Consider the following 114,267-nt stretch of genomic DNA (forward strand, 5'->3'; position numbering starts at 1 on the left):
TGTCGTCCGGCTATGCGCACATCAGGGACGGTGGATTCGCAGTCCGCAGCGGCACCTGGGTGAACTCCGGTCAGGTCATCGCCTACGCCGGCAACACCGGAGCATCCGTCGGCTGCCACCTGCACTTCGAGGTCTACATCAACGGCGCGTACACCAACCCCATCACCTTCCTCGCGGATCGCGGCGTCTCGGTCTGAGTTCCGCGTCCACGACGAAGAAGACCCCCGGCCGCTGTGCGGATCCGGGGGTCTTCTTCATTGCAGCGAGGTGTCAGTGACCCTGCTCGCCGAAGCGGACGATCGCCTCGTCGAGGATGCGCTGCGCCTCTGCGGCGTCGCCCCACGCGTCGACCTTGACCCACTTGTTGGGCTCGAGGTCCTTATAGTGCTCGAAGAAGTGCTCGATCTCCTTCTTGGTGAACTCGGCGACATCGCCGATGTCCTGGATGTGGGCCCAGCGGGGGTCCTTCGACAGCACGGCGACGAGCTTGTCGTCTCCGCCGGCCTCGTCGCTCATCTTGAGCACGGCGACGGGGCGCACCTCGACGACGACGCCGGGGTAGATCGCGTGGTCGAGAAGCACGAGCACGTCGAGCGGGTCGCCGTCCTCTCCGAGGGTGTTGTCGAAGTAGCCGTAGTCGGCGGGGTACCCGAAGGTCGTGTAGAGCACGCGGTCGAGGTGCACTCGTCCGGTCTCGTGGTCGACCTCGTACTTCACGCGGCTGCCGCGCGGGATCTCGATGACGGCGTCGTGTGCGCCCATGCGTGTGCTCCTCAGAAATGACGGTTGGATGCCGCGCACTAGCCTACCCGCGGCCGGTGGATGGCCCGGGCGCCTGCCGCGACGCCCGGCTCAGCAGCGTCGTGACGACCCCTGTCAGCAGCAGCACGAGGAGCCCGGCGTAGCCGAGTGACGGCACGAACACCGCGATCGCGAGGGCGATCAGGAACAGGATGATCGCGGCGAGGTCGCCGATCACGCCCGCTCGCAGAACGTCGACCGGCGTCGTCGTGAAGTCGGGATGACGCAGCAGATAGAGCCACCCCGCCAGGGTCGTGATCTGCGTGAGGATCAGCGTGCCGATGTAGACCACCGGCTGCAGAGAGTCGGTCTCCATCTGTCCGATCATCGCGGTCGGCACGGGCAGCCAGACGATCGTCGCCATCCAGGCGATGTTGATCCAGAGCAGCGGGCCCGTGACCCACTCGACGTCACGGTACTGCCGATGGTGGCCCATCCAGAACGTCGCGATGAGGACGAAGCTCAGCCCGAAGCTCAGCAGCTGACCCGAATGCTCGACGAAGAACTCGGCGGTGCTGAGCGTGCCGGAGGCGGCCTCGGACACGGATTCCATGAGCGGAAGGATCAGCAGGGTCATCGCGATCGCGACGACGGCATCGACGAACGCCTTGAACCGCTCTGTCCTGAACCGCACTGCCCTGAACCGCACTGGGTGAACCGTCACGGCGCCAGGTTAGGACGCAGAGCCCGCAGAGCGCGAGACCCGCGCGGCGATCCATCCTCGTGATCTACCGTTGGTCTGTGCCGTCGTTATCACCCGCCATCGCCGAGATCCGCCTCGCCGTGCGCACCGCGCTCGCCGATCTGCCCGCGGGATCGACCGTCGTCGTCGCTCTTTCCGGGGGAGCGGACTCGCTCGCGCTCGCCGCGGCGACCGCGTTCGAAGCCCCCAAGCTCGGACTCCGAGCGGGGAGTCTCACGGTCGACCACGGTCTTCAGGACGGATCGGATGCTGTCGCCGCACGCGCCGCGCGAACGGCGGCGGCGCTGGGGCTCGACGCTCTCATCGTCCGGGTCGAGGTGGGCGAGGAGGGCGGTCCGGAGGCCGCGGCCCGCGACGCGCGGTATCGGGCGCTGAAGGACGCTGCCGCGGATGCCGGTGCGTCAGCCGTGCTGCTCGGCCACACGCTCGATGACCAGGCCGAGACGGTGCTGCTCGGTCTCGCCCGCGGATCCGGGGCGGCGAGCCTGCAGGGGATGGCGCCGGTGCGCGAAGACGACGACGGGCTGCGCTGGGTGCGGCCGTTGCTCGCGGTGCGGCGCGAGACCACACGAGCGTGCTGCACGGCATCCGACCTCGAGGTCTGGGACGACCCGCACAACGCAGAGCAGCGATTCGCGCGGGTGCGTGTGCGCGACCGCGTGCTGCCGGTGCTCGAAGCGGAACTCGGCCCCGGCATCGCCGAGGCTCTGGCGCGCACGGCCGAACAGCTGCGGGAAGACGCCGAGGCGTTCGACGAGATGATCCACGAGACGATCGAGGACATCGTCGAGCATGCCGAGGCAGGGATCTCGGTCAGCGTCGCCGCTCTCGCCGCCAATCCGGCGGCTCTGCGCAATCGGATCATCCGACTGGTGGTCGACAGCGAGTTCGGGGTGAGCCTGACGCGCCTGCAGACTCTCGAGGTCGCCCGGCTCGCCACGGACTGGGCGGGTCAGGGACCCATCGACCTGCCGTCGTGCTCGGCGGCCCGGGTGGGCGGACGCGTCGTCTTCACCGCGCACTGAGTCGCAGCATTCCGCGACCCGCAGCGACGAGAGAACCCCTGCGGTCCCGTCCTCGGGGGCCGCAGGGGTTCTGGTCATGCAGGGCCGTCTGCTACTTCTTGCCGCCGAGCAGGCCGCCGAGCAGGTCGCCGATGCCGCCGCCACCCGAGGACTTTCCGCCGCCGAGGATGCCGCCGAGCAGGTCTCCGATGCCTCCGCCACCCGACGAGCTGCCGCCGCCGAGGATCCCGCCGATCACATCGCCGATGCCGCCGCCACCCGACTGCGTCTCTGCAGCGTCGGGCTTCGCGGACTTGTCCTTCGTGGCGTTGGCGATCAGGCCCATCACGATCGGGGCGAGGATCGGGAGGAGCTTGCCGAAGTCGATGCCGGCGGTCTCCTTCGACTCCGTCAGCTTCTCGGTGACCTGCTTCTCGTCGTCGCCGAGGATGTGCGCGACGATCTTGCCACCATCGGCCTGATCGATGTCGTCGACCTTCGCCGCCCCGGCCTTGCCCTGGTGGCGCTTCAGAGCGTTCTCGATCGCCGCAGAGCCCTCCGCGGTGGACGCGTTCTTGGCGAGGCCGCCGAGCAGCACGGCGCCGCCCTGTTCGACTGCCTCCTTGGCGACGTCGGGGGAGACTCCGAGCTTCGCGGCGATGTCGTCGATCGGGACCTGCGTGAGGATGTCGTCGAGTGCCATGGGTGAATCCTTCCGTCTGCGGGCCCACGCCCGTTCAAGCGCCACAGTAGTGCGGATGCCGGACCTGTACCCGGAATTCTGGTGGACGATCTGCGGATCCTGTGCGGGACCATGCCGGTGCGTCACCTAAAATCAATCCATGCGCGCCGCGGAGATCCAGGACGACCTTGCTCAGATCCTCGTCACAGAGGAGGAGATCATCGCCAAGCTCGATGAGCTCGCAACTCGGGTCGCGGCCGACTACGAGGGCAAGGAGATCATCCTCGTCGGCGTGCTCAAGGGCGCGGTCATGGTCATGGCCGACTTCGCACGTGCTCTCCCCTTCCACGCCCCGATGGACTGGATGGCGGTCTCGAGCTACGGCGCGAGCACCAAGTCGAGCGGCGTTGTGCAGATCCGCAAGGACCTCGACACCGACCTGAACGGCAAGCATGTGCTGATCGTCGAGGACATCATCGACTCGGGCCTCACCCTCAGCTGGCTGCTCGAGAACTTCGAGTCGCGCGGTGCGGAGTCGATCGAAGTGCTCGCACTGCTGCGCAAGCCGGAGGCCGCGAAGGTCGTCATCGACTGCAAGTACGTCGGCTTCGACATCCCCACCGACTTCGTCGTCGGCTACGGCCTCGACTACGACGAGCGTTACCGCAACCTGCGCGATGTCGCGGTGCTCGCTCCCCACGTCTACAGCTGATCGGACGCTCGGGGCGCATCGCTACGCCGTGGGTGAACGCACAGCGGCCACCTAGGGCGCGCGCGATACGCTGATCCGACCATGGATGTCAAGAAGCTCACTCGGAATCCGCTGATCTACGTCGCTCTGATCGGTCTGCTGCTGTTCGGCGGCTTCCTGCTGATCTCGAACCTCGGCGCGCCGAAGCAGATCACGACCCAGGAGGGTCTGGAGCTGCTCTCCGGCAAGACGGTCACCGAGGTCGTGAACACCGACGGAGACCAGCGCGTCGACATGACCCTGTCGAAGGCGTTCGAGGGCTCGGAGAACGTTCAGTTCTACTACGTCGATGCCCGCGCCGAAGAGGTCGTCTCGGCGATCAACGCCGCCGAACCGAAGGACGGCTTCAACGACGCCGTGCCGCGCGCGACCTGGTTCGACGGCATCCTCTCCCTTCTTCTTCCCCTCGTGCTGCTCGGCCTGCTGTTCTGGTGGCTGCTCTCGTCGATGCAGGGCGGCGGCAGCAAGGTCATGCAGTTCGGCAAGTCCAAGGCGAAGCTCGTCAACAAGGAGACCCCGACGGTCACCTTCGCCGACGTCGCCGGTGCAGACGAGGCGATCGAGGAGCTCCACGAGATCAAGGAGTTCCTCCAGGACCCGGCCAAGTTCCAGGCCATCGGCGCCCGCATCCCGAAGGGCGTGCTGCTGTACGGCCCTCCAGGAACCGGAAAGACGCTGCTCGCCCGCGCCGTCGCCGGAGAGGCCGGAGCCCCGTTCTACTCGATCTCGGGTTCTGACTTCGTCGAGATGTTCGTCGGTGTCGGCGCCTCCCGCGTCCGTGACCTGTTCAACCAGGCGAAGGAGAACGCGCCGGCGATCATCTTCATCGATGAGATCGACGCCGTCGGTCGCCACCGCGGCGCCGGCATGGGCGGCGGGAACGACGAGCGCGAGCAGACGCTCAACCAGATGCTCGTCGAGATGGACGGCTTCGACCCGAACGCGAACGTCATCGTGATCGCGGCGACCAACCGCCCCGACATCCTCGACCCGGCTCTCCTGCGCCCCGGCCGCTTCGACCGCCAGATCGGCGTCGACGCCCCCGACCTGCGCGGTCGTCAGAAGATCCTCGAGGTGCACAGCAAGGGCAAGCCGCTGTCGAAGAGCGTCGACCTCGAGGTCGTCGCCCGCAAGACCCCCGGCTTCACCGGAGCGGATCTCGCGAACGTGCTCAACGAGGCCGCCCTGCTGACCGCTCGCTCGAACGCGCAGCTGGTCGACAATCGCGCCCTCGATGAGGCCATCGACCGCGTGATCGCCGGCCCCCAGCGTCGCACCCGCGTGATGAAGGACAAGGAGAAGCTCATCACCGCGTACCACGAGGGCGGTCACGCTCTCGCTGCCGCGGCGATGAACTACACCGACCCCGTCACGAAGATCACGATCCTGCCCCGAGGCAAGGCTCTCGGCTACACGATGGTGCTGCCGCTCGACGACAAGTACTCCGTCACCCGCAACGAGCTGCAGGACCAGCTGACCTACGCCATGGGCGGTCGCGTCGCTGAGGAGATCGTGTTCCACGACCCGACCACCGGCGCCTCGAACGACATCGAGAAGGCGACGTCGATCGCTCGCAAGATGGTGCTCGAGTACGGCATGACCACCCAGGTCGGACCGGTCAAGCTCGGCAGCGAGGGCGGCGAGCCCTTCGCCGGTCGCGACATGGGCAGAGGACGCGAGTACTCCGAGAGGGTTGCCGAGCGGGTGGACGCAGAGGTGCGCGCGCTCATCGAGCAGGCTCACAACGAGGCCTACGAGGTCATCAGCGCCAACCGGGACATCCTCGATCGCCTCGCTCTGTCGCTGCTCGAGGAGGAGACCCTCGATCACAACCAGATCGCGGAGATCTTCACCGAGGTGAAGAAGCTCCCCGAGCGTCCGCTGTGGCTCTCGAGCGAGGACCGCCCCGTCTCGGAGCGGCCTCCGATCGAGGTCCCGAAGAAGGACGTCTCACTGGTGGCTTCGGTCGAAGCGCCCACATCGGCTCCCCGCACGCAGCCCGGATCGGCGGGAGCCGGCCAGGCTCGACCCGCGACGGCCTGACCCGTGTCTGTCGACCGCGCGCGTGTCGAACGGCTCACCAGGGAACTGCTCGAGGCGATCGGTGAAGACCCTGATCGTCCGGGACTGAAGCAGACACCGACCCGCTTGGGTGATCTCTATGCGGAGTTCTTCGCGGGCGTGGGCGAGGACCCGGCGGCTCCTCTCGCGCACACGATCAGCGTCGCTCGAGGTCCCGCTCCCGACACCCTCCCGTCGGGTGCCGTGCTGCTGAGGGACATCCGCTTCCGGTCGGTGTGCGAGCACCACCTGCTGCCGTTCGCCGGGCGTGCGCACATCGCGTATCTGCCGGGGGAGCAGGTCGTCGGACTCGGAGCGCTCGTGCGCGTGGTCGAGATCCTCGCCGGTCGCCCTCAGGTGCAGGAGCGCCTGGGCGAGCAGATCGCCGACACGATCGCCGAGCATCTCGACACCCGTGGCGTGCTCGTGGTGCTCGACGCGAGCCACGGCTGCGTGACCATGCGCGGTGGACGACAGCCGGAGGCCTCGACGCTCACGATCGCCGCCCGGGGCGAATACACCGAGCCGATCGCTCGAGCCGAGCTCATCGCGCTGATCGGGTCGTCGGGTTTGGGAATGGCGCACGGATGACAGGCATCTGGGGCATCGTCAACGTCACGCCCGACTCGTTCAGTGACGGCGGCCGCTATCTCGACGTCGATCGGGCAGTCGAGCACGGCCTGCGGCTGCGGGCCGACGGAGCCACCGTGCTCGATGTCGGCGGCGAGTCGACCAGGCCCGGCGCCGAGCGGGTGGGAGCCGAGGTCGAGCAGGAGCGCGTGCTCCCGGTCATCGAGCGCCTCGTCGCCACCGGAGCGCCCGTGAGCATCGACACCATCAACGCCTCCACCGCCGCGGCAGCCGTGCGTGCGGGGGCACGGGTCGTCAACGATGTCTCCGGCGGACTGGCCGACCCCGAGATGCTCGCGGCGGTCGCAGAATCCGGCGCCGACTACGCGATCGGTCACTGGCGCGGCTTCCCATCCGACATGTATGCGCACGCCGAATACCGCCGTGCCGCCCGCGAGGTCGCGGGGGAGCTGCACGAGCGCATGGGCGAGGCCGCGGCATCCGGCATCGCGCCGTCGCGACTGATCGTCGATCCAGGCATCGGGTTCTCGAAGAAGGGCGACCAGAACTGGGGCGTGCTGCGCGGTCTCGACGAGATCGTCGCCCTCGGACCCCGCGTGCTCGTCGGCACCTCTCGCAAGAGGTTCCTCGCGGAGAGCATCGCCGCAGACCCGGCGACGGTCTCCGAGGCGCGACGGGACCTCGCCACGGCCGTCACGAGCGCGCTCGCCGCTCGCGCCGGAGTCTGGGCCGTCAGGGTGCACGATGTCGGCGCCACCCGCGATGCTCTGGCCATCGTGCATGCCTGGGAGGGGTAGACCATGGATGTCCTCGACGAGATCGTCCTGACAGGACTCACCGTGTTCGGTCGGCACGGCGTCTACGACCACGAGCGCGAGAACGGCCAGGAGTTCACTATCGACCTCCGCCTCAGGATGCCGCTGAACGACGCGGCGGCATCGGACGATGTGGCCGACACCGTGCACTACGGAGAGCTCGCAGAGAAGGTCGCCGAGGTCGTCGCGGGCGAGCCGGTGAACCTCATCGAGACGCTCGCGGAGCGCATCGCCGACGTCGCGCTCACCGACCCCCGGGTGCGCTCGGTCACCGTCACCGTGCACAAACCGCACGCCCCGATCCCGCTCACGTTCTCCGATGTCGCCGTCACGGTGCACCGGTCGCGGCAGCGATCCGCCGAGGAGGCATCGCGATGAGTCGCAACCTGGCCAACCCGCCGAGCCTGCCTGGCCCCCGACCCGGGCGGGCGGAGGCCGTGGCCGTCGTCGCCTTCGGCGCGAACCTCGGCGATCGCGAAGACACGATCCGCGCCGCAGCCGACCGCATCTCGCGGCTGCCGCTGGTCAGAGACGTGCGCCTGTCGTCTCTGTTCGAGACGGTGGCGCTGCGGCTCGATGGGCCTGATCCGGAGGCCCCCGGATACGTGAACGCGGTCGCGCTGGTCACCACGCGCCTCGCCCCGTCGATCCTGCTCGGCATGTTGCACGCGATCGAGGACGAGCACGGACGTGAGCGCCATGAGCGCTGGGGCGATCGAACCCTCGACCTTGACCTGATCGCATACGGCGACGAGTCGGCCGACGGCGATGGTCTGCAGCTGCCACACCCTCGTGCCTTCGAGCGGCTGTTCGTGCTCGAACCGTGGCTCGAGCTCGACAGTGACGCCGTGCTGCCGGGCAGAGGCCGCGTCGCCGATCTCGTCGCCGGGCTGCGTCGCCGGGAGCGCTCATGAAGCGCACCTCCCTCGGACTCCTCGCGGTCCTCGCCGTGCTCGCCGCGGCCGGAGGCTTCGTCCTCGACCACATGCTGACGGCGATGGGCCGCACGACCTTCACACCGTCGCTGCTCCTGCCCGTCTTGCTGCTGCTCATCGCCGGGGCCTCGCTGGGGGTCGCCTGGCCGGTGCGTGCGAGCGTTCGCAACGGCATCCGCATCGATCCGTTCCGCGCGACCCGTGCGGTGACGCTCGCCCGCGCGTCGAGCCTGGTCGGGGCGATCATGGCCGGGTTCGGCGCGGGGCTGCTGGCGTTCCTTCTCTCCAGGCCGATCGATCCCCCGGTAGGGTCGACTGTGGCGATGGTGGCACTGATCGGAAGCGCGATCGTGCTCGCGGTCGTCGCGCTCATCGCCGAACAGTTCTGCACCCTGCCGAAGGATCCTGATGACTCAGAACCCAGAGATCGAGCCGGGGACCCCGGCACCGCTTAGTTCGACGGAGGTCACCGATCTCGCTGCCCTCGACCAGGGCACCTACTCGCAGCTGCGCACCGTGCGCAACGAGGCGAGGCTGGAGCTCGACGGAACCTGGCATCAGATCTCGCCGCGCTACGTGGTCTCGCAGGTCCTTCAGAATCTGATCTTCGTCGGGTTCGTGCTGGCTGCCGCTCTCGTGCTGGCGCTGGTGCTCGACCAGACCTGGGTGTGGATCCCGGCAGGCGTCATCGTGCTCATCACCCTGATCACGCTGGTGATCCTCCCTCGGCAGGCCAAGGCGATCGGGTACATGCTCCGCGACGACGACATCGTCTTCCGCAAGGGCATCCTCTGGCAGCGCATGATCGCGGTGCCGTACGGCCGCATGCAGCTCGTCGACATCACGCAGGGGCCCCTCGACCGGGCCTTCGGCGTCTCGCAGCTCAAGATGGTCACCGCCGCCGCGACGACAGGCGTGCAGATCCCCGGGCTCGCACAGGCTGCCGCCGAGGCGCTGCGCGACACCCTGATCGCCGTCGCCGAGACCCGCCGGACGGGCCTGTGAGCGATCAGTCCTTCCCATCGCCCCCGGCGCCGGCCGAATCCCCGGCGCGGGACGCGACACTCGCCGACGGCGAGTGGCACCGGATGCACCCGCTCACCCCGCTCTTCAAGGGCGGGCTTGCGCTCATCATCATCGCGGGTATCGCGATCGCCAACCTGCGTGATCGGCTCATCGCCTGGTTCGTCGAGTTCTTCACTCCCGATGAGGTGCTTTACGACGACTACTCGGGCGGCGATCCCGTCGACTGGGTCTTCGAGAACAACCTGCTCATCGTGGTGCTGCTCAGCGTGCTGGCGCTCGTCGCCGTGCTCGTGCTCGTCTTCTGGTTCGTGTGGCGGTTCCAGCAGTTCCGGATCACCGGCGATCATGTCGAGGTGCGCAAGGGCATCGTCTTCCGCTCGCACCGGCGCGCTCCGCTCGATCGGGTTCAGGGCGTCAACCTCACTCGCCCGTTCCCCGCGCGCATCATCGGACTGGCGAAGCTCGAGGTCGTCGGCGCGGGCAACGATTCCAACGTCGAGCTCGAGTACCTCGCGACGCCGCGCGCAGAGGCGGTGCGCACCGACATCCTGCGTCTCGCGTCGGGTGCGCGTGCGGCGAGACTGACAGCCGCGGATGCCGCAGCCGGAGTGAGGGCCTCGGATGCCGCGGGTTCCGCCGCCAGTGTGCCCGGTTCGGCGCGAGCACACCTCGTCGGGTCGGTGAACGCCGGGGTCAACGATCTGATCAGCGGCGTCGACCTCGCCGATGTCGAGCCCGAGAGCGTGGTCAAGATTCCGACCGGTCGCCTCGTCGGATCGCAGCTGATCTCGAGCGTGATCTGGTTCGTCTTCTTCGGGATCATCTTCGGCGTGGCGGTCGGCGGCGTCGCGATCGGCTCCCTGATCGACGGCGATCCGATCGGCGGGTTCCTCGGTCTCGGCATCACGCTGGGCATCGGAATCCCGATGATCATCGCGATCGCCGGTATCACCTGGGCACAGATCTCGAAGTCGCTGCGATATTCGATCGCCCCGACACCCGACGGCGTGCGCATCACCTACGGTCTGCTGACGACCGTGACCGAGACGCTGCCCCCGGGGCGCATCTTCGCCGTGGAGGTCACGCAGTCGCTGCTGTGGCGTCCGTTCGGCTGGTGGACCATCAGGATCAATCGCATGAGCGGCAAGAGCGCCGCGCAGCAGTCATCGGGTTCTGCACAGCAGTTCAACGTCGTGCTGCCTGTCGGCAAGCGCGCCGATGTCGAACGGGTGCTCGCCCTCATCCTCCCGGATGCTCCGGTCGCCGACATCCCGCTCGTCTGGGAGCACGGCATCCTCGGTCCGGTCGAGGGCGATCCCTATCGGACGATGCCGCGGCGCGCATGGTGGCGCCGACCTGTGTCGTGGAAGCGGCACGGCTTCGCGCTGACCGAGTTCGGACTGCTGCTCAGGCGCGGAGTCGTCTGGCGCAAGCTGGCCATCTTCCCGCTCGCACGACTGCAGGGCGTGTCGCTCTCTCAGGGACCCATCGACCGTGCGCAGCGTGTCTCAGGTGCGCAGGTGCACTCCGTGCAGGGCCTCATCACGGGGTATCTGTCGGGTCTCGAGCGCGACGACGCCCTGTATCTCCTCGATGGCGTGAGCTCGGCAGCGGTCGCCGCCGCAGCGCGCGATCACACCCACCGCTGGGGCGAGTACGTGACGGATGCCGAGGGCGCGCAGGTTCCCGGGTACCCGGGCACTGGGGCGGACACCGCGGCTCCTGTTCTCGCGGCTCCCGTTCCTCCGCCTCCCAGGCCGCCCGCTGCTCCGGTCGGTTCCCCGACTGGGCCTCCGGCACCTCCTGGGCCTCCGGCACCTCCTGCGGCTCCGCAGGCACCTCTTGCTCGGCCGGCCGTGGCGCCGGCACCGCCCGCGCCGCCGGTCTCGCCGCCTCCTGCGCCGCCCGTCTCTCCGGCACCCCCTGCGCCGCCGGCTCCGAACGGTGAGTGATCCGCTGCGCCGTGACGGGCGCCTCGGAGTCGGCATCATCGGGGCCGGGCGCGTGGGGCCCGTCATCGGTGCGGCTCTCGCCGGAGCGGGACACGCGATCACGGGGATCACGAGCGGTTCGGACGACGACCGGGCCTCAGCGGTGCTGCCGGACGTGCCGATCCTGGACGCGCTGGAGGTCGTGCGTCGCAGCGAGCTCGTCGTGGTGGCCGTGCCACACGATCAGCTGCCCGCCCTGATCACGGGCATCGCCGAGGTCGGCGGGTGGCAGATCGGTCAGCTCGTGCTGCACACCGACCCCGGTCACGGCATCGAGGTGCTGCGACCAGCGGCCGCGAGCGGAGCCATCCCGCTCGCTGTGCATCCGGCGATCGCCTTCACAGGCACCTCGGTCGATCTGCGTCAGCTGCAGGCGAGCTATGCGGCGGTCACCGCTCCTGCGGCGGTGCTGCCGATCGCGCAGGCCCTGGCCGTCGAGATGGGGTGCGAGCCGGTGGTGATATCGGAGGCGGATCGCGGGGCCTATGCCGACGCGATCCAGACGGTCACCGAGTTCTCGCGCTCGATCATCGCGCAGTCCACCTCCCGCCTCGGCGAACTCGGCATCGAGAATCCGGGCGGCTATCTCTCTGCCCTCGTGCAGTCGACCGTCGAGCGGGCGCTCCGAGACGCATCCGGGCCGCAGCCGCTCCTCTGAGGTCAGCGGCCGCCCGAGAAGCCGCCGCCCCCGCCGCCGCCCGAGAAGCCGCCGCCGAATGATCCGCCTGCGCTCGACGAGCTGCTGGCGCTCGGCGCCGAGTACGTGGCGGAAGCCTGCGAAGAGGCGGCGAACGCGATGAGCTGGCCGTGGACGAACGGTGTGCTGGGGTCGCCGATCCACGTCGCCCCGCGCTGCTCGAAGGCATACACGTGTTCGAGCAGGGCTCCCCATTCGTTCTCCATGCCGAACAGCATCGCGTAGGGGAGCAGGCGCTCGTAGACGACGATCACGTTCGCGCTGCCGTCCTGACGCCGCTCGGCGCCGGAGTACGACTGGAGCATCTGCAGCCGATCGGCTTCGGCGACGCGGATGAACTCCCGCACACCCATGAGGTACTCGTACTGCCGAGCCCCTTCGGCCGAGAGCACCGTGTGCTTCGAGAAGCTGTAGAGGGACGACAGGAAGACGAGGAGCGCGCCGAAGGCGATCGCCACGAACGCGGGAATCGCCGTGACCCTTCCCGCGATGATTCCCGACATGCCCAGGGCGAAGCCGACCAGCACGATGGCGATCGCACACCACTGCAGGATCATCGCCGCCCTGCTGCGGGCCTTCGTGGTGAGGCCGCGCGAGACCGCTGCCTCGATGCCGTGCTGCGCCAGGGTCTTCATGCGAGCGGCGAACTCCTCGCTCGCGTGGGGGAGCTCGGCGACACCGTCGGCGTCCGCGCCGGCGAACAGCGCGTCCAGCGCCTCGACATCGAGCTGGTCGGGGATCCGGCCACCCGGAAGGCGCCGCAGCCGCGGCTGTTCGGCGTCCGTCCCCTCTTCGATGCGGAGCGTGCCGCGCACAGCGAGGTGGATGATCTCGGCGGGGATGGGGTCCTTGGCTCCGGGCACGATCGCGGCGGCGAGCAGCGGCGGCAGCGAGTCCGGCACGTCGTATTGCGCGACGATGATGCCGCTGGCCGCGCGCCGCTTCCTCTTGAAGGCCGCGACGGCGACCCAGCTGGCGACCGAGAGCCCGAGCCCGCCGAGCGCGACGATCGCGGGCACGGTGTCGGTCACGGGATTGGGCTGCCGAGCCGAGGGCTGCGCCGCCGTGCCCGACTCGAAGCCGACAGCGATCGTGATGCTCTCGCCGGGCGACAGCTCGTTCGCCTCGACACTGAGCTGCGAGCCGTCGGAGGAGGCGACCAGATCGCATTCGTCTGTCGATCCCTCGAAGCCGGCATAGCAGCGTGCATCGCCGGTCATCCGATCCGTCATCGCCTCGTCGAACGCGACCTCAGCATGGAAGGCCTCGATGCGCTGAGTGCTGTCGAGCGGCAGCAGGTCCCAGTAGAACTCGTCGACGCCGGAGTCGGCGGCGAGGATCACGTCGCGCATCTCGTATTCGATGACGTAGGTCGTGAGTCCGCGCACGTAGTCGTCGTCGCCGGTGAGGACCAGCAGCAGTCCATCCTCGTTCTCGGTCTCGTACGGCACATCGGCGCCGGTCTCGTCGGTCACGGACAGCACACGCGGGTCGAGCCACGCATTCTCGTAACTGGTCGGCAGCCCGCGGACGATTCCCTTGTTCTGGTCGATGTCGGGGAAGCGCGCCGTGAGGGTCTCGGTGACGTGCATGCGGGCGCGCCCGTCGTCGTCGAGTCGCACCTCGTAGCGCGCGTCCCACGACGCGTACGCGAAGTCGTCGACATCGGCGCGGACCGCCGTCGCACCGGCCACAGGGGCCGCGGCCGGCGCTGTTGCGGCAGCGGGAGCCGCTGACATGAGCAGCGCAGCGGCGGCGAGACCGGTCGTGACGAGAACGTGGGCGAGTCTGGAGGCTGCCATGCTTCGAGGCTACCCAGACTCGACCGCGGGGTGAGGGACGCGACCTCGGTAAACTGGACACGACTTTTCAAGGAGCCCCGAATGACTGACGCGTCTGCCGCGCCCGACACGACCACCGCCGCCACCGAAGAAGACGTGCACGAGCAGAAGGCCGTGCGCCTGGCCAAGCGCGAGCGTCTGGTCGCGAACCGAGCGGACGCCGGCGGGGGAGCCTTCCCGGTCAGTGTGCCCGTGACCCACCAGATCCCCGCCCTGCGCGCCGAGTACGGCGAGCTCGAAGCCGGTGCCGAGACGGGTGCCGTCGTCGGCGTCGCCGGCCGTGTGGTCTTCAGCCGCAACACCGGCAAGCTGTGCTTCGCGACGTTGCAGGCCGGCGACGGCTCGCGGATCCAGGCGATGATCTCGCTCGCGAACGTCGGGGAGGAGTCGCTCGCCGACTGGAAGGAGTACGTCGACCTCGGCGATCACGTGTTCGTGCACGGCGAGGTGATCTCCAGCCGTCGAGGCGAGTTGTCGATCATGGCCGATGCATGGGCGATCGCCTCGAAGGCGATCCTGCCGCTGCCCAATGCCTACTCCGAGCTCAGCGAGGAAGGGCGTGTGCGCAGCCGCTACCTCGATCTGATCGTCCGCGAGCAGGCACGCACGACCGTGCGCGCCCGCGCCGCGGTCAACGCGAGCCTTCGGGCGACGTTCGGCAGCCACGACTATCTCGAGGTCGAGACGCCCATGCTGCAGGTTCAGCATGGTGGGGCATCCGCTCGTCCGTTCGTCACGCACTCGAACGCCTTCGACACCGAGCTCTATCTGCGCATCGCGCCGGAGCTGTATCTCAAGCGCGCGGTCGTCGGCGGCATCGAGCGGGTGTACGAGATCAACCGCAACTTCCGCAACGAGGGCGCCGACTCGACGCACAGCCCGGAGTTCGCGATGCTCGAGGCCTATCAGGCCTACGGCGACTACAACCAGATGGCCGCCCTGACGCAGGAGCTCGTGCAGCAGGCGACGATCGCCGTCGCAGGTTCGACCACGGTGACCTGGGCCGACGGCACCGAGTACGACCTCGGCGGCGAATGGGATCGCATCTCGATGTACGAGTCGCTGTCGGCGGCCTCCGGTCGCACGATCACTCCGCGCGACTCGGTCGAGGATCTGATCGCGTTCGCCCAGGCGAACGGTGTGGACCTGCCTGCTCAGGCGACGCACGGCAAGCTCGTCGAAGAGCTGTGGGAGCACTTCGTGAAGGGCGACCTCGTGCGGCCGACCTTCGTGATGGACTTCCCCGTCGACACCTCGCCCCTCGTGCGCGAGCACCGCTCGATCGAGGGCGTGGTGGAGAAGTGGGATCTGTACATCCGCGGGTTCGAGCTGGCGACCGGATACTCCGAGCTCGTCGACCCCGTCATCCAGCGCGAGCGCTTCGTCGAACAGGCGAAGCTCGCCGCTCGGGGCGATGTCGAGGCGATGCCCGTCGACGAGGAGTTCCTGCGGGCACTCGAGCACGGCATGCCGCCGTCCGGGGGAATGGGCATGGGGATCGATCGCCTGCTGATGGCGATCACGGGGCTCGGCATTCGCGAGACCATCCTGTTCCCGCTGGTCAAGTAGCGGGCGTCGCGCCGCGTCTGAAAGCCCACTCCGGCAGCATCGCCGCGTTGATCATCGTCTCGAGCAGCGCGGCGAGGCCGTATTCGGGGTCGATCGCCCGCACGAGATCGAGGTACTGCCCGGCGTGACTCGATCGGCCGAGCGCCCACGAGAGCCATGCCGCAGCGGTGAGCGGTGCGGGCCTGGTGTCTCGCGGCGCGAGCGCTGCGGCTGTGCGGACGAGTGAGAGGGCGACCCCGAGCCGCTCCGGATCGGGAGTAGGCCCTCGACCGAGGAAGACCTCGCCGAGGTCGTCCGGCGCCGTGGAACCGGAGTCGGCGAAGGTGAGCTGCGCCTCGAGTGTGCGTTCGCCGCCGCGGACATCGGTCGCCCACTGCGTCAGTGCCACGTCTCGGAACAGCGGCCGCTCGAGGCACCAGAGGAGTGCGGCGGTGGCGAAGGGCGGCAGATCATCGGGTGACGCGAGCACGGCTTCGAAGAATGCCGGGATGTCTTCGAGGAGCACGAGCGCAGCGATCGCCTGAGGGTTCTCGGCGCCCGTCGGCCCGCCCTCTCCGCCCCGCGCGAGGAGGTCGGTGACGTCACGCAGCGCTCGCCCCACCCTCTCTCTGTCGGCGAACCCCGCCGTCGGCAGAACAGCGCCGGCACGCTGGTCGCCTGAGACGTCGCCGACGCCGGGCACCTCAGGGGCCGTGCGATCGAGAGCGCGGAGCTGCGGGTCGCCGACGAGATAGCTCGACCAGCCGCCGGGGGTCACGCAGAGCGCGTCCACGATTCGCAGTCCCGCGTCCTCCGCGCGCCCGAGGAGTTCGTCGACCTCCACGGCGAAAGGGAGGACGAGCCCATCGCGCGTCTGCTGCGCAGCCTCGTCCGTGTAGACGACGAGGGCGACCGCATCCGTCCGCTCGACTCGTGAGACCAGACCGACCGCGGCATCCGCGTAGTCCTCGAGCTCGACGTCGTCGCGGGGGAGGTCGAGTCTCATCGCACCGTAGGTGCGTGTGCCTCGGAACGGCAGCAGGACGAGGCTCTCGGTCGGGGTGAAGCCTGCGAGGGAGGGAACGATGCTGAGGAACTCAGCGGAGCCGGAAGCACGGAGCAGTGTTGTCATCCGGCGAGTCTCATCGCACGCCTGCCGTCGCGGTCCGATTCCACAGCGCCGAGCGACGATCCGCTTCAGGCCCCGAGTGTGGAGGAGCAGTGGGTCGCGTACCATGGAGCTATGGAGAACTTCTGGCTCGCAGCCGCATGGTCGATCATCCCGACCATCGGGGTGAGCGTCGTGTTCTTCTTCGTGCTCCGCGGAATCCTGCGGTTCGATCGCACCGAACGCAAGGTGCACGCACGGATCGAGGCCGAGGAGCGGGCCGCGCGCGGTCTGCCGCCGCGCTCCTGAGCGGCGTCGGCACCATCGGCTACTGTGTAGCCAGCGCACCGTCCGCGGTGCCCACTGACGCGCCCGGCGTCGCAGTGCCGACCGGCCGAGAGGACGAGGGATGACGCCCGAGATCTGGGCTTGGTGGACCGCGGCGTTCCTGATCGCCCTCGACCTGACGATCCGCATCACGGCGATCATCGTGATCCCGCGCAACCGGCGACCCACCGCGGCGATGGCGTGGCTGCTCGCGGTCTTCTTCATCCCGTTCATCGGCGTCTTCCTCTTCCTGCTCATCGGGAACCCGCGCCTGCCGCGCGCCCGCCGCCGCAAGCAGGATCAGATCAACGAGTACATCGCCGAGACGAGCGAGCACCTGCACTTCGGCACCCTGCGACCGGATGCGCCGAGCTGGTTCCCCCCGCTCGTCGAGATGAACCACAGGCTCGGAGCGCTGCCGATCTCGGGAGACAACGGCGCGCATCTGATCGCGGACTATCAGGATTCGCTGGACGCGATGGCCGACGAGATCCGCAAGGCCGAGGACTACGTCCACATCGAGTTCTACATCCTTCAGGCCGACGCCTCGACGGACAACTTCTTCCGCGCGATGGAAGAGGTCGCAGAGCGCGGTGTGCACGTCCGCGTGCTCCTCGACCACTGGGCGAACAGATGGAAGCCGAAGTATCGGCAGACCGTCAGGCGGCTCGATCGCATGGGCGCGAACTGGCATCTGATGCTTCCGGTGCAGCCGCTGAAGGGGCGCATGCAGCGGCCCGACCTGCGCAACCACCGCAAGCTCCTCGTCGTCGACGGCAAAGTAGCCTTCCTCGGCTCGCAGAACGTCACGGACTCGACCTACAACCTGCCCAAGAACATCAAGCGCGGTCTGCACTGGGTCGACCTCATGGTCCGCATCGACGGCCCCGTCGTGCTGAGTGTGAACGCCATCTTCCTCAGCGACTGGTACAGCGAGACCGACGAGGTCCTGCAGGAGATCGACATCTCGCACGCCGAGACCGGGTCGGGAGATCTCGACTGCCAGGTCGTGCCGTCGGGGCCCGGGTTCGAGGTCGAGAACAACCTGCGTCTCTTCCTCGGGCTGCTCTACGCGGCCAAAGAGAAGATCATGATCGTCAGTCCGTACTTCGTGCCGGATGAAGCGCTGCTGCTCGCCGTCACCGCCGCTGTCGACCGTGGAGTCGCGGTCGAGCTGTTCGTCTCCGAAGAGGGGGACCAGGCGATGGTCTATCACGCGCAGCGCAGCTACTACGAGGCGCTGCTCAAGGCCGGGGTGCGGATCTGGATGTACCGCAAGCCCTACATCCTGCACACGAAGAGCCTCACCATCGACGACCAGGTCGCCGTGATCGGCTCGAGCAACATGGACATGCGTTCGTTCGGTCTGAACCTCGAGGTGTCGATGCTGGTGCGGGGCGAGGAGTTCGTCTCCGAGATGCGCGCCGTCGAAGACGTCTACCGCTCCCTCAGCAGGGAATTGACCCTCGAAGAGTGGATGCAGCAGCCTCTGCGCTCGACCGTCCTCGACAACCTCGCGCGCCTCACCTCGGCGCTGCAGTAGGGCGGCAAGACGGGGTGCCCTCGGCAGACCGCGGCCGGTACCCTGTGTGCATGGAATCCCCATCGCGTGTCATCGCCGCACTCTCGTCCCTGGCCGCCGTGCTGCTGATCGCAGGGTGCACGATCGGTCCCGGGGCCACCGGATCGCAGGCGACCTCGAACCCCTCCAGCGGGCCCGGTCAGAGCTCAGACGACTCGGATGACGTCGAAGGCACGCTGCTCGACGACGGCCGCATGTTCGCGGTCGTCACCTGGGGATCCTCCACCTGTGTTCCGCAGGTCGACACGGTGACGGCCGAAGGGCAGACCGTCTCGGTGACACTCGTCGAGCCGGAGTCCGAGGGAGACGGCGAGAAGGCATGCACGGCCGACCTGGCGTCCCGCGCGAGCGTCGGTGCGCTGCCGGAAGGTGTCGACCCGACGAAGGAGATCACCCTGCAGGTGACCTACGGCGACGTCGTCGACGACGTCGATCTCGACGGTGACCCCTCGTTCACCGGCACTCCCGGCTCATCGACCGAGTACGCACCGACCGCCGGCTGGTTCGACGACGGCTCGCTGGTCCTGCTCACCTGGGGCTCGTCGAGCTGCGCCCCCGTGGTCGAGAATCTCGAGGGCTCGGGCGCCTCGGGCACGGCGACTTTCGCGACCGACGACGACCAGGTGTGCACCATGGACATGGCGCCGCGTGCGACGATCCTGGAGTTCGGCGAAGATGCTGTCGATGACGATGCCTTCACTCTCACGCTCGTCGGCGGCGGCCTCGACGGCACGGTCGAGGTGCGGGGCTGACCCAGCGATCGGACGGCCCGACCCGCGGCGATCAGAACGACGCGACCGGATGGTCGGCGGGAAGGGCCAGCAGGAGTGCCCCGGGGTCGACGCGGCAGGTGATGCGCACCGCGGTCCCGAACTCATCGCCGTCGAGTTCGATCGGGGTGGGGGAGGTCACGGCCGCTTCGGCGGCGGCTCCGCGGAAGTAGTGCACCGAGGCATCCCGGCCCCGACGTTCGAGCACCCGGCGACCGGCGCGTGAGCGCCGCAGCACCGAGTTGTCCCACCAGATCTTGCGCCAGACCCCGAGCCAGCCCCACATGCCGGTGGGCTGGATCACGGCGACGTCGAGGACGCCGTCTGTGATCGACGCGTCGGGGATCAGAGAGATGCCCGCCGGCAGAGTGCCGCAGTTGGCGAACAGGATGCTGTGCACCTTGGTCGAGTGCAGGCGGCCGTCGTCGATCTGGAACACGGAGCGGAACGGCTCGGCGGTCACGAGCGACCTCGCGGCTCCGTCGACGTATGCGATCCATCCCACCGACTTCTTCAGGTCTGCGCGGGTGTTGGCGATCATGTCGGCATCCAGCCCGACGCCCGCGAGAACGACGTAGGCGTGCTCCTCGTGCTCGCCGTTCTCCCGCGTCAGGCGCGCCCAGCCGATGTCGATCGCGTGGCGGAACCCGCCCAGCGCCGCGCGGATCATCTCGTCCGGGTCGGCCAGCGGGAGTCCCAGGTTGCGCGCCAGCAGGTTCCCGGTGCCGCTCGGCAGGATCGCGAGTGGCACCCCGGTGTTCGCGATGGCTTCGGAGACCGCGCGCACCGTGCCGTCTCCGCCGGCCACGAGCACGACATCCACAGCGCGGGCGAGGGCTTGGGCCGTCGCACCCTGGCCGGGGTCTTCGATTGTGGTCGGATAGAAGGCGGGGTGCTCCCACCCGGCCTCGCTCGAGAGGGCTCGGACTCTGGCCCGCAGATGCTTCTCGTCGACCTTGATCGGGTTGTAGATGAGCGCTGCCTGGCGTCGGCCGGTGGCGCTCGTGGTCATGGCGCTACTCTAACCCGGGCGTCGACCCACCCGTTCGCGGCGGACGCGCCCGGGCCGCACCATAGACTTGGTGGATGATCGACCTCGCACTCCTCCGCGAAAATCCGGAGATCGTCCGCCGTTCTCAGGCCGCCCGTGGCAACGACCAGGGCACCGTCGACATCGCGCTCGAGGCCGACCGATCGCGCCGCGCGGCGCTCGCCGCGTTCGAGGAGCTGAGGGCCGAGCAGAACGCGTTCGGCAAGCAGGTCGCGAAGGCGCCGAAAGACGAGAAGGCGGCGCTCGTCGCGCAGGCCAAGGATCTCGCCGAGCGCGTCAAGCAGGCGCAGCAGGCGGCGAACGAGGCTGCCGAGGCCCTGGCCGCTGCTCTCGCACGCATCGAGAACGTCGTCATCGACGGCGTCCCCGCCGGGGGCGAGGCCGATTTCGTCGAGCTGCGCCGAGTCGGTGAGGTGCCCGCGTTCGACTTCGAGCCCCGTGATCACCTCGAGCTCGGTGAGATCCTCGGCGCGATCGACATGGAGCGCGGTGCGAAGGTGTCTGGCGCTCGCTTCTACTTCCTGCGCGGCATCGGGGCTCGTCTCGAGATCGCGCTCATGAACCTCGCGCTCGACAAGGCGCTGCAGAACGACTTCGTGCCGCTGATCACGCCCACCCTGGTGCGGCCGGAGATCATGCAGGGCACCGGATTCCTCGGCGAGCACGCAGACGAGGTCTACCACCTCGACAAGGACGACGACCTGTACCTCGTGGGCACCAGCGAGGTCGCGCTCGCCGGATACCACAAGGACGAGATCCTCGATCTGGGCAAGGGCGCGCTGCGGTACGCCGGCTGGTCGACCTGCTATCGCCGCGAGGCGGGCTCGCACGGCAAGGACACCCGCGGCATCATCCGGGTGCACCAGTTCAACAAGCTCGAGATGTTCGTCTACACGAACCCGGAGGATGCAGAAGCTGAGCATCTGCGTCTCGTCGCGCTGCAGGAGGAGATGCTGACCGCGCTCGGCCTCGCCTATCGCGTGATCGACGTCGCAGCAGGCGACCTCGGCTCCAGCGCAGCCCGCAAGTACGACATCGAGGCGTGGGTGCCGACGCAGGGTGCTTTCCGCGAGCTCACCTCCACCTCGAACTGCACGACGTATCAGGCGCGCCGCCTCGACATCCGACACCGGCCCGAGGCTCACGAGGGCCAGACCGCGAAGACGCAGCCCGTGGCGACCCTCAACGGCACGCTCGCGACGACCCGCTGGATCGTCGCACTGCTCGAGACGCACCAGCAGGCCGACGGTTCTGTGCGCGTGCCGGAGGTGCTCCGGCCCTACCTCGGCGGACTCGAGGTTCTGGAGCCGACCGCGTGACGGCCCCCTGGCTCGTCGGGCTCGACGTCGACGGCACGATCATCCTGCAGGACGAGACGATGAGCCCAGGCGTGCCCGAGGCCGTCGCGCGGCTGCGGGATGCCGGTCACGAGGTGACGATCGCCACCGGACGCAGCTGGATGGCCACGCGTCGCTGGGTCGAGCAGCTCGAGCTCACCCCGCAGTTCGTGGTGTGCTCGAACGGAGCGGTGACCATGCGTCGGGTGGGCGACGAGTGGGAGCGGTGGCACATCGAGACGTTCGATCCGTCTCCCGTGCTCGCTCTCCTGCGCGACCGCCTGCCGGAGGCCCGGTACATGGTCGAGCTCGGCTCGGGGCTCAGGCTGTACACCGAGCACCTGGACGACTGGACGCTCGACGGCGGACGACAGGTCGGCTTCGAAGAGCTGGTCGCCGAGCCGGTCTCCCGTGTCGTCGTCGTGTCGCCGGGGCACGACGAGGAGGACTTCCACCGCCTCGTCGCGGACGCAGGACTCAACGAGGTCTCGTACGCGATCGGCTGGACGGCGTGGCTCGACATCGCGCCGCAGGGCGTCGACAAGGGCACGGCGCTCGAGCGCGTGCGCACCGAGCTCGGCTTCGAGCGCGGGCAGGTCTTCGTGGCCGGCGACGGACGCAACGACATCGGCATGTTCGGGTGGGCGCTGGGGCTCGGCGGCCGTGCCGTCGCCATGGGGCAGGCGCCCGCAGAGGTCAAGGATGCCGCGGGCGAGGTGACCGGCGACGTCGAGGATGGCGGGCTCGCAATGGCACTGAACACGCTTCCAGCGGCCGCCCAGGTCAGCGCGAGAGAATAGAACTCGGCTAGACTCACGGCTTGTCGGCAGATTCGTCTGTCGGGAGGGTTGTCCGAGTGGCCGATGGAGCTGGTCTTGAAAACCAGTGGGCAGAGATGTCTCGTGGGTTCGAATCCCACACCCTCCGCATTCCAGGGAACGGTGTCCCCCCGCACCGCACGCTGAAACCGAAAGGCACCGAGTGAGTCCTCACACCCGACGCCGTCGTACCATCGCGCGACACGGACAGCTCCACTCGCCGGGCCCCGTCAGCCAGCTTCTGACGTTCATCGCGATCGGTCTCGCCGTCGTCCTGGTGAGCGGCTTCGGCGTCGTCTCGTACATCGTCTACGACCTCTCGAGCACGGTCTCGGCCAACGCGGTCGAGCTGGACAGCACCGAGGAGCTGCCGCCGGACATCAGCGAGTACGAGGGCGGATTCAACATGCTGCTCACCGGTGTCGACACGTGCGAAGAGGCCTATGCGCAGTACTTCGGCGAACGCTGCACCGGCGCCGACTCCGAAGGCACGCTCAATGACGTGAATCTCCTCCTGCACGTGTCGGAGGAGCCCCGCCGCATCACCGTCGTCAGCCTGCCCCGAGACATGATGGTGCCGATCCCCGAGTGCGAAGACGCCGAGGGCGACGTGCACTCCGCGATGAGCAAGCAGCAGATCAACACCGCCTACACCGACGGCGGACTCAACTGCGTCGCGAAGACCGTCTCCGACCTCACCGGTCAGGAGATCCAGTTCGCGGCATCGGTCACGTTCGGCGGTGTGATCGAGATCACGAATGCGATCGGCGGCGTCGAGGTGTGCCTCGCCTCTCCGATCAAGGATCGCTACACGGGCCTCGATCTGGCAGCCGGAAACCACGTGATCGAGGGCATCACCGCTCTGCAGTTCCTCCGCACCCGCCACGGCGTCGGAGACGGCAGCGACCTCGGACGAATCGGCAACCAGCAGCAGTACATGTCGAGCCTGGCGCGCACGCTGATCAGCGGCGAGACGCTCGGCAACGTCCCCATGATGTTGAAGCTCGCGACCACCGGCCTCGACAACGTCGAGGCGAGTACCTCGCTCGCCGACCCGATGAAGATCGTGCAGATCGCGCTCGCGGTGAAGTCCGTGCCGTTCGAGGACATCGTCTTCCTGCAGTACCCGACGTTCGCGGACCCGGCCGACCCCAACCGCGTCGTGCCGGACAAGGAGTCCGCCGAGGCCATGTGGAACGCGATCAACGAGAACGCCCAGCTGCAGGTCACGCATCAGAACACCGAGAACGACGGAGTCGTCGTGACGGATCCGGCCACGCAGACGCCCGCCGACGCGGGTGCCGAGGCGGCGACGCCTGATCCTGCGGCGACACCTGAGAACGTCGTGGCGCTGCCTGACACGATCAAGGGCAACTCGGCCGCGCAGCAGACCTGCTCGAACGGAAACGTCCGCTGACGTCCACGCCGACCGCACGGACCATTCTCCGCGTTCAGCGCGTAGGCGTCTCCGGCTGATCGGTCGGCGGGTAGAGCACGTCCATGAGGGCTCCGATGATGCCCGGCATGTCGACGGAGCGGTCGATCATCCACTGCAGCTGCAGCCCGTCGGCGACCGCCTGGATCACCCGTGCCATGGTGTCCGGGTCGAGTGTCGCCCGGTGGGCGGCGTCGTGGACGAAGCTGTCGGTGATGCTCTCGCGGAGCCGTTCGCTGCGCTCGAGGAAGTACTGATGGGCCGGATGTGCGGGGTCGACGGCGTCGACCGAGAGGCGTGAGAACAGTTCGACGACGCCGGGGACCTCGGTGTTGTGGCGGATGACATCGATGAACGCGGACTTGCTGTCGGCCGGATTCAGCGTCTGCGGCATCATGCCGTCATGCTCGTCGCGCTTGCGCAGCACTTCGGTGAAGAGCTCCTCCTTGCTGCCGAAGTAGTGCAGGAGCGCAGCGGGGGTGACGCCGACCAGCTCGGCGATCTGCTTGAGAGAGGCATTCTGGTAGCCCTTGCGGCCGATCACATCGAGAGCGCTCTCGAGGATCTCCTCGCGTCTGGCGACGCCCTTCGCGTATGAACCTCGTCGTGCCATCCCTCGAGAGTAATCCTGAACAACGTTTGAAATCCAATACTTACTGGCATATAGTTTTCGCAGGACACCGCCGTCGCCGCGAAAGGAACATCATGACCGATACATCGGCATCCGATCTCACCCTCGAAGAGAAGGCATCGCTCACCAGCGGTGCGGACTTCTGGACGACGAAGGCCATCGACCGCATCGGTCTGCCGTCGATCATGATGACCGACGGCCCGCACGGCCTGCGTAAGCAGGCAGGCGGCACCGATCACCTCGGTCTCTCGAGCAGTGTGCCGGCGACCTGCTTCCCGCCCGCCGTCGGCATCGGCTCGTCGTTCGACCCCGAGATCATCGAGCGCGTCGGCGCGGCCATCGGTGTCGAGGCGGCCATCGAGGACGTCGCCATCGTGCTCGGCCCCGGCATCAACATCAAGCGGTCGCCCCTGTGCGGTCGCAACTTCGAGTACTTCTCGGAAGACCCGATCGTCTCGGGGATCCTCGGTGCAGCCTCGGTGCGTGGCGTGCAATCGCAGGGCGTCGGCACCTCGCTCAAGCACTTCGCCGCCAACAACCAGGAGTTCGATCGCATGCGCGCGAGCTCCGACGTCGACCCGCGGCCGTTGCACGAGATCTACCTGCGCGGATTCGAGCGCGTGGTCAAGGATGCCGCGCCGTGGACCGTCATGTGCTCGTACAACCGCATCAACGGGGTCTACGCCTCGGAGGACCCGTGGCTGCTCACACAGGTGCTGCGCGATGACTGGGGCTTCGACGGCGTGGTCGTCTCGGACTGGGGTGCTGTGAACGACCGCGTGGCTGGCGTCGCCGCCGGTCTCGACCTCGAGATGCCGTCGTCGGGCGGGCGGACGGGTGCTCAGCTCGTGGCTGCGGTGCGTGCCGGCGAGCTCGACGAGAGCGTGCTCGACACCGCAGCCGACCGTGCGATCGATCTCGTGCGCAAGGCGCAGCGGCGCCCGGCCGTCGCAGGCCCCCTCGACGTCGACGCGCACCATGCGCTCGCGAGGGAAGCGGCCGGACGCTCGATCGTGCTGCTGAAGAACGACGGCGACGTGCTGCCGCTCGCCGCCGACCAGAGGATCGCCGTCATCGGAGCCTTCGCGACCGAGCCGCGCTTCCAGGGAGCCGGATCCTCGCTCATCAACCCCACCCGCGTCGACACTGCGTGGGACGAGCTGCGTGCCGTAGGTGGAGAGAACGTCACGTACGCCGCCGGCTTCGCGGTCGAGGGCGGCGACATCGCGGCATCCGGCCGTTCGGCCGACGACCTGCGCGCCGAGGCCGTCGCCGCCGCGTCCGCAGCCGACGTCGCCGTCGTGTTCCTCGGTCTCCCCGCTGCCGAGGAATCCGAGGGCTTCGACCGCGAGCACATCGATCTGCCCGCTGCGCAGCTGGAGGTGCTCGACGCCGTGATCGCGGCGAACCCCACCACGGTGGTCGTGCTCTCGAACGGCGGCGTCGTCGCTCTGCCGTTCGCCGACCGGGTGCCGGCGATCGTCGAGACCTGGCTGCTCGGACAGGCCGGCGGCGGCGCTGTCGCCGACGTGCTCTACGGAGCGGTGAATCCGTCGGGAAAGCTCACCGAGACCGTTCCGGTGCGGCTGGAGGACAACCCCTCGTTCGGCAGCTTCCCCGGTGAGTTCGGTCACGTCCGCTACGGCGAGGGCGTGTTGGTCGGCTACCGCTGGTACGACGCGAAGGGCCTCGACGTCACCTTCCCCTTCGGGTACGGCCTCTCGTACACGACGTTCTCGTATGGCGAGGCGTCGGTCGCGGCGAGCGAGAGCGGCGACATCGTCGTGCGGGTCGATGTGACCAACACCGGAGCCCGCGACGGCCGCGAGATCGTGCAGGTGTATGCGGCCCCGGTCGCCTCCGTCGTGCAGCGCGCGCCCCGCGAGCTCAAGGCCTTCGCATCGGTGGCGCTCGCTGCGGGTGAGACCCGTACTGTCGAGCTCGTCGTGCGCCGAGAGGACCTCGCCTATTGGGACGTGCGCGTCGACCGCTGGATCGTCGAGAGCGGCGAGTACAGGGTCGAGGTCGCCGCGTCGAGCCGCGACATCCGTTCTTCCGCGACCGTGCAGGTCGAGGGCGATGCCGTCTCGCTTCCCCTCACGATGAACTCGTCGATCGGCGATGTCCTCGCGCACCCCGTAGCTGGCCCGATCGTCATGGGCGCCCTCGGCGGATTCCTGGGAGAGCTGACCGGTGCGGACTCGTCGGCCGCCTCGATGATGCCGAACGACGAGGCGATGCAGAAGATGATGGCGTCGTTCCCGATCGGCCGACTGATCGGATTCCCCGGTGTCGACGTCACGCACGAGCAGGTCGAGCAGCTGCTCGAGGGCGCGAACGCGGGAGTGCTGACGCCGGCCTGATCTCAGACCGTCCGAACGACGAAGCGCCCTCTCCGTCCTGCGACGGGGAGGGCGCTGTCGTGCGCGGGGCTGTGCGTCAGGTCGTCAGGTCGCGTCCAGCCTCGTCTCCGAGAACGGGGGAGAAGCGGATGCCGAGGCCGTGATGCTCGTTCTCCGTGAGGAAGCCGTCGGCGACGGTCACGGGCGAGGGATCGGCCAGAGCGCCGAGCGCACCGAATCCGGCATCCTCCACATCCTCGACCAGTGGTTCGAACGCGGTGTCGGGCAGCGTCAGGGCGAGCTGGCCCGAGAGCTCTGGCAGCAGGTGAGGATGCAGGGCGACGCCATGCGAGGCGGCGAGCCCGGCGATGCGGAGCAACGGGGTGATTCCGCCGACGCGCACGATGTTGGGCTGCACGATCTGCGCGGCGCCTGCCCGGAGGAAGTCTGCGAAGCGGTGCACCGTGTGCAGGTTCTCGCCGACCGCTATGGGCACGTCGATGCGACGGGCGAGCTCGGTGTGGCCGATGAGGTCGTCGGCCCGCAGCGGCTCCTCGATCCAGGCGAGATCGAAGCGCGACAGTGCGTCGATCGACGTCGTCGCGCGGTCGAGATCCCAGCGCTGGTTCGCGTCGATCATCAGCGCGCGATCGGGTCCGAGCAGCGCGCGCACGGCGGCGACGCGCTCGATGTCCTCCGAGAGATCGGGCTTTCCGACCTTGATCTTCACGGCATCGAACCCCGCATCGATCCAGCGCTGCACCTGGGCGAGCAGCTCTTCGAGCGGGTAGTGCAGGTTCACGCCCGATCCGTAGGCGCGCACGCGCTCACGGCGGCGGCCGATCAGGCGCGACACCGAGGTGTCGGCAGCGCGCGCCTCGGCATCCCACAGCGCGAGGTCGAGCCCTGCCAGCGCGATCGTCGTGATGCCACCGCCGCCCGCTTCGTGCAGGTGCTCCCACAGGCTCTGCCAGGCCTCGCAGGGAACAGCGGGTCGACCCACGGAGGCGGGAGCGATGTCGTGCTGCAGCAGCGACTGCACTGCGGGTGCGCCGATCTGCGGGCTCCACGAGAAACCCCATCCTTCGCCGCCGTCTGAGCGCACGACGTGGGTCGCGATGATTCCGAGCGACGTCACGTCGGCAGCCCACGGACGCGTCAGCGGCACCCGCTGGAGACGCGACGTCAGACTCCGGATGGTGGTCACAGCAGTGCGCGTCCTGCGGCGAGCTCTGTGCGCCAGGTGCGCGCGGCGCGCCAGCCGAGCAGGCGAGTCGCTTTGGCGGAGGAGAACGCGGGCGCAGTGCGGGTGAGCTCGGCCGCCGCCCGCGCGGTGCCGGGGTGGAACTGCGGCAGCAGCTCGCTCAGCGGGCGGCGGGCGAGCGCGTCGTCGGCGCCGACGAAGAACCGCTCGCCGTTCGGGATGTCGTCGAGGGCGTCGAGCAGGGCGTCTGCGAAGGCTGCGACGTCGCGGGCATCGATGTAGTTGAAGAGCGCCGGTGCCGACAGGGCGGGGTCATCGAGGCGTTCGAGCACGGTGTGCCCCTGCTGGGTCGGAGCGCCGGCCCATTCCTCGGGGGCGATCACGTAGCAGGGGCGGAAGGATGCGAACCGCACGTCGTCGCCCGCCTGGCGCCGCAGCATGTCGATGGTCTGCTCGATGAGCAGCTTCGACAGGGCGTAGGCGTTCCACGGTTCGGTGGGCGACGTCTCGTCGAGGGGGAGGCGCTCGGGAGTCCAGCCGCGGGGTGCGCCGTAGCCGATCACCGTCGGGCTCGACGCTGCGACCACGCGGCGGATGCCTGCACGCACGGCTCCGCCGAGCACCGACTGCGCGAGGGCGGCGTTCGTGCGCAGGATCACGTCTTCCGGTGCGCTGAAGGGCACCGCGATCGCCGCGAGGTGGATCACCACGTCAGCTCGTGCGCTCGCGAGCGCCGACGCGGTGGCATCCGCATCGGTCAGATCGAGGGAGAACTGAGTGATCCCGGCGCGGTCGAGGTGTGCGATCGGCTCTCTGTCGACGGAGATGAGCTCGTGTCCGGCATCCGCGAGTCCTGTCACGAGCGTGCGCCCGAGTCGCCCGGACCCGCCGGTGACGACGATCCTCATCGGCGTGCGAGCAGGGCGATCCCGAGCTCGTCGACCCTCACGGGGAGTCCGGTCTCGAGCGAGCGGTTGCCCGCGATGCCGACGGCGATGGAGCGGATGCCGTCTGTCCAGTCCGCCGGCCGCGCGAGCGGGTCATCGCCTGGACCGTCGAAGACATCGGACAGGAGCAGGGCGTCGCCGCCGCCGTGTCCGCCGTCGCCGCCGTCGATAGGCACCTCGTAGGCCGCTTCCCAGTGCCGCTGCACGAGAATGCGCTCGCCTTCAGGGCGCAGTGCGCTGGCGCCGTCGCCGCCCGAGAGGCTCGGGTCGATGTGGGGATGCAGGCCCTCGCCGGCCAGCACGGCTCCGCGTTCGACGACCTCGAGCTCGACGCGGCCGAGCGTGCCGTTGACGGCGACGCGATAGCCCTCCCACGGCGAGTGCGCGTTCAGCGAGTACGACATGGTCGCGCCCGAGACGTAGTCGACGACGAGCGCGAGGTTGTCCTCGATCGTGATGCCCGCGCTGAACACATCGAGATCGCGCACGTAGCCGTCGTGCTGCTCGGCGTCGAGGTAGAGCGCGGTCAGGCGTTCGTCGGTGCGGAGGTCGAGTTCGAAGAGGTCGCCCCCGTCGTGGGTTCCTCGCGCCGGCCGCTCGCCGAGGCCGCGGCCGGCCGCATTCTCGGCGCCGTAGAAGCGCAGACCGCCCGATGCGTAGACACGGGTCGGCTGCGAGCGGATCCACCAGTTGACGAGGTCGAAGTGATGGCTCGACTTGTGCACGAGAAGACCGCCCGAGTTCTTCTTGTCCCGGTGCCAGCGGCGGAAGTAGTCTGCGCCGTGGTTGGTGTCGAGCATCCACTGGAAGTCGACGGAGGTGACCTGCCCGATCGTGCCGTCCTGGATGATCCGGCGCAGCGCGCTGTTGCGGGGGGAGTACCGGTAGTTGAACGTCAGCACCACCTGGCGGCCGGTGCGTTCGACGGCCTCTTCGATGCGGGCCGCGCTCGCCGCGTCGATCGTCAGCGGCTTCTCGACCACGACATCGGCACCGGCCTCGAGCGAGCGGACGATCAACTCGGCGTGCAGATCGTCGCGCGAGCAGATGATGACCCGGTCGACGCGTTCGTCGCGGATCACCTGTTCGAGCTCGTCGGGGGTCGCGAGCCGGGGAGCGGAGGCGCCTGCCTCGACGGCGCGTTCTGAATGGAAGGCGGCGCGCACGGGGTTGGGCTCGACGATCGCAACCAGTTCGGCGCGGTCCCGGTGCGCTCCGGTGATCGCATCGACATACATCTGCGCGCGGACTCCGGCACCGGCCAGGGCATAACGGGTCTTCGTCATCGTGATCCTTCTGTGATCTCGAACTCAGGAAACGTTTTCTCGACGATAGCACAGGGCGGAAGCCGAGCACTCGGACGGAGGCGGCTCAGTCCTCGCGCGGGGCGGAGGTGCTTCCGCGCACGACCAGGGTCGGCGTCAGCGTGAGCGCCGGAGTGGGTTCGCCGCCGGTGAGTTGGGCGTGCATGGCGGCCCAGGCTGCTGCGCCGAGATCCACAGCCGGCACCGCCGCGGTCGTGAGCGGCGGCGACGTGTAGGCGGCGGACGGGATGTCGTCGAAGCCGGTGATCGACAGCTGGCCCGGTACCTCGACTCGGCGCACGGTCAGCGCCGAGAGGAGGCCCATCGCGACGAGGTCGTTGTAGGCGATCACGGCGGTCGCACCGCTCGCGAGCACCTGATCGGCGACGGCCGTGCCGCTGTCGAAGTCGACCCCCGCGGTGATCTCCTCGACCTCGAGCCGGTCGAGCCGGTCGAACCCGGAGACCGCTGCGGCGATCGCATCCTGTCGCGCCTTGTGCGTCACGCTGCGCGTCGCTCCGGCGAGATAGACCAGCCGGCGGTGGCCGAGAGACGTCAGATGGTCGACGATCTCGCGCATGCCGGAGCCGTAGTCGGCGCCGACGACGGGAGCGCTGATCTGCGGTCCGCGGTTGATCACGACGGCGGGGGAGAGCGCGGGCAGCAGCGTCGCGAGCTCCTCTTCGGGCATTCGAGGAGCGCACAGGATCACGCCGTCTGTGCGCAGCCGTGTCGCCCTGGCGAGCGCGTGCTCCTCGTCGAGATCTTCGCGGGAATCGGCGACGAGCACGTGATAGCCGTCTGCGGTGGCCGCGCGGCTGAGCCCGCGGAGGATCGCCTGGAAGGTCGGGTTCTCGAGATCCGGGATGACGACCGCGACCGTCTGGGTGCGGCCGAGCACCAGACTCCGAGCCACCGGGTTCGCGGTGTAGCCGAGTTCGGCGGCGGCGGCCCGCACTCGCTCCGCGAGAGCGGGGTCGACAGTGGGGTTTCCGTTCATCGCTCGCGACACGGTCGACAGCGAGACGCCGGCGAGCTTCGCGACGTCGGTGATGCCGGGGCGAGAGGATTCGCGTGCCATCAGCATCCCTCCATTCCGCGATCGGTCACGGCTGTCGTCATACTACGAGAAAACGTTCTACGAGGAGGGTCGCGTGGCCGGAGCATCCGAAGATCGCATCGAGAAGCAGCAACGTCTCGCGCGAGTGCGGCGCGACGTCGATGGTGCGACGCTCGTGCTCACCTCGCACGAGGCGGTGTCGTGGTACCTCGAGGGAGCGCGCACGCATGTGTCGCTCGCGGGTCCGCCGGTGCTCGCGGTGCGCGCGGAGACGCACGGAGATGTGCTGTTCGTCGCCGCGAACGAGGCGGATCGACTGATCGCCGAAGAGCTGCTGCCGGAGGATGCCGAGCGCGTGGTGCGGGTGCCGTGGTGGATCCCGCCGTCGATCGCGGCGGCCGAGCGGTCGGGCGTTCCGGAGTCGCAGGTGGCGGCAGAGCTCCGCGCAGCGCGAGCGCGGATGCTGCCCGCCGAGACCGAGAGGTACCGAGTCCTCGGGCGCGAGACGGCCCAGACCTTGACCGATGTGCTGGGCCGCGTCGGGTCGGATCAAACCGAGCGCGCGGTCGCGGCGATGGTCGCCGCGGAGTTCGTCGCCCGGGGGATCGATCCGCTCGTCGTGCTCGTCGCCGGCGCTGATCGCGGTGCGTTCCGGCATCCGCTTCCGACCGCGGGCGTGCTCGGAGATCGGGCCATGGTCGTGGTGTGCGGTCGCCGCGACGGGCTGATCGCCAACGCCACCCGCTGGGTCGGATCGCCGGTCGACGAGGAACCGCTGCTCGGCGTGGAGCGTGCTTTCCTCGACGCGTCGGCGCCGGGCGCTCGCCTCGACGGGGCGTTCGCCGCGGGCACGGCGGCGTACGCCCGCTTCGGCTTCGACGCCGACGAGTGGCAGCGGCACCACCAGGGTGGGCCGAGCGGCTATGCCGGGCGCGACCCCCGCGCTGCGGCATCCACGGTCGATCGTCTCGTCGAGAACCAGGCGTTCGCGTGGAATCCGACAGTACCGGGGCTCAAGATCGAGGACACCATGCTGCGTACAGCGGAGGGCTGGGAAGTGCTGACGGTCGACGACCGCTGGCCGTCCGTCGAATATGAGGGACTGCGGCGTCCGGTCGCGAGGGCGTACGGGCCTCGGTGAGGGCGACTCCTGCGGGACCATGGCTGCTGATCATCCGCGTGTCAGGCGGCAGCCAACCGGGAATCGGTCAGCCATCCGTCCCGCAACGCTGCGCCGCGGACGGACCGTCAGCCGCTGGTCGAGCTGCGCACGATCAGCTCGGGCGGGAACACGGTCTGCCGGGGGATGCTCTCAGGGTCGGCCGCCTCTTCGAGCACGATCCGCAGCGCGGTGCGCCCGATCATGCGGCTGGGCTGGCGGATCGATGACAGCGGGACTGCGGCGGCCGCGGCGAACGGGTTGTCGTCGAAGCCGATCAGAGCGATCTCCTGCGGCACGAGCAGGCGTCCGCCGGCCACGAGCGACTGCAGCAGGCCGAGGGCGAGCAGGTCGTTCGCGGCGAAGAGCGCATCAGGCCAGTCGCGGCGCGGGCGGGTGAGCAGGCGCGCGCCCGCAGCGACACCCTCTTCGACGGTCATCGCCGCGGTCGGCACGACCTCGAGCTCGACGTGCACGGCCGCGTTCTCGGCCGCGGCACGAGCGCCGGCGAGACGGTCGGTGACCTGGCGCATGTCGAAGGGGCCGCCGACGAAGGCGATGCGCCGCCGACCTCCCTCGATCAGATGCTCGACCGCGAGTCGTCCGCCCGCGACGCTGTCGACCGAGACCGACGAGAACCCGCTGTCGGCGCTGAACCGGTCGACGAGCACCGTCGCGATGCCGCTCGCGCGGAACCTGCGCAGCTGCGTCATGACGTCGCCGTAGGGGGCGATGAGCAGACCGCGCACCTGCTGCTCGCGGAACAGATCGAGGTAGACCTTCTCCCGCGAGGGGTCGTCGTCGGTGTTGCCGTAGAGGATCGCGATGCCGTGACTGGATGCCTCGTCCTCCGCCCCGCGCACGACGTCGTTGTAGAAGGGGTTCTGGCCGTCGAGCACCACGAATCCCACGGTCGTGCTGACACCGGCTCGCAGCTTGCGTGCCGCGTCATTGCGCACATAGCCGAGTTCTTCGATCGCCTGCGTGACGCGTTCGACCGAGTCGCTGGAGACCTCGTCCGGCCGATTCAACACGTTCGAGACCGTGCCGACGGAGACGCCCGCACGGACGGCGACATCGCGGATGCTGATCGGCATTCGGCTGTCCTCTCGTCGTCGGGCGGATCACGCTTCGGCATCGGGGGTTGACCTGAGACCGGCATCACATACACTAGCCTGAAACGAGCTTGAATCGATTCAGGTAAAGTTCATTCCGATCATCATCCCCCTCAACGGAGAGGAAAGCCAGTGGTAGACGCAGCCTCCGCCCGCAGCGCTCCCCCCACCGCGCTCGAGCTGCATCGGGTCGTGAAATCCTTCGGCCCCGTCGTCGCGCTCCGCTCCGGCAGCCTGACGCTCCGCCCCGGTTCCATCCACGCCCTCATCGGCGAGAACGGAGCGGGCAAGTCCACGCTCGTGAAGATCATGGCCGGTCTCTACCGTCGTGACTCGGGGGACTTCCGCCTGCACGGCGAAGACGTCGACTTCACCAGCACGGCCCAGTCGAAGACCGCAGGCATCGCGGTCATCTATCAGGAGCCGACGCTGTTCCCCGATCTCTCGGTGACCGAGAACATCTTCATGGGGCGTCAGCCCACCGGACTCCTCGGACGCATCGACCGCAAAGCCATGCGCACCGAGGTCGACCAGATCTTCCGTCGCCTGGGAGTGACGCTCGACCCCGACCGCATCACCGAGGGTCTCTCGATCGCCGACCAGCAGATCATCGAGATCGCCAAGGCCATCTCGCTCGACGCGAGCGTGCTGATCATGGACGAGCCGACCGCGGCGCTCAGCGGCGTCGAGGTCGACCGTCTGTTCGCCGTCGCCCGGAGCCTCCGCGACGAGGGCCGTGCGATCCTCTTCATCTCGCACCGCTTCGACGAGGTGTTCGACCTGTGCGACACGGTGACCGTGATGCGCGACGGCGCCTACATCGACACGACCCCGATCGCCGAGACCACGGTCGACGACCTGGTCAGGCAGATGGTCGGTCGCGACGTCACCGAGCTCTTCCCCAAGCAGGAGGCCGCGATCGGCGAACCGCTGCTCGAGGTCACCGGCCTCACCCGCCCCGGCGTCTTCCACGACATCTCCTTCACCGTTCGCGCGGGCGAGATCGTCGCCCTGGCCGGCCTCGTCGGGGCAGGGCGCTCCGAAGTCGCCCGAGCGATCTTCGGCGTCGATCCGTACAGCGACGGAGAGGTGCGGATGCTCGGCGCAGGCGTCGCACGCCGCAACCCCACCGCGGCGATGCGCAGCGGCCTCGCGCTCGTGCCCGAGGACCGCCGCAAGCAGGGGCTCGTCATCGATGCGGGTGTCGGCGGCAACATCACTCTCGCGATCCGTCGGCGCCTGTCGAAGTGGGGTCTGATCACCAGCGGCATCGAGAACCGTGCGGCGAAGGAGTGGGCATCGCGCCTCGAGGTCAAGACGCACGCGCTCGACACCGTCGCAGCCACCCTCTCGGGCGGAAACCAGCAGAAGGTCGTGCTGGCCAAGTGGCTTGCAACCGACCCGCGGGTGCTGATCATCGACGAGCCGACACGAGGCATCGATGTCGGCACGAAGTCCGAGGTGCACCGCCTGCTCTCGCAGCTCGCGGGCGAGGGCCTCGGGATCCTGATGATCTCGTCGGAGCTCCCCGAAGTCCTCGGCATGGCAGACCGCGTGCTCGTGATGCGCGAAGGGCGCATCACCGCCGAGATCTCCCGCGACGACGCCACCAGCGAGAACGTCATGTTCGCCGCCACCCACTCATCGGAGCTGCAGTCATGAGCCTCACCACCGCGCCGGCGGCCGCCGCTCCGGCGATCGCCAAGAAGCCGGGCGGCATCGGCCGTGCACGGGAGTTCGGCATCCTCGCCGCCCTCGTGCTCGTCGTGATCGCCGCCACGGTGAAGAACCCCAACTTCCTGTTCAGCGCCGACGGCTGGCGCGACCTGCTGCTGACGCCGTCGATCCTCATGCTCGTCGCGGTCGGCCAGGCCATCGTGATCATCACCCGCAATGTCGACCTCTCGGTCGGCTCGGTCATGGGCCTGACGGCATATCTCACCGGACGCCTCTTCGTCGACGTGCCCGGCATCCCGATCGTCGTCGTCGTGATCGCAGCCGTGCTGCTCGGAGCCTTCCTCGGTCTCGTGAACGGCGCCCTGGTCGCATTCGCCAAGGTGCCGGCGATGGTGATCACACTCGGCACGCTCTATGCCTACCGCGGCATCAACGTGCTGTGGACCGGCAGCGACCGCATCAACGCCTCCGACATGCCGAAGGACTTCCTCGCGCTCGGCACCCAGCAGATCCTCTTCATCCCGGTGCTGTCGATCGTCGCGGTGATCGTGCTCGCACTGGCCGCCTGGTATCTGCGCAACACCAGGGGCGGCCGCGAGTACTACGCGATCGGATCCGACCCCTCGGCCGCCGAGCTCTACGGCCTCAAGGTCACCCGCCGGGTGCTCTCCGCGTTCGTGCTCTCCGGCGCGCTGGCCGGGCTGGCCGGCGTCTTCTACGCCGCGCGCTACGGATCGATCAGCTCACAGGCCGGCAGCGGCTGGGAGTTGGATGCGGTCGGCGCGGCCGTGATCGGCGGCATCGCGATCACCGGCGGTGTCGGCACGGTCTGGGGTGCGGCCATCGGCGCCATGCTCCTGATGACCATCAACCGCGCACTGCCGATTCTCGGCATCCCCGACTTCTGGCAGCGCGCCGTGGTCGGTGTGCTCATCATCGGGGCCATCGTGCTCGACCGGGTGCTCGCGGTCAGACAGAGACGCCAGCTCATCGAGGCGAGGGACGAATCATGACCACGACAACGACGACGACGTCGACGCGCGTCATCCGCGACTACGACCGGCCCCTGTGGCGTCGCATCTTCGTCAACCGCGAGTTCGCGATCATCGCGCTGCTCGTGCTGGTGGCGATCGTCGCGGCCGTCACGATCCGCGGCTTCGCGCAGCCGATCACGGCGAACTACCTCCTGCTCGATGTCGCGCCCATTCTGCTGATCGCGCTGCCGATGACGCTCGTGATGATCACCGGCGAGATCGACCTGTCGGTCGGCTCCATGGTCGGACTCGCCAGCGTCGTGACCGGTGTGCTCACCGAGTCGGGGGCGCCGTTCGAGGTCGCGGCCCTGGCGGCGCTGCTGGTCGGAGTCGTGGGAGGGGCCTTCAACGGCTTCCTCGTCACGGTCGTCGGCCTGCCCTCGCTCGCCGTCACGATCGGCACGCTCGCGCTCTTCCGTGGCCTCGCGGTCGGCCTGCTCGGCACCACCGCGGTCACCGACTTCCCGGAGACGTGGACGGCGCTGGCGAAGGCGAAGATCGCCGGCACGACGATCCCGTACATCGTCATCCCGTTCCTGATCCTGCTGGTGCTGTTCGCGGTGCTGCTGCACTTCACCCCCTTCGGTCGGGGCATCTTCGCGATCGGACTCTCGAAGGACGCGGCGCGTTTCTCGGGCGTCGATGTCGAACGCACGAAGTTCATCCTGTTCGTGCTCTCGGGTGTCGTCGCCGCGTTCGCCGGCATCTTCTACACGCTGCGGTTCGGCAGCGCCCGCGGAGACAACGCCACCGGCCTCGAACTGCAGGTGATCGCGGCCGTCGTGCTCGGCGGAGTCTCGGTCTTCGGCGGGCGGGGTCACCTGCACGGCGTCGTCGCCGCGGTGCTCCTGATCGGGGTGCTCGGCAGCAGCCTGCGCCTCGCCGGCGTCACCTCCGACGTCATCAACATCATCACCGGCGGTCTGCTGATCTTCTCGGTCGTCGCAGCCAGCGTCCTCGCCTGGGCGCAGCGCGTCAGGTCGAAGGCCGGCCCGCCCCTCCGCGTAGCGGCCTCTCCCGCACCATGAGGCAGCCTCTCATCGTCGGCACCCGCCAGCGGTGATCATCACGAAAGGAAGAACAATGACGTTTGCACGCAAGAAGATCGCGGGGTTCGCGGCGGTCGCCGTGGCCGCAGCGCTCGTGCTGAGCGGCTGCGCCGACACCAGCGGCGGCACCGGCGGCTCGGGTTCGGGCGAGGGCGAAGGCGGCGGGTCCGACAACCTGTCGATCACGTTCCTGCCCAAGAACCTCGGAAACCCCTACTTCGACACCTCGAGCGAGGGCGGCAAGACGGCCGTCGACGAGTTCGGCGGTACGTTCGCCGAGGTCGGCCCGGCCGAGGCCACGCCCGACGCGCAGGTCAGCTACATCAACACCGCGACGCAGCAGGCCGTCGGTGCGCTGGTCGTCTCGGCCAACGACCCCAAGGCGATCTGCGATGCGCTGAACGAGGCTCGCGACGCCGGCGTCAAGGTCGTCACCTTCGACTCCGACACGAACCCCGAGTGCCGTGACCTGTTCATCAACCAGGCCGACTCCGAGGGCATCGCCAAGGTGCAGGTCGATCTGATAGCCGACCAGATCGGTGGAGCGGGCGAGGTCGCGATCCTGTCGGCATCCGCCAACGCGACCAACCAGAACGCGTGGATCGAACTCATGGAGGAGTACGTCGCCAGCGAGTACCCCGACATCACCATCGTCGAGACCGTCTACGGCGACGACGACGACCAGACGTCGTTCGACAAGACTGCGGCCCTGCTGCAGAGCCACCCGAACCTGAAGGGCATCATCTCGCCCACCACGGTCGGCATCGCGGCTGCCGCGCGCTACGTCTCGACCTCGGACTACAAGGGCAAGGTCGCGATCACCGGTCTCGGCACCCCGAACCAGATGCGCGAGTACGTCGAAGACGGCACCGTCACCGCGTTCGCGCTGTGGAACCCGGCCGACCTCGGCTACCTGGCGGCCTTCGCGTCCAAGGCGCTGATCGAGGGCGAGATCACCGGCGAAGAGGGCGACACCTTCGAAGCCGGCGAGCTCGGCGAGTACACGGTCGGCGCCGACGGCGTCGTGCTGCTCGGCGACCCGTTCGAGTTCAACGCAGAGAACATCGGCGAGTTCGACTTCTGAGTCGGGTTCGTCGGGGGCGTCGGGCTTCGGCCCGGCGCCCCTTTCGTGTGCCGGGGGCAGGGCGCAGCTCTCCGCCCGTCCTGCGAGTGTCCCGCGCGACACACGTGCATGCCGAAAGCACGGATGGATGCCGAGAAAGGGTGTTCTCGGCATCCATCCGTGATCCGGGCAGCCGACTGCGCACAGTGGCGTCAGCCGCCCGAGAGGTGCGAGCGGGTCAGCGCGGGTCGAAGCGCTCGGGATCGTGGGTCGCGGCGACGAGCGCTCGCAGCTCCTGGAGAGACGAGGGGGCGGCGCCCAGAGCGCGCGCCTGCACGAGCACGTTGCCGAGAGCGGTCGCCTCGACGGGGCCCGCGAGCACCGGAAGGCCGGTGCGATCAGCCGTCGCCTGGCACAGCAGGCGGTTCAGCGAGCCACCTCCGACCAGGTGGATGCTGTCGAGTTCGCGCCCTGACAGATCGGATGCCGTCTGCACGGCATCCGCGAACGCTGTCGCGATCGACTCGACGATCGACCGTGCGAACGCTGGCCGTGACGACGGCGCTTGCGCACCGAGCAGCGCCGCGATGCGCGCAGGCATGTCGCCAGGAGCGCCGAGGGTGGGGTCGTTGGCGTCGAAGATCGGCACGTCGCCCGTGACCGCGGATGCCGCAGTCAGCAGCTCGGACAGGTCGATCGACGTTCCGTCTTCCGTCTCCCACGCGCGCACGGTCTCGCTGAGCAGCCAGAGCCCGGTGACGTTGTGCAGGAACCGGTAGCGTCCGTCGACGCCGAGCTCGTGCGTGAAGTTGGCCTCGCGCGCAGCATCCGTCAGCACCGGCTCGGTCAGCTCGACACCGACCAAGCCCCAGGTGCCGCACGAGATGTACGCGGAGTGCGGGGTCGACAGCGGAGCGGCGACGACGGCGGATGCCGTGTCGTGCGAGCCGACCGCGATCACGGGCAGCTCCTTGCCGACGCGTTCAGCGAGCTCGGGTCGCAGGGTGCCGATCGTCTCGCCCGGATCGACGAGCGTCGGCAGGATGCTCGACGGGATGCCGAGGCGCTCGGCCAGCTCGCTGTCCCACTCGCCCGATCCGACGCCGAGCAGTCCGGTGGTCGAGGCATTCGTGCGTTCGGCGACGGACGTTCCGGTGAGCAGGAGGGCGATGAGGTCGGGGATCAGCAGCGCCGTGTCGGCGTCGGCGAGACGCGCGTCGACGCGGTACTGGTAGAGCGTGTTGAACGGCAGGAACTGCAGTCCGTTGCGCTGGTATAGCTCGGCGAAAGGCGCCTCGGCGTGCACCTCCGCGACGCCGCGCACGGTGCGGTCGTCGCGATAGTGGAACGGCTCAGCGAGAAGCTCGCCGTCCTTCACGAGGCCGTAGTCGACGGCCCACGAATCGATGCCGATGCTCTCGATGCCCGGCTCGCGACGAACGGCCTCGGCGAGGCCTGCGACGACATGCTCGTAGAGAGCGCCGAAGTCCCAGTGCAGTCCGTCTTCGCGCTCGACGGGCCCGTTCGGGAACCGTGAGACGAGCTCGAGGTCGAGCCGGCCGTCGCCGATCCGCCCGATCATGACGCGACCGCTGGTCGCCCCGAGGTCGACGGCGGCGACGGCGCGGACAGTCATCGCAGGAACGCCGCGGCGACGCCGGAGTCGACCGGGATGTGCAGACCGGTCGTGCGGCTGAGCTCGGGGCCCGTCAGCACATAGACGGCATCCGCGACGTTCTCGGGAACGACCTCGCGCTTGAGGATCGTGCGGTTCGCGTAGAACTGGCCGAGGTCCTCTTCGGCGACGCCGTAGGTCGCGGCGCGGTTCGCACCCCAGCCCGAGGCGAAGATGCCAGAGCCGCGCACGACGCCGTCGGGGTTGATGCCGTTGACGCGGATGCCGAACTCGCCGAGCTCGACGGCCAGCAGTCGCACCTGGTGGGCCTGGTCGGCCTTGGTCGCCGAGTACGCGATGTTGTTCGGGCCGGCGAAGACGGAGTTCTTCGACGAGATGTAGATGATGTCTCCGCCGAGCTTCTGGTCGATCAGCACGCGGGCTGCCGCCTTCGACACGAGGAACGAACCCTTGGCCATGACGTCGTGCTGCAGGTCCCAGTCCTTCTCGGTGGTCTCGAGCAGCGGCTTCGACAGTGAGAGTCCGGCGTTGTTGACGACGAGGTCGACGCCGCCGAACGCGAGCACGGCGTCGTTCAGCGCGGCCTGGATCGCATCGGCGTCGGCGACGTTCGCCGCGACGCCGATAGCGACGTCGGTGTTGCCGAGCTCGGCCGCGGCGGCCTGGGCCTTCTCGAGGTCGAGGTCGGCGATGACGACGCAGGCGCCCTCGGCCGCGAGGCGGGTGGCGATGGCCTTGCCGATGCCGCTGGCAGCCCCGGTGACGAACGCGATGCGGCCCTGGTGCGACTTCGGCTTCGGCATGCGCTGCAGCTTCGCCTCTTCGAGCGCCCAGTACTCGATGTCGAACTTCTCGGCGTCGGAGATGGGGGAGTAGGTCGACAGCGCCTCGGCCCCGCGCATGACGTTGATCGCGTTGACGTAGAACTCGCCGGCGACGCGGGCGGTCTGCTTGTTCGCCCCGTACGAGAACATGCCGATACCGGGAACGAGCACGATGAGCGGGTCGGCACCGCGGATCGCCGGAGACTCAGCCGTCGCGTGCGCGTCGTAGTAGGCCTGATAGTCGGCGCGGTACTCGGTGTGCAGCTCGTGCAGGCGGGCGATCTGCTCGTCGAGGGATGCGGTGACGGGCAGGTCGAGGATCAGCGGCTTGACCTTGGTGCGCAGGAAGTGGTCGGGGCAGCTGGTGCCGAGAGCGGCGAGCTCGGGGGCCCGGTCGGAGGCGAGGAAGTCGAGCACGACGTCGGAGTCGGTGAAGTGGCCGACCATCGGCTTGTCGGTCGACGCGATGCCGCGGATGGTGCCGGCGAGGGCGGCGGCGCGCTCACGGCGCTCAGCTTCGGGGAGGGCCTCGAAGTCGGCACGGACACCGCCGAACGGGTCGGCCTTGCCGTTGGCCTCGATGTAGGCGGCGGCGGTGTCGATGATCCACAGCGAGTTGGCCTCGGCCTCCTCCGACGTGTCACCCCAGGCCGTGATGCCGTGTCCGCCAAGAATGGTGCCGATCGCCTGCGGGTTCTTCGCCTTGATCGCGGCGATGTCGAGTCCGAGCTGGAAGCCCGGGCGACGCCACGGCACCCACACGACCTTGTCGCCGAAGATCTTCGCGGTCAGCTCTTCGCCGTCTGCGGCGGTGGCGATCGCGATGCCCGAGTCGGGGTGCAGGTGGTCGACGTGTGCGGCATCGACGAGGCCGTGCATCGCGGTGTCGATCGACGGGGCGGCGCCGCCCTTGCCGTGCAGGCAGTAGTCGAACGCGGCGACCATCTCGTCTTCTCGGTCGAGGCCGGGGTAGACGTCGACGAGCGCGCGCATGCGGTCGAGGCGCAGCACAGCCAGGCCCTGCTCCGTGAGGGTCCCCAGGTCTCCGCCCGATCCCTTGACCCACATCAGCTCGACCGGCTGGCCCGTGACCGGGTCGGTCTCGGTGCCCTTGGCCGACGTGTTGCCGCCCGCGTAGTTGGTGTTCTTGGGATCGGCGCCCAGGCGGTTCGACCGCTCGATGAGGGCGGCGGCGGTGGGATTGGTCATGACTGTTCCTTGTGCTCGGGAGACGTGGCGAGGATGCGGGCGGCGAAGCGATCGATCGATGCGGTCGCCGCCGCGAGTTCTGGCTGGTTGAGGTGGCCGTGGCGGGTGCCGGGCTCGGTGGAGATGTCGAGGGCGATGCCGGCGTCGCGCAGCAAGGCGCCGAACGCCTCGCCCGAGACGCGGAGCTCGTCGACCTCGCCGTTGATCATGATCGTGGCGGGGAAGTGCGAGAGCTGGGCGGGGGATGCCGTGCCCGGAACGGCGTAGACCTCGGTAGCCGAGACCGGGCCTCCGAGATAGTTCTCATACATTCCACGCACGGCCTCGGGGCCGAAGGTGTCTGCCTCGGGGTCGGCATCGAGTGCGGCGCGAAGTGCGGCATCCGGTGCGCCCTGCACGGCATGCAGCGTCGGGTATGCGAGCACTGCGAGTGCCGCGAAAGGGCCTGCGCCATGGCTGAGACGGAGTGCCGCACCGGTCGCGAGGTTGCCGCCGGCACTCGCACCGCCGATCGACCACGGGCCTTCCGCGAGATCGGAGGCGACTGCCCAGCGGAACGCGTGCTCCACTTCGTCGGAGGCGACGGGGTAGTGCACGCCTTCGCGTTCGGGTGCGTCCGCCGCAGCGGCCCAGACACGAGGGAACGGAGCGAGGGCGTAGTCCACCGAGACCACGACGATGCCGCGATCGGCGAAGCTCCGTGCGACCCAGTCGGCTTCGGGCATGTCGATCTCGCCCGCGGCGAATCCGCCGCCGTGCACCCAGACCAGCCCGGGCCCCGCGGGGTTCTCCGGCTCGTACACGCGCACGCGCAACGGTCCATGCGGACCGTCGAGCACCTGGTCTCTCACAGCGTCATCCGTTCTGTCGATGGGACGTCGGGGCGCGGGGATCGGCTCCCGCACCCCGACGAGTCAGGATGCGCGCTCAGGCGCCCCAGCCGGCCTGCACGCCGCCGACGCGGTCGGCAGCGATCTTCTGCTGGTAGCCCGACTCGGCGTAGGCCTTCATCGGGTCGGCGGCGAGTCCGCGCGACTCGCGCCACTCGGCCAGGGCCGGGCGTACATCGGTGTAGAACGCGTCCATGAACACGGCGTTGGCGGCAAGAACGTCGCCCGACTTCTGCGCGGCGGTCAGCGCATCGCGGTCGACGATCAGCGCGCGGGCCGTCATCTCCTGCACGTTGAGCACCGAGCGGATCTGACCGGGGATCTTGTCTTCGACGTTGTGGCACTGGTCGAGCATGAACGCCACGTCGGGGTTGTTCAGGCCGCCGCCGCGGACGACCTCGAACAGGATGCGGAACAGCTGGAACGGGTCGGCCGCGCCCACGATCAGGTCGTCGTCGGCGTAGAAGCGCGAGTTGAAGTCGAACGAGCCGAGCTTGCCCAGGCGCAGCAGCTGCATGACGATGAACTCGATGTTCGTGCCGGGGGCGTGGTGGCCGGTGTCGAGGCACACCATGGCCTTGTCGCCGAGCGACGAGACCTGGGCGTACGACGTGCCCCAGTCGGGAACATCGGTGTGGTAGAAAGCCGGCTCGAAGAACTTGTACTCGAGCACGAGGCGCTGGTCGTCGCCGAGGCGCGCGTAGATCTGCTGGAGTGACTCCTGCAGGCGGTCCTGACGGCCGCGCAGGTCGGCCTGGCCCGGGTAGTTCGAGCCCTCGGCGAGCCAGATCTTCAGGTCGCGGCTGCCCGTGGCATCCATCACATCGATGCAGGCGAGGTGGTGGTCGATCGCCTTCTGACGGATCGTCGGGTCCTCATGGGTCAGGGCTCCGAACTTGTAGTCATCGTCCTGGAATGTGTTCGAGTTGACCGTGCCGAGGGTGACGCCGAGGTCTTCGGCGTGCTTGCGGAGGTCGGAGAACGAGTCGACGAGGTCCCACGGGATGTGCAGGGCCACCGAGGGGGCGAGCTCGGTGTACTTGTTGACCTGCGCGGCATCCGCGATCTTCTCCCACGGGTCGCGCGGCGTGCCGGGCGTGCCGAACACCTTGAACCGGGTGCCGGAGTTGCCGAACGCCCAGCTGGGGAGTTCGATGCCCTGCTGCTCGAGAGCGGCGAGGTTGTCGGACGAGAGGATGCTCATGAGGCGCTGCCTTCGGTGTCGTTGCGGTTGTCGGTGTCGGGTTCGGGGGAGCCGCCGGCGTCGGCGAGCTGGTCTTCGAGGTGGAACACCTCGGTGAGCGCGGTGGCTGCCTGGTCGGGGCGGCCCTCGAGATCGACGAAGAAGCGCCCCATCTCGGCCTCCCAGCGCGCGGCGACGGGGGATGCGGCGAGGTAGGCCTGCGCTGCGGCATCGTCGTCGGTCTCGTAGTAGCCGACGAGCGTGCCGCCCTCCGCCAGGAACAGCGAGTAGTTGCGTCGGCCTGCGGCCGCGATCTCGGCCAGCATCTCGGGCCAGACGGGGGAGTGACGGGCGAGGTATTCGTCGAGCAGTTCAGGACGCACCTGCAACTGGAACGCGACGCGGGTCATGGGCGGTCTCTCTTCATCGAGGTTTTGAATCGTTTCATTCAACGTCTCAACACTAGACAGAGCCGATGGCCGTGTCAAGTGAAGGTCGGCGGCTACAGGGCCGCGACGATCGCGTTGTCGAGCTCGTCGGCGTTGACGCCGGGGCGCACCGCCGCGTTCGTGAGCAGCACCCAGCAGATCCCCGCACCGGGGTGCACCCAGAACTCGGTGCCGGCCCAGCCGCCGTGGCCGTAGACGTCGCGGTCGACGAGCCCGGGCGCCCGCGAGCGCAGGTTGAACGTGAACCCCCAGTCCTGGCCGCGCCCGTCGGGGTAAGGGTCGAGGCGGGGGATGTCGCCGGTCAGCGGGCGCAGCATCATCGCCAGGCCCGCGGGAGACAGGATGCCGTCGCGCTCGCCGCGGCCGATGCGCAGCAGTTCGGCGCCGAGATGGAGCAGGTCCTCTGCGCGACCCAGCATCCCCGCGCCGGGCGCTCGCGTCGCGTGGAACCGGTCGAGGTCGAGCCCGCCCGCCGCGGCATCAGGGACGCCGACCGACTGCGCGGTGTCGAGGGTCAGTCCGATCGCGCCGATGCGGTGGGCCCACTCGAGAGTCCCGGCATCCCACGTCGTGTCGGTCGCGTGTTCGATCAGCGCGGCGATGCCCTCGAAGGCGATCGTCGAGTAGCGCGAGGCTGTTCCCGCAGCGAAGTCCCGCCCTCTCGTGAGCAGCTCCTGGCGCAGGGGCAGAGCCGTGTCGAGGGCGGGCTCGGAGATCCCGGAGGTGTGCGATGCGAGGTGCCGGAGTCGCACGATGTCGTCGCGGGACGATCCGAAATCGGGCAGCGCATCAGTGAGGGGAGTGTCCGGTGTGAGCAGACCGCGCTCGATGGCTCTCGTCGCGGTGATGCCGGTGAGCACCTTGGTGATCGAGAACAGCGGGTACACGGCGTCGGTCGCTGCCCCGAATCCCTCGAGGTCGACGATCCCGTCGGCGGTCGCCATGCCGAGCACCGCTGTCGGCAGGTGTTCCGCCCGCACGTGACGGCGCGCCCAGTCGAATGCTGCGTCGAAGGTCATGTGTGCTCCTGCCGATTCGGGGGTCGCGCTTCCGTGAGAGGTGCGGTGACTCTACGATAGGACCATGGCACAGAAAGCGCTTTCCCACCCGACCGCGCTCATCGATGGGAATCATCCGACTCGCTCTGTGCTGCGCCTCATCGCCCGTCGGCCCTGGCGGCTGACCTTCGCGATCACCGCGTTCGCGATCAAGGAGATTCCGCTCTGGTTGCTGCCGGTGATCACCGCGGCCATCATCGACGTGGTGGCGAGCGACGGCGAGGTGACCGAGGTGCTGTGGTGGTTCGCGCTCGCCGCGGTGCTCCTGCTGCAGAACTACCCCAACCACATCATCTACACGCGCAACTTCATGACCGTGGTGCGAGACCTCGGCGCCGACCTGCGCAACGCCCTGACCGCCCGACTGCAGAGTCTCTCGATCGGATATCACACGCGGATGAGCTCGTCGATCGTGCAGACGAAGGTCGTGCGCGACGTCGAGAACGTCGAGCTGATGCTGCAGCAGGTCACGCATCCGCTGCTGTCATCGACCATGGTGATGCTCGGTGCACTCGGGATGACGGCGATCACGGTGCCGCAGTTCCTTCCCGTCTACGCCCTCGCCGTGCCGATCGCCATCGGCATCCGCTATGGCATGCGCAATCGCTCGCAGAGTCGCAACGAGGTCTTCCGCCGCGAGATCGAGACGCTGTCTGCCCGGGTCGGCGAGATGGCGTCGCTGATCCCGGTGACCCGCGCTCACGGACTCGAGGAGACGGCGATCAGCCGTGTCGCGGGCGGTGCAGACGGAGTCCGCAAGGCGGGCCTCGACCTCGACCTGCTGAACGGCAGAGTGGCGTCGATCTCGTGGGTGGCGATGCAGCTGCTCGGCGTCGCCTGCCTCATGCTCGCGGCCGTGTGCGCGCTCACCGGCTTCCTGCCGATCACGCCCGGCGAGGTCGTGATGCTCTCGAGCTACTTCACCCTGTTGACCGGTGGGCTCACCCAGCTGCTGATGCTCATTCCGGTCGGAGCCCGCGGCCTCGAGTCGGTGCGCTCGATCGCCGAGGTGCTTCAGGAGCCCGACGTCGAGCAGAACTCCGGCAAGCGCATGGTCTCGACGGTGGCGGGCGAGATCGTGCTGGACGCGGCGAGCCACCGGTATGCGGACGCCGACGATGACGCCCTGTTCGAAATCGATCTGCGCATCGCTCCCGGCGAGACGGTCGCGTTCGTCGGCTCGTCGGGATCGGGGAAGTCGACGCTCCTCAACCTCGTGCTCGGGTTCGTCCGACCCACGAGCGGTCGCATCAGGCTCGACGGTCAGGACATGCAGGAGCTCGACCTGCGGACAGTGCGCCGATCGATCTCGGTCGTCCCTCAGGAGTCGGTGCTGTTCGAGGGCTCGGTCTTCGACAACATCGCCTACGGCATGCCGGATGTCACGCCGGATCGGGTGGAACGGGCTCTGCGAGACGCCAACGCGTGGGAGTTCGTGAACGAGCAGCCGCAGGGGTGGCACACCGTCGTCGGCGAGCGAGGCGCGCGCCTCTCGGGTGGTCAGCGGCAGCGGCTGGCGATCGCCCGCGCCCTCGTTCGCGACCCGCGGATCCTGCTGCTCGATGAGGCGACGAGCGCCCTCGACCCCGAGTCCGAAGGGCTCGTCAAGGAGGCGCTCGAAAGGCTCATGCGCGGTCGCACGACGCTCGTGGTCGCGCACCGCCTGTCGACGATCCGCCAAGCCGACCGCATCGTCGTGCTCGAACGCGGACGCATCGTCGAGCAGGGTTCGCACGACGAGCTGCTCGCCGCAGGCGGGCGATACGCTCGGTTGCACCTGGTGCAGAACGGCATGAGATGACCCCGACTCTCCGTCCTGAGGAGGACCCATGACGTCAGACAAGAGACTTCGCGCTGCCCTGGTGGGCACCGGAGCCGTGGCCAACTCGCACGCCCGCGCCGTCGCCGCGTACCCGCGCGCAGAGCTCGTCGCCGTCGCCGATCTCAGCCTCGAGAAGGCCCAGGAGTTCGCCGGCAGATACGGCATCGCTGCCGCCTACGGCGACCTCGACGAGATGCTCGCCGCCGAGCAGCCCGACGTCGTGCTCATCTGCACGCCGCCGGCTCCGCACCGCGAGCAGTCGCTCGCCGCGTTCGCATCGGGCGCGCACGTGGTCGTCGAGAAGCCGCCGGCGCCGTCGCTCGATGAGCTCGACGACATGCGGGCCGCCGCCGATGCCGCCGGCAGACAGCTTGCGGTCGTCTTCCAGCAGCGCACCGGAACGGCCGCCGCACACGTGCGCTCGCTGCTGCAGAGCGGCGCGCTCGGACGCCCCCTGGTCGCCGTGTGTCAGACGCTCTGGTTCCGCGACGCCGACTACTTCGCGGTGCCGTGGCGCGGCAAGTGGGCGAGCGAGGGCGGTGGCACGACGCTCGGTCACGGCATCCATCAGATCGACCTGCTCGCGCACCTGCTGGGCGACTGGTCGTCGGTGCAGGGCAGGCTCTGGCGCCTCGACCGCGAGACCGAGACCGAGGACGTCTCGACCGCGACGATCGTGTTCGACCGGGGCGTGGTCGCTCAGCTGATCACCAGCGCGGTGTCGCCCCGAGAGGCGAGCTCGATCCGCATCGACACGCAGAAGGCCACGATCACGGTCGATCATGTCTACGGGCACGGCCACGAGAACTGGCGGATCACCCCGGCGCCGGGCTTCGAATCCGAGGCCGAGGGGTGGGGATTCCCGGATGTCGAGGAGCGCAGCGATCACGAGCCGCTGCTGCGTGACGTCTTCGACGCTCTGCTCGACGGCGGGCCGCTGCCGGCGACCGCGGACGCGCCTGCTCGTTCGCTCGAGATCGTGGCGGGGATCTACGCTTCGGCCGCGGCTGACGGCGCAGTGATCACGCCCGAGATCCTGGCCGCACACCCCACCCACCGCGCCGGTTTCGCGAGCCCGGTCACCGATCTGCGCCGATGAGAGAGCTCTATCGCGACCCCGTCTACGACGGCGTCACCGACCCGAGAGTCGTGATCGACGCGGACGGACTGTGGTGGATGTTCTACACACAGCGCCGGGCGAGCGTCGAGGACGCCGGGCCGGGGGTCTCCTGGATCCACGGAAGTCGCATCGGCGTCGCGACCTCGGAAGACGGAGTGGACTGGCGCTACGTCGGCACTCTGGAGCCGGCGGCATCCGGCCTCGGTCTCGTGCCCGGGCCACCGCCCCGCGAGGTCGACCGCACCCACTGGGCGCCCGAGGTCGTCTGGGACGGTGAGCGCTGGCGCATGTACCTCACCGAGATCGACGGCATCCCCGATCGCTGGCCCGGTTTCGCGCGCTCGATCATCGAGTATCTCTCAGATGACCTCCGTCGTTGGGAACGACGCGGTCCGCTCGCGTTGAGCAGCGATCGGGTCATCGACGCAGCGGTCGCGCGCACACCCGACGGACTGTGGCGCCTCTGGTACAAGGACGAGGCAGCGGACTCGGTCACGATGGTCGCGTCATCCGTCGACCTCGACGACTGGCGTCTCGACGGCGTCGCGATCGGCGGACGTCCCCATGAGGGGCCGGCGGTCTTCGACCTCGGCGGATTCTGGTGGATGATCGTCGACGAATGGCGCGGGATGGGCGTGTACCGCTCCGATGACGGCATCCGGTGGGCCCGTCAGGGCGGTGAGGATGCCGTCATCCTCGCCCATGCTCCCGGGGGAGGGCACGGCAATCACGGCGCTCAGGTGCACCACGGAGACGACCTCTGGTTCTACTTCTTCGCCACCGCGGAGGCAGCACCGGTGCACGCCGCGACGGGTGAGCGGAGGCGCGCGGCGGTATATCGGTTGGGTCTCGAGGTCGAGGCCGGGAACCTCGTCGTGAAAGACTGGAAGATCCCGCGGTAATCGATGTAATCGCCGCCGCGAATTGCCGGTTGCGAAACGTTTCAATCTGGATTAGCGTGCAGGTAAGCGTTTTCCCCGCACTATGGAGATCGCTCCCCGCACCAGATGGACACAGGCGTTCCGCGGCATTGCCGAACGAGGACGTTCACCAGAGAGGACAACGATGTTCAGCAAGAAGCGTCTGGCGGCCGCAGCGGCCGTCGCCACCAGCGCAGCGCTGGTACTCGCCGGCTGCGCCGGCGGCGGCAGCCCTGAGGGCGAGCCCACCTACGACCCCGACGAGAAGGTCACCCTCGACCTCGCGTTCTGGGGCAACGACGTCCGCGCCGACCTCTACAACCAGGCGATCGAGGCGTTCAACGAGGAGTACCCGAACATCACGGTCAACGCGACCTTCCTCGGATTCCCGGAGTTCTGGGAGAAGCGTCAGACCGAGGCTGCCGGTGGCGGCCTCCCCGACGTCATGCAGTTCGACTACTCGTACCTTCGTCAGTACTCCGAGAACGGCCTGCTGCTCGACCTCGAGCCCTACCTCGGGTCCGTCATCGAGACCGACCCGCTGCCCGAGAACATCCTCAGCATCGGCGTGGTCGACGACACGACCTACGGCATCGCCACCTCTACCAACGCGTGGGGCGTCTTCACGAACCCGACGCTGCTCGAGACCGCGGGCGTCGAGGAGTTCGCCGGAGGCGACTGGGAGGACTACGACGACTGGATGGGTGAGGTCACTGAGGCGGGCGCAGGCGAGTTCTGGGGTGGGTCCGACTGGACCGGCCGCATCCAGAACTTCGAGCTGCAGCTGCGCAGCGAGGGCAAGAACCTGTTCGACGAAGACGGCACGCCCGGCTTCGACGAGGACCGCCTCAAGGAGTTCTGGGAGTCCGGCGATGACATCCGCGACGGCGTCGTGGTGCCGCAGCAGGTCGTCGAGGAGCTCAACCCGCTCACCGCATTCGACGCGGCGAAGAACGCCAGCGAGATGACGTGGGACAACTTCGGTGCGGGCTACCTCGCCAACCTCGGCGAGAGCTACACCGAGCTGGGCCTCGTCGCACCGCCCGTGACGAAGGAGGGCGCGAAGGACCTCTACCTGAAGCCTTCGATGCTGCACACGATCTCGGCCAAGACCGAGCACCCGGAGGCGGCCGCGACGCTCGTCAACTTCCTGGTCAACTCGCCTGAGTCCGGCGAGATCTTCGGCACCAACCGTGGTCTCCCCGCCTCCGAGACCGCTCTCGAGGCAGCTGAGCTCGACCCGATGAGCCAGATCGTCAAGGACTACGAGGAGTCGATCGCCGACCGCCTCGGCGACGCCCCGCCCGTGCCGATCGTCGGCTACGGCACCCTCGAGGAGAAGTTCCGCGTGCTGGGCACCGAGCTCAACTTCGGTACGACGACGGTCGACGAGGCCGTGACGCAGTTCTTCTCCGAGATGGACGTCGTCCTCAACCAGTGATTCCGTCGGTGGGCCGGGTGATCTCCATCCGGCCCGCCGCACCCCGCACACTTCGGAAGGAGCTGTCATGAGCACGACGGCGACGAGGACGATCGTCACGGACGAGAAGTCCGGACGAGGACGAACGCTGCGCAGCGGCCGACGCCCCGAGAAGGAACTGGCACGACCGGGTCAGCGCGCACGTCTGCGCCGCGAGACCGCGACGGGGTATGCGTTCCTCACCCCCTGGCTCATCGGCTTCTTCGGCCTGACCGCCGTGCCGATGATCTACTCTCTGTACCTCTCCTTCACGAAGTACAACATCTTCCAGCCGCCCAAGTGGATCGGGCTGGACAACTACATCCGTCTCTTCACGAGCGACCCGAACTTCATCCAGTCGGCGCAGATCACCCTGGTCTACGTGTTCATCGGCACCCCGATCACCCTCGCCGCGGCGCTCGGCGTCGCGATGCTCCTGAACTATCGCGACAAGGGCGCCGGCTTCTTCCGCTCGGCCTTCTACGCTCCGTCGCTCATCGGCGGTTCCGTGTCGGTCGCGATCGTGTGGCGGGCGATGTTCTCGTCCGACGGTCCGGTCGACAGCGGTCTGCAGGTCTTCGGCGTCGACCTCGGAGGGTGGATCGGAAACCCGAGCCTCGTGCTCCCGATGATGATCCTGCTCGCCGTGTGGCAGTTCGGGGCCACGATGGTGATCTTCCTCGCCGGTCTCAAGCAGATTCCGAAGGAGCTGTACGAGGCGGCCGAGATGGACGGGGCCAACGCCTACCGCCGCTTCCGCGCCGTCACCATCCCGATGCTCTCTCCGGTGATGTTCTTCAACCTGCTGCTGGGTCTGATCGGCGCCTTCCAGGTGTTCGCCTCGGCGTACATCATCTCCAACGGCACCGGCGGACCCGCGGGCATGACGAACTTCATCACCGTGTACCTGTACAAGCGAGGATTCTCCGACGGGCAGATGGGCTACGCGGCAGCGATCGCGTGGGTCCTGCTGATCGTCGTCGCGATCATCGCCTTCATCCTGTTCCGCACCCAGCGGTCGTGGGTGCACTACTCGGGAGACGACAAATGAGCATCACAGAAGCCGTCGTCACGGCATCCGCCCCCTCGCCTCGCCGGCGCGTGAAGCGCAAGACCTGGCAGACCGTCATCTGGTTCGTCGGCCTTCTCGTGCTGACCGCGGTCGTGCTCTACCCGCTGCTCTGGCTGTTCCTGTCGACGTTCAAGCCGAACTCCGAGTTCGGCCAGAACCCCGGTCTCTTCCCGCAGGCGCCGACGATCGAGAACTACGGCAAGGTCATGGAGGGCATCGCCGGAGTGCCGATGTGGCGCTTCTTCCTGAACTCGCTGATCCTCGCGGCATCCGCCGTGGTCGGCACCGTGCTCTCGTCGGCTCTCGCCGCCTACGCGTTCGCCCGGGTGCAGTTCAAGGGTCTCGGGGTGCTGTTCGCCGCGATGATCGGCACGCTGCTGCTGCCGTTCCACGTCGTGATCATCCCGCAGTACATCATCTTCAATCAGCTCGGATGGGTCGACACCTTCATCCCGCTGATCCTGCCGAAGTTCCTGGCCACCGAGGCGTTCTTCGTCTTCCTGCTCGTGCAGTTCATCCGCCAGATGCCGCGCGACATGGACGAAGCGGCACGCATCGACGGCGCCGGTCACTTCCGGATCTTCTGGGCGATCATCCTGCCGCTGATCAAGCCCGCCCTGATCACCTGCGCGATCTTCTCGTTCATCTGGGCGTGGAACGACTTCCTCGGGCCGCTGCTCTACCTGACGAGCCCCGAGAACTATCCGCTGCCCATCGCGCTGCGTCTGTACAACGACCAGTCGTCGACGTCGGACTACGGTGCCACGGTCACGGCCTCGTTCGTGGCGCTTCTGCCGGTGCTGCTCTTCTTCGTGGTGTTCCAGCGCTTCCTCGTCGACGGAGTGGCGACGCAGGGTCTGAAGGGATAGCCATGTCGGTCATCAGCGGAGACCGCCGGGAGCACCGGGCGGCGAAGCGCGAGGCGCGCTCGGGTGCCGGCCCGACGGTCGCCGGCATCGAACCGGGCGTCAACCCCGGGGCGACCGCCAAGTTCGGTCTGTTCGGCGAGGTGCTCACGATCGGTCTGATGATGACCGTCGTGGCCCTCGGCGTCGTCACTCTGCCGATCGCGCTCGCCGCCGGCATCCGTCATCTGCGGCGTTTCGTCGCCGCGGAAGACTCGCGGGCAGGTCTCTTCTGGGATGACGTGCGTGCCGGCCTCCTGCCCTCGCTCGTGGTCGGTGTTGCGGCCGCGCTGATCGCGGGAGTGCTCACGCTCGACGTCGTGCTGGCCGGGTCTGGTGCCTTGCCCGGGGGCGAGGTCATCGCGGTCGTCGGCTGGGCCGGGCTTCTCGTTCTCGCCGTCGCGATCCTGATGGCCGCGGGCGCCTGGTCTCCTCGGCAGGGGTGGCGGGCAGCGGTCCGAGGGGTTCCCGCAGCCGTCCGAGCGGATGTCGCAGGCACCGCCTACATCGCTGCCGCCGCGGTCTTCACCGGCGTCGTGACCTGGGCGCTCGCGCCGCTGTTCATCGCGGGGATCGGCTGTGCGGCGCTCGCCGTCGTCGCCGTGCCCGCGCGTCGCAGGCGCGGAGTGCACCGCACAGAATGAGAAGGTAGTCGTTGGCGCACGCGCGAACAGACGGAGGCATGCCATGGCGGTAGGGGTGAAGGACGTCGCGGCTGCGGCCGGCGTCTCGGTCGGCACCGTCTCGAATGTCCTCAATCAGCCGGAGCGCGTGTCAGCCAAGACGGTCGAACGCGTGCAGCGGGCGATCCAGGAGCTCGGCTTCGTGCGCAACGACGCTGCCAGGCAGTTGCGCGCCGGTCGCAGCCGCAGCATCGGCCTCGTGGTGCCCGATATCGGCAACCCGTTCTTCGCCGAGGTGGTCAGGGGAGCGGAAGACAGAGCAGCGGATGCCGGAATGACCGTGCTGCTGGGCAACAGCGATGAACGAGACGAGCGCCAGCTGGCGCATCTCGAGCTCTTTCAGGAGCAGCGGGTCAACGGCGTGCTGCTCACCCCCGCCTCCGACGATCTCTCGGCCGTGCATCGTTTCGCCGCCGGGGGGATGCCGGTGATCCTCGTCGACCGTGAGGTGGAGGAGGGGGTTCTTCCGTCGGTCTCCGTCGACGACGTCGAGGGGGGCCGGCTCGCGGCCGATCACCTGCTCGCATCCGGGCGTCGTCGTCTGGCCTTCGTCGGAGGGCCGCAATCGGTGCAGCAGGTCGCCGATCGTCTTCGGGGGGTGCAGGCAGCGGTCGCGGCCCACCCCGATGTGACGCTCGAGATCGTCGAGCAGTCCGCTCTCTCCGTTCTCCAGGGGCGGGCGGCGGGCGAAGCGATCGCGGCGCGTCCGGCAGGCTCGCGTCCGGATGCCGTCTTCGCCGCGAACGACCTGCTCGCCGTCGGGCTGCTGCAGGCGTTCAGCTTCGGCTCCGGCATCCGCGTGCCCCACGACATCGCGATGGTCGGATATGACGACATCGACTTCGCCTCCGCCACCGTCGTGCCGCTGAGCTCGGTGCGCCAGCCGGCCAGGCTGCTCGGCTGGACCGGCGTCGACCTGCTGTTGAAAGAGCTCGACGGGGTCGAGCACGACCGCCGCGTGCGGTTCCAGCCCGAACTCGTGGTGCGGGAGTCGAGCTCGGTGAGCATCCCCGGTCGTTGAGCGAAGACGACGCAGTCGACTGAGACGAAACGTCGCGACCCGTTCTGCGGAACCTGCCACATTTCGTCTCGGGCCGCTTCGCGGGCCCCGCTCAACGATCGGTACGCCGATTCGTTCCCGTCACCGGAACCCGTTATGCTTGCAAGGTGCATCCGATCTTCACGGACCGGATGCCTGGAGACGTCGCATAGTCCGGCCGAGTGCACCACCCTGCTAAGGTGGAGTCCCCTCACGGGGACCAGGGGTTCAAATCCCCTCGTCTCCGCAGAAGAAATCCCTGCTTCGGCAGGGATTTTCTGTTTCAGGCGGTGATACTGCGGTCCCGAGCGGCGAGGGCATCCGCGAGGTACGAAGCCGTCGTGCTCCCGCTCGCCGAGGCGATCGAGCGCGGGGTCCCCTGCGCCACGACCGTGCCCCCGAGGTCTCCCGCACCGGGGCCCATGTCGATCACCCAATCGGCCTGCGCGACCACGCGCATGTCGTGCTCGACCATGACCACAGAGTTGCCGGCGTCCACCAGATGCTGAAGATGCACGAGCAGTCGATCGGTGTCCGACGGATGGAGCCCCGAGGTGGGCTCGTCGAGCAGGTACAGGGTGTCGCCGTGCTGGGCACGCCGCAGCTCTGACGCCAGCTTCACGCGCTGCGCCTCGCCGCCGGAGAGTTCGGTCGCCGACTGACCCAGCGGCAGATACCCCAGTCCCACGTCGAGGAGTGCGTCGAGGTGTCGAGCGACGTCGGCATCGTCGGCGAAGAGAACACGCGCGTCGTTCACGCTCAGGGCGAGCACGTCGGCGATGGTGTGCCCGTGGAGTTCGATCTCGAGGGTCTCGGGGTTGTAGCGGGTGCCGCCGCACGTGCTGCAGGGAGCATGAACCGTGGGGAGGAAGAGCAGCTCCACCTCGACCGTGCCCTCGCCCTTGCAGGTGGGGCATCGTCCGCTCGCCAGGTTGAATGAGAATCGGCTCGCGGCGTATCGCCGCCGCCGCGCTTCCGGAGTCGCGGCGAACAGAGCGCGGACGCGGTCGAACAGCCCTGTGTAGGTTGCCACGTTCGACCGTGACGTGCGGCCGATCGGCTTCTGGCTGACCTGCACGACGCGACGCACGCGTCCGGCGGGACCCGACGCATGCCCGGTCGTCTCCGCCGTCGGAGAGGAGAACAGCGGATCCGTCGTCGTGGCGCTCTGCTCGTCTCGCGAGACGTCGAGCGTCGAGCTGTCCACCTCACTGGAAAGGCTCCTGTGCAGCAGATCGGGCAGAGCCTGGGTGACGAGAGACGACTTGCCCGACCCCGAGACGCCGGTGACGGCGGTAAGGCAGCCGAGGGGGATCGACACTGAGACGCTGCGGAGGTTGTTCCGTGAGACATCGGTGAGCACGAGCTCGCCGTCGGGCTCGCGAGCGGCGGGTGCCGGAGTCGTCGGCCGTTCGGCGCGCGGGTCATCGGCGAACAGGTAGCGCCGGGTCTGGGAGTGCTCCGCCTCGCGGAGCCCGTCGATCGGACCGGAATAGACGATCTCGCCCCCCGTGGCTCCCGCACCGGGGCCGATGTCGACGATCCAGTCCGCATGCCGGATCACGTCGAGGGAGTGCTCGACGAAGAAGACCGTGTTGCCCGAGTCTCTGAGCGATCGGAGGATGCGCACGAGCGCTTCACCATCGGCGGGATGGAGCCCGGCAGACGGCTCGTCGAGCACGAACATGACCCCGAACAGCTGCGAGAGCACCTGGGTCGCGAGCCGCATGCGCTGCAGTTCCCCCGAAGACAGAGTGGGGGTCGACCGATCCAGCGAGAGGTAGCCCAGACCGAGCTCGATGATCGGAGAGACCCGATCGCGCAGCTCGTCGACCAGCCGGTGCGCCGCGAGCTGCTTCTCGGGCGAGAGCGCTTCGCTGTCGGATTCGGCGGCCGACCCGCCGTCGGACGGGTTGAGGGCGGTCTCGAGCAGGGCCTCGAGGTCGGCCAGCGGCAGCGCGGCCATCTCTGTGATGTCGAGACCGGCGAACGTCACGGCGAGCGCCTCGGGCTTCAGCCGGCGCCCATCGCACATCGGGCAGCGGACGCTGACCATGAAGCTCGCCGCCTTCTCGCGCATCTTCGCGCTCTTCGAATGGGCGAACGTGTTGAGCACGTACTGCTTCACCCCGACGAACGTGCTCATGTACGACGGCTCGATGCCGGCGGCGACGGCCTTGCGCACCTGCGCCGGGCCGCGGTCGGTGAACACCGGCACCTGCGGGGACTCCTCGGTGTACAGCACCCACTCACGCTGCTCCTCCGGCAGATCGCGCCACGGGATGTCGATGTCGTAGCCGAGGGAGATCAGGCTGTCGATGAGCTGCTTGCCGTGCCAGGCCCTGGGCCAGGCGTCGAGAGCCCGGTCGCGGATCGTCAGCGACTCGTCGGGGACCATGAGGTGCTCGGGCACGTCGTAGACCTGACCGATCCCGTGGCACTGCGGGCAGGCGCCCTGGACGGTGTTCGCGGAGAAATCCTCGGCGAACAGCGGCTCCGCCCCGGGCGGGTAGGTGCCGACGCGCGAGAACAGCATGCGCACGACGTTGCCGATCGACGTGGCGCTGCCGACGGTCGATCGCGCGCTGCCGGCGGTGCGCTGCTGGGGGAGGGCGACGGCAGGGGGCAGCCCCTCGATGGCGTCGACGTCGGGGATGTCGACCTGGCTCATCAGACGCCTCGCATACGGAGCCACCGATTCGAAGTATCGACGCTGGGCTTCGGCGTACAGAGTGCCGAACGCGAGGGAGCTCTTGCCTGAGCCCGAGACACCCGTGAAGGCGACGAGGGCATCGCGCGGTATCGCGACGTCCACGTCGCGAAGGTTGTGCACACGTGCTCCGGTCACGACGATGGCGTTCGACGTGCCCGAGAGCTTCGACGGTGGGGTCCCGCCCATCATGGACCTCTTCTCGTCTCCCGCGAAGAGCGGGGGTTGAATGCGGCGATCGCCGTCTCTGCGCCACGCTACCGCGCCCGTCCGACTTCGTGGGTGTCCTTGACAGCGGTCGGTCGATCGGGAAGGCGAGCCGATCAGCCGAGTCCCACGAAGGTGTGTCTCTGGTGGCCACGACGACCGCATCGCGTGCCCTCGGTCAGCCGCCAGAAAACGCTATCCTTGAGACCTTCCCCTGCCTGCATAGGAGCATCGTTCATGCCCATCGCCGCTGATGACCCCCGCCTGACGCACGCCTACGAGGCTGCCACCACCCGCTACACCGACGTGCCTTTCCAGCGCGCGGGCGCGAGCGGCATCCAGCTGCCCAAGGTCTCGCTGGGCCTCTGGCAGAACTTCGGACGCGATCGCACGTTCGACAGCCAGCGCGAGATCGTACTGCACGCGTTGGACCGCGGGGTCGTGCACATCGACCTCGCCAACAACTACGGTCCGCCCTACGGGTCGGCCGAGTCGACGTTCGGGGCAGTGCTCGACAGCGGCCTGGCACGCTATCGCGACGAGCTGTTCGTCACGACCAAGGCCGGCTACGACATGTGGCCGGGTCCGTTCGGCGACGGCGGCTCGCGCAAGTACCTCACGCGCTCGCTCGAGCAGAGTCTCCAGCGTATGAACACCGACTACGTCGACGTGTTCTATTCGCACCGACCCGACCCCGAGACGCCGCTCGAGGAGACGGTCACGGCGCTCGTCGACATCGTGCGCAGCGGAAAGGCGCTCTACGTCGGCATCTCGAACTACCCGGCGGAGCTCGCCCGTCAGGCCTATGAGCTGCTCGCAGACCAGGGGGTGAGGCTGCTGCTGCACCAGCCCCGGTACTCGCTGTTCGACCGCACCCCCGAGGCCGAGCTGTTCCCGGCGCTGCGCGGGCTGAAGGTCGGCAGCGCGGTCTTCTCGCCGCTCGCGCAGGGCCTGCTCACCGGCAAGTACATCGACGGCGACGTCCCCGCCGACTCGCGCGCGGCCAACAGTCACTTCCTCGACGGATCGGCCCTCACCGACAGCTACCTCGAGCGCATCCGCGGCATCGACCGCGTCGCGAAGGAGGCTGGTCTGTCGATCCCGCAGCTCGCCATCGCATGGGTGCTGCGCGACCCCGTGGTGACGACCGCGATCATCGGAGCCTCGCGCACCGGCCAGATCGACGACGCCGTGGCTGCGAGCCAGGTCGAGCTGTCGGATGACGTCATCGCTGCTCTCGAGGAGTTCGCCGCAGCGCCCGGCACCAGCGTGGTCTGAACGGCGCCGCGATCGGGATTCCGTGGTGGCGTGCTGCCCCGGACGCGCTGTCAGGCGGGGCTTCTCGGACCTTTCTGACGCCGTCGCGTAATATTCCGTGCGCCAGCGGGTCTGGTTAGTGGACGCCCCTGCGAACGGGGGCGTCCGCAACGGATCCCGAGGAGCCTCAGATGACCATCGCCCACGTCGAGCTGCGAACGCACCAATGGAGTCATCGCAGCCCCGTTCCGCTGCCCGAACTCGCCTTCCAGCACATCCTCGCGGCGATTCTCCGGGGTGAGTACGTGTCCGGTGACCGGCTCGACACCGCACGCTTCGCTCAGGAGCTGCACATGTCGCTGAATCCGATCCGCGAAGCCATCATCCGGCTCCGCGACATCGGATTGGTCGAGGTCACTCCCGCTCGCTACACCAAGGTCGCCGATTTCACCGCGTCCGATTCCTGCGCCGCCCTCAGCTATGCCGGGGTGCTCGCCGGCACTGCGCTCCGGAAGGCGCTGCCGACGACCGCCGAGCGAGTGCGCTCAGAACTCGCGGCCCATGCCGAAGAGATCGGCGGCGCCGTCGGGGACACCAGCCGCCACGCGGCAGTCATCGGGTTCCTCACTGCCGTGACCGACCTCATCGAGCATCCTCGCCAGGCGATCCATCTCGTCGAGGCCACGATCCTGGCCCAGTGCGCCCTGCAGTTCTCCGGGGTCACCCGCGGTGACGGTGTGACGCAGGTGCGGTCCGTCGCGGCCGACGCCGTCGCGCACGCGGTGCGCGCAGGTGACCCGGATGCCGTCGAGACAGCCGTTCGCGGCCTCTTCGAGCACCTCGTCTAGTCCGCGGTCGCCTTCTCGAGATGAGGGCGCTTCGACCCCGGCGATTCGGAGCCCGCTGACCGACCCGTCGATAGAGTCGATGCATGGCTGCGACGAAGGTGTTGTTCATCGGTGGAACCGGAATCATCTCCTCGGCGGCGAGTGCGCTCGCCGCATCCCGAGGCATGGAGGTGACGCTGCTGAACCGCGGGCAGTCGCGCCGGGAGCCCGCGGAGGGCATCGAGGTGCTGACGGCCGACATCACGGATGCTGCCGCGGTCGATGCCGCTCTCGCCGGGCGCGAGTTCGACGTAGTCGCTGACATGATCGCGTTCACGCCTGACCAGGTGCAGCGCGACATCGACCGCTTCGAGGGTCGCACGGGGCAGTACGTCTTCATCAGCTCGGCATCCGCATATCAGAAGCCCGTCGCCCGCCTGCCGATCACCGAGTCGACCCCGCTGCGCAACCCGCACTGGCAGTACTCGCGAGACAAGATCGCGTGCGAAGACCTGCTCACCGCCGCCTATCGCGATCGCGGGTTCCCGGTCACGGTGCTGCGTCCCTCGCACACCTACGACAAGTGGACGATCCCGGCCTTCGGCGGATGGACAGCGATCGATCGCATCCGCCGCGGTGAGGAGATCATCGTGCACGGCGATGGCACGTCGCTGTGGACCCTCACCCACTCGAGCGATTTCGCCGTCGGGTTCGCCGGGCTGCTCGGCAATCCGTTCGCCTACGGCGACACCTTCCAGATCACCAGCGACTTCGTCTACACGTGGAACGAGATCTACTCGATCCTCGGGCGTGCGGCCGGTGCCGAGCCGAAGATCCGCTATGCCACAAGCGCGGCGATCGAGGATGCTGCACCGGATCGCGCCGGTCAGCTCTCGGGCGACATGGCGCACTCGGTGGTCTTCGACAACACGAAGATCCGCCGAGTCGTGCCCGACTTCACCCCCGTCATTCCTCTGCACACGGCGGCGCGAGAGATCATCGAGTGGCACGACGCGCATCCTGACCTGCAGCGCGTCGACCCCGCCGTGAACGCCCTGTTCGACGGCTTGCTCGCCTGACGCAGGATCAGCCGGCGGCGAGCACGGCGAGCACGTTGCCTGCCGGGTCTTTGAACCAGGCGATGTCGGGCCCGCGGTCCGGGCCGCCCCGGAGGATGCCCTTGTCGTCGGTGTCGAACTCCGAGTCGTCGTAGATCTTCGTCACGACCCCTCGGCCGTTGAGCTCATCGACGGCGGCCTCGACGTCGTCCACCGGGAAGTTGAGGATCGTGAAGCTCGCGGGCTCATGGTTCGGCTTGGCGTAGACGAGGATCGACCCGCCGTCGGGCAGGCTGATGTCGAGGAACCCCATGGCGTTGGTGGTGACATCCATGCCGAGGGTGTCGCCGTAGAAGGAGCGGGCTGCGTCGATGTCGTCGACGCTGAATCCGCTGAACGCGTGTGCTGTCTGAAAGGCGGTCATGCGTTCAGCATGCGCCGCTCCCGGCGAGGTGTCCAGACCCTATGGGCGCACCTGGTTCACGAGTTCGTCGTCGGCGAGCAGTCGGCTGACGTTGTCGTCGACGAGTCGGGCGGCCCCCACGGGGCGGTTGCCGGCGACGTGCGGGGTGATGAGCAGGTTCGGCGCGTCCCAGAGCGGATCGGATGCCGGGAGCGGCTCCGACTTCGCGACGTCGATCGCTGCGGCGCGCAGCTGCCCTGACTCGAGTGCCGCGATCAAGGCGCCCTCGTCGACGGTGGCACCCCGACCCACGTTCACGAACACGGCACCGGGCTTGAGCGCGGCGAACACCTCGGCGTCGAACAGATCGGCGGTCTCGTCGGTGGCGGGCAGGATCGACACCAGCACGTCGGTGTCTGCCAGCACATCGGTCGCATCGGCATCCGCGTGCACGTCGAAGCCCGACCGCTCGCCGGCGGTGCGGGCGATGCCCTGCACCTCGGCCCCGAGTGCGGTGAGCGACGGAGCGAGCGTCGAAGCGATCGATCCGAAGCCCCAGATGGTCACCCGAGCACCGGAGAGCGTGTGCAGCGCCCGGGTCTCGACAGCACTCTGCTCGTCGATGAACTCGTCGTCCCAGCGGTGCTCGCGCTGGGCGTCGCGCAGGCGGTCGAGTCGGCGCACCGCGCTCAGGATCAGCGCCAGGGCGTGCTCGGCGACCGGACCGTCGTGCAGCGAGCGACCCGAGCAGATGCGCACGTCCGCCGCGAACCCGGCGTTCAGCACCGCGTCGGCTCCCGAGGCCAGAGCCTGCACGAGCTGCAGCCGGGGGAGCACGCGAGCTGCGTGCTGCAGCCACGACGAGGAGTTGTGCCAGACCACCAGCACCTCGGCGTCGCGGTGCTCATCGGGGACGTCCGCGTCGATGTCGTAGACGACGGTCTCGACGTCTGCTGTCAGCGGCAGCGCGATGGTGTTCGGGATCAGGATCTTCATGTGCGTCTCCGGTTCGCGGCGGTCAGCGGGGGGATTCGGTCGACTCGCGCCAGATCACGGTGAGCAGACCGTCGGGTTTCGTCGGCGGCTCTCCACCGCGCACGGCGGCGATGAGGCGATGCATCGAGTAGGCCCCCAGTCTCTCGCGGTCCTGTGAGACGCTCGTCAGCGAGGGCACGAGGAACGCGCTCTGGGGGTGGTCGTCCCACCCGGTGACGGCGACGTCGTCGGGCAGCGTCCAACCGCGCCTGGTCGCCGCGCGGATGGCGCCCGTCGCGATGACGTCGTTCGCCGCGATCACGGCCAGGGGCGGTGCATCCGCCGGCAGCGCGTCGACGGCGGCCTCACCGGCGCTGCCGCTCCACTCGTCGCCGAACACCCCCAGTGACTCGAGTCCGAGTCGGGCGATCGTGTCGAGATAGGCGGCGCGGCGGGCTCGCGCCGACGGGAAGTCGTCGGGGCCGGCCAGGTGCACGAATCTCCTGTGGCCCTGCGCGGCGAGTCGCTCGATCATCTCGGCGATCGGACGGGAATCGGTGAACTCGCCGGTCATGTGCATGGCGTCGTCGAACTCGCCCACCGACAGCACGACGGGCCCGCCGCCCCCGTTCGTGTCAGTGAAGGGGAGCGGGGTGAACGCGAGCACCCCCTCGTACTGACCGGAGTCGACGAGCTCGGAGAGGCGCTCGTCGCGGGCCGTCGGGTCCTGGGGCAGGCTCACGACCTCGACGACGTAGCCCTCCTCGCGGGCGGCGGAGATCGCACCCGACAGCAGGGTGAGCGGGTTCATGGTGGCGATCGGCACGACGACCGCGAGTCGCCCGGTGCGGTGCGTGCGCATGGAGCGGGCCGCGAGGTTCGGCCGGTAGTTCAGCTCGGATGCCGCTCGCAGCACCCGGTCTCGGGTGGCCTCCGAGATTCCGGCGCGCCCGGTGAAGACGAAGGACACGGTCGACTGCGACACCCCGGCGAGGTGTGCGACGTCATGGCTCGTCGGCCTCTTGTCCACGGCATCCGTCCTTTCCGGGCTTGACGTGACGGGTGTGCCTCTCGATAGTATCTACTACGTCTTAGTAATACGTAGTAACACCTCATCGAGGAGGCAGCGAATGCTCAGGATCGGCATCATCGGCACGGGAGGGATCGCCGACGCGCATATCAGCGGATACCTCGCTTTCGCGGGCGACTGCGAGGTGGTCGCGCTCGCCGACGTGATCCCGGGCAGGGCGGCGCAGAAGGCCGAGGCCTTCGGACTCGCCGATGCGGCGACGTTCGACGATCCGCTCGAGATGATCGCCCACGCGGGCCTCGACATCGTGAGCATCGCGACCCCTCCCTCGACACACGCCGCGCTGGCGATCGCCGCCCTCGACGCGGGGATCCACGTGCTCGTCGAGAAGCCGATGGCCCCCTCGCTCGAAGAGTGCGATGCGATGCTCGCGGCGCAGGAGCGCTCGGGCAGAGTGCTGTCGGTCGTCGCGCAGAACCGGTTCCGTGACGACCTCGCGGCGTTGAAAGACGTCGTCGACTCCGGTCTGGTCGGCTCTATCTCGCACGTGCGCGTCGACTCGGCCTGGTGGCGAGGGCTGCCCTACTACGACCTCTGGTGGCGCGGTACGTGGGAGAAAGAGGGTGGCGGATGCACGCTGAACCACGCCATCCACCACATCGACCTGCTGCTGTGGCTGCTGGGGACTCCGACCGAGATCACCGCCATGCTCGCCAACGCGCAGCACGACAACGCCGAGGTCGAGGATCTCTCGGTCGCGATCTTCCGATACGACCGCGGCCTCGCCCAGCTGACCAGTTCGGTGGTGCACCACGGCGAGGAGCAGGCGATCGTGATCCAGGGTGCGCATGCGCGGGTGTCGCAGCCGTTCTCCGTCGTCGCAGAGCAGTCCCGGCGCGACGGATTCCCCGAAGACGGGGGAGCTCCCGACGTCGTGGCGCGCATCGAGGCGCTCGTCGCCGGCCGCACACCGCTCGTGCACCTCGGCCACGAAGGGCAGATCGGCGATCTGATCGGCGCGATCCGCGACAGCCGCCCACCGATCGCCGGGGGACAGGACGGCCGCAATGCGGTAGAGGTCGTCACTGCGATCTACAAGGCGGGGTTCGAACGCCAGTTCGTCTCACTGCCGATCGCGGCGTCCGACCCGTATTACCGAGCCGGGCAGCTCGTGGCACACGCTCCGCACTTCTTCGAGAAGACCTCGTCGCTGGTCGAGGCGGCATCATGACCGCATCCTCGTTCCCGGGTGGCACATCGCTGTCTCATCTCGACGTGTATGCAGATGCCGCGCCCGACGGCATCTGCGGAGGCAGCCCCCACATGCACCTCGTCTCGACGGAGGCCTACGTCGTGATCTCGGGTGAGGGCGCCCTGCAGACGATCGACGCCGACGGCTTTCGGGAGACTCCGCTGTCTGCCGGGTCGGTCGTGTGGTTCACCCCCGGAACGATCCACCGCGCCGTGAACCGCGGTGACCTGCGAGTCGTCGTGCTGATGAGCAACGCCGGGCTCCCCGAGGCGGGCGATGCGGTGCTGACCTTTCCGTCCGACGTCGTCGGCGATCCTGACGCGTATGCCGAAGCGGTGTCGCTCGGGGACGACGACGGCGAACGCGCGGCACGAGCCGGACGACGACGCGACCTCGCGGTGACGGGGTTCGAGACGCTGCGGGACGCCGTCGCCGCCGGCGACCGCACCGCTCTCACCGCCTTCCACGCCGCCGCTGCAGCGCTCGTGCGCGACCGCGCCCAGACATGGCCCGACCTGGTGCGGGAGCGCCCACTGGCGCAGGCGGAGCACTCGCTCGCGCTCGCCGAAGCCGTGGCATCGGGCTCTGTGGCGCATCTGGCCGACGCCCGCGTGCACCGGGCCGCACCCTCGGTGGGAGAGCGCGCATTCGGCATGTGCGGACGCCTGCGCACCTATAGCGTGAACGATGGTGGCGTGAACGATGAGGAGACCCTGCGATGACCCGCACCTACACCTTCGATCCTCTGCCGGAGCCGGTCGTCGGCCCCGGTGAGTTCGTGTTCGCCGCCGTGGGGCTCGACCACGGCCACATCTTCGGCATGGTCGAGCAGCTTCTCGAGGCTGGCGCCACGCTGTCGCTCGTCTACGACGCCGACCCCGCGAAGCTCGCCGACTTCGTCGTGCGGTTCCCGCAGGCGCGGGCGGCCGCCAGCGAGCAGGAGGTGCTCGACGACCCGCACGTGCGACTCGTCGCGAGCGCGTCGATCGCCAATCAGCGGGCTCGGCTCGGTGTCCGCGTCCTCGACGCCGGCAAGGACTTCTTCGCCGACAAGCCCGCGATCACGACGATGGACGACCTCGCCGCGGCCCGCGAGGCCGTCGAGCGCACCGGGCAGAAGTTCGCCGTCTACTACGGCGAGCGGGTGCACTCCGAGGCGGCGATCCTCGCCGGCCAGCTGATCGATCAGGGAGCGATCGGAACCGTGCTCCAGGTCGCGTCGTTCGGCCCTCATCGCATCGGCACCGGGCGCCCCGACTGGTTCTACGACCCCGAGCAGTACGGCGGGATCATCTGCGACATCGGCAGCCACAACTTCGAGCAGATGCTCTACTACACCGGTGCGACGGACGGAGAGGTGGTCAGCTCGACGGTCGCCAACTACGCGCATCGCGAGACCCCAGGGCTGCAGGACTTCGGCGATGCACACGTGGTGCTCGACAACGGCACGACCGGCTATGTGCGCGTGGACTGGTTCACCCCGGCAGGACTGGACGTCTTCGGCGATGGGCGCACCGTGCTGCTCGGCACCGACGGGTACATCGAGCTGCGCAAGTACACCGACATCACGACCGACAACGGCGGCGGTCAAGTGCTGCTCGTCAATCAGGACGGGCAGTTCCGGTTCGATGCGACGGGCAAGACGGGGTTCCCGTTCTTCGGCCGGCTGATCCGCGACTGCCTCGACCGCACCGAGCATGCGATGACGCAGCAGCACGCCTTCGCCGCGGCCGAGCTGAGCATCATCGCCCAGCGCGACGCTCGGGTGCTCGCCGGCTGACCGCATCCGCCTTCGGCATCCGCCTTCGGCATCCGCTGCCTCGCGCGTGGTTAGCAGGGCGCGTCCGACGCAGTCGCCACCGGTTCGGGAGGAGGACTGCGCCTCGGGAGGACGGATGCCGTGCACGGCTCCTCCCGAAGCGCAGATCGCCTCCCGAGGGGCTGTCCTCCCAAGGGCAGGTGCGCAGGATCAGTCGACGATCAGAGCAGCCTGGCGCGCAGCGCCGAGCGCCACGTACTCACCGGGTTCCGGCACCTCGACAGGGAGACCGAGGATCTCCGGCGCGACGCGGCGCACGGCCTCCGACTGCGCGCCGCCGCCGATCAGCAGGGCGCGCTCGAGAGGGATGCCGAGGTCGCGCAGCGCGTCGAGGCCCGCGCCCAGTCCGCGCAGCATCCCCTCGACCGCAGCGCGTGCCAGGTTCTGCCTCGTCGTGGATGCCAGTGTCATGCCCGAGAGGGATGCCGTGGCATCCGGCAGGTTGGGTGTGCGCTCGCCCTCGAAGTAGGGGAGCAGCGTGAGTCCGTCCGCGCCCGGCGTGGCCTGCAGAGCGAGATCGCTGAACTCGTCGTGCGTCACACCGAGCAGTGCTGCCGTCACGTCGACGACCCGGGCCGCGTTGAGCGTGGCGACGAGAGGGAGGAAGTTGCCCGAGGCATCGGCGAACCCTGCCACAGTTCCGGTCGCGTCGCTCAGCGGGGTGGTGCTGATCGCACACACCGTGCCGGATGTGCCGATCGACACGACCGCATCCCCGGGCACGGCGCCGAGTCCGAGTGCGGCAGCGGCGTTGTCTCCGGCTCCGGCGCCGACGCGCCGACCATCGGCATCCGTCGTCCACTCGTCGTGTGCGAGCACCCGGGGCAGGATCGCATCGTGCCCCAGAGCGGCGACCAGCAGCTCACGGTCGTACTCGCCCGTCGACGGATTCCAGTAGCCGGTGCCCGACGCATCCGACCGATCGGTCACGAGCTCGTCGAGCACCGGGTTCTCGGGGCCGAAGCCACGCAGGCGCCACGTCAGCCAGTCGTGCGGAAGAGCGACCGCGGCCACCCGTGCCGCGTTCTCGGGCTCGTGATCGCGCAGCCAGCGCAGCTTCGTGATCGTGAACGAGGCCACGGGAACGAGCCCGGTGCGCGCGGCCAGCTCGGTTGCTCCGTACTCGGCGATCAGTTCCGTCGCCGCGCCTGCGGAGCGCGTGTCGTTCCACAGCAGTGCATCGCGGATGACACGGCCGGATTCGTCGAGCGCCACCAGGCCGTGCTGCTGCCCGCCGATCGACCAGGCCTCGATCTCGTCGAGAGAGCCGGCCTCCGTGATCGCGCCGTTCAGGGCACGCCACCAGGCCTCGGGGTCGACCGACGTCCCGTCAGGGTGCGTCGCGCGACCGGCGCGGACGACCGCTCCGGTCGCCGTGTCGACGACGACGGCCTTGCAGGACTGGGTCGACGAGTCGACCCCGAGAACCAGCGGCATGTCGATCAGCGAGCGCCGAGCAGGTGCTCGGTCGCGAGCTGCTGCAGTCGGACGAAGCCGAAGCCCTTGCCGCCGAAGTAGGAGTTCGCGTCGAAGTCCTCGTATGCCGAGCGGTCGGCGAGGAAGTCGTCGTAGCTCTCTCCGGGGTTGAGGGTCGGCGTCGAGAGCTCGTCGACGCGAGCCGCCGCGAGTGCCTCCTGCACTTCGGGGTCGGCGCGGAACGCCGCAGCGCGCTCCTTCAGGAGCAGGTAGGTGCGCATGTTCGCGGCCGCCGAGTCCCAGACGCCCTTCTCGTCTTCGGTGCGGCTCGGCTTGTAGTCGAAGTGGCGGGGGCCGTCGTAGGCGGGCACTCCGCCGGGGCCGCCGTTCTCGAGCAGGTCGACGAGCGAGAAGGCGTTGTGCAGGTCGCCGTGACCGAAGACGAGGTCCTGGTCGTACTTGATGCCGCGCTGACCGTTGAGATCGATGTGGAAGAGCTTGCCGTGGAAGAGCGCCTGCGCGATGCCGGCGGTGAAGTTGAGTCCGGCCATCTGCTCGTGACCCACCTCGGGGTTCACGCCGACGAGCTCGGGGCGCTCGAGCGAATCGATGAAGGCGATCGCGTGTCCGAGGGTCGGCAGCAGGATGTCGCCGCGCGGCTCGTTGGGCTTCGGCTCGATCGCGAACCGGATGTCGTAGCCCTTGTCGGTGACGTAGTCGCCGAGCAGGTTCACGGCCTCGCGGTAGCGCTCGAGTGCCTGGCGGATGTCCTTCGCGGAGTCGTACTCGGCACCCTCGCGCCCACCCCACATGACGAACGTCTTGGCGCCGAGCTCCGCGCCGAGGTCGAGCTGGCGGAACACCTTGCGCAGGGCGTACCGGCGCACATCGCGGTCGTTCGACGTGAAGCCGCCGTCCTTGAAGATGGGTGCGCTGAACAGGTTGGTGGTGACCATCGGCACGACGAGGCCCGTGTCGTCGAGAGCGCCCTTGAGTCGGTCGATCTGCGTCTGGCGCTCGGCGTCGGTCGATCCGAAGGCGAACAGGTCGTCGTCGTGGAAGGTCAGACCGTAGGCGCCGAGCTCGGCGAGCTTCTCGACGGCGTGCACCACGTCGAGCGCGGGCCGGGTGGGGCCGCCGAAGGGGTCTGCGCCGTTGTAGCCGACGGTCCACAGGCCGAAGGAGAACTTGTCATCGCGGGTGGGGGTGCTCATGGCTGCTCCTGTGCAGGTCATCGAATAAGTTGTGCTTGACAACATATCTCATGACAGGGGGCGCGTCCACCCCCTACAGTGAAGGGATGCCGTCGCAGTCGAGCCCCGCGCTGGGCACCCGCCCCCACAATCTCTCCCTCATCCTGCGGCTCGTGCACGAGAACGGCGCCCAGTCGAGAGCCGCTCTCACGGAGCAGACGGGGCTCAACCGCTCGACGATCGCCGACCTCGTCGCAGAGCTCGTCAGACGGGGGCTCGTCGACGAGCGGGTCCCGGACGTCGCCGGTCGTGTGGGTCGACCCTCGCCGGTCGTGACGGCCTCGGCTCGCGTCGTCGCCATCGCGGTGAACCCGGAGGTCGATGCGATCGAGATCGCTGCGGTCGGCCTCGACCGCAGCATCCTCGTGCGCGAACGACTGCCGAACGAGACGGTGCCGACACCCGGAGTCGTCGTGGCGACGATCGCCGAGCGCATCGCCGCATGGCGCGAGGGGCCGCTCGCCGATGCGCGGATCGCGGCCATCGGCGTCGCCGTGCCCGGTCTCGTGCGCGCCTCCGACGGGGTCGTGCGCAACGCGCCCCATCTGGGCTGGACCGACGTGCCGCTCGCCGACCTCGTCTCCGCGGCCACGTCGTCTGCCGCCTTCGTCGACAATGATGCGACGCTCGGGGCCATCGCCGAGCACCGCTACGGCGCAGGCCGAGGGATCGACGACGTCGTCTACATGAACGGAGGTGCGTCGGGCATCGGTGGCGGCCTGATCGTCAATGGCAAGCCGGTCGCCGGCGCGGGCGGATACGCGGGTGAGTTCGGCCAGAACAGGCCGCGGATCTCTGCAGACGCGGATCGCCGCACCGCCGATGGCGTGCTCGAGGCCGAGGTGAGTCGCCGTCTGCTGCTCGACGCGGTGGGCCTCGATGCGGCCGATGACGAGCTGCTCGACGCCGAGCTCTCGGAGTCCGGATCGGCGGTGGTGGCTGATGAGATCACGCGTCAGGCGCGTGTGCTCGCGGGGGCGCTGGCCAACGCCGTCAACGTGCTCAACCCCGCTCTCGTCGTGCTCGGAGGGTTCCTCGCGACGATCGCCGACCTGAGGGCCACGCAGATCGCGGACGACGTGCGTGCGCTGGCGATGCCGGAGAGCGCGGAGGCGCTCGAGATCCGTCCTGCCGCTCTCGGCGCCGACAGGCTGCTGATCGGTGCGGCCGAACTGGCCCTCGCCGACCTGCTCGCGGATCCGGGGGAGCGCAGCTGATCTCGCGAGGCGACTGATCGGATCCGACGCGGAAAGTCGGGTCGCGGCACACCCTCGGATCGCACGATGGTGAGGAAAGGAGGACCTCATGATCGGAACGCTCAACGCACTGGTCGATCTCGTCGAGGCCGACGCCGCAGACGAGATTGACGTCGCCGGGTTCGCTCGTGTCCACGGGACGACGGAGTACCACCTGCGGCGGATATTCTCGGCTCTGGCCGGGATGCCGCTGTCGGAGTATGTCCGCCGCCGCCGGATGACGCTCGCCGGAGCAGAACTCGCCGCCGGCGCCCCGAACGTGCTCGATGTCGCGGTGAGACACGGCTACGGCTCGAACGAGGCGTTCGCCCGCGCGTTCCGCGCCGTGCACGGGATCAGTCCGGTCGACGCGCGCCGCGACGGGGGTCCTCTCCGCACACAACCCACGCTCCGGTTCCGCCTGAGCGTCGAAGGGAGCACCCAGATGGACGTCACCATCACCACCACCCCCGAGCTCGTGCTCGTCGGCCACGCCGCGCAAGTGCCGCTCATCCACGAGGGCGCGAATCCGCACATCCAGGCGCACATCGCCTCGATCGCACCCGAAGAGCATCTCAGGCTGAAGGCGATGAGCGACGCGGAACCCGGCGGAATCCTCGCCGTCACCGGTGATGTCGCACCGGACGCGCCGGAGGGGACTGAGCTCACCTATCTGCATGGCGTCTCCGTGTCTGCATCCACCGTGGTTCCCGACGACCTCGACGTCATCCGGGTCGAGGCGGGCGCGTGGGCGGTCTTCTCCGCGTCAGGTCCGTTCCCTGAGACCCTGCAGACCCTCTGGGCGGCCACGGCGACCGAGTGGTTCCCGTCGAACCCCTGGCGGCTGCGCCCTGGTCCGTCGATCGTGCGGTACCTCGAGTTCACCGGCTCGCACGCGTCGTGCGAGCTCTGGCTGGCAGTCGAGCCGGCGTGACGCGACTCGGGTGGGCGGCACGGACTGTCGTGCCGCCCACCCGATGTCTGCGGCCCGTGCGACACTGTGGCGACGGTCGGATGCCGATGCCGCCGTGAGAGGACCCGCGATGGCGCTCGATCCCAAGAAGACCCTCGACGCCTATCGGGCGAAGCGCGGTGAGTTCCGCATCCTCGAGGTGCCCCCGATGCAGTACCTGATGGTCGACGGCGCGGGCGACCCGAACAGTGCCCAGGCGTATCAGGATGCGGTGTCCGCCCTCTTCCCCGTCGCCTACACTCTCAAGTTCGCGAGCAGGGACCAGCTCGGGATCGACACGGTCGTGATGCCTCTCGAGGGGCAGTGGCACGCACCCGACATGGAGTCGTTCACATCGCGCCGTGACAAGTCGGCGTGGGAATGGACGCTCATGATCATGGTGCCGGAGCACGTCACCCGCGAGATGTTCGATCGCGCGGTCGACACGGTCGAGGAGAAGCTCGCGAGGAAGAAGCAGGCATCTCCCGCGCTGCGGTCCGTGCGGCTCGAGACCCTCGACGAGGGACTGTGCGTGCAGACCCTTCACGTCGGCTCATACGACGATGAGGCCCCGGTGCTCGACGAGCTGCACCACCGGTTCATCCCCGAGAACGGTCTGGCCATGACGGGGCTGCACCACGAGGTCTACCTCAGCGATGTCAGGCGCGTCGATCCGTCTAAGCTCCGGACGATCCTGCGCCAGCCCGTGGAGCGCACCGGCTGACGAGTGTCGAGTGCGCTCCGCGCAACCCCTCCGGTGTTCTTCGTGGCGGGGGATATCCTGCTCGGATGACCTCAGCGAAGGGTGCCGCGCGCACCGCGCAGCGATCCGATGCCTTCCGACGGGTGGCGCGGGCAGGTTTCGTCGTGGTCGGTCTCGTGCACATCATCATCGGGGCGATCGCCGTCTCCATCGCCACAGGCGGCGGCGGCGACGCCGACCAGGACGGAGCGATGGAGCAGATCCGCTCGACCCCCGTCGGCGGGCTGGTTCTCGGGCTGGTCGCGGTGGCGCTGGTCGCCCTTGCCGTGTGGCAGATCGCCAGCGGGCTCCTCGCCCGCGGCAAGGAGCCCCGCAAGTGGGGGATGAGGATCAAGCTCATCGGCATCGCGGGCGCGTACCTCGTGATCGCCGGCCTTGCGCTGATCTTCGCCTTCGGAGGGCATGTCGAGTCCGAGACGACGCTGCGCGCCCTCAGCGCGGTGATCCTCGGTGCTCCCGGCGGGATCGTGCTGCTCATCATCGTCGGGCTCACCGTGGCGGGTGTGGGTGTCGGGTTCATCGTCATCGGCTTCACCCGGGGCTTCGAGAAGACGATGGATGTTCCGGAGGGGCCGTCGCGGCCCGGGATCATCGCCCTCGGCATCGCGGGCTACATCGCCAAGGGCATCGCGATCACCGTGACCGGCTTGCTGTTCGTCGTCGCGGCGTGGACGCAGGACCCCGAGAAGGCTGCGGGCCTGGATGGAGCCCTGCGGAGTCTGATCGACCTGCCCCAGGGCCGCGCGATCCTCTGGCTCGTCGGGGTCGGACTCGCGATCTACGGCATCTTCTCGATGGTCCGCGCGCGCTTCGCACGGATGTGACGCTGCGCCTCAGCCGTTAGCGGGCTTCTCGCTCCACAGCAGCAGGAACGCGCCGAGGCCGATCATGAGCCCACCTCCGGTGGCGCCCATGGCCTCGATGCGGCGAGGAGATCGACCGAACCACTCACGGGCGCCGCTGGCGAGCAGCACCCAGATCGCATCGCAGGCGACACCGATCGCGACGACGATCGCGCCGAGCACGAACAGCTGCATCGGCACCGACCCCGCGTGCAGGTCGACGAACTGCGGGAGGATCGCCAGGAAGAAGGCGATCGACTTGGGGTTGGTGACGCCGACGACGAAACCCTCGGCGAGCAGCCGCACGCCTGATCGCCTCGCCACCGGCCCGGTCATCGTGGCTGCGGAGTCCTTGCGATGCCTGATCGCCTGGATGCCGAGGAACACCAGGTAGCCGGCGCCGAGCACCTTCACGATCGTGAAGAGCACGATCGACTGCGCCACCACCGTGCCCACGCCCAGCGCGACGCCGACGACGAGCACGATCGACCCGAGCGCCGTGCCCAGGATGCTGAGGAATCCGCCGAGCCGCCCCAGGGCCATCGCTCTGCCGATCGTGAAGAGCACCGTCGGCCCGGGGATCACGACCATCACGAACGCGGCCACGACGAAGGTCGCAAGGGTCTCGGCGCTGAACATGCTGCGAGCTTAGGGCAGGCCCGCGGAGACCCTTGAAAAAGTTTTTTCACGGCCCGTCATAAAAAGTCCGCATCGAGGTCTGGGTATATGACGGGCAGCTGCTGCTTCCTGTATCGCACTGGGGACACACACGACTTTTCGGGGAAAAGGCACTCGCCTCTCCCGCTTCGCCACACGTGGCGGACGGGATCGGCGCGCCGGGATTGGGACATTCATGAGCATTCGCTCGCACCACCGCACGGCGGAGCGGTCATCACGCTCCGGAGTCGCGCCTCGCCGACGGGCGATGACGCGGCTGCTCGGCGTGCTCGCCATCGCCGGCGTGCTCGTCGCCGGCGCGACTCTCGCCCCCAACAGCGGCATCACGGCCGCGGCGACGGTGCCTGGCACTCCTGGCACCCCGCAGCCGGGCACGCCCGTGTACACCGAGAACTTCTCGAACCAGAACGCGTCGCTCCTGCCGATCAGCATCCTGAACTACACGGGTGGCGCGGCCGCGGCCAACTCGACGTACACCGCCTCGGCTCAGTACACGCCCGCCGGCAACCAGTGCAACGGATGGGTCATGAGCAGCGTGACCCCGACGGCGCCCGTCACCGACCTCGGCTGCCTCAACAACCCGACCACGACCTGGCCCACGCTTCAGCAGATGGCGGCGGCACTGGGCACTGCGCAGGGGCAGACGACGACGCAGGCCGCCACCAACCAGGTGCTCACCTCGTACACCAACGCGACGAACGGCGTCATCGCCGCCGGCACGCAGTTCCGCACGGTCAACACCATCCCCGCGGTCGCCGGACACTACTACGCCGTGTCGGCGTACTTCGCCGCGGTCAACTGCCCCGCCGCCGGTGGTGCGAACCAGCCCAAGGAGACGTTCAGCCTTCTCGTGAACGGCAGTCCGATCGTGCTCAGCACCGGGCTGAATCCCTGCACGAACAACACCTTCTGGGGCACGCAGACCGCGAAGCTGCAGTCTGCGGCCTATCAGGTGCCCGTCGGATCCACGGCGAACCTCGGTCTGACGCTGTACAACGCGACAGCCACGGGTTCGGGAAACGACGTCGCGTTCGACCTGCCGCAGATCGTCGATGTCACCCCGCAGCTCGACAAGGCATTCAGCCCGACGGTGATCACGAACGGCTCGACCTCGAAGATGACGCTCACCGTCACGAACACGAGCGACCTCATGGCCAAGAACGACTGGTTCATCACCGACGCGCTGCCGACCAACCTCAAGATCGCGGCGACGCCGAACGTCGGCGGAACCTGCGTCCAGCGCGCCGGTGCCGCCTATGTGGTCACGGCACCCGCAGGCGGAACGTCGGTGTCGGTCACCGGCGGAGACCTCGCCTTGGGCCAGGCCTCGTGCACGATCACGGTCGACGTCACCTCGACGGTCAACGGCACCTACATCAATGGCCCTGCCAACATCACGACGAACCTGAACCCGCCGGCCAACGCCTCGCTCGAGGTCATCCAGCCGTCGATCGACATCGTCAAAAGCATCACCGCCGTGAACGGGGTCGCCGTGACCAGCGACACCGACCCCGACAAGGTGTACACCAAGGTCGGCGACGTCATCACCTACTCCTTCGTGGCGACCAACACGACTCCCAAGGCACCGACCAACACGACGCTCAACACCAACCTGACGAATGTGCGCATCACCGAGGACGCGTTCTCCGGTGTCGGTGACATGAGCGCCCTGACCTGCGTTCCGCCGCAGGGCTCCACGCTCGCCAGCGGCGCCAAGATGACCTGCACGGCCACCTACGTGGTGCAGCAGGGCGACATCGACAACGCACCGCTGACGAACGTCGCTCGCGCCACCGGAACCCCGGCAGTCGGCCCCACCGTGACCGACACCGACGACGAGATCATCCCGGCCGTCTGGAAGCCCGCGCTCGTGCTCGACAAGACGGCCTCGGTCGTCGACGTCGACCAAGACGGCGTGACCGGGCTCGGCGACCACATCATGTACACGTTCGACGTCACCAACACCGGCAATGTCACGGTCGCGAACATCACGGTGGTCGACGACCGGCTGACGCAGCGCAACATCACCGTGACCTGCACGCCCACGACCATCGCGCCCACTCAGGTGTCGCACTGCGTCGCGAATGCACCGTATGTCATCGGACAGGCCGATGTCGACGCGAAGAAGGTCATCAACACGGCCTACTCCACGGGAACCGACCCCAAGGGCGGCCCGGTGCGCTCGAACGACGACAGCACCGAGACGCCGATCGAGCCGTTCCGGATCCCACTGAAGATCGAGAAGGTCGGCGAGGCATCCGCGAACACGTGGGTGCGCATGGATGGCTCCTCGTTCGCGGTGCTCGCCGACGCGAACGGCGAGCCGGGCACCGCGCTTCCGTTCACGATCAACGGCGTCGAGACGGGACTGTTCCAGATTGACAGCATCCCGGCGGGCACCTACTGGCTGAGCGAGCTGACGGCGCCCGACGGATTCAGCCTGCTCGCAGCGCCGGTGAAGTTCACCATCAACGCCGACCGCACCGTGAGCATCACGGCAGGCGGCGACGAGGCGGTGACCGCCACAGGTCAGATCATCACGGTGCGCGATGTTCCGGCGATGAGCCTTCCGACCACCGGGGGGACGGGCGCGCTGCCCTACATCCTCGCCGGTTCCCTGACCGTGTTCGGCGCGGGCGCGCTGGCCCTCTGGGTCCGCAGACGCAGTGCACGTGCCGACGCCGATGACCCGCAGATCTGATCTGCACTTCTCACCAACCACCATCTGTACACCACCAGGGCGACCTGGACACCGAGAGAGAGACACAGTGAACACTCCCAACAACGGACGCGGATCCCGCGTCGCGGCAGGTCTGCTCGTCGCAGGCGTCGCCGCGCTGACCCTCGCCGCACCCGCCAGCGCTGCGACGCCGAACCTCGTCGACCCGGATGCTGTCGGTTCGCTGACGATCCACAAGTTCGAGGCGCCTGAGACGCCGACCGGCCTGCCGAACGACGGCACCGAGCAGAACGTCGCACTGGCACCGCTGCCCGGCGTGGGCTTCACGGTCTACAAGGTCGACACGATCGATCTGACGAGCAACCAGGGCTGGATCGACGCGAACGATCTCGCCGACCTCGACCCCGACAGCGTCGCCGACATCACCGCTGCCGGCTACACGGCCAGCGCGGTCGGCGGTCAGACGCTGACCGACGCGAACGGCGAGATCGCTTTGGCGAACCTCGACCTGGGCCTGTACTTCGTGGTGGAGACCGCACCGCTGGCGGGCTCGACCGGTGTGGCTCCGTTCCTCGTGACCGTGCCGCTGACCGACCCGGCCGATGACAGCACCTGGCTGTACGACGTGCACGTCTACCCGAAGAACGCCCTCACCGAGGCGACCAAGACCGTCGAGGACTCGGAAGACGTCAAGCTCGGCGACGAGATCGACTTCACCATCACGGGTGACATCCCCAACGTCGCCGTCATCGACGGCTACAAAATCGTCGACACGCTCGACGACAAGCTCGACTACGTCAGCGCCGCTGTCACGCTCGTCGACGGAACCCCGCTCGCCGCGGGCGACTACACGATCGTGCACGACGCCGCGACCAATGCGGTCACCGTCGAGTTCACCGCATCGGGCCTCGCCGTGCTCGCAGCTCACCCCGCCACGCAGGTGCAGGTCGTCGTCACGACCGAGGTCAACACGGTCGGCGAGATCGCCAACACCGCAGTGCTCTACCCGAACGCCGGTTCGTACACGGTTCTGCCCGGTGAGCCCGGCGGACCCACAGTCACCCCCGAGGTCATCACCAAGTGGGGCGACATCACGGTCGAGAAGACCGACAAGGCCGGCGCACCGCTCACCGGCGCCGTGTTCTCGGTGTACCCGACCGAGCAGGACGCGATCGACGGCACCAACGCCATCGCCCTCGCCGGCTCGACCGAGTTCGCGGTCGCCGCTGACGGCACCGTGACCATCTCGGGTCTGCGCTACTCCGACTGGGCGGACAACGCCACGGTCGCCGTAGGCGAAGACGGCTACCAGTCGTACTGGCTCGCCGAGATCGTCGCACCCGACGGATTCGAGCTGCTCGCGGCTCCGATCGAGTTCACCGTCACCGCAGCCACCACGGCCGTGGGCGTCGACCTCGAGGTCGTCAACGTTCCCTCGAACGCCGGCTTCACCCTGCCGCTGACCGGTGGCACCGGCACGACCCTGTTCCTCGCCGGTGGCGTCATGCTGCTCGGCGGAGCGGTCCTGCTCGCCATCCGCAGCCGCCGCAAGGCCGCAGCACAGGCGTAACCCGAAAGACCGGCCGTGCGGGGGAGGTGAAGACATTCCTTCCCCCGCACGGCCCACTCGTCTTCACCTTCTTCTTCCCCTTCTCCGATCAGAGAGCGCAGCATGACCCTCATCGACGCGTCCACACCGGATTCTCCGGCGCGACCCTCCTCGCGTGCCACCGCGCACAGGGCGCGGTGGGGATGGAGCCAGTCGATCGTCATGCTCATCGCGACCATCGGCATCGTGGTGCTCGTCTATCCGACCGCAGCCTCGTGGTTCTCCGCGTGGAGTCACGACACCGATGTCGACGGCTACGTGCAGTCCGTCGAGCAGATTCCCGATGCGGCCGTCGACGAGATGCTCGCCGCGGCCGAGGAGTACAACGAGAACCTGCCGACCGGACCGCTGCGTGACCCCTATGCACTCGGCGCTGACGGTCAGCAGACAGCGATCGGGGAGGGCGCGTCGGCATACTTCGACACCCTGAGCGCTGACGGAACAGACACGATGGCACGGATCCGCATTCCGAGCATTCACGTCGACCTGCCGATCTTCCATGGCACCGACGAAGAGACACTATCGCGCGGGATCGGGCACCTTTACGGATCGTCCCTCCCCGTGGGCGGCTCGGGCACCCACTCGGTGCTCACCGGGCACAACGGCTTCGTGCAGGCAACCCTCTTCGACGACATCGACGAACTCGTCGAGGGCGACATCATCGTCGTCAGCACCCTGGGCCGAGACCTCTATTACGAGGTCGACCAGACGAAGACCGTTCTTCCGAACGATGCCGAGGATCTGCGCCAGGTCGCAGGCAAGGACTACCTGACGCTCGTCACCTGCACGCCCACGGGCGTCAACACCCACCGTCTTCTGGTGCGCGCCGAGCGCATCGATGCTCCGACCGAGGAATCCTCCGTCACCACGATCGCGGACACGACCAACCCGGCAGGATTCCCGTGGTGGGCGCTGCTCGTCGTCGGGGTCCCGGTGCTCACTTTCATCGTCGTCATGCCCCGGCGCGGGCGCAAGAACCGCAGCGGCCGACGAGCCACGCATCGTGCCGCTGAATCCGACTCATGACAGTCGACATGACAGTGGACCGCACCGACTCGAACCGAGGAGCTTCCGGTGGGACTGTTCCGAGTCGCCGGCCGCGGCGACGATTCGGTCTGTTATTCGCGAGCATCGTGCTCGTCGGACTCGGAATGTCCTTCCTCTCAGCATCCGTGTTCGCCCCCGACCTCGTCGACAAGGTGACCGGTGACGTCAAGGTCTCGGTGCTGAAGCAGTTCCATCAGATCTTCGCCCCCGACGAGCTGCCGACGATCCGGCTCGGGGGTGAGGGCGGGATGGTCGAGCTCGACCACTGCGACGGCACGTTCACCGAGATGGTCAGCTATCGGATCGACGACGTGCTTCCGCTCTTCGCCGCCCACAACAACTGCGGAGGCGACGTGATTCTCGGGTGGGATCTCGGTCAGCGCGTCATGATCGAGGGCTCTGACGTCGTCTACGAGGTCGTCGAGGAGAGGCACACTCCGAAGTGGTCGAACGTCGAGGCGCTCGTCGGCATGACGGGCGAGTTCATGGTGCAGACCTGCTTCTACGGTGAGAACAGGATGCGCTTTCTGTCGCTCGCACCCGTGGGCCCGACGGGGAGCGTCGACTGATGTGCCTTTCATCGAAGAACTCCGGTGGGCCCCGTCATGTTTTCCGGTCATATCGGTCTTGTAGGTATGGCCATCGGCCGCGCGTCGGGTTCCCGGCCGACGCCCGCACAGCAGAGATCGACCGCTCCCCGGCCGAACCCTCTCCCCGCGGAATCGACCCCTACGAGGGTCCGAGGGACGAGGCATCCCCACTGTCTCGTCCCTCGTTCGTCTCCGGCGCTCCCCGTGAGACGCCGGTCCTGACACCATCCGGAGCAGCATGAATCTCGGCACGCACATCGATGGTGAAGACGACATCCCGGGTGAACCATCCGATGCTCAGATCATCGAGGCCGTGCGCGGCGGGGACATCGGTGACTTCGCGCTTCTCTGGCGCAGGCACGTCGAATCGGCTCGACGTGCGGCCAGGGCGATCTCGCCGTCGTCGGATCCCGACGATCTCGTGAGCGAGGCGTTCGCGTCGATCCTCCGGGTGACGAAGGCGGGCGGTGGACCGAGCGACGCCTTCCGGCCCTATCTTCTCGCCACGTTGCGCAACACCGCCGCCCGCTGGGCTCGGAACGGGACCGCGCTCTCGATCGACCTGGTGTCAGAGCGCGACCTGTCAGCGGAGGACGGCGACGCCTTCGAGCGCATCGCCGAGCGGTCCAGCATCGCCGCGGTGTTCGGCACGCTGTCGGCGAGGCACCGGACCCTGCTCTGGTATCTCGAGGTCGAGGGGATGAAGCCGAGAGAACTCGCGCCCCTGATGGGAATGACCTCGAACGCGGTCTCCGCCCTGGCCGCACGGGCACGCGACAGCTTCCGTCGAGCCTGGCTGGAGGCGCACATCCACGACCCCTCCCGGTCGGAGGAGTGCCGGTGGTTCTGCGAGCGCGTGGTGGCCAGGCGAGAGCGCTCGATGGGTGCCGGCGACGCGGACCGCTTCAGCGAGCACATGAACACGTGCGGCGGATGCCGGATCGTCGCTGCGGAGATCGACACCGTGTCGCAGCGGCTGCGTTCGATCCTGCCCGCGGCACTGCTCGGCGGCGCGGCGGCGGCGATCTACACAGGCGATCGGACGGCAGAGGCCCACGTCATGGGGGCGGCCCCGTCGGTCGGGTCAGCCGGGGCGTTCGGGACGGACGGTGGGGCATCGTTCGGCGCCGGCACTCCTGCCGCCGCGCACGGAGCAGCATCGGCGGTTCCGGCCGGAGGCCTCGCGGCGCTGGCGGCCACCGCTGTCGTCGTCGTCGGCGCTGTCATCTTCACCGGCAGCGTGCTGACTCTGTCCGCCGGGGATTCCGACCGCACCGAACTCACTTCGTCGTCGTCTGAGGTGGCGATCGCGGGTGAGGCCGGTCCGGTTCTCGAAGAGCTGCCCCACCCTGTGGTCCTGCCGCCTGCGGCCGAACCGACGCCCGAGGCGCGGCCGGCACCGGAGCACGAGCCGGCGCCCGCACCGGAGTCGATGTCGGATTCGACGGAGAGCGATCCGCGTGAGAGCTCGGCACGAGTCACGGAGGAGGGCCACCCGCTGGTTCCGGGCAGCGATGGCACTCCGGTTCCGTCGACGGTCGCGCCCGAGACGACGGGGCCGACCGAGGGCAGCGCGGAGGCATCACCTCCCGTCGACGCACCGGAGTTTCGCATCACGCAGTCGATCGCGCAGAACTCCTTGATCCCGGATCTGCTGGAGGGGATCGGCACTCCCGGCGCGATCATCACGGTCGTCGACGAGAACGGTGTCGTGCTGCATAAGGCGATCGTCGACGAGTTCGGCGCGTTCGTGCTCGACGTCTCGGGCGAGGAGACTCACCAGGGCATGACGCTCAGTGTGGGGCAGCAGGACGCCGTGACCGGAGTCACCGAGTGGGCGGAGGACATCGGCCCGCTGACCTTCGCGACACCGACCATCGCGCCCGCCGACCCAGACACCTGTCCCGGGGTCTCTCTCGGCGCTGTGAGCTGCCTGCATCTGCGCGCCGAGCCGGATGCGTGGGTCGAGCTGCTCGATGGTCAGGGACGGTCGCGCATGGTGTGGCTTCCGGCCGCCGCCCGCGACGGGACCGTCATCCGCGCCGGGGCCGATGCGCCGTTCGTCGCCGCCCGATATGTCGACCCGACGACGAAGCGCGCCGGCGTGACCATCCTGCTGCCGGCGGCCATCGAATGAGCGCTCAGTCTGATGTGCGCGAGCTGGCCGACAGGCGAAGCCAGAGCCAGAGCCGAGTGTCGGGCGAATCGAGATCGATCCCCAGCTCAGTGCGCACGACATCGAGCCGGTACCGGACGGTGTTCTGGTGAACGTGCAGTGCATTCGCCGTCTCGCGGACGCTGCCGAACTGGTCGAGGTAGACGCGCATGGTGCGCGTCAGATCGGTGCCCTGCGCCGCGTCATGTGCGGCGAGGATGCTCGCCGCATCGCCGACCGCGGCGTCGAGACCCTCGATGAGATCGCCGACCTGCAGGATGGCGAGACGATCGCGCATCTCGTCGAAGGTCGCGACATGGACGTGACGGTCTCCGTCGTGGCGAGGCGAATTCATGAGCGCGCCGGCGACGGCTCCGGCCTCGCGGTACGAGCGAGCTATGCCGTTGACGTCGTTCGCACGCCTGCCGATGCCTGCGATCAACGCGTTGTCGACGCGGACCATCGCCTGGGTGAAGGTCTCGGCCGCTGCCTGGTGAGGGCCGGGGATGAGCGTCACGACCTGGGAACCGACGATCGCGCTGTGCGAACCCGGGAACGCGGCGCTGGACACGCTGATCGCCAGATGGAGAACGCGGTGCAATCCACGCACAGCCTCGACCTCGTCGAAGGTGTTCACCCGCAGGCACACGACGGTGCAACCGGCCTCGGGTCGGAGAAGCAGCTGCGAGGCCGCGCCGCGGGCATGCCGACGGTCCTCGAGAAGCGTTCGGAGAAGCCCGGAGGTGCGCTGGTCGCGGTCGCCCGCGTCCTCGCGTGCGCGCAGCAGATGCTGGGCGACGATCGGCTCCATCTCCTGCAGCAGATCTCGGGTGTGGGCGGCGTGCGACGGGTCGACCTGGATCACCCAGAGAGAGCCGAGCAGTTCTCCGGACGCCCTGACGGCGATCCCGACCCGGCCGAACAGGTCGGTGCTCGAGGGGAAGTGCCGCGCCTCGGTGACACGGAGCAGCGACCGGTAGCGGGAGTCGGACGTGATCGAGATGTCCTCCTGCAGCAGGAGAGTGGTGCGTCGTCGTGCGTCGTCGATCGGCTGCTCGCTGTGCGTGGAGTACCCCACGACCTGGCCCGCGGAGTCGACGATGCTGACCGCTCCGCCTGCCAGGGTGGCGACCGCGTCGGCAAGACCGAAGAGATCACCCAGCCGCACGCCGGTGACCTGCCCGATCGAGTGAGCACCCAGCAGCGACCGCAGGACGTTCGCGAGCTGCGCCCAGTCTCCCTCGCCGTGGCGGAGCACGGCGAGGGCGGGGTGCTGGTCGGTCGACGTCCAGTCCCGAGGATCGTCGTCCATGGGGGCACGCAGCACGAGAGCGGCTACCCCGGCGTCGGCCAGCTCGGCTATGAGCGCCGTCACGTGACTCGATGCGACGCCGGCACCGAGCACGATCCGGTCGATGTACGCGGAGGCCGGTGTCGACGGATCGTAGAACTCCACTCCGGCGAACGTCCTCGAGTCGAAGCGGGCGCTTCGGGCAGCCGTGAAGAGCCGCCCGCCACTGACCCGCAGCGCGTCTCGCAACGTGGGATCTGCGGGGTGAACCTCGGAGGCTGCCATGGAACCTTCTCTACTCGGCGCGGAGAACTTTCATACGAATCTACATACCGGTCAGATCGCTGGATCGCAAGGCTGGTAGTGAGAAATCGAAAGGGAACCCAGTGAACAACCCGCCCGTCGCTCCTGACTCGATGCGCGCCCCCGGGGCCACGCCGTGAGCGCCTCGACTGTGCGCGAGCGGCGCATGCGGACCGCCTCCGAGGTGAGCGACGACGAGCTCGTGCTCGCCACCCGCGCGGGGGACAGCAGAGCGTTCGGCGTGCTCTGGGATCGTCATTCGCCGGCCGCACTTCGCGCCGCGCGTTCGATCACGAGCTCGATCGATCCGGAGGACCTCGTCAGCGAGGCATTCGCCAAGACTTTCAGCGCGATCCGCAACGGCGGCGGTCCGACCGACGCCTTCCGGCCCTACATCTTCGCTGCCGTGCGCAGTGCCGCGGCCACCTGGGGAGGCAAGCAGAAGGACGTCGTCGCGCTCGAGTACATCGACGAGCTGCCGGTCGAGCACACCGACGACTCGCTCGACCTGCTGTCGGACAAGGCGCTGCTGACAGCGGCGTTCAAGGATCTCCCCGAGCGATGGCGCACCCTGCTCTGGTACCTCGAGGTCGAGGGCATGAAGCCGCGAGAGATCGCACCGCTCATGGGCATGACCCCGAACGCCGTCTCGGTGCTGGCAGCGCGGGCGAGGGAGGGGTTCAAGCTCGCATGGCTGCAGGCGCACATCACAGAACCCGGACGCGACCCCGAATGCCGGTGGACGTGTGAGCGCATCGTGGCGCAGGGTCGCAAGCGCCATGTGGCGCGCGCCGACCGCGCGCGCTTCGACGCGCACCTCGAACGCTGCACCCGATGCACGATGGCCAGTGCCGAGATCGAGCGGGCTTCGTCGAAGCTGCGGGCCGTGTTGCTGCCCGTGGTCATCGGCGGACCTGCGGCGGCAGCCTATTCGGCCGGATCTCCGGCGCCCGCCATGGCGGCCTCGATGACGGGCTGGATCCCCCGAGGAACGTCGCAGTGGCTCGTGGTCGGCGGATCTGTCGCCGCGGCAACGGCGGTCGTCGCGGTCGCGGCGGTCGCCGCGCAGCTGGCGCCGGTCGGATCCCCGGATGCCGACGAGTCGTCCGCACTCGTCGTCGCATCGCCGGCTCCGATCGAATCGCCCGCATCGGCTGGCGCCCCGGCACCGGTCGAATCTCCGGCACCGATCGATTCCCCGGCGCCCACCGAACCTCCGATCGAGGCGGAGCCTCCTGTCGAACCGCAGCCGCCCGCGTCGGTCCCTGAGCCGCAGCCCGATCGCGAGGCCGTCGAGGATCCGATCGCCGTGCCTCCGGCGCCCGCGGACACCACCGAGCCTTCGACACCGGGGGACGTGCGTACCCCACCCCCGGTACGACCGCCGTCGGTCCCCGCGCAACACCCTCCGGTCGTCGAGCCTCCCGTCGTGGACCCGCCGGCAGTGGACCCTCCGGTGGTGGACCCTCCGGTGGTGGACCCGCCGGTGGTGGACCCTCCGGTGGTGGAGCCTCCCGTCGGTCCGCCCGTGACGATCTCCTGGAGCATCCTGCCGACCACGGCCGTTCCGCCGGTGATCACCGGCACCGGGACGCCGGGTGCAGCCGTCGAGATTGTCGATGAGACGGGCCGCGTGTTCGCCACAACGGTCGTCGCTGCGGACGGAACGTTCTCGGTTCGTCCCGACGTCGAGTTCCTTCATCAGGGCATCTCGATCTCGATGCGGCAGACCTCGCCGACCACGGGCGAGCAGACGGCGAGCGAGTCGACCGGACCGGTGTATTTCCCCGTTCCGGGACTGGGTGAGAACTCGGACGGGGTCATCTCGCGCACGGATTCCGACGGCGACGGGAGGCGCGATGACCTCGCGCTCGATGTTCGGGGCGTCGCCGGGTCGACGGCATCCGTATCCGTCGACGGGGGTCCTGCGTCGACCGTGCTGCTCACGGGCGCGTCGACCATCGTGTCGTTCGTCGATATCCGGCCGGGACTCCATCGGGTCACGCTGCGCTATGTCGACCCGGCGACGGGGATCTTCGGGTTCGCAGATACCGACCACATCCTCGTGGTGCCCTGACCGACTCCTCTGCGCGAAGGGGCGCCCCGCAGGGTGCGCCAGATGAGAAGCTAGAAGGATGAGCCTTTCCCGCGAATCCGACGTGATCGCCCCATCGGGAGGTGGCGCTCTGACCGACGTGGAGGTGCGGCGCCTCCGTGAGGACTTCCCGATCCTGCGCGCCGAGGTCAACGGGCATCCCCTGATGTATCTGGACTCGGGTGCCACCTCGCAGCGTCCGTTCGCCGTGCTCGACGCCGAACGCGAGTTCGCCTCGACGCTGAACGCCGCCGTGCATCGCGGCGCACACACCCTCGCCGCCGAGGCGACGGAGGTGTTCGAGGATGCCCGTGCGACCGTGGCGCGGTTCGTGGGCGCCGACGAGGGCGAGATCGTGTGGACGTCGAACGCCACCGAGGCGCTCAACCTCGTCGCCTATTCGATATCGAACGCGTCGCTGGGACGCGGGGGAGCGGCTGCCGAGCGTCTTCGGCTGCGTGCGGGCGACGAGATCGTCACCACCGAGATGGAGCACCACGCGAATCTCATTCCGTGGCAGGAGCTCGCGGCCCGCACGGGCGCGACCCTGCGGGTGATCCCGCTCGACGACGACGGAGCCCTCCGACTCGATGCGGCCGCCGACCTCATCACCGAGCGTACGAAGGTCGTCGCGTTCACGCACGTGTCGAACGTGCTCGGCGTGATCAACCCCGTCGAGCAGCTCGTCGCCATGGCCCGCGCGGTCGGCGCGATGGTCGTGCTCGACGCCTGCCAGTCGGCTCCTCATCTGCCGCTCGACGTGCGCGCGCTCGATGTCGACTTCGCCGTGCTGTCGGGACACAAGATGCTCGGCCCCACCGGCATCGGGGCCCTCTACGGGCGGCGCGAGCTGCTCGAAGCCATGCCGCCGTTCCTCACGGGCGGTTCGATGATCACGACGGTCACCACGACGGAGGCCGCCTATCTCCCACCGCCCCAGCGCTTCGAGGCCGGCACCCAGCGGGTCTCGCAGGCGGTCGCGCTCGCCGCGGCGATCGACTACCTGACCGCGGTGGGCATGCCGCGCATCGCCGCGCACGAGGCAGCCTTCGGCAGACGACTCGTCGAGGGGCTCACAGCGATCGACGGGGTGCGCGTGCTCGGCGCCGGCATCGACCTGCCGCGCGTCGGGCTCGCGAGCTTCGACGTCGACGGCATCCACTCGCACGACGTGGGCCAGTTCCTCGACGACCGCGGCATCGCCGTGCGCGTGGGACATCACTGCGCGCAGCCGCTGCATCGTCGTCTCGGCATCACCTCGTCGACGAGGGCCAGCACATATCTGTACACGACCCAGGCCGAGATCGATGCAGTGCTCGACGGCGTCGAGGGCGCGATCGACTTCTTCCGGAGGGGCGCATGAGCGACCTGCAGAACCTGTATCAGGAACTCATCCTCGACCACTCCCGCACCCCGCACGGGTTCGGGTTGCGCGGCGAGATCGCCGCGCAGTCGCACCAGGTGAATCCGACCTGCGGTGACGAGGTCACCCTGCAGGTGCATCGCGCCGACGACGGCAGCATCGAGGCGCTCGCGTGGGAAGGCCACGGATGCGCCATCTCGCAGGCATCCGCGTCGCTGCTCGCCGAACTCGCCGAGGGGCTCACGGTCGACGAGCTCGAGGTCCGCATCGCCGCGTTCCGCGAGGCGATGCGCTCGCGAGGCAAGATCGAACCGGATGAGGAGCTGCTCGGCGACGCCGCCGCCCTCGGGGGCGTCTCGCGCTATGTGGCGCGAGTGAAATGCGCCATGCTGGCGTGGGTCGCCGTGGAGGACGCACTCCACAAGGCATGAGCCTCGGCGCCATGCGGTGCAGGATGGACTCATGCCTCTTGACCTGACCCCGCTCAGCGCAGACCGCTTCGACGACTGGCTCGAGGCCACCAGAGCGCGGCTCGTGACGCTTCGGCAGGAGTCGGGGATGTTCATCGGCGAGGATGCCGGCTCGCACGTCGATGCCGTGCTGGGGGACCTGCTCGCGGCCGGCCACGAGACCGAGACCTCGCTCATCCTCACGATCGATGAAGAGGGCACACGCGTCGGCACGGTGTGGCTCGCCGCGAACAGCGGGGTGCTGATCATCGTCGATCTCGCGTTCGCGATCGATCCGACCGCGCGACAGCTCGACGAGCTGCTCGATGAGCTCCGGTCGTTGGCACGCAGGCAGCACGTCGGTCGCCTCAGCATCGCGTTGCACTCCTCCGACACCGCGGGCAGAGCCTTCGTCGAGGGACGAGGCTTCGAGGTCGCGTCGATCCAGATGCTTCTCGAACCTCTCCCGCCTCGCGCGCCTCACGCGTCCGGTGGCCTTGTCGTGACACCGATGACGCCCGAGCGATTCACGAGCTTCGCCGCGGCATCCGAAGCGGCCTTCGCCGAGGATCTGGTGTCTTCCGGCCGGTATTCGGCAGAGGATGCGGTGGTCGAGTCGCACCGGCAGATGGAGCTCGAACTTCCCGAGGGCATCGATTCGGAGGGGCAGGAGCTCTTCACGGCTCACGTCGACGGCGACGAGGTCGGAGTGCTGTGGATCGGTGTGCGCCGCCGGGGCGGGCGGCCGCATGCGTTCATCCTCGACATCGAGATCGCGTCCGATCGGCGTCGCAAGGGCTACGGTCGCGACCTCATGCTCGCGGCTGAGCATGAGGCGTCACGGCTGGGAGCCGACTCGATCGGGCTGCATGTCTTCGGCTTCAACACCTCGGCGATCACGCTCTACGAGAGCCTCGGCTACCGCCGGATCGAGGAGCGGTTCCTGCTCACGGTGTGATCGGCGACACGCGGCGTCATGGGGGAATAGCAGGGCCGCCCACACGTTGGCCCGAGCATGACTACTCTCGGAATCATCGGTGCAGGACACATCGGCAGCCAGGTCGCACGCGTCGCCGTGGCCAACGGCTATGACGTCGTGATCGCGAACTCGCGCGGACCGGAGACCCTCGCGGGCCTCGTCGCGGAGCTGGGCGATCGGGCGACGGCCGCGACTGCTGCCGACGCCGCCGCCGCGGGCGACGTCGTGGTCGTCACGGTGCCGCTCGGCAAGATCGACCAGCTGCCCGTCGAGCATCTCGCCGGCAAGATCGTGCTCGACACGAACAACTACTACTTCGAGCGCGACGGGCACATCGACGCCCTCGACCGGGGCGAGACGACCACCTCGGAGCTTCTGCAGGCGCAGCTGCCGACCTCGCGCATCGCCAAGGCGTTCAACCACATCTACGCCGCCGACATCACGACCGACGGGTCGCCGGCGGGCACGCCCGATCGACGCGCGCTCGCCACGGCCGGTGATGATGCCGAGGCCGTCGCCTTCGTCACCCGCTTCTACGATGAGGCAGGCTTCGACACGGTCAACGTCGGATCCCTCAGCGAGTCCTGGCGCGTGGAGCGGGGCCGGCCGGCGTACGTCGTACGACAGAACGCCGACGAGCTGACGGAGAACCTCGCGATCGCGAACCGTCTGCCCTGACGTGAGGGGAGAGGGGAGGGATGCCGGCGGCATCCGCTCTCCTCTCTCATGTCAGCCGTCCGACGAGGCACGGAACGGTAACATATGCGTTCCGTTGGGATACCAAACTTGTCGGACGGATCGGCGAGTGCGATAATTCCGGCATGGTGGGGGTGGGGACTACCGGCGAACTCGAGTCGGTGAGGGTGACGCGCGTTCTCCGCGACGACATCGTGCTCGGTCGACGCGCCCCCGGATCCCGGCTCATCGAACGGGACATCGCTGCGGAGCTCAACGTGTCGCGGCTGCCCGTGCGCGAGGCGATCCGCACGCTCGTCGGCGAGGGAGTGGTCGTCGCCCGACCACGCAGTTGGGCAGTGGTGCGGGAGTTCACGCATGATGACATCCGGGACTTCGGAGAGGTCCGAGCGGCGATCGAGACGCTGATCTTCGTCTTCGCCGCCGAGCGCCACACCGACGAGGGGATCGCGCGGCTTCGGGCGGCCTACGAGCGCGAGTTCGCCGCCGCATCCGCCGACCAGGTCGAAGCCGCCCGCATAGCGGCGGGCGAGTTCCACGAGATCGCCGCCGAGCTCGCCGGCAACGAGATGCTCGGCGAACTCATCTCCGTCTTCGTCACGCGCCTGCGCTGGCTGTTCGGACAGCACGACGATCTGCTCGGAATGGCCGAGGAGCACCGCCTCATTCTCGACGCTGTCGCAGCGCGTGACACCGACACCCTCCGCTGGATGATCCCCCGCCACCTCGCCAGCGGTCAGGAAGCCGCGGAACGGCGCCTCAGCGATCAGGCGTACTCGATCTGAGCATCCATCTGTCCCGCCCCGCACCGAGCGCGCACCGGTCTGGAGAGTGATCTCGGGCGGGGATATATTGGCCCTACGGAATCGTTCCGGAAATCGTCGTGTCCTGGGGAGCGATATGAGAGGCGTTGCCGTCGTCGCCGGTGGGCTGCTGCTCCTCGGCGGAACGGTGCTCATCGCTGTCGCCGATCAGCAGCGCGTGGAGGCGCTCGCCGAGGCGAGGGCGGCCGTCGTCGAGGCCGAAGAGCGGCTCGACGCCGCTCACGAGGTGAACTTGCGCCTCGCAGGGCAGCTGACCACGCTGCGCACGGCCATCGCCGAACAGGAGACGCTCCTCTCCGACACCTCGGGTCTGCTGCCATGAGGGGATCTCTGTGATCCGACGGGTCCTCTCTGTCGCCATGGTCGCCGCGCTGATGCTGGGTGCGGGCGTCGTCGCTCGCGCCGTCGCTCTCGACGAAGACAGGGCGGCCGTGATCGCCGAGCTGCAGTCGCTTGCGCAGTCGACTCGGACGGCGCAGATGCGCACCGACCATCTCGAAGGGTCGATCGCGATCGCCGAGAAGGACACCGCTGCGCGCGCCGCCGTGCTCGAGGTACGGCCCGCGTTCGTCGCTGAGATCACCGCGCTGAGAGTGGCGATGGAGGGAGCAGACGGCAAGATCGACACCTCGGCGCACCGGGCGGCCGCGATGTCGGCGCAGGAGTCCGTCCTCGCCGAGCGGAAGAACCCGGCAACGGTCATCGCCGCCACCGCCACCGTGCATGCGCTCATCGACAGGGTGGGGCAGGACATCGGCAGCTGGGAGGCGGCGCAGTACGCGGCGCCGTCGGGCCCGGCCTGGTCGTCGAGCGGGCCGGATGGATTCGCGCGGGTGCGCGCCGCCCTCGACCGGGTCGGAGGAGGGGGCGTCGGCCTCTACGAATCGGCCTCATGTGCGGGAGGCACCGCGCCGGCGTGCGCGAACAGCAGCGGCTACATCAAGTACCGCGCCGACATCGTGGACTGGAGCGTCGACCGGCTGAACTGGGCGATGGCGCACGAGCTGGCCCACATCTATCAGTTCCGGGTCTGGGGCGCCCTGACCTCGTCGGACGTCTACTACTCGTCCTTCGGCGGCGACCCCGAGTTCCTCGCCAACTGCATGGCGGTCGTGCGCGGCTACCCCGGGTCCATCGGGTGCGACAGCGAGCAGCAGTCGTGGGCGTCGGGGATCTGGGTCGGCGCGGTCCGCTGAGTCAGGCGATCGGGGTGGTCGTGTCGATGGCCTCGCGCAGAGGGCCCCGCATGACCCGCCAGTAGCCCGTCGGTGCGAGGCGTGCGAGAACATCGATCAGCCGCGCCTCCCTGCCGACCATCGTCCGCGCGCGGCGACGCTCTGTCGCCTGCACGATCAGCGCGGCGGCATCCGTCGGCTCGGTGTGATACATCGCTGCCTGCGCCGCTGCGGCGCGCGCGGCGACCGCCGGATCGATCGCGGCCGCATATCTTCCGTGCAGGATGATGCCCGTGCGCACGCCGGCGGGGTAGACCGCACCGACCGTCACCGAGGTGCCCTCGAGTTCGTGTCGCAGCGCCTCGGAGAACCCGCGCACGGCGAACTTGCTCAGGGAGTACGGGATGCGTCCGGCGGGCGCGGCCAGCGCGTACACGCTCGCAAGGTGCGAGATGTGCGCAGCGGGTGCCGCACGCAGGGCGGGCAGCAGCGCCTTCGTGATCGACACCGTTCCCCAGAGGTTCACATCGGTCAGCCAGCGCATCTCCTCCATGGTCAGCTGTTCGAGATCTCCGAGCATCGACGAGCCCGCGCACGTGATCAGAGCGTTCACGCGCGGATGCGCTGCGGTGATCTCGTCGGCCGCGGCGAAGACGGCGTCGTCGTCGCGCAGATCGACGATGTGCGTGGTGACGGTGGAACCCCCGAGTTCGGCGGCGAGGGCCGCGAGCCCCTCGGCGTTGTGGTCGATGAGCGCCAGATGCACGCGCCGGCGCGCGAGCAGGCGGGCGATGTCGGCGCCCATCCCACTCGCAGCGCCGGTGATGACCGTCGTGCTTCCGGTGAGCGTGAGACGCTTCATTGCACCCCTCCTGGCGGCGATCCGAGCAGCAGCCGGTCGCGGAGCAGGTCGCGGAGACCCGATTCCGATCCATTCTGGCCCACTGCAACCGAGAGCGATACCGGTACGCTCGAAGCAAGGAGGTAGCGGTGGGACGAACTGCAGATGCCATCGCAGAAGGCGTCGCGATCGCGACCGCTGCGGCGCGCCTCGCCGTGAAGAATCACATCCTCATCGGCACGATCGCCGAGAACGGCGTCTTCGACACGGACAAGTACATCGCCGATGCGCGCGAAGCGCTGCGGGCGATGGCTGAGGAGTCCGAAGAGGTCGAGCGCAACATGACCGAGTTGCGCAAGCGCGCTCGCGGGCGCCACTCCGACCCCTCGGGAACCCATGACTACCGGGACCGCGATGTGCGCAACCTGCGTCGGCGGGCCAAGCAGTCGCACGGGGTCGCGACCAAGCTGCGCGACATGATGGAGGATGAGGCCGCATTGCGTGTCATCGTCGAGGAAGCCCGCGAGGGCGCCTGGGCCGACGTGCGGCACAACCTCGATCGTCGACTGCGTGTCGAGGGCATGCGGCCCGATCAGGACCCCGACTACGAGCGGATGCGCGAGGCGCGGATGCAGGCGCTGCGCCTCGTCGATCTGCAGGCTCTGTCGTCTCTGCAGCGCGCGAAGGCCAAGCGCAAGAAGAAGCAGAACACGCCCGACGGTGACGACTGAGCCCTCGTTTCGCTTTCGCGTCGCGTCTGTTGTAGGCTGTTCTACGGCCCGCTGAGCGGTCCAGGAGCGCCCGTAGCTCAATGGATAGAGCATCTGACTACGGATCAGAAGGTTAGGGGTTCGAGTCCCTTCGGGCGCACATCAGTTGAAACCCCCGTCGCGAAAGCGGCGGGGGTTTTGCGTTGCCTGCCCGGTGAGATCGTGTTCGGCGATCAGTCCCGACGCCACATCTCGCCGAGGGTGGAGGTGCGCGGGAGCAGGCGCGGCTCGAGCGTCACGCTGCGGGCGCGAGCTCCCGGGTCGGCGATGCGCTCCAGCAGCAGATCGGCAGCGACGGCTCCCATCTCCTCGCCGGGCTGGCTCACCGTGCTGATCGGGATCGCGCTCTCCGATGCGAAGTGGTTGTTGTCGTAGCCGGTGATGGCGATGTCGCCCGGCACCGAGAATCCGGGCACCTCGTTGAGGATCTGGATCAGCCCGATCGCCACGAGGTCGGATGCCGCGACGATCGCGTCGTACGTTCCCGCACCACGGGTGAGGATCTGCCTGCCGGCATCCCGCCCGTGCCGGATGTTGACGCCTCGGGTCTCGAGGATCTCGATGGTGGCCCCGGGGTGGGCGGCCGTGGCCTGCTCCGCCCCTTCCCAACGCTGGTTGACCGCTGTCAGGAACCGCGGTCCACCGACGAAAAGCAGCCGCCTGCGGCCGAGGGCGATCAGGTGCGACGCGGCCAGTGCGCCTCCGTGGCGCTCGTCCACGGTGACTCCGGGGTAGGCGAGCGAGGGTGACTCGAAGTTGACCAGGACGGTCGGGGTGGTGCGGTTCTCCGGATGCGGCGACTTCGCGAGCGCCGTGTCGAGAGGGGCGAGGATGATGCCGGCCACCCGCGAACGATCGAGGAGCTCGAGGTTGTGCACCTCGCGGTCGGGGTCGACGTCGGAGTTGACGATCAGGACGTCCATCTTGTGGCGGCGCAGCGCACGCTCGGCTCCACGGGCGATGTCGACGAAGAACGAGTTGCCGAGGTCGGCGAGCACCAGCCCCACCGATGTGCTGTTTCCCGCGGCGAGCGAACGTGCGGCGTCGTTGCGCACGAAGCCCAGCTCGGCGATGGAGGAGAGCACCTTGCGCCGCGTGGCCTCGCGCACCTTCTCGGGGTTGTTGAGGGTGTTCGAGACCGTGCCGAGCGCGACACCGGCGTGGGCCGCGACGTCCGCCATGCTGGGCTTCGATCGCCCGGAAGGGGGAGTGTCGGTCACGTCTTCCTCCTCGGCATCCTCGCCATGACCTGGCTCTTCAACTCTAGAGCATGTCAATTCATGAAGCGCTTCATTTCTGATCGGTAACGGTCTTGACAGTCTCTTTTTCTGTATGGCATGGTGTGAATGAAGCGCTTCAAAAGAGGCGTCGCTCTTCAAGGAGGAACAGTGACCACAGCAACGAGGCGCGCCCGTCGCCTTGCCCCCGCAATCGCGCTCATCGGTATCGGTGCACTCGCGCTCTCGGCCTGCTCGGGCAGCTCCGGAGGATCCGGATCGGAATCCGGCGCCGGAGACGGAGAGTTCACCTACCTCGGCCAGACCGAGAACACCACGATCATCACCACGCTGGAGACCCTCGCGGGCGACCAGTGCAAGGCCGCCGCCGACGCCGCTCCGCTGAAGTCCGACGACATATCCGGCACTCAGTGGGACCAGCAGCTGCAGCTGCTCGCGAGTCAGGACGGACTCTCCGACATCCAGATGGCCGCCGGAACCCCGGCACTCATGTCGGAGTTCATCGACGGCGGCAAGGTGCTCGACCTCTCGAAGGCGCTCGACGACCTGGGGGTGTCCGACCGTCTGGTGCCCGCTGCAGAGTCGACCGTTAAGGCGCTCTATGGCGACGGTGCGCTCTACGCGCTGCCGACGGAGTTCAACATCGAGGGCTTCTGGTACAACAAGGAGCTTCTCGAGACGAACGACGTCGAGGTACCACAGACCTGGGATGACCTCGTCGACGCCGCGTCCACGCTGAAGGAGGCCGGCGTGCAGCCGTTCGCCACGGCAGGCAAGGATGGCTGGCCGGTCACGCGGCTCGTCGGTGACTACATCTTCCGCACGCTCGGCCCCGACGCCCTGCAGAAGGTCGCCGACGGCGACGCCAAGCTGACCGACCCCGAGTACGTCGAAGCCGCTGACGCGGTCGCCGAGCTCGGCAAGGCCGGGTACTTCGGTGACGCGGTCGGTTCGATCGACTACAACGCCTCGCTCAACCTGTTCCTGTCTGGCAAGGCCGCGTTCTACTACATGGGGAGCTGGGTGCTCGCGAACTTCAACGACGAGGCACAGAACCAGATCGGCGCCGACAACATCGGCTTCGCGCGGTTCCCCGAGGTCGAAGGCGGCGCAGGCAGCATCGACCAGATCCCGGCCAACGTCGGCATCCCGGTGATGCTCGCCGAGAAGAACTACGACGACGACTCGGCCGCTTGGCTGAAGTGCATCGCCGAGGGCTACGGCGACACCGCGCTCAACGACAGCGGTGTGGTCTCGGGCTTCGTGGTCGACAACCCGCCGTCCGACCTGCCCCCGACGACCCAGATGGTGCAGGAGGAGATCGCGAACGCTCCGTCCAGCGTCCTCTGGTTCGAGGCGCTCTTCACTCCCAAGGCCACCGGCATCAGCCAGAACAACGGTGCAGGTCTCGCCAACGGAAGCCTCTCCGGCGAAGAGTTCATGAAGCTCGTCCAGGCAGCCAACGACGAAGGCTGACCCACTCCCGGGGCGGGCGCCGCTCGCCCCGGGACCGTCGTCGTCGCATCAGGAGATCCACCATGCACAAAGTCCTCGGTGACAAGCGCGCCATCTTCGTCCTTCTCGGACCCGCGCTGCTCGTCTACTCGCTCGTCATGCTCGTCCCGATCGTGTGGTCGCTGTTCTACACGGTGCAGGACGGCAACCCCATCACCGGCTTCACCTTCAACGGGTTCGCCAACTTCACGAAGTTCTTCCAGGACCCGGCCGCCTGGGACGCGATCTTCTTCACGCTGAAGTACGCCCTCATCCTCACGGCGCTGCAGGTGATCGTGGGGTACCTGCTCTCCCTGATGTACGTGTTCTGGCTCCGCAAGGGGTCGGGGATCATCCGCACGATCGTATTCTTCCCCGTGGTGCTGCCCACGGTGGCGGTCGCACTGCTGTTCCAGCGCCTGTTCGAGGCGGCGCCGACCGTCGGTCCGGTGAACTCGTTCCTCGGCATCCTCGGCGTGCAGAACCTCGACTGGTTCGGCACCCCCGACGCATCGTTCTGGGTCATCATCGCGATGGACCTCTGGAGGTCCATGGGCTTCTATGCCGTGCTTCTCTACGCCGGCCTCGTCGACATCCCCGATGAGCTCATCGAATCGGCGCGCATCGACGGCGCATCCGGATGGAAGCTCATCCGCACGATCATCCTTCCGCTGTCGCTGCCCGTGCTGCTGTCGTCGATCATCTTCAGCATCAACGGCACGCTCAAGGTGTTCGACACCGTCGTCGCCTTGACCAACGGCGGGCCGGGCAACGCGACCACACCGCTGACCCTGTACATGTTCCGCACCTCGTTCGCCTACGGCGACTACGGGTACGGCAGCACCATCGCCCTCATGCTGACGATCCTGTGCCTGCTGTTCACGGTCTTCATCTTCCGCTCCACCCGCCGCGATCTGACGAAGGACTGAACCAGTGAGTGCGACAACCGCCATCGTCACGGGCACGCCGCTGCCCACCCGCCGCGACGTCGACCCGAACCGCCGGGGAGCCCGCGACTTCTTGCGCCGGCTACCGATCCGGCTGCTCATCGCCGTGCTGCTCATCGTCGAGATCTACCCGATCCTGTGGATGATCCTCGGGTCGTTCAAGACGCAGAACGAGTTCCTCAACGAACCGTTCTGGGCCCTGCCGCAGTCGTGGGACATCGTGAACTACGTCGAGGTGTTCACCACGGGTGAGTTCGGCAAGTACATCGTCAACAGCGTTCTCGCCGTCTTCCCGTCGCTCGCGATCATCCTCGTCTTCGGCACGGCCGCCGGTTTCGCGCTCGAGGTGATGGTGTGGAAGGGCAGAGGCACCGTCCTGCTGCTGTTCCTCGCGGGCATCATGGTGCCCGCGCAGATGATCCTGCTGCCGCTGTTCACCATCTACTTCCGCACGAACATGACCGGCACGCTGTGGCCGCTCATCATCACGTACGTCGCGTTGGGGATGCCGTTGACGGTGTTCATGATGGCGACGTTCTTCAGATCGGTGCCGCGCGAGGTCTTCGAGGCGTCGACTCTCGACGGAGCCTCGATCTTCCGCTCGTTCTTCTCCATCGGGCTGCCGCTGGTCAAGAACGCCCTGTTCACGATCGGACTGGTGCAGTTCTTCTTCCTCTGGAACGACCTGCTCATCGCTCTGACGTTCACCAACAGCAGCGATCTGCGTACCATCCAGGTCGGGCTGCTCAACTTCACCGGGGAGTACGGTGCGGTGCAGTACGGGCCGACCTTCGCCGCGATCTCGGTCAACGTGCTCGGAACACTGCTGATCTACGTGTTCCTCAACCAGCAGGTCATGAAGGGCCTGACCGCAGGATCGGTGAAGGGCTGACATGACGAACATCATCGAGATCTGGTTGGAGAACCGACGCGGCGGCAAGACCGTCGGGATCGGAGAGGTCGTGCCGCGGATCTCCTTCGTGGCGGATGCCGCGGCCCCGGCGTTCGAGCTGGCGTTCACCCCCGACGGCGGCGCCCCCCGCGTCGTGCGGGCGACCACCACGCAGCGCGTGGCGTGGCCGTTCGCGCCGCTCGCTCCGCGCGACGGAGGCGAGCTTCGTATCCGCGCCGTCGATTCGGAGGTGTGGAGTGAGCCCGTCAGGATCGAGGCGGGACTCGGCGATGACTGGGCGGTCGACTTCGTGTCGCCCTCCGTCGAAGCCGCCCGCGATGCGCCCCGCCCGGCCTACCTGATGCGCGCGGTGATCGCAGATGGCGCCCTGCCCGATGACATCGTCAGAGCGCGGGTCTACTCGACCGCCCACGGCGTCTACGAGCTCGAGGTCAACGGCGAACGCGTCGGTGACGACGTGCTCGCCCCGGGGTGGACGAGCTACAGCCACCGCCTCCGCTATCAGACGCACGATGTGACGGCGGCGCTCCGCAGCGGCGAGAACGTCATCGGCGCCTGGCTGGCCGACGGCTGGTACCGCGGTCACATCGGGTTCGACGGCGGCGTGTGGGACATCTACGGATCGGATGTCGCGCTGCTCGCGCAGCTCGAGGTCACCACGGCTGACGGCACCCACCACCGGGTGCCCCTCGAGTGGAGCACGTCTGTGTCGCCGATCACCTCGGTCGGTCTCTATGAGGGCGAGACCTTCGATGCGCGGCTCACGCACGACGGATGGTCGACCCCCGGTCACGACGCCTCCGGCTGGTCTCCGGCGGCCGTGCTCGCCCGGTCCGACTTCCCCGCGGCGATCGAGCCGCCGACGGCCCTGCCGGTGCAGGAGACTGAGACGCTGCGACCCGTCTCGATCACGCGCCAGCCGAGCGGACGCATCCGACTCGACTTCGGACAGAACATCTCGGGTGTGCTGCGCATCAAGGTGCGGGCGGAGGCGGGTCACACCGTGCGGCTGCACCACGCAGAGGTCATCGAGAACGGGGAACTCGGCACCCGTCCGCTGCGTGCGGCGACCTCGATCGACACGTACACCGCCTCGGGGCGCGGTGAGGAGACATACACGCCGAGGTTCACGATCCACGGCTTCCAGTACGCCGAGCTCGAGAACTGGCCCGGCGAGCTCCGTGAGGGCGACGTCGAGGCCGTCGTGATCCACACCGGCATGCGTCGCACCGGCTGGTTCGAGTCCTCGAACGAGGGACTCGACAAGCTGCACTCGAACGTCGTGTGGAGCATGCGCGACAACTTCGTCGATCTTCCGACCGACTGCCCGCAACGTGACGAGCGGGTGGGGTGGACCGGTGACATCCAGGTCTTCGCTCCGACCGCGCTTCGGCTGTTCGCGGCCCACGGCACCCTCACCGGCTGGCTGCGCGACCTCGCGTTCGAACAGAACGACCAGGGGCACGTGCCCAACTTCGTTCCGTGGGTCGAGTGCGGCTTTCCGAACTTCCCCACCGCCGCCTGGGGTGACGCGGCCGTGATCGTCCCATGGGAGTTGTACCGCAACGACGGCGACCTGCGGATCCTCGCCGATCAGTATGCGAGCATGCGCGCCTGGGTCGACCTCGTCGACGACCTCACCGGGCACTCGGGGCTGTGGAACACCGGCTTCCAGCTGGGCGACTGGCTCGACCCGACCGCGCCGCCCGAGGACCCCGGCAAGTCGCACACCGACAAGTACCTGGTGGCGACGGCCTATCACGTGCGCACGGCTCGGATCCTGGCCGACACGGCGACGCTGCTCGGCGAGGAATCGGATGCCACGCACTACCGCACGGTCGCCGAGCGTGCCGCGCGCGCCTTTCAGAACGAGTTCCTCAGCGACACCGGTCGAGTGGTCAGTGACACACCGACCTCGATCGCCGTCGCGCTCGTGTTCGAGCTCTTCGAGAACGAGGAACAGGTGCGGCGAGCCGGTGCTCGACTGCAGGAGCTGGTGGGAGCCGGCGGGTTCCACATCTCGACGGGTTTCGTCGGGACCCCGATCATCTGTGATGCACTGGTGCGCGCCGGCAGCATGGACTACGCGTACCACCTGCTGCTGCAGGACGAGCTCCCGTCTTGGCTGTATCCGGTCAGCATGGGTGCGACGACGATCTGGGAGCGGTGGGACAGCATGCTGCCAGACGGATCGATCAACCCCGGCGACATGACATCGTTCAATCACTACGCGCTGGGAGCCGTCGCAGACTTCCTGCATCGCGCGGTCGCCGGGCTCGCCGCTGACGCACCCGGGTGGGAGCGCATCCGCTTCGAGCCGCGGCCGGGCGGTGGGCTCGAGCATGCGGGTGCGTGGTACGACAGTGTGAGAGGCGCAGCGGCGATCTCCTGGCGACGAGACGGCGAGAGCCTGTCGATCGAGGTCGAGGTGCCCGCGGCATCCACAGGCGTTCTGGTGCTGCCCGGATCCGCGGAGGAGATCCCCGTCGGACCGGGTCGTCATTCGTTCACCACGACCTTCCGAGCGGTGGCCGACGACCCCGAGCGTCCGTTCTTCGGGTGGCGCAGGCCGGAGCCCGTTCTCGAGACCGAGGGAGCATCATGACGCAGCAGTACATCCGGCCTGGGCAGGTATGGCTCGACACGAAGGGCGAGCGGATCCACGCCCACGGCGGCTCTGTCCTCACGGTCGACGGCGTGCACTACTGGTACGGAGAGAACAAGGAGTTCTCGACTCCCGGCAGCGGGATCTGGCACTGGGGCGTGCGCTGCTACTCGTCGACGGATTTCGTCAACTGGGATGACCGTGGCGTGATCATCCCACCCGACGAGGACGACGAGTCCTCGCCGCTGCATCCGTCGCAGGGCCTCGATCGTCCGCACATCATCTTCAATGCGCAGACCGGCAAGTTCGTGTGCTGGGTCAAGGTGATGACGAAGGGATCGGTGCAGCGCTCGACGGTGCTCACCGCCGACAGCATCCTGGGCCCGTATGAGATCCAGCGCACATGGCTGCGCCCGCTCGACATGAGCGCAGGGGACTTCGATCTGGTCGTCGACCCGCACGACGGCAAGGGCTACTACTACTTCGAGCGCGTGCACTCCGAGATGATCTGCGCCGATCTGACCAGTGACTACACCGACGTCACGGGATACTACTCGACGCATTTCCCACAGCCGCAGCCCCCGTTCGTGCGGGAGGCGCCGGCGCACTTCCAGCGCGGCGGGCTGCACTATCTGCTGACCTCCGGGACGACCGGGTACTACCCGAACCCCTCGGAGTCAGCCGTGGCGCGCAGCTATCACGGCCCGTTCGAGGTGCTCGGCGACCTGCATCCGAGTGATGAGTCCCGCACATCGTTCCATTCGCAGATCTCGTCGGTGTTCCGGCACCCGGGCAAGAAAGATCTCTACATCGCGATCGCCGATCGCTGGCTTCCGCGTTACCTCGACCATGGCGACCGAGCTCGTCAGGCCTTCATCGAGCATTTCGCACCGGGCAGAGACGGCGACGAGCCGATGGAGGAGTTCGCCTACGTCGACACCTCGATCGCCGACTACGTCTGGCTGCCGATCAGATTCGACGGCGACCGACCGGTCATCGAGTGGCGCGAGGAGTGGTCGCCCGACGAGTACGAGGACGCCTGACCGGATCACTCGCGCAGGCCTGTGATCGCCGAGTTCCGACGGGTGCCTCCGCGGCTGACCCCACTCGATAGGCTCGTGCCCATGACGCTTCCCGAGCAGGCCCAGAACAACCGGGTGTGGCATGTCGCGGGCCTGGCATGCGGCGTGCTGGCGATCTTGTCGTCGTTCGTGGTGCCGAGCGGCGTCGTGGGCTACGTCGTCGCGATCGCGATCGCGGCGACCGCTGTGCTGATCGGACACGCATCGGTTCGGAGGCGCGGTGCGTTCCGCGCTGCGGCCATCACGGGTCTCGTGCTCGCCTACCTGGGGCTGATCGTGTCGGTCGCTCTGCTGGTGGTCCGGCTCACCCGTATGTTCACCGCCTGACTCGCCTCAGCCGAGCAGGCTCGTGATGGCGGGGTCGCGGCGGGCGACCTCCGCCGCTGTGCCGACGATCACGTGCCGCATCGCGGCGACCGCCACGGCGGGTGTGACGTCGGCGCGGTGGGCCAGGCTCACGGTGCGCCTCATCATCGGGTGCGAGATCCTGACCGACCGCAGCGCCGGTTGGTCGAGCAGCACCATCGCCGGGACAACGGCCACGCCGACCCCTCGTTCGACGAAGCGCAGCAGTGCATCCATCTCGGCGCCTTCGAGGACGAAGCTCGGAGTCAGCCCCGCCGAGCGGAACGCCGCGTCGGTGGTGGCCCGCAGCTCGTAGGTCTCGTCGAGGGCGATCAGCGGCAGCGTGGCGAGATGGTGGAGGCTCATGATCGACGACGTCGACACCGGAGGCTCGGACGCCGCAGACACCACCACGAGCTCTTCGGTGAGCAGCGGCATCCGAGTCAGACTGAATCCCGAGGGAGGGGGTCCCTCCGACTCCGTGATGAGCGCGATGTCGACGGCCCCGACGGCCAGCTGGTCGACGAGCAGCCTCGACCCGCTCTCGGTCAGGTGCAGGTCGACGCCGGGGTGCGCGGCATGGAAGGTGCTGATCGCCTCGGCGACAAGGCTGATGCACAGGGTGGGCGGTGCTCCGAGGCGCACGCGTCCGCGGCGGAGCCCGGCGAGCTCGGCCATCTCCTCACGGATCGCGTCTGACTCTGCGAGCATCCGCTGAGCACGGGGGAGCAGAGCTTCTCCGGCGGCGGTGAGGCCGATGTGACCGCGTGCGCGGTGGAAGAGCTCGGCACCGAGCTCGCGCTCGAGGGTCGAGATCTGTCGGCTCAGCGACGGCTGGGCGAGGTGCAGGTGCTCGGAGGCGCGGGTGAAGTGGCCGAGGCGGGCGACCTCGACGAACCCGCGGAGCTGCTCGAGGTTCATGCCTGCAGTCTATCGATACCAGTAGAACAATGCATTGGAGTAATTAGGTCGCCCTAACTAGCGTGAGATGCATGAGTACTCGCGAACGTCAGATCTCCACCACGGTCCTCGTCATCGGCACCGGCGGATCCGGGCTGCGCGCGGCGATCGAGGTCGCCGAACACGGCATCGACGTCCTCGCCGTCGGCAAGCGCCCCCGACAGGATGCCCACACCTCCCTCGCTGCCGGCGGCATCAACGCCGCGCTCGGCACCATGGACGAGGGCGACAGCTGGCAGCAGCACGCGGCCGACACCATCAAGGAGAGCTACCTGCTCGCCAACCCCCACACAGTCGAGATCGTGACGCAGGGTGCTGAGCGCGGCATCCGCGACCTCGAGCGCTGGGGCATGGACTTCGCCCGCGAAGACGACGGACGCATCTCGCAGCGGTTCTTCGGCGCACACACCTTCCGTCGCACCGCGTTCGCCGGCGACTACACCGGTCTCGAGATCCAGCGCACCCTCGTCGCCAAGGCCGAGCAGCTCGAGGTCCCGATCCTCGACCACGTGTACATCACGCGTCTGCTCGTGCGCGACAACGTCGTCTTCGGCGCCTACGGCTTCGACCAGTCAGACGGCACGCGCTATCTGATCCATGCGGATGCCGTGATCCTCGCCGCCGGCGGCCACAACCGCATCTGGCGCCGCACCTCGTCGCGTCGCGACGAGAACACGGGCGATTCGTTCCGCCTGGCGGTCGACGCGGGGGCACGCCTTCGCGACCCCGAGCTCGTGCAGTTCCACCCCTCAGGGATCATCGAGCCCGAGAACGCCGCCGGCACCCTGATCTCCGAGGCTGCGCGCGGTGAAGGCGGCATCCTGCGCAACGCGCTCGGCGAGCGATTCATGTCGAAGTACGACCCCGAGCGCATGGAGCTCTCGACCCGTGATCGCGTCGCGCTCGCGGCGTACACCGAGATCGCCGAGGGCCGCGGAACGGAGAACGGCGGCGTCTGGCTCGACGTCTCGCACCTGCCTCGCGAGACGATCATGACCCGTCTGCCTCGCGTCTACCAGACGATGATGGAGCTGCAGATGCTCGACATCACCACCGACCCGATCGAGATCGCTCCCACGGCGCACTACTCGATGGGCGGCGTGTGGGTGCGCCCTGACGACCACCAGACCGACGTCGACGGACTCTATGCGATCGGCGAGGCGTCGAGCGGACTGCACGGGGCCAACCGCCTCGGCGGCAACTCGCTCATCGAGCTTCTCGTCTACGGCCGCATCGTCGGTCAGGCGGCGATGGCGCATGCGGCGGGGCTCGATGCCCAGCATCGGTCGGCGGATGCGGTGGCGCAGGCGCGCGCCGAGATCGACGACCTGCTCGTCGCCGACGGCCGCGAGAACGTCCGCGCTCTCCAGCGCGCGATCCGCAACACCATGACCCAGCACGCGGGTGTCGTCCGCTCGGAGGAGGGACTGCGAGCAGGCCTGGCTGAACTCGACATGATCGAGGGGCGCATGGAGGACATCGGCATCCACCCCGACATCGCCGGGTTCCAAGACCTCGCGCACGCGTTCGACCTGAAGGCTTCGGCTCTCGCCGCACGCGCCACGCTCGAGGCGGCGCTGGAGCGTCGGGAGACGCGTGGATGCCACAACCGCAGCGACTACCCCGACACCGACCCGACGCTGCAGGTGAATCTCGTCTGGTCGCCGACCGGCGGCGTGACGCACGAGTCGATCCCCGAGATCCCCGCGGAGATCGCCGAGCTCATGCGCGAAGTCGACACCGAGGGCAAGCTCGTCGAGTAGCCCTCACCGAACTCGCTCCCGTCGCAGGGTGCATCGCGACGGGAGCGGCCGGGTGGCGAGCGAGGTAGGAGTCGCTCAGTCGCCCTCGTCGGTCTCCGGACCGTCGATGACCCCGATCCCGATCGCTTCATGGTCGGGCTCGGGGTCGTTGCGCGTCGGGGCCTTGGGCTCTTCCGACGGCTCCTTCTCAGTGCTCGGCTCTTCGAGTTCGTCGTTGCTCGGAACCTCGGAGGGATCCGCGTCTTCAGGAGAGTCGGCCTCGGCCGGCTTCTCGGCGGTGCTGCCCGTGTCCTTGAACTCGCCGGCATCGCCCGACGACGGTGTCGGGGTCGGCGTCTGGGCCTCGGGGTCGAGGCCGGAGGTCGGGTCCTGCTCAGGAGTGCTGTTCGTCATGGTCGTCCCTTTCACATCGGATGCACGACCAGGATCGATCTCCGATTCCGCGGCGAGAAGGGCCTTGACGGCGATGCCCCGACCCGTCTTCCCGGCCACGACGTAGGCTGAGGAGGTGACAGCGTACGTCTCGGCCTTCGATCTCTTCTCCATCGGAGTGGGCCCCTCGAGCTCCCATACGGTCGGGCCGATGCGGGCGGCGCTCGAGTTCGCGCACCGGCTCCGCTCGACAGAAGCGTTCGATCGCGTCGCGCGCATCGGGTGCACCCTCTACGGCTCTCTCGGTGCCACGGGAATCGGACACGGCACACCCGATGCGGTCGTCGCCGGGCTGCGCGGTCTGGCACCGGAGAACTGCGATCCGGCTGACGTGCGGTCAGCGTGGACCGACCTTCGCGACGGGGCGACGCTGCGAATCGACGGGTCTCACGAGATCCCGTTCTCGAAGACCGACATCGTGTTCGAGCCCCGCACCCGTCTGCCCGGTCATCCGAACGCCATGACGATCACCGCGTGGGATGCCGCTGCGGGTGTCGTCTCCGAGGAGACCTACTACTCCGTCGGCGGCGGGTTCATCCGGCGGGATGGAGAAGCCGCGAAGCTCGCCTCGGCGCCGCTGCCCTATTCGTATGCCGACGCCGCGTCTCTGCTCGCGCTGTGCGACGAGCACGGGCTGTCCATCGCCGATGTCGCGCGACTCAACGAGACCGCCGAGCGCCCGGAACAAGAGGTCGCAGCCGGACTCGACGCGATCTGGGATGCCATGGCCGCGTGCGTCGAGAACGGACTGCACTCCGACGGTGTGCTCCCCGGCATGCTCAAGGTCAAGAGACGCGCGAGCATGATCCGCGCCCAGCTCGAGGAGGCAGAGGCCGACGGTCATCGCGAGCTGCCGGGGGAGTGGCTCGGCGCCTTCGCGCTCGCGGTGAATGAGGAGAACGCCGCGGGCGGTCGGGTCGTCACCGCTCCGACGAACGGTGCCGCCGGCATCCTCCCCGCCGTCGCGATGTATTGGTGGCGGTTCCTCGCAGACTCGGGCCTCGGCGCCGGCAATGCCGTGACGCCGTACGGAGAGCTGGTCGGCAGCGCGCTGCTCGGCTTCGACGGCACACGGGCGATCGACGCCGGCCGGGCCGATGACGATGAGGCTGTCGCCGATGCGAACCGTCGCCGCGGCATCAGGCGGTTCCTGCTCACCGCCACGGCACTGGGGTCGCTGTTCAAGGCGAACGCGTCGATCTCGGGTGCCGAGGGAGGATGCCAGGCCGAGGTCGGCTCCGCCTGCGCGATGGCCGCCGGAGGGCTGACGGCCGTCATGGGCGGCACCAACCGGCAGATCGAGAACGCCGCCGAGATCGCGATGGAGCACCACCTCGGGCTCACATGCGACCCCATCGGCGGCCTCGTGCAGATCCCATGCATCGAGCGCAACGCCATCGCGGCGTCGACCGCGGTCACGGCCGCCCGTCTCGCGCTGCGCGGCGACGGCAGCCACTACGTCTCGCTCGATGCGGTCGTCGAGACGATGCGCCAGACCGGCATCGACATGTCGACGAAGTACAAGGAGACCAGCGAGGGCGGCCTCGCTGTCAACGTGATCGAGTGCTGACCCGACCTCCCGACGGTCGCGTCGGTGGCTGCGGCTAGCCTCCTTCGGAGGAGGAACGCATGGAATCGATCTGGACCCCCGGCAGTCGTCGTCGACGAGAGCAGCCGGTCGTCGCCGTGCGACCGAGCGACGACGCGCCGGAGGTCGGGCGGGTCTGGCCGATGAGCATCCCCGCGGTGGCCCAGGTGCTGGAGGAGGGGATCGACCTCTCGCCCGGGGTGACGTTCCTCGTCGGCGAGAACGGCAGCGGCAAGTCCACGATCGTCGAGGGGATCGCGATCGCCTACGGCCTCTCGCCCGAGGGGGGTTCGAAGTTCGCCAGACACAGCACGCGACCGACGGAATCACCGCTGTCGGAATGGCTGCAGCTGCAGCGAGGTGTCGGAGCGAACCGCTGGGGATTCTTCCTGCGGGCCGAGACGATGCACTCGTTCTACACGTACCTCGAAGAGAACCCCTCGCCGCGGGGAGACGTGCCGTTCCACGAGATGAGTCACGGCGAGTCGTTCCTCGCCCTCCTCGAGAGCCGATTCGACGAGCCGGGATTCTATTGTCTCGACGAGCCCGAAGCAGCGCTGTCGTTCCAGTCGACGCTCACCCTCATCGCCGTGCTGCAGCGCATCGTCGACGACGGCGGCCAGGTGCTGTGCGCCACGCATTCGCCGGTGCTCGCTGCGCTGCCGGGCGCCCGGATCCTCGAGGTGGGTGACTGGGGCATCCGTCCTGCCGAGTGGAACGACCTCGAGCTCGTGAACCACTGGCGCTCGTTCCTGCAGGACCCGCCGCGGTATCTGCGGCACCTGCTCGACTAGGGGGCGCGTCCCGGCACCCCGGTCGCGGGTCGTAGGCTGACGCCATGACCGAGCAGCGTGCGCCGAGAAAGCGCGGTCGTCCGAGGGGTGGCTCGGACTCGCGCGAGCGCATCATCGGTGCCGCCGTCGACGAGTTCGGCGAGCAGGGGTACGACGGGTCGACGGTGCGCTCGATCGCCAGCAGGGCCGGCGTGGATTCCGCGCTCGTGCACCACTACTTCGGCACCAAGGCCGATCTCTTCGCGGAGGCGGTCGGCATCCCGCTCCGACCCGACATCGATGTGCCCGGGATCGTCGCCGGTCCCCGAGACGAAGTCGGCGAACGGCTCGTCCGCTATGTTCTCGAGGCGTTCGAACAACCCGATGTCCGACGTCGCGGCGTGATGCTCATGCGCACCGCGATCGGCAGCCGGCTCACGACGCCGCTGCTGGCCGGTTTTCTCGCCCGCGAGCTCATCGGCAAGATCGCGAAGACGCTCGGCGTCGCGGATGCAGAGCTGCGGGCGGCCCTCGTCGCGTCGCAGATCGCAGGGCTGCTGCTCACGCGGTACGTGCTGAAGCTCGCACCGATGGCCTCCGCATCCGTCGACGACATCATCGCGCGCGTCGGTCCCACCGTGCAGCGGTATCTCTTCGAGTAGGGGTCGACCGCCGTCAGACGTTGACCGGGAATCCGCGCGAGCGCATAATTCATCACATGATGAATAAAGCGGCGGTCGAGGTCGCAGGGCTGCACGTGCGCCGGGGAAAGACCGTCGTCTTCGCCGGGACCGACCTGACGATCCCGCAGGGCGAGATCACCGGTCTGCTCGGGCCCTCCGGATGCGGCAAGACCACCCTGATGCGTGCAATCGTCGGCGTGCAGAGGGTCGACGCAGGCACGGTGACGGTGCTCGGCGAACCGGCCGGATCGGCGCAGCTGCGCCATCGCGTGGCCTACGGCACTCAGGGCGCTGCCGTATACGGCGACCTCACCGTGCGTCAGAACCTCTCGTACCTCGCGGCAGTGCTGAAGGCGCCGAAGGGCGATGTCGATCGGGTGATCGCGGAGGTCGGTCTCGGAGCGCAGGCGGGTCAGCTCGTCGAGTCGCTCAGCGGCGGCCAGACCACACGGATCTCGCTGGCCATGGCGCTCATCGGGTCTCCCGAGCTCATCGTCCTCGACGAGCCGACCGTCGGCCTCGACCCGGTGCTCCGCGTCGAGCTGTGGGATCTGTTCCGCGGGCTCGCTCAACGCGGAGTGACGATGATCGTCTCCAGCCACGTGATGGACGAGGCGCTGAGGTGCGACCGGCTCGTGCTGATGCGCAGCGGGCGGATCATCGCCGACACGACCCCGAAGGCCCTCCTCGCAGAGACCGGCACCGGCGACCCCGATGCGGCATTCCTCGCTCTGATCGAACGCGACAGTCGGATGCAGGACCGCCAGCCTCCCGGCACCACGAGGCGCGAGCGTCGGGCGGCGGCGGAATGAACGGCCGTCGGATCCTCGCCACAGCGGGCCGGGTGCTCGGTCAGCTGCGCCATGACCCGCGGTCGATCGCACTCATGCTCGTCGCGCCGAGCCTGCTGGTCGGTCTGTTCGCGTGGCTGTTCAGCGACCAGGACGGTGTGTTCGATCAGTTCGGCGGTGCGATCCTCGCGCTGTTCCCGTTCATCGTGATGTTCCTCATCACGTCGATCACGACCCTGCGCGAGCGCCGCTCCGGAACCCTCGAGCGTCTCATGACGACTCCGCTCGGCAAGGCGGACTTCATCCTCGGATACGCCCTGGCCTTCGGAGTCATGGCGCTGCTGCAGGCGGTCATCACCGTGTCGTTCGCGGTCGGTGTCTGCGGCCTCGATGTCGACGGTGAGCTGTGGCAGCTCGGACTCGTCGCCGTGGTCGACGCGCTGCTGGGAACAGCGCTCGGACTGCTCGCGAGCGCGTTCGCCCAGACCGAGTTCCAGGCGGTGCAGTTCATGCCGCTGCTCGTCTTCCCGCAGATCATCCTCGGCGGTCTCTTCATGCCGCGGGATCAGATGCCCGATGTGCTGTACGCGATCTCCGACTGGCTGCCGCTGAGCTATGCGATCGACACGATCAACGCCGTGACCGCCGGGGACGAGGGGTGGGACGTCTACGCCCCGTTGCTCGTGGTCGTCGCCTTCGGCATCGGAGCTCTCGTGCTCGCGTCGCTGACCCTGCGGCGCCGCACGCCCTGACGCCTCAGCGCCGGCCGCTGCTCAGCGCGCCGAGCGGTTCTTGGTGTGCTTCGTGGGCACGGCGGCCCAGGGATCCTCGGGCCACGGATGCCGCGGGTAGCGCCCCCGCATCTCGGCGCGCACCTGGCCATATGGACCGGACCAGAACGAGGCGAGATCATCGGTGACCGCGAGCGGACGACCCGCGGGCGACAGCAGATGGAACAGCACAGGCACTCGCCCGTCGACCAGCCGAGGGGTCTCCGCCCAGCCGAAGCACTCCTGCAGCTTCACGGCCACGACAGGGCGCGCCGTGGCGTCGGCGGGGTCGGGGTAGTCGATGCGGATGCGCGAGCCGGTGGGCACTTCGAGGCGTTCCGGAGCCAGCTCGTCGAGTCGCGCGGCGTCGGGCCACGGCAGCAGGCGCCGCAGCGCTGACGTCAGAGAGATCCGCCCCGCAGGCGTGCCGCCGGCCAGCACGTCGAGCTCGGGAGCCAGCCATTCGTCGAGAGCGTCGAGCAGTCCGGCATCCGACACATCGGGCCAGGGTGCGCCCAGCTCTCGTCGCAGCAGCCCGAGTCGGCAGCGCAGTGCGGCGGCCGTGTCAGACCAGGTGAACGTGCCGAGCCCTTCACGCCGGATCGCGCGGCGCACCGCGTCGCGCCCCTCCTGGGCCGATGCCCGCACCGGCGAGGACGAACGCAGGATCGCCCCGACGCGGCGCTCCCGCCGCGCCTGGACGCGGCCGGCCGTGAACTCCGCCTCTACGCGGTCGGTCATCAGGTGATTCGCGGCGCGCTCCATCTGCGCCTCGGCGAGCACGGCCGCCGATCGGATGATCGCGCCTGAGCCGGCAGTCGCCCGTGCCGACGCGCGCGCGACGTCGGCGACCGCGAGCCACTCGACGGCCCCGAGCGGACCCCGCACCCCGGCCCGGGTTCCGGATGCCAGCAGGAACGTCGCCCCTTCGACGGTGCGCTCGACGCGATGGGCGATCCGCTCGGGGAAGGCCAGGGCGATCACGAAGCCGACGCCGTCGAGGCCCGATCGCGCGTCCGGTGTCGGACGGACCATGCGCTCGAGGCGATTCGCATCGTCGCGCCATCGTCGCGCGTCCGGTGTGCGTCCGCCTCGCAGGGTGATGAGTGCGTGAGCGACGTCCGCCTCGGCGATACGCAGGTCGCCGCCGAGCACCGCGACGACCTCGGCCGCGAGGCGGCTGCCGACCACGGGGCTGCCGTCGCGGAGCGCGCGGGCAAGGCGGGGGTCAGCGGGAACGCGTGCGAGGGCACGGCCCTCGGCGGTCGCACGACCCTCGTCGTCGATCGCGCCGAGACCGCGAAGCACCGAGACGGCATCAGCCAGGTTGTCTGCGGGCAGCGGATCGATCATGCGCAGACCTGCGCCACCGGGAGCGCCCCAGCAGGCGAGCAGCAGAGCGGCATCCGCGAGGTCGGTCACCGCGATCTCCGGGGCCGGGCGTGCGGGGGCAGCCGCGTAGGTGCGCTCGTCGACGCAACGGACGACGATGCCGGGGCCCTGACGCGTGGCGCGGCCGGCGCGCTGCACGCACGATGAGCGTGACGCGGCGGTCGTGACCAGACCCGTCATGCCGCGAGTCGCATCGCGCTGCGGCTGCCGCGAGAGACAGCTGTCCACCACCAGACGCACGCCGGGCACCGTGAGCGAGGACTCGGCAAGGGACGTCGTGACGATGATGCGCGGGCGGTCGTTCGGGGAGCGGCCGCGGATCACGGCATCCTGTTCCGCCGCGGGGATCTGGCCGTGAAGCTCCCGCACGTCGAACGCATCGCTCGTGTCGCGGATGCGACGGGCGATCTCCGACACCTCGCGTGCGCCCGGTGCGAAGACCAGCACGTCGGCGTCGGGGTTCTCGCGTCGCAGATCGAGGGCCGCTGACGTGGTGGTGCGGGCGACGTGGTCGAGGAACCCTCTGGTGACTCCGCGCTCGTCGAGGCGCGGCGTCGCGCTCGGCGCCCAGCGCTCGGTGAGCGGGAAAGCGGGGACGTCGTGGTCGACGACCGGAGCCGGATGGTCATCCGCGCCGAGGACTGCGGCGATGCGCGCGGCGTCGAGCGTGGCCGACATCGCGACGACGACGAGATCGTCCCGCAGCTCGCGGACCTCCGAGAGCAGACCGATCAGCAGATCGGTCTCGAGTGCGCGCTCGTGCACCTCGTCGATGATGACGGCATCCACGCCGTCGAGGCCCGGGTCGTCGATCATGCGCCGCAGCAGCACTCCCGCGGTGACGAATTCGACCCGGGTCTGCGGTCCCGCCGAGCGCTCCCCGCGCACCGTGAAGCCGACGCGGGTGCCCAGCGGGGAGCCGTCGAGCTGCGCGAGGCGCCGCGCAGCTGCCCGGGCGGCGACGCGACGAGGCTGGGTGACGATCACTCGTCCGGTCGATCGCGATGCGAGGAGCGGCGGCACGAGGGTGGTCTTGCCCGTGCCGGGCGGTGCGCTCACGACCACCGACCCGCTTTCGTCCAGGGCAGTCGAGAGCTCGTCGAGGGCGGCCGCGAACGAGAGCCCGGCGCCGATGGCGGCGAGATCGAAGGCGGCGGGCATCATCACTCCAGTCTGCCCCGCCGGAGAACGGCGTTCACAATTCAGCATGAAGATGCTCGACCTGTCCCAGAAAGCGATCCCCGGCCCCCGACGCTCCGATTCATGCTGAACAGTAAACGGTGCGCTCCCTGAGACGACGGATGCCGCGACCGATCCGGCCGCGGCATCCGCTGTGTGCTGTGTGCTGACTACTCCGCTGCCGGAGCCGGCGGTGCGGGCGGCGGCGGGGTGGTCGGGGTCGACGTGCGCGTCGCCGGAGCAGACGGCGCGGATGCCGCAGCCACTCCCTCGCCGATTCCGCGGCCGACCGCCTGACCCTGGATGATCGACGCGAGGTCTAGTCCGGTCGCCGAGCTGACGCTGTCGAACACCGACTTCAGCGCCTTCGCGCTGTCGGCGCCGACGAGGTTCGACGCGCCGTCCTCGCCCGAGCTGCCGATGATCGACACGTTGCCGATCGCGGCGTAGCCCTTCGAGAACTCCGCCATGATCGACGGCAGCACGTCGAGCACGCGCTGCGACAGGAACGCGTCCTGGTTCGACGCGATGGCCTTCGCCTCGGCCTCGACGGCGGCGGCTCGCGCCTCACCCTCGGCGCGGATGGCGTCTGCCTCGGCGTTCGCACGCAGGCGGCGGGCCTCGGACTCGGCCTCGGCCTGCGCCCGAAGGGCGTCTGCCTCACCGGTCGCACGCGCGATCGCGGCTGCGGCCTCACCGTCGGCCTTGGCCTTGTCTGCCTGTGCCTGCTGCTCGGCGATGCGGGTGCGGGCCTCGGCCTGCTTGACCTGCTCGATCGCGCCGGCCTCGGCTGCACGCTCACGCGTGTAGAGCTCGGCCTGTGCGCGGGTCTCGGCCTCGTATCGCTGAGCGTCGGCGACGCGCTTGACGTCGGCGTCGAGCTGAGCCTGACGGTTCTCGGCCTGCTGCTGCAGAACGGCCTGCTGAGCCTGCTCGCGGGCGAGGTTCTCGGCCTGCTCGGCCTCGGCGCGCGCACGGCCGATGCCGGCGTTGGCGTTGGCGGTGTTCGTGTCGAGGGCGGTCTGCTCGACCAGGTTGGCTTCCTGGTTGGCGATGTTCTTCTGGTTGATCGCACGGTCGGCGTTGGTCTGCGAGATCTCCGCCGACTGACGCTTCGCCTGGATCTCGGGAGCACCGAGCGACTGGATGTAGCCGACCTTGTCGGTGATGCCCTTGATCTGGAACGAGTCCAGGATCAGACCCTGCTCGGCGAGCTCCTGCGAGACGTCGGCGGCGATCTGGTCGGAGAACTTCTTGCGCTCGCGCATGAGCTCGACGACCGAGAGGGTCGCGACGATGCCACGGAGCGCACCTTCGAGCTGCTCGGTGGTGAACTGCTCGATGGCCTTGTCCTGCGAGGCGAAGCGCTCGGCGGCGCGGCGCACGAGGATGGGGTCGGAGCCGATCTTCACGATCGCGACGCCGTCGACGTTTAGCGTGACGCTGTCGAGCGACTGGGCCTCGGCGTTGAGCGAGACCTGACGCGAGCGCAGCGAGATGATCTCGTGGCGCTGCGTGATGGGGTTCACCAGCGACTTGCCGTTCACGATGACCGTGACGGGCGACTCCGACATCTCGTCTCTGGTCGAGCCGTCTGCGCCGATGACAGCGCGCGCCACCTTCTGTTTGCGTCCCGAGATGACGAGCGCCTCATCGGCGCGCGCCACCTTGATCCAGCTGCGTGCGAACAGCAGCAGGATGAGCAGGACGACGATAGCGATGGCTATGCCGATGCCGACGATGATGAGGATGCCTACGACTCCGGCGATCTCCATGGATGACCTCCCTGGTTCCCCCCGAGGGGGCGGTCTCGGATGCCGGCGCGGCCGCGCGGGCGTTCACGCTCCACCCTGCCAGAGATCGGGGGATGCCGTCGAAGGAGTCGACGTCGGGATGCGCCTCGGGAGGAGAAATGCGCTTGGTGAGGAGGTCTCAACTCGAGATCTCCTCCCGTGGGGCAGATCTCCTCCCGTGGGGCAGGCTTCTGTCGTCAGGCCGAGGCCTGCGCGCCGCTCAGTGGCCGCGGAGCTTCTCCGCCAGGTCGCGCAGCGTCCTCAGCTCGGCGTCGTCGAGTCGCGACATCCGCTCGGCGATCGAACGGCCATGCACCGTGGCGACGCTGCGGAACTCTCGGACACCGGCATCCGTGGCCCTGATCAGCGCGCCGCGCCCGTCATCGGGGTCGGGGCACTTCGCGACGAGTCCGCGGGCGACCATGCGGTCGACGAGACGAGAGACGCTCGGCTGGCTGATCAGCATGTTCGCGGTGACATCGCGGAGGCGAGCTGACATGCCGGGGGAGCGGGTCACGGTGAGTAGGACGTCGTACTCGGCCTGCCCGAGATCGGTGTGATCGAAGTCGGTGTTCATCTCGGTGAACAGCTCGTGCTGTGCGCGGAACAGGCTCTCCCAGGCCTCGAGGGCGAGCTTGCGATCGGTCATGGAGAACAGCGTACTGGCAACAGTAAAGGGCCGGTCGGAGAGGCTCCCGACCGGCCCTTGTCCCTTGCACCAAGAGTGTCCTGCAATCACATGCGGTGTATGCCACAGCAAACATTCACCGTGCGATCACTCTATAACGGCGAGATAACGAATGCAACGGTTTGGTCACGGAATCTTCGGCACACTCCCGAAGTGTCCGATCTCACGAAGCCGTGGGGGCCTCACGAAAGTGGCGGAGTCTCGAGACGCCCGTCGGATCGCGGGGGCGCCTCACTTTCCGTCGTCGAGTTCAGATGCAGCTGTGGCCAGTCGGCGACGTCGCGCAGGAGTTGGCGATCGTGGCTGGAAAGAACCACGGCGGCTTGTGTGGCACCAAGCGCATCGGTGAGTTCGTCGACGAGAGCAATGGAAAGGTGGTTGGTCGGCTCGTCGAGCAGAAGCACGTGAGGCTTGGCCGCGAGCACCAGTGCCAGGTCGAGCCGGCGTTGCTGTCCCATCGACAGCTCACCGATGCGCTTGCTCGATTGCCGAGCTCGCAGGAGGCCGAGCTGCGACAGCCCGACCGCTTCCGATGCCGGGAGGATTTCGGCAGATACCA

At 68.5% G+C, this 114,267-nt stretch carries 103 protein-coding genes and 3 tRNA genes (2 of these 106 cut by a window edge); 72 read left to right on the plus strand and 34 right to left on the minus strand.

Annotated features, from left to right (window positions below; all coding sequences use genetic code 11):
* Window positions 1-197, plus strand: the 3' end of a protein-coding gene (locus tag ASF87_RS08960) for a peptidoglycan DD-metalloendopeptidase family protein (protein WP_056375557.1). It extends 1,171 nt beyond the left edge of the window; 197 of the gene's 1,368 nt are visible here — the last part of the coding sequence; the start codon falls outside the window, past its left edge; it ends in the stop codon at window positions 195-197.
* Window positions 198-270: 73 nt separating this feature from the next.
* Here ASF87_RS08960 and ASF87_RS08965 read toward each other — a convergent pair whose 3' ends face one another.
* Both ASF87_RS08965 and ASF87_RS08970 read right to left on the minus strand, forming a co-directional pair.
* Window positions 271-762 carry an inorganic diphosphatase gene (locus ASF87_RS08965; protein WP_042536967.1) on the minus strand — a complete coding sequence of 164 codons (492 nt, stop codon included), beginning with the start codon at window positions 760-762 and terminating at the stop codon, window positions 271-273.
* Window positions 763-805: 43 nt separating this feature from the next.
* On the minus strand, window positions 806-1,465 hold the full coding sequence (locus ASF87_RS08970; protein ID WP_082508812.1) for a TMEM175 family protein: 660 nt from the start codon (window positions 1,463-1,465) through the stop codon (window positions 806-808).
* A 77-nt stretch (window positions 1,466-1,542) separates the two neighbouring features.
* On the opposite strand from ASF87_RS08970, the gene tilS reads away from it, so the two are divergent.
* The gene (tilS, locus tag ASF87_RS08975; protein ID WP_056376429.1) at window positions 1,543-2,529 is read left to right on the plus strand and encodes a tRNA lysidine(34) synthetase TilS; all 987 of its coding nucleotides are present in this window, start codon (window positions 1,543-1,545) and stop codon (window positions 2,527-2,529) included.
* 91 nt (window positions 2,530-2,620) lie between these two features.
* On the opposite strand, the gene ASF87_RS08980 is transcribed toward tilS, so the two are convergent.
* On the minus strand, window positions 2,621-3,211 hold the full coding sequence (locus ASF87_RS08980) for a DUF937 domain-containing protein (protein WP_042536972.1): 591 nt from the start codon (window positions 3,209-3,211) through the stop codon (window positions 2,621-2,623).
* 139 nt (window positions 3,212-3,350) lie between these two features.
* On the opposite strand from ASF87_RS08980, the gene hpt reads away from it, so the two are divergent.
* The 10 genes from hpt (at window position 3,351) to ASF87_RS09030 (ending at window position 12,018) form a co-directional block, all read left to right on the plus strand.
* Window positions 3,351-3,902, plus strand: a complete 552-nt coding sequence (gene hpt, locus ASF87_RS08985; RefSeq protein WP_042536974.1) for a hypoxanthine phosphoribosyltransferase — start codon at window positions 3,351-3,353, stop codon at window positions 3,900-3,902.
* Between the two features lie 81 nt (window positions 3,903-3,983).
* The gene (gene ftsH / locus ASF87_RS08990; RefSeq protein ID WP_056375559.1) at window positions 3,984-5,984 is read left to right on the plus strand and encodes an ATP-dependent zinc metalloprotease FtsH; all 2,001 of its coding nucleotides are present in this window, start codon (window positions 3,984-3,986) and stop codon (window positions 5,982-5,984) included.
* 3 nt (window positions 5,985-5,987) lie between these two features.
* Window positions 5,988-6,593, plus strand: coding sequence for a GTP cyclohydrolase I (folE, locus tag ASF87_RS08995; protein WP_056375560.1), 606 nt, complete (start codon window positions 5,988-5,990; stop codon window positions 6,591-6,593).
* The gene (folP, locus tag ASF87_RS09000) at window positions 6,590-7,390 is read left to right on the plus strand and encodes a dihydropteroate synthase (protein WP_056375561.1); all 801 of its coding nucleotides are present in this window, start codon (window positions 6,590-6,592) and stop codon (window positions 7,388-7,390) included. Before folE ends, folP begins: the two co-directional genes overlap by 4 nt.
* Before the next feature lie 3 nt (window positions 7,391-7,393).
* A complete protein-coding gene (folB, locus tag ASF87_RS09005; RefSeq protein WP_056375562.1) occupies window positions 7,394-7,786 on the plus strand; it encodes a dihydroneopterin aldolase in 393 nt (130 codons plus the stop codon).
* A complete protein-coding gene (gene folK, locus ASF87_RS09010) occupies window positions 7,783-8,322 on the plus strand; it encodes a 2-amino-4-hydroxy-6-hydroxymethyldihydropteridine diphosphokinase (RefSeq protein WP_056375563.1) in 540 nt (179 codons plus the stop codon). The genes folB and folK overlap by 4 nt, the downstream gene beginning before the upstream one ends.
* Entirely contained in the window at window positions 8,319-8,798 is a 480-nt protein-coding gene (locus tag ASF87_RS09015) for a DUF3180 domain-containing protein (RefSeq protein ID WP_056375564.1), read from the plus strand. The genes folK and ASF87_RS09015 overlap by 4 nt, the downstream gene beginning before the upstream one ends.
* On the plus strand, window positions 8,752-9,348 hold the full coding sequence (locus ASF87_RS09020; RefSeq protein WP_056375565.1) for a PH domain-containing protein: 597 nt from the start codon (window positions 8,752-8,754) through the stop codon (window positions 9,346-9,348). The genes ASF87_RS09015 and ASF87_RS09020 overlap by 47 nt, the downstream gene beginning before the upstream one ends.
* Window positions 9,345-11,321 carry a PH domain-containing protein gene (locus ASF87_RS09025; RefSeq protein ID WP_157550038.1) on the plus strand — a complete coding sequence of 659 codons (1,977 nt, stop codon included), beginning with the start codon at window positions 9,345-9,347 and terminating at the stop codon, window positions 11,319-11,321. Before ASF87_RS09020 ends, ASF87_RS09025 begins: the two co-directional genes overlap by 4 nt.
* Window positions 11,314-12,018, plus strand: a complete 705-nt coding sequence (locus ASF87_RS09030; protein WP_235558910.1) for a DUF2520 domain-containing protein — start codon at window positions 11,314-11,316, stop codon at window positions 12,016-12,018. The genes ASF87_RS09025 and ASF87_RS09030 overlap by 8 nt, the downstream gene beginning before the upstream one ends.
* A gap of 2 nt (window positions 12,019-12,020) precedes the next feature.
* Here the strand turns inward: ASF87_RS09030 and ASF87_RS09035 are convergent, their stop codons facing one another.
* Window positions 12,021-13,859, minus strand: a complete 1,839-nt coding sequence (locus ASF87_RS09035) for a DUF2207 domain-containing protein (protein ID WP_056375566.1) — start codon at window positions 13,857-13,859, stop codon at window positions 12,021-12,023.
* An 81-nt stretch (window positions 13,860-13,940) separates the two neighbouring features.
* Here ASF87_RS09035 and lysS point away from each other — a divergent pair, with 81 nt between their 5' ends.
* The gene (gene lysS / locus ASF87_RS09040; protein ID WP_056375567.1) at window positions 13,941-15,467 is read left to right on the plus strand and encodes a lysine--tRNA ligase; all 1,527 of its coding nucleotides are present in this window, start codon (window positions 13,941-13,943) and stop codon (window positions 15,465-15,467) included.
* On the opposite strand, the gene ASF87_RS09045 is transcribed toward lysS, so the two are convergent.
* Entirely contained in the window at window positions 15,460-16,578 is a 1,119-nt protein-coding gene (locus ASF87_RS09045; protein ID WP_056375568.1) for a DUF4192 family protein, read from the minus strand. The genes lysS and ASF87_RS09045 overlap by 8 nt on opposite strands.
* Window positions 16,579-16,689: 111 nt before the next feature.
* On the opposite strand from ASF87_RS09045, the gene ASF87_RS17835 reads away from it, so the two are divergent.
* From ASF87_RS17835 to ASF87_RS09055, 3 genes are all read left to right on the plus strand, one after another.
* Window positions 16,690-16,863, plus strand: a complete 174-nt coding sequence (locus tag ASF87_RS17835; RefSeq protein WP_164481682.1) for a hypothetical protein — start codon at window positions 16,690-16,692, stop codon at window positions 16,861-16,863.
* A gap of 100 nt (window positions 16,864-16,963) precedes the next feature.
* Window positions 16,964-18,424, plus strand: a complete 1,461-nt coding sequence (gene cls / locus ASF87_RS09050) for a cardiolipin synthase (protein ID WP_056375569.1) — start codon at window positions 16,964-16,966, stop codon at window positions 18,422-18,424.
* Window positions 18,425-18,474: 50 nt separating this feature from the next.
* The gene (locus ASF87_RS09055; protein WP_056375570.1) at window positions 18,475-19,215 is read left to right on the plus strand and encodes a hypothetical protein; all 741 of its coding nucleotides are present in this window, start codon (window positions 18,475-18,477) and stop codon (window positions 19,213-19,215) included.
* 31 nt (window positions 19,216-19,246) lie between these two features.
* Here ASF87_RS09055 and ASF87_RS09060 read toward each other — a convergent pair whose 3' ends face one another.
* Window positions 19,247-20,245: a diacylglycerol/lipid kinase family protein gene (locus ASF87_RS09060; RefSeq protein ID WP_056375571.1), complete on the minus strand. Its 999-nt coding sequence runs from the start codon at window positions 20,243-20,245 to the stop codon at window positions 19,247-19,249.
* A gap of 74 nt (window positions 20,246-20,319) precedes the next feature.
* On the opposite strand from ASF87_RS09060, the gene serS reads away from it, so the two are divergent.
* The 4 genes from serS to ASF87_RS09080 all read left to right on the plus strand — a co-directional run bounded on the left by serS (window position 20,320) and on the right by ASF87_RS09080 (window position 23,856).
* Window positions 20,320-21,603, plus strand: a complete 1,284-nt coding sequence (gene serS, locus ASF87_RS09065; RefSeq protein ID WP_056375572.1) for a serine--tRNA ligase — start codon at window positions 20,320-20,322, stop codon at window positions 21,601-21,603.
* The gene (locus tag ASF87_RS09070) at window positions 21,600-22,421 is read left to right on the plus strand and encodes an HAD family hydrolase (RefSeq protein ID WP_056375573.1); all 822 of its coding nucleotides are present in this window, start codon (window positions 21,600-21,602) and stop codon (window positions 22,419-22,421) included. The genes serS and ASF87_RS09070 overlap by 4 nt, the downstream gene beginning before the upstream one ends.
* Window positions 22,422-22,463: 42 nt before the next feature.
* Window positions 22,464-22,548, plus strand: a tRNA-Ser gene (locus ASF87_RS09075).
* Between the two features lie 54 nt (window positions 22,549-22,602).
* Complete coding sequence (locus ASF87_RS09080) at window positions 22,603-23,856, plus strand: LCP family protein (protein WP_052492826.1); 1,254 nt, start codon at window positions 22,603-22,605, stop codon at window positions 23,854-23,856.
* A 34-nt stretch (window positions 23,857-23,890) separates the two neighbouring features.
* On the opposite strand, the gene ASF87_RS09085 is transcribed toward ASF87_RS09080, so the two are convergent.
* Window positions 23,891-24,487, minus strand: coding sequence for a TetR/AcrR family transcriptional regulator (locus ASF87_RS09085; RefSeq protein WP_056375574.1), 597 nt, complete (start codon window positions 24,485-24,487; stop codon window positions 23,891-23,893).
* A gap of 92 nt (window positions 24,488-24,579) precedes the next feature.
* Between ASF87_RS09085 and ASF87_RS09090 the strand changes: the two genes are divergently transcribed.
* On the plus strand, window positions 24,580-26,868 hold the full coding sequence (locus tag ASF87_RS09090; protein ID WP_056375575.1) for a glycoside hydrolase family 3 C-terminal domain-containing protein: 2,289 nt from the start codon (window positions 24,580-24,582) through the stop codon (window positions 26,866-26,868).
* Window positions 26,869-26,944: 76 nt separating this feature from the next.
* On the opposite strand, the gene ASF87_RS09095 is transcribed toward ASF87_RS09090, so the two are convergent.
* The 4 genes from ASF87_RS09095 to ASF87_RS09110 form a co-directional block, all read right to left on the minus strand.
* Window positions 26,945-28,054, minus strand: coding sequence for a mandelate racemase/muconate lactonizing enzyme family protein (locus ASF87_RS09095; protein ID WP_056375576.1), 1,110 nt, complete (start codon window positions 28,052-28,054; stop codon window positions 26,945-26,947).
* Window positions 28,051-28,959, minus strand: a complete 909-nt coding sequence (locus ASF87_RS09100) for an NAD-dependent epimerase/dehydratase family protein (RefSeq protein ID WP_056375577.1) — start codon at window positions 28,957-28,959, stop codon at window positions 28,051-28,053. The genes ASF87_RS09095 and ASF87_RS09100 overlap by 4 nt, the downstream gene beginning before the upstream one ends.
* On the minus strand, window positions 28,956-30,284 hold the full coding sequence (locus ASF87_RS09105; protein ID WP_056375578.1) for a Gfo/Idh/MocA family protein: 1,329 nt from the start codon (window positions 30,282-30,284) through the stop codon (window positions 28,956-28,958). Before ASF87_RS09105 ends, ASF87_RS09100 begins: the two co-directional genes overlap by 4 nt.
* An 85-nt stretch (window positions 30,285-30,369) precedes the next feature.
* Window positions 30,370-31,383: a LacI family DNA-binding transcriptional regulator gene (locus ASF87_RS09110; protein ID WP_056375579.1), complete on the minus strand. Its 1,014-nt coding sequence runs from the start codon at window positions 31,381-31,383 to the stop codon at window positions 30,370-30,372.
* Between the two features lie 73 nt (window positions 31,384-31,456).
* On the opposite strand from ASF87_RS09110, the gene ASF87_RS09115 reads away from it, so the two are divergent.
* Window positions 31,457-32,503: a M24 family metallopeptidase gene (locus ASF87_RS09115; RefSeq protein ID WP_235558911.1), complete on the plus strand. Its 1,047-nt coding sequence runs from the start codon at window positions 31,457-31,459 to the stop codon at window positions 32,501-32,503.
* 107 nt (window positions 32,504-32,610) lie between these two features.
* Here ASF87_RS09115 and ASF87_RS09120 read toward each other — a convergent pair whose 3' ends face one another.
* The gene (locus ASF87_RS09120) at window positions 32,611-33,618 is read right to left on the minus strand and encodes a LacI family DNA-binding transcriptional regulator (protein WP_056375580.1); all 1,008 of its coding nucleotides are present in this window, start codon (window positions 33,616-33,618) and stop codon (window positions 32,611-32,613) included.
* Between the two features lie 150 nt (window positions 33,619-33,768).
* On the opposite strand from ASF87_RS09120, the gene ASF87_RS09125 reads away from it, so the two are divergent.
* The 4 genes from ASF87_RS09125 to rhaS are packed head-to-tail and all read left to right on the plus strand — an operon-like array spanning window position 33,769 to window position 38,480.
* Entirely contained in the window at window positions 33,769-35,298 is a 1,530-nt protein-coding gene (locus ASF87_RS09125; RefSeq protein ID WP_056375581.1) for a sugar ABC transporter ATP-binding protein, read from the plus strand.
* On the plus strand, window positions 35,295-36,326 hold the full coding sequence (locus tag ASF87_RS09130) for an ABC transporter permease (protein WP_042537024.1): 1,032 nt from the start codon (window positions 35,295-35,297) through the stop codon (window positions 36,324-36,326). Before ASF87_RS09125 ends, ASF87_RS09130 begins: the two co-directional genes overlap by 4 nt.
* Complete coding sequence (locus ASF87_RS09135) at window positions 36,323-37,375, plus strand: ABC transporter permease (protein ID WP_056375582.1); 1,053 nt, start codon at window positions 36,323-36,325, stop codon at window positions 37,373-37,375. Before ASF87_RS09130 ends, ASF87_RS09135 begins: the two co-directional genes overlap by 4 nt.
* 55 nt (window positions 37,376-37,430) lie before the next feature.
* Entirely contained in the window at window positions 37,431-38,480 is a 1,050-nt protein-coding gene (gene rhaS, locus ASF87_RS09140; protein ID WP_042537028.1) for a rhamnose ABC transporter substrate-binding protein, read from the plus strand.
* Between the two features lie 217 nt (window positions 38,481-38,697).
* Here rhaS and ASF87_RS09145 read toward each other — a convergent pair whose 3' ends face one another.
* The 6 genes from ASF87_RS09145 to ASF87_RS09170 all read right to left on the minus strand — a co-directional run bounded on the left by ASF87_RS09145 (window position 38,698) and on the right by ASF87_RS09170 (window position 45,669).
* Window positions 38,698-40,095, minus strand: coding sequence for a rhamnulokinase (locus ASF87_RS09145; protein ID WP_056375583.1), 1,398 nt, complete (start codon window positions 40,093-40,095; stop codon window positions 38,698-38,700).
* Window positions 40,092-42,128: a bifunctional rhamnulose-1-phosphate aldolase/short-chain dehydrogenase gene (locus ASF87_RS09150; RefSeq protein ID WP_056375584.1), complete on the minus strand. Its 2,037-nt coding sequence runs from the start codon at window positions 42,126-42,128 to the stop codon at window positions 40,092-40,094. The genes ASF87_RS09145 and ASF87_RS09150 overlap by 4 nt, the downstream gene beginning before the upstream one ends.
* Window positions 42,125-42,979: an alpha/beta hydrolase gene (locus tag ASF87_RS09155; protein WP_056375585.1), complete on the minus strand. Its 855-nt coding sequence runs from the start codon at window positions 42,977-42,979 to the stop codon at window positions 42,125-42,127. The genes ASF87_RS09150 and ASF87_RS09155 overlap by 4 nt, the downstream gene beginning before the upstream one ends.
* Before the next feature lie 76 nt (window positions 42,980-43,055).
* Entirely contained in the window at window positions 43,056-44,222 is a 1,167-nt protein-coding gene (gene rhaI / locus ASF87_RS09160) for an L-rhamnose isomerase (RefSeq protein ID WP_056375586.1), read from the minus strand.
* Window positions 44,219-44,611, minus strand: a complete 393-nt coding sequence (locus tag ASF87_RS09165; RefSeq protein WP_056375587.1) for an L-rhamnose mutarotase — start codon at window positions 44,609-44,611, stop codon at window positions 44,219-44,221. Before ASF87_RS09165 ends, rhaI begins: the two co-directional genes overlap by 4 nt.
* A 92-nt stretch (window positions 44,612-44,703) precedes the next feature.
* Window positions 44,704-45,669, minus strand: a complete 966-nt coding sequence (locus ASF87_RS09170; RefSeq protein WP_056375588.1) for a serine hydrolase domain-containing protein — start codon at window positions 45,667-45,669, stop codon at window positions 44,704-44,706.
* Between the two features lie 64 nt (window positions 45,670-45,733).
* On the opposite strand from ASF87_RS09170, the gene ASF87_RS09175 reads away from it, so the two are divergent.
* From ASF87_RS09175 to ASF87_RS09215, 9 genes are all read left to right on the plus strand, one after another.
* Window positions 45,734-47,509: an ABC transporter ATP-binding protein gene (locus ASF87_RS09175; protein ID WP_056375589.1), complete on the plus strand. Its 1,776-nt coding sequence runs from the start codon at window positions 45,734-45,736 to the stop codon at window positions 47,507-47,509.
* 28 nt (window positions 47,510-47,537) lie between these two features.
* Window positions 47,538-48,629 carry a Gfo/Idh/MocA family protein gene (locus ASF87_RS09180; RefSeq protein WP_056375590.1) on the plus strand — a complete coding sequence of 364 codons (1,092 nt, stop codon included), beginning with the start codon at window positions 47,538-47,540 and terminating at the stop codon, window positions 48,627-48,629.
* Window positions 48,626-49,552, plus strand: a complete 927-nt coding sequence (locus ASF87_RS09185) for a hypothetical protein (protein ID WP_056375591.1) — start codon at window positions 48,626-48,628, stop codon at window positions 49,550-49,552. Before ASF87_RS09180 ends, ASF87_RS09185 begins: the two co-directional genes overlap by 4 nt.
* Window positions 49,553-49,715: 163 nt before the next feature.
* Window positions 49,716-51,011: an ABC transporter substrate-binding protein gene (locus ASF87_RS09190; protein ID WP_056375592.1), complete on the plus strand. Its 1,296-nt coding sequence runs from the start codon at window positions 49,716-49,718 to the stop codon at window positions 51,009-51,011.
* Between the two features lie 67 nt (window positions 51,012-51,078).
* Complete coding sequence (locus ASF87_RS09195; RefSeq protein ID WP_042537052.1) at window positions 51,079-52,080, plus strand: carbohydrate ABC transporter permease; 1,002 nt, start codon at window positions 51,079-51,081, stop codon at window positions 52,078-52,080.
* Window positions 52,077-52,970, plus strand: a complete 894-nt coding sequence (locus tag ASF87_RS09200; protein ID WP_042537055.1) for a carbohydrate ABC transporter permease — start codon at window positions 52,077-52,079, stop codon at window positions 52,968-52,970. The genes ASF87_RS09195 and ASF87_RS09200 overlap by 4 nt, the downstream gene beginning before the upstream one ends.
* Window positions 52,971-52,972: 2 nt before the next feature.
* The gene (locus ASF87_RS09205; RefSeq protein ID WP_056375593.1) at window positions 52,973-53,650 is read left to right on the plus strand and encodes a hypothetical protein; all 678 of its coding nucleotides are present in this window, start codon (window positions 52,973-52,975) and stop codon (window positions 53,648-53,650) included.
* Between the two features lie 43 nt (window positions 53,651-53,693).
* The gene (locus ASF87_RS09210) at window positions 53,694-54,710 is read left to right on the plus strand and encodes a LacI family DNA-binding transcriptional regulator (protein WP_056375594.1); all 1,017 of its coding nucleotides are present in this window, start codon (window positions 53,694-53,696) and stop codon (window positions 54,708-54,710) included.
* Window positions 54,711-54,886: 176 nt separating this feature from the next.
* A tRNA-Ser gene (locus ASF87_RS09215) sits at window positions 54,887-54,975 on the plus strand.
* Window positions 54,976-55,011: 36 nt separating this feature from the next.
* Here the strand turns inward: ASF87_RS09215 and ASF87_RS09220 are convergent.
* Window positions 55,012-57,630 (minus strand): excinuclease ABC subunit UvrA, encoded by a 2,619-nt coding sequence (locus ASF87_RS09220; protein WP_056375595.1) that lies wholly within the window; start codon window positions 57,628-57,630, stop codon window positions 55,012-55,014.
* Window positions 57,631-57,882: 252 nt separating this feature from the next.
* On the opposite strand from ASF87_RS09220, the gene ASF87_RS09225 reads away from it, so the two are divergent.
* From ASF87_RS09225 to ASF87_RS09235, 3 genes are all read left to right on the plus strand, one after another.
* Window positions 57,883-58,923 carry an aldo/keto reductase gene (locus tag ASF87_RS09225; RefSeq protein ID WP_056375596.1) on the plus strand — a complete coding sequence of 347 codons (1,041 nt, stop codon included), beginning with the start codon at window positions 57,883-57,885 and terminating at the stop codon, window positions 58,921-58,923.
* Window positions 58,924-59,093: 170 nt separating this feature from the next.
* A complete protein-coding gene (locus ASF87_RS09230) occupies window positions 59,094-59,750 on the plus strand; it encodes a GntR family transcriptional regulator (protein WP_056375597.1) in 657 nt (218 codons plus the stop codon).
* Between the two features lie 83 nt (window positions 59,751-59,833).
* On the plus strand, window positions 59,834-60,808 hold the full coding sequence (locus ASF87_RS09235) for an NAD-dependent epimerase/dehydratase family protein (protein ID WP_056375598.1): 975 nt from the start codon (window positions 59,834-59,836) through the stop codon (window positions 60,806-60,808).
* Between the two features lie 7 nt (window positions 60,809-60,815).
* Here the strand turns inward: ASF87_RS09235 and ASF87_RS09240 are convergent, their stop codons facing one another.
* Genes ASF87_RS09240 through ASF87_RS09250 form a run of 3 tightly spaced genes read right to left on the minus strand, consistent with a single transcriptional unit; the run spans window position 60,816 to window position 63,195 of the window.
* On the minus strand, window positions 60,816-61,211 hold the full coding sequence (locus ASF87_RS09240; RefSeq protein ID WP_056375599.1) for a VOC family protein: 396 nt from the start codon (window positions 61,209-61,211) through the stop codon (window positions 60,816-60,818).
* 39 nt (window positions 61,212-61,250) lie between these two features.
* On the minus strand, window positions 61,251-62,186 hold the full coding sequence (locus tag ASF87_RS09245) for an NAD(P)-dependent oxidoreductase (protein ID WP_056375600.1): 936 nt from the start codon (window positions 62,184-62,186) through the stop codon (window positions 61,251-61,253).
* A 22-nt stretch (window positions 62,187-62,208) separates the two neighbouring features.
* Window positions 62,209-63,195: a LacI family DNA-binding transcriptional regulator gene (locus ASF87_RS09250; protein WP_056375601.1), complete on the minus strand. Its 987-nt coding sequence runs from the start codon at window positions 63,193-63,195 to the stop codon at window positions 62,209-62,211.
* A gap of 100 nt (window positions 63,196-63,295) precedes the next feature.
* Between ASF87_RS09250 and ASF87_RS09255 the strand changes: the two genes are divergently transcribed.
* From ASF87_RS09255 to ASF87_RS09265, 3 genes are read left to right on the plus strand one after another with little or no spacing between them, the layout of a single operon-like run.
* Complete coding sequence (locus ASF87_RS09255; protein WP_056375602.1) at window positions 63,296-64,426, plus strand: Gfo/Idh/MocA family protein; 1,131 nt, start codon at window positions 63,296-63,298, stop codon at window positions 64,424-64,426.
* Window positions 64,423-65,169: a cupin domain-containing protein gene (locus ASF87_RS09260; protein WP_056375603.1), complete on the plus strand. Its 747-nt coding sequence runs from the start codon at window positions 64,423-64,425 to the stop codon at window positions 65,167-65,169. The genes ASF87_RS09255 and ASF87_RS09260 overlap by 4 nt, the downstream gene beginning before the upstream one ends.
* Complete coding sequence (locus ASF87_RS09265; protein ID WP_056375604.1) at window positions 65,166-66,227, plus strand: Gfo/Idh/MocA family protein; 1,062 nt, start codon at window positions 65,166-65,168, stop codon at window positions 66,225-66,227. Before ASF87_RS09260 ends, ASF87_RS09265 begins: the two co-directional genes overlap by 4 nt.
* Window positions 66,228-66,416: 189 nt before the next feature.
* On the opposite strand, the gene xylB is transcribed toward ASF87_RS09265, so the two are convergent.
* The gene (gene xylB / locus ASF87_RS09270; protein ID WP_056375605.1) at window positions 66,417-67,703 is read right to left on the minus strand and encodes a xylulokinase; all 1,287 of its coding nucleotides are present in this window, start codon (window positions 67,701-67,703) and stop codon (window positions 66,417-66,419) included.
* 5 nt (window positions 67,704-67,708) lie between these two features.
* A complete protein-coding gene (gene xylA / locus ASF87_RS09275) occupies window positions 67,709-68,896 on the minus strand; it encodes a xylose isomerase (RefSeq protein ID WP_042537080.1) in 1,188 nt (395 codons plus the stop codon).
* 86 nt (window positions 68,897-68,982) lie between these two features.
* On the opposite strand from xylA, the gene ASF87_RS09280 reads away from it, so the two are divergent.
* From ASF87_RS09280 to ASF87_RS09295, 4 genes are all read left to right on the plus strand, one after another.
* A complete protein-coding gene (locus tag ASF87_RS09280) occupies window positions 68,983-70,152 on the plus strand; it encodes an ROK family transcriptional regulator (RefSeq protein ID WP_056375606.1) in 1,170 nt (389 codons plus the stop codon).
* 88 nt (window positions 70,153-70,240) lie between these two features.
* Complete coding sequence (locus ASF87_RS09285; protein WP_056375607.1) at window positions 70,241-71,104, plus strand: AraC family transcriptional regulator; 864 nt, start codon at window positions 70,241-70,243, stop codon at window positions 71,102-71,104.
* A 109-nt stretch (window positions 71,105-71,213) separates the two neighbouring features.
* On the plus strand, window positions 71,214-71,846 hold the full coding sequence (locus tag ASF87_RS09290) for a GyrI-like domain-containing protein (RefSeq protein WP_056375608.1): 633 nt from the start codon (window positions 71,214-71,216) through the stop codon (window positions 71,844-71,846).
* A gap of 65 nt (window positions 71,847-71,911) precedes the next feature.
* Window positions 71,912-72,709 carry a DUF1206 domain-containing protein gene (locus ASF87_RS09295; RefSeq protein WP_056375609.1) on the plus strand — a complete coding sequence of 266 codons (798 nt, stop codon included), beginning with the start codon at window positions 71,912-71,914 and terminating at the stop codon, window positions 72,707-72,709.
* 9 nt (window positions 72,710-72,718) lie between these two features.
* On the opposite strand, the gene ASF87_RS09300 is transcribed toward ASF87_RS09295, so the two are convergent.
* Window positions 72,719-73,366 (minus strand): LysE family translocator, encoded by a 648-nt coding sequence (locus ASF87_RS09300; protein WP_056375610.1) that lies wholly within the window; start codon window positions 73,364-73,366, stop codon window positions 72,719-72,721.
* Between the two features lie 214 nt (window positions 73,367-73,580).
* On the opposite strand from ASF87_RS09300, the gene ASF87_RS09305 reads away from it, so the two are divergent.
* The 5 genes from ASF87_RS09305 to ASF87_RS09325 all read left to right on the plus strand — a co-directional run bounded on the left by ASF87_RS09305 (window position 73,581) and on the right by ASF87_RS09325 (window position 81,468).
* Window positions 73,581-76,106 (plus strand): DUF7507 domain-containing protein, encoded by a 2,526-nt coding sequence (locus ASF87_RS09305; protein ID WP_082508813.1) that lies wholly within the window; start codon window positions 73,581-73,583, stop codon window positions 76,104-76,106.
* Between the two features lie 67 nt (window positions 76,107-76,173).
* Window positions 76,174-77,655, plus strand: coding sequence for a SpaH/EbpB family LPXTG-anchored major pilin (locus tag ASF87_RS09310; RefSeq protein ID WP_056375612.1), 1,482 nt, complete (start codon window positions 76,174-76,176; stop codon window positions 77,653-77,655).
* 102 nt (window positions 77,656-77,757) lie between these two features.
* Complete coding sequence (locus ASF87_RS09315) at window positions 77,758-78,720, plus strand: class C sortase (protein ID WP_082508815.1); 963 nt, start codon at window positions 77,758-77,760, stop codon at window positions 78,718-78,720.
* Window positions 78,721-78,845: 125 nt separating this feature from the next.
* Window positions 78,846-79,310: a hypothetical protein gene (locus ASF87_RS09320; protein WP_157550039.1), complete on the plus strand. Its 465-nt coding sequence runs from the start codon at window positions 78,846-78,848 to the stop codon at window positions 79,308-79,310.
* A gap of 259 nt (window positions 79,311-79,569) precedes the next feature.
* Entirely contained in the window at window positions 79,570-81,468 is a 1,899-nt protein-coding gene (locus ASF87_RS09325; RefSeq protein ID WP_056375614.1) for a sigma-70 family RNA polymerase sigma factor, read from the plus strand.
* A gap of 4 nt (window positions 81,469-81,472) precedes the next feature.
* Here ASF87_RS09325 and ASF87_RS09330 read toward each other — a convergent pair whose 3' ends face one another.
* The gene (locus tag ASF87_RS09330; protein WP_056375615.1) at window positions 81,473-83,062 is read right to left on the minus strand and encodes a PucR family transcriptional regulator; all 1,590 of its coding nucleotides are present in this window, start codon (window positions 83,060-83,062) and stop codon (window positions 81,473-81,475) included.
* A 154-nt stretch (window positions 83,063-83,216) separates the two neighbouring features.
* Between ASF87_RS09330 and ASF87_RS09335 the strand changes: the two genes are divergently transcribed.
* The 8 genes from ASF87_RS09335 to ASF87_RS09370 all read left to right on the plus strand — a co-directional run bounded on the left by ASF87_RS09335 (window position 83,217) and on the right by ASF87_RS09370 (window position 90,682).
* On the plus strand, window positions 83,217-85,157 hold the full coding sequence (locus tag ASF87_RS09335) for a sigma-70 family RNA polymerase sigma factor (RefSeq protein ID WP_056375616.1): 1,941 nt from the start codon (window positions 83,217-83,219) through the stop codon (window positions 85,155-85,157).
* 58 nt (window positions 85,158-85,215) lie between these two features.
* Entirely contained in the window at window positions 85,216-86,538 is a 1,323-nt protein-coding gene (locus tag ASF87_RS09340) for a cysteine desulfurase (protein WP_056375617.1), read from the plus strand.
* Entirely contained in the window at window positions 86,535-86,969 is a 435-nt protein-coding gene (gene sufU / locus ASF87_RS09345) for a Fe-S cluster assembly sulfur transfer protein SufU (RefSeq protein ID WP_056375618.1), read from the plus strand. The genes ASF87_RS09340 and sufU overlap by 4 nt, the downstream gene beginning before the upstream one ends.
* A gap of 31 nt (window positions 86,970-87,000) precedes the next feature.
* On the plus strand, window positions 87,001-87,945 hold the full coding sequence (locus tag ASF87_RS09350) for a GNAT family N-acetyltransferase (RefSeq protein WP_056375619.1): 945 nt from the start codon (window positions 87,001-87,003) through the stop codon (window positions 87,943-87,945).
* A gap of 57 nt (window positions 87,946-88,002) precedes the next feature.
* Complete coding sequence (locus ASF87_RS09355) at window positions 88,003-88,644, plus strand: NADPH-dependent F420 reductase (RefSeq protein ID WP_056375620.1); 642 nt, start codon at window positions 88,003-88,005, stop codon at window positions 88,642-88,644.
* Between the two features lie 185 nt (window positions 88,645-88,829).
* Window positions 88,830-89,447 (plus strand): GntR family transcriptional regulator, encoded by a 618-nt coding sequence (locus ASF87_RS09360; protein ID WP_235558912.1) that lies wholly within the window; start codon window positions 88,830-88,832, stop codon window positions 89,445-89,447.
* Between the two features lie 115 nt (window positions 89,448-89,562).
* Window positions 89,563-89,808: a hypothetical protein gene (locus ASF87_RS09365; protein WP_042537114.1), complete on the plus strand. Its 246-nt coding sequence runs from the start codon at window positions 89,563-89,565 to the stop codon at window positions 89,806-89,808.
* A 10-nt stretch (window positions 89,809-89,818) separates the two neighbouring features.
* On the plus strand, window positions 89,819-90,682 hold the full coding sequence (locus ASF87_RS09370) for a hypothetical protein (protein WP_235558913.1): 864 nt from the start codon (window positions 89,819-89,821) through the stop codon (window positions 90,680-90,682).
* Window position 90,683: 1 nt separating this feature from the next.
* Here ASF87_RS09370 and ASF87_RS09375 read toward each other — a convergent pair whose 3' ends face one another.
* Window positions 90,684-91,523 (minus strand): SDR family NAD(P)-dependent oxidoreductase, encoded by an 840-nt coding sequence (locus ASF87_RS09375; RefSeq protein WP_056375622.1) that lies wholly within the window; start codon window positions 91,521-91,523, stop codon window positions 90,684-90,686.
* A gap of 128 nt (window positions 91,524-91,651) precedes the next feature.
* Here ASF87_RS09375 and ASF87_RS09380 point away from each other — a divergent pair, with 128 nt between their 5' ends.
* A complete protein-coding gene (locus ASF87_RS09380; RefSeq protein ID WP_056375623.1) occupies window positions 91,652-92,233 on the plus strand; it encodes a hypothetical protein in 582 nt (193 codons plus the stop codon).
* A 66-nt stretch (window positions 92,234-92,299) separates the two neighbouring features.
* Window positions 92,300-92,372 (plus strand) — tRNA-Arg (locus tag ASF87_RS09385).
* Window positions 92,373-92,445: 73 nt separating this feature from the next.
* Here ASF87_RS09385 and ASF87_RS09390 read toward each other — a convergent pair.
* On the minus strand, window positions 92,446-93,492 hold the full coding sequence (locus ASF87_RS09390) for a LacI family DNA-binding transcriptional regulator (RefSeq protein WP_235558914.1): 1,047 nt from the start codon (window positions 93,490-93,492) through the stop codon (window positions 92,446-92,448).
* A gap of 168 nt (window positions 93,493-93,660) precedes the next feature.
* Between ASF87_RS09390 and ASF87_RS09395 the strand changes: the two genes are divergently transcribed.
* From ASF87_RS09395 to ASF87_RS09420, 6 genes are all read left to right on the plus strand, one after another.
* Entirely contained in the window at window positions 93,661-94,986 is a 1,326-nt protein-coding gene (locus ASF87_RS09395) for an extracellular solute-binding protein (protein WP_235558915.1), read from the plus strand.
* A 62-nt stretch (window positions 94,987-95,048) separates the two neighbouring features.
* Window positions 95,049-95,933: a carbohydrate ABC transporter permease gene (locus tag ASF87_RS09400; protein WP_056375625.1), complete on the plus strand. Its 885-nt coding sequence runs from the start codon at window positions 95,049-95,051 to the stop codon at window positions 95,931-95,933.
* A 4-nt stretch (window positions 95,934-95,937) separates the two neighbouring features.
* Window positions 95,938-96,843, plus strand: coding sequence for a carbohydrate ABC transporter permease (locus ASF87_RS09405; protein WP_082508817.1), 906 nt, complete (start codon window positions 95,938-95,940; stop codon window positions 96,841-96,843).
* A gap of 1 nt (window position 96,844) precedes the next feature.
* Window positions 96,845-99,469 carry an alpha-L-rhamnosidase gene (locus tag ASF87_RS09410; RefSeq protein ID WP_082508818.1) on the plus strand — a complete coding sequence of 875 codons (2,625 nt, stop codon included), beginning with the start codon at window positions 96,845-96,847 and terminating at the stop codon, window positions 99,467-99,469.
* Window positions 99,466-100,512 carry a family 43 glycosylhydrolase gene (locus ASF87_RS09415; RefSeq protein ID WP_056375626.1) on the plus strand — a complete coding sequence of 349 codons (1,047 nt, stop codon included), beginning with the start codon at window positions 99,466-99,468 and terminating at the stop codon, window positions 100,510-100,512. The genes ASF87_RS09410 and ASF87_RS09415 overlap by 4 nt, the downstream gene beginning before the upstream one ends.
* A gap of 81 nt (window positions 100,513-100,593) precedes the next feature.
* Window positions 100,594-100,878, plus strand: coding sequence for a hypothetical protein (locus ASF87_RS09420; RefSeq protein WP_056375627.1), 285 nt, complete (start codon window positions 100,594-100,596; stop codon window positions 100,876-100,878).
* A gap of 6 nt (window positions 100,879-100,884) precedes the next feature.
* On the opposite strand, the gene ASF87_RS09425 is transcribed toward ASF87_RS09420, so the two are convergent.
* Window positions 100,885-101,817 carry a LysR family transcriptional regulator gene (locus ASF87_RS09425; protein WP_056375628.1) on the minus strand — a complete coding sequence of 311 codons (933 nt, stop codon included), beginning with the start codon at window positions 101,815-101,817 and terminating at the stop codon, window positions 100,885-100,887.
* A 71-nt stretch (window positions 101,818-101,888) separates the two neighbouring features.
* Between ASF87_RS09425 and ASF87_RS09430 the strand changes: the two genes are divergently transcribed.
* Complete coding sequence (locus ASF87_RS09430) at window positions 101,889-103,619, plus strand: L-aspartate oxidase (protein WP_056375629.1); 1,731 nt, start codon at window positions 101,889-101,891, stop codon at window positions 103,617-103,619.
* Between the two features lie 75 nt (window positions 103,620-103,694).
* On the opposite strand, the gene ASF87_RS09435 is transcribed toward ASF87_RS09430, so the two are convergent.
* Window positions 103,695-104,111, minus strand: a complete 417-nt coding sequence (locus ASF87_RS09435; RefSeq protein ID WP_235558916.1) for a hypothetical protein — start codon at window positions 104,109-104,111, stop codon at window positions 103,695-103,697.
* 16 nt (window positions 104,112-104,127) lie between these two features.
* On the opposite strand from ASF87_RS09435, the gene ASF87_RS09440 reads away from it, so the two are divergent.
* Genes ASF87_RS09440 through ASF87_RS09460 form a run of 5 tightly spaced genes read left to right on the plus strand, consistent with a single transcriptional unit; the run spans window position 104,128 to window position 108,638 of the window.
* Window positions 104,128-105,621, plus strand: a complete 1,494-nt coding sequence (locus tag ASF87_RS09440) for an L-serine ammonia-lyase, iron-sulfur-dependent, subunit alpha (protein ID WP_056375630.1) — start codon at window positions 104,128-104,130, stop codon at window positions 105,619-105,621.
* Between the two features lie 59 nt (window positions 105,622-105,680).
* A complete protein-coding gene (locus ASF87_RS09445; RefSeq protein WP_056375631.1) occupies window positions 105,681-106,433 on the plus strand; it encodes an AAA family ATPase in 753 nt (250 codons plus the stop codon).
* A 44-nt stretch (window positions 106,434-106,477) separates the two neighbouring features.
* Window positions 106,478-107,074 (plus strand): TetR/AcrR family transcriptional regulator, encoded by a 597-nt coding sequence (locus ASF87_RS09450; RefSeq protein WP_056375632.1) that lies wholly within the window; start codon window positions 106,478-106,480, stop codon window positions 107,072-107,074.
* A 56-nt stretch (window positions 107,075-107,130) separates the two neighbouring features.
* Window positions 107,131-107,907: an ABC transporter ATP-binding protein gene (locus ASF87_RS09455; RefSeq protein ID WP_157550040.1), complete on the plus strand. Its 777-nt coding sequence runs from the start codon at window positions 107,131-107,133 to the stop codon at window positions 107,905-107,907.
* Entirely contained in the window at window positions 107,904-108,638 is a 735-nt protein-coding gene (locus ASF87_RS09460) for an ABC transporter permease (protein ID WP_056375633.1), read from the plus strand. Before ASF87_RS09455 ends, ASF87_RS09460 begins: the two co-directional genes overlap by 4 nt.
* Window positions 108,639-108,659: 21 nt before the next feature.
* Here the strand turns inward: ASF87_RS09460 and hrpB are convergent, their stop codons facing one another.
* The 4 genes from hrpB to ASF87_RS09480 form a co-directional block, all read right to left on the minus strand.
* Window positions 108,660-111,212, minus strand: coding sequence for an ATP-dependent helicase HrpB (hrpB, locus tag ASF87_RS09465; protein ID WP_056375634.1), 2,553 nt, complete (start codon window positions 111,210-111,212; stop codon window positions 108,660-108,662).
* Window positions 111,213-111,397: 185 nt separating this feature from the next.
* Window positions 111,398-113,002 (minus strand): SPFH domain-containing protein, encoded by a 1,605-nt coding sequence (locus ASF87_RS09470; RefSeq protein ID WP_042537139.1) that lies wholly within the window; start codon window positions 113,000-113,002, stop codon window positions 111,398-111,400.
* A 238-nt stretch (window positions 113,003-113,240) separates the two neighbouring features.
* The gene (locus ASF87_RS09475) at window positions 113,241-113,669 is read right to left on the minus strand and encodes a MarR family winged helix-turn-helix transcriptional regulator (protein ID WP_042537141.1); all 429 of its coding nucleotides are present in this window, start codon (window positions 113,667-113,669) and stop codon (window positions 113,241-113,243) included.
* 221 nt (window positions 113,670-113,890) lie between these two features.
* Window positions 113,891-114,267, minus strand: partial view of an ABC-F family ATP-binding cassette domain-containing protein gene (locus ASF87_RS09480; RefSeq protein WP_056375635.1) — the 3' portion only. It continues 1,315 nt past the right edge of the window; 377 of the gene's 1,692 nt are visible here — the last part of the coding sequence; the start codon falls outside the window, past its right edge; its stop codon occupies window positions 113,891-113,893.

The sequence above is a fragment of the Microbacterium sp. Leaf161 genome (assembly GCF_001423645.1).
Lineage (GTDB): Bacteria > Actinomycetota > Actinomycetes > Actinomycetales > Microbacteriaceae > Microbacterium > Microbacterium forte.

Excerpts from the sequence above, each read along its gene's own strand:
- ftsH (WP_056375559.1), top strand. The coding sequence starts at position 3,984 with ATGGATGTCAAGAAGCTCACTCGGAATCCGCTGATCTACGTCGCTCTG.
- xylB (WP_056375605.1), bottom strand. The coding sequence starts at position 67,703 with ATGCCGCTGGTTCTCGGGGTCGACTCGTCGACCCAGTCCTGCAAGGCC.
- ASF87_RS09415 (WP_056375626.1), top strand. The coding sequence starts at position 99,466 with ATGACGCAGCAGTACATCCGGCCTGGGCAGGTATGGCTCGACACGAAG.
- hrpB (WP_056375634.1), bottom strand. The coding sequence starts at position 111,212 with ATGATGCCCGCCGCCTTCGATCTCGCCGCCATCGGCGCCGGGCTCTCG.
- ASF87_RS09260 (WP_056375603.1), top strand. The coding sequence starts at position 64,423 with ATGACCGCATCCTCGTTCCCGGGTGGCACATCGCTGTCTCATCTCGAC.
- rhaS (WP_042537028.1), top strand. The coding sequence starts at position 37,431 with ATGACGTTTGCACGCAAGAAGATCGCGGGGTTCGCGGCGGTCGCCGTG.
- hpt (WP_042536974.1), top strand. The coding sequence starts at position 3,351 with ATGCGCGCCGCGGAGATCCAGGACGACCTTGCTCAGATCCTCGTCACA.
- folP (WP_056375561.1), top strand. The coding sequence starts at position 6,590 with ATGACAGGCATCTGGGGCATCGTCAACGTCACGCCCGACTCGTTCAGT.
- ASF87_RS09320 (WP_157550039.1), top strand. The coding sequence starts at position 78,846 with ATGTCCTTCCTCTCAGCATCCGTGTTCGCCCCCGACCTCGTCGACAAG.
- ASF87_RS09425 (WP_056375628.1), bottom strand. The coding sequence starts at position 101,817 with ATGAACCTCGAGCAGCTCCGCGGGTTCGTCGAGGTCGCCCGCCTCGGC.
- ASF87_RS09240 (WP_056375599.1), bottom strand. The coding sequence starts at position 61,211 with ATGACCGCCTTTCAGACAGCACACGCGTTCAGCGGATTCAGCGTCGAC.
- ASF87_RS09330 (WP_056375615.1), bottom strand. The coding sequence starts at position 83,062 with ATGGCAGCCTCCGAGGTTCACCCCGCAGATCCCACGTTGCGAGACGCG.
- ASF87_RS09230 (WP_056375597.1), top strand. The coding sequence starts at position 59,094 with ATGACCATCGCCCACGTCGAGCTGCGAACGCACCAATGGAGTCATCGC.
- ASF87_RS09105 (WP_056375578.1), bottom strand. The coding sequence starts at position 30,284 with ATGACGAAGACCCGTTATGCCCTGGCCGGTGCCGGAGTCCGCGCGCAG.
- ASF87_RS09315 (WP_082508815.1), top strand. The coding sequence starts at position 77,758 with ATGACCCTCATCGACGCGTCCACACCGGATTCTCCGGCGCGACCCTCC.
- ASF87_RS09245 (WP_056375600.1), bottom strand. The coding sequence starts at position 62,186 with ATGAAGATCCTGATCCCGAACACCATCGCGCTGCCGCTGACAGCAGAC.
- lysS (WP_056375567.1), top strand. The coding sequence starts at position 13,941 with ATGACTGACGCGTCTGCCGCGCCCGACACGACCACCGCCGCCACCGAA.
- ASF87_RS09135 (WP_056375582.1), top strand. The coding sequence starts at position 36,323 with ATGACCACGACAACGACGACGACGTCGACGCGCGTCATCCGCGACTAC.
- rhaI (WP_056375586.1), bottom strand. The coding sequence starts at position 44,222 with ATGAGCATCCTCTCGTCCGACAACCTCGCCGCTCTCGAGCAGCAGGGC.
- ASF87_RS17835 (WP_164481682.1), top strand. The coding sequence starts at position 16,690 with ATGGAGAACTTCTGGCTCGCAGCCGCATGGTCGATCATCCCGACCATC.
- ASF87_RS09060 (WP_056375571.1), bottom strand. The coding sequence starts at position 20,245 with ATGACCACGAGCGCCACCGGCCGACGCCAGGCAGCGCTCATCTACAAC.
- ASF87_RS09255 (WP_056375602.1), top strand. The coding sequence starts at position 63,296 with ATGCTCAGGATCGGCATCATCGGCACGGGAGGGATCGCCGACGCGCAT.
- ASF87_RS09470 (WP_042537139.1), bottom strand. The coding sequence starts at position 113,002 with ATGGAGATCGCCGGAGTCGTAGGCATCCTCATCATCGTCGGCATCGGC.
- ASF87_RS09100 (WP_056375577.1), bottom strand. The coding sequence starts at position 28,959 with ATGAGGATCGTCGTCACCGGCGGGTCCGGGCGACTCGGGCGCACGCTC.
- ASF87_RS09145 (WP_056375583.1), bottom strand. The coding sequence starts at position 40,095 with ATGACTGTCCGCGCCGTCGCCGCCGTCGACCTCGGGGCGACCAGCGGT.
- ASF87_RS09430 (WP_056375629.1), top strand. The coding sequence starts at position 101,889 with ATGAGTACTCGCGAACGTCAGATCTCCACCACGGTCCTCGTCATCGGC.
- ASF87_RS09475 (WP_042537141.1), bottom strand. The coding sequence starts at position 113,669 with ATGACCGATCGCAAGCTCGCCCTCGAGGCCTGGGAGAGCCTGTTCCGC.
- ASF87_RS09460 (WP_056375633.1), top strand. The coding sequence starts at position 107,904 with ATGAACGGCCGTCGGATCCTCGCCACAGCGGGCCGGGTGCTCGGTCAG.
- ASF87_RS09365 (WP_042537114.1), top strand. The coding sequence starts at position 89,563 with ATGAGAGGCGTTGCCGTCGTCGCCGGTGGGCTGCTGCTCCTCGGCGGA.
- ASF87_RS09210 (WP_056375594.1), top strand. The coding sequence starts at position 53,694 with ATGGCGGTAGGGGTGAAGGACGTCGCGGCTGCGGCCGGCGTCTCGGTC.
- ASF87_RS09455 (WP_157550040.1), top strand. The coding sequence starts at position 107,131 with ATGATGAATAAAGCGGCGGTCGAGGTCGCAGGGCTGCACGTGCGCCGG.
- ASF87_RS09190 (WP_056375592.1), top strand. The coding sequence starts at position 49,716 with ATGTTCAGCAAGAAGCGTCTGGCGGCCGCAGCGGCCGTCGCCACCAGC.
- ASF87_RS08965 (WP_042536967.1), bottom strand. The coding sequence starts at position 762 with ATGGGCGCACACGACGCCGTCATCGAGATCCCGCGCGGCAGCCGCGTG.
- folK (WP_056375563.1), top strand. The coding sequence starts at position 7,783 with ATGAGTCGCAACCTGGCCAACCCGCCGAGCCTGCCTGGCCCCCGACCC.
- ASF87_RS09220 (WP_056375595.1), bottom strand. The coding sequence starts at position 57,630 with ATGATGGGCGGGACCCCACCGTCGAAGCTCTCGGGCACGTCGAACGCC.
- ASF87_RS08980 (WP_042536972.1), bottom strand. The coding sequence starts at position 3,211 with ATGGCACTCGACGACATCCTCACGCAGGTCCCGATCGACGACATCGCC.
- ASF87_RS09055 (WP_056375570.1), top strand. The coding sequence starts at position 18,475 with ATGGAATCCCCATCGCGTGTCATCGCCGCACTCTCGTCCCTGGCCGCC.
- ASF87_RS09450 (WP_056375632.1), top strand. The coding sequence starts at position 106,478 with ATGACCGAGCAGCGTGCGCCGAGAAAGCGCGGTCGTCCGAGGGGTGGC.
- ASF87_RS09375 (WP_056375622.1), bottom strand. The coding sequence starts at position 91,523 with ATGAAGCGTCTCACGCTCACCGGAAGCACGACGGTCATCACCGGCGCT.
- ASF87_RS09130 (WP_042537024.1), top strand. The coding sequence starts at position 35,295 with ATGAGCCTCACCACCGCGCCGGCGGCCGCCGCTCCGGCGATCGCCAAG.
- ASF87_RS09225 (WP_056375596.1), top strand. The coding sequence starts at position 57,883 with ATGCCCATCGCCGCTGATGACCCCCGCCTGACGCACGCCTACGAGGCT.
- ASF87_RS09165 (WP_056375587.1), bottom strand. The coding sequence starts at position 44,611 with ATGACCCGCGTCGCGTTCCAGTTGCAGGTGCGTCCTGAACTGCTCGAC.
- ASF87_RS09355 (WP_056375620.1), top strand. The coding sequence starts at position 88,003 with ATGACTACTCTCGGAATCATCGGTGCAGGACACATCGGCAGCCAGGTC.
- ASF87_RS09325 (WP_056375614.1), top strand. The coding sequence starts at position 79,570 with ATGAATCTCGGCACGCACATCGATGGTGAAGACGACATCCCGGGTGAA.
- ASF87_RS09175 (WP_056375589.1), top strand. The coding sequence starts at position 45,734 with ATGGCACAGAAAGCGCTTTCCCACCCGACCGCGCTCATCGATGGGAAT.
- sufU (WP_056375618.1), top strand. The coding sequence starts at position 86,535 with ATGAGCGACCTGCAGAACCTGTATCAGGAACTCATCCTCGACCACTCC.
- ASF87_RS09340 (WP_056375617.1), top strand. The coding sequence starts at position 85,216 with ATGAGCCTTTCCCGCGAATCCGACGTGATCGCCCCATCGGGAGGTGGC.
- ASF87_RS09045 (WP_056375568.1), bottom strand. The coding sequence starts at position 16,578 with ATGACAACACTGCTCCGTGCTTCCGGCTCCGCTGAGTTCCTCAGCATC.
- ASF87_RS09015 (WP_056375564.1), top strand. The coding sequence starts at position 8,319 with ATGAAGCGCACCTCCCTCGGACTCCTCGCGGTCCTCGCCGTGCTCGCC.
- ASF87_RS09020 (WP_056375565.1), top strand. The coding sequence starts at position 8,752 with ATGACTCAGAACCCAGAGATCGAGCCGGGGACCCCGGCACCGCTTAGT.
- ASF87_RS09300 (WP_056375610.1), bottom strand. The coding sequence starts at position 73,366 with ATGTTCAGCGCCGAGACCCTTGCGACCTTCGTCGTGGCCGCGTTCGTG.
- ASF87_RS09120 (WP_056375580.1), bottom strand. The coding sequence starts at position 33,618 with ATGCCGATCAGCATCCGCGATGTCGCCGTCCGTGCGGGCGTCTCCGTC.
- ASF87_RS09035 (WP_056375566.1), bottom strand. The coding sequence starts at position 13,859 with ATGGCAGCCTCCAGACTCGCCCACGTTCTCGTCACGACCGGTCTCGCC.
- ASF87_RS09285 (WP_056375607.1), top strand. The coding sequence starts at position 70,241 with ATGATCGGAACGCTCAACGCACTGGTCGATCTCGTCGAGGCCGACGCC.
- ASF87_RS09350 (WP_056375619.1), top strand. The coding sequence starts at position 87,001 with ATGCCTCTTGACCTGACCCCGCTCAGCGCAGACCGCTTCGACGACTGG.
- ASF87_RS09180 (WP_056375590.1), top strand. The coding sequence starts at position 47,538 with ATGACGTCAGACAAGAGACTTCGCGCTGCCCTGGTGGGCACCGGAGCC.
- ASF87_RS09400 (WP_056375625.1), top strand. The coding sequence starts at position 95,049 with ATGCACAAAGTCCTCGGTGACAAGCGCGCCATCTTCGTCCTTCTCGGA.
- ASF87_RS09295 (WP_056375609.1), top strand. The coding sequence starts at position 71,912 with ATGACCTCAGCGAAGGGTGCCGCGCGCACCGCGCAGCGATCCGATGCC.
- xylA (WP_042537080.1), bottom strand. The coding sequence starts at position 68,896 with ATGAGCACCCCCACCCGCGATGACAAGTTCTCCTTCGGCCTGTGGACC.
- ASF87_RS09235 (WP_056375598.1), top strand. The coding sequence starts at position 59,834 with ATGGCTGCGACGAAGGTGTTGTTCATCGGTGGAACCGGAATCATCTCC.
- ASF87_RS09200 (WP_042537055.1), top strand. The coding sequence starts at position 52,077 with ATGAGCATCACAGAAGCCGTCGTCACGGCATCCGCCCCCTCGCCTCGC.
- serS (WP_056375572.1), top strand. The coding sequence starts at position 20,320 with ATGATCGACCTCGCACTCCTCCGCGAAAATCCGGAGATCGTCCGCCGT.
- ASF87_RS09170 (WP_056375588.1), bottom strand. The coding sequence starts at position 45,669 with ATGACCTTCGACGCAGCATTCGACTGGGCGCGCCGTCACGTGCGGGCG.
- ASF87_RS09305 (WP_082508813.1), top strand. The coding sequence starts at position 73,581 with ATGAGCATTCGCTCGCACCACCGCACGGCGGAGCGGTCATCACGCTCC.
- ASF87_RS09280 (WP_056375606.1), top strand. The coding sequence starts at position 68,983 with ATGCCGTCGCAGTCGAGCCCCGCGCTGGGCACCCGCCCCCACAATCTC.
- ASF87_RS09195 (WP_042537052.1), top strand. The coding sequence starts at position 51,079 with ATGAGCACGACGGCGACGAGGACGATCGTCACGGACGAGAAGTCCGGA.
- ASF87_RS09185 (WP_056375591.1), top strand. The coding sequence starts at position 48,626 with ATGAGAGAGCTCTATCGCGACCCCGTCTACGACGGCGTCACCGACCCG.
- ASF87_RS09265 (WP_056375604.1), top strand. The coding sequence starts at position 65,166 with ATGACCCGCACCTACACCTTCGATCCTCTGCCGGAGCCGGTCGTCGGC.
- ASF87_RS09090 (WP_056375575.1), top strand. The coding sequence starts at position 24,580 with ATGACCGATACATCGGCATCCGATCTCACCCTCGAAGAGAAGGCATCG.
- cls (WP_056375569.1), top strand. The coding sequence starts at position 16,964 with ATGACGCCCGAGATCTGGGCTTGGTGGACCGCGGCGTTCCTGATCGCC.
- ASF87_RS09110 (WP_056375579.1), bottom strand. The coding sequence starts at position 31,383 with ATGGCACGCGAATCCTCTCGCCCCGGCATCACCGACGTCGCGAAGCTC.
- folB (WP_056375562.1), top strand. The coding sequence starts at position 7,394 with ATGGATGTCCTCGACGAGATCGTCCTGACAGGACTCACCGTGTTCGGT.
- ASF87_RS09290 (WP_056375608.1), top strand. The coding sequence starts at position 71,214 with ATGGCGCTCGATCCCAAGAAGACCCTCGACGCCTATCGGGCGAAGCGC.
- ASF87_RS09205 (WP_056375593.1), top strand. The coding sequence starts at position 52,973 with ATGTCGGTCATCAGCGGAGACCGCCGGGAGCACCGGGCGGCGAAGCGC.
- ASF87_RS09150 (WP_056375584.1), bottom strand. The coding sequence starts at position 42,128 with ATGACCAATCCCACCGCCGCCGCCCTCATCGAGCGGTCGAACCGCCTG.
- ASF87_RS09445 (WP_056375631.1), top strand. The coding sequence starts at position 105,681 with ATGGAATCGATCTGGACCCCCGGCAGTCGTCGTCGACGAGAGCAGCCG.
- ASF87_RS09085 (WP_056375574.1), bottom strand. The coding sequence starts at position 24,487 with ATGGCACGACGAGGTTCATACGCGAAGGGCGTCGCCAGACGCGAGGAG.
- ASF87_RS09420 (WP_056375627.1), top strand. The coding sequence starts at position 100,594 with ATGACGCTTCCCGAGCAGGCCCAGAACAACCGGGTGTGGCATGTCGCG.
- ASF87_RS09410 (WP_082508818.1), top strand. The coding sequence starts at position 96,845 with ATGACGAACATCATCGAGATCTGGTTGGAGAACCGACGCGGCGGCAAG.